The sequence below is a fragment of the Frigoribacterium sp. 2355 genome (genome assembly GCF_054060695.1).
Genome location: NZ_JBSSDL010000003.1, coordinates 1 through 113,892, shown reverse-complemented (window position 1 = coordinate 113,892; position 113,892 = coordinate 1). Strand labels below are relative to the sequence as shown.

Genomic DNA, 113,892 nt, shown 5'->3' with positions numbered 1-113,892 from the left:
ACGAGATGGACGGCGATGCCCGAGAGGTCGTGGCCGCGCTCGCCCACGGTGAGCCGCACGGGGTCGAGCTCGACGAGGTTGTCGCTGAGCGGCTGGAGGGCGGCGCGCACACCGGCGACGACGACGATGGGGCGGACGGAACCCGGCGCCTCGGCAGCTTCCTGCCGCCAGGTGGCGAGACGCCGCAGGGCGTGGATCCGCTTGCCGACCGTCTCGGCGCTGGGGCTGAGACGTTCGTGGGGCAGGGTCTCCCACGCGGGGAACTCGATGACCTCGGCCTCGGGCAGGTAGCTGGTGAGCGACCCCCGCACCGCCTCGGACTCCCGACCCGTGGCCGTGACGACCAGCATCGCCTGCGGACCCTCGCGACGGTCGAGCAGACCGGCCAGCAGGGGAACGCGGAGGCCGTCGACGACGGAGAAATCGGTGCTGCGTGCGGCCCGGTCGAGGGCGGCAGAGAACGTGGAGGCGCGCGAGAGCGCCTGGATCAAGCCCGCGAGTATCACCCGGACGATGTTACGCGGCACCACCGACACCGCGGTCGGGGTTCGCTGTCGGCGACACCGGGAGGCGCCCGGAGGTCGGTCACCGGCGGGACGGACCCGCTCGTCGCGGTCCGCGACTCGACCACGTCCGTGGTCATTCGGGCTCGGGACGCGTCAGCTCTTCGCGGTGTGGAACTTCAGCTGCGCCGCGGTGAGCCCGTCGGTGGCGATCATCTCGACCGCGTCGGCCGCGTCGGCGACCAGGAACGGAAGTTCTTTGCGTTCGGTGGAGGAGAAGTCCTTGAGGACGAAGTCGGCGGCGGGCTGCCTGCCGGGCGGACGGCCGATGCCGACCCGAACTCGGGTGAACTCGTTCGACCCCGTGGCGGCGATGATGTCGCGGATGCCGTTGTGGCCGCCGTGGCCGCCACCGTGCTTCAGCCGGACGACGTCGAAGTCGATGTCGAGCTCGTCGTGGACGACGATGAGCCGCGACACGTCGAGGTCGTAGTACTTCAACAGTGCCTGCGTCGGCCCGCCCGAGACGTTCATGAAGGTCGCGGGCCTGGCCAGCACGAAGCGAGGGCCGCCGGGAGCGGTGCGCCCCTCGGCGACCGTCGCGTTCGTGCGGTGGTTCTTGAACCCGGTGGAGAGTCGGTCGGCCAGTTCGGCCAGGACCATCTGCCCCACGTTGTGCCTGTTGCCGGCGTAGCCGGGCCCGGGGTTGCCGAGCCCGACCACGAGCCACTGGTCGTCGAGTGCCATCGTCGTGGTCGTCGTTCTCTCAGTGGGTCTGCGCCGGCAGGGTGTTCGAGCTGCGTCGTGTTACTCGGAGCGCTCTTCGTCCTCGATGGACTCGACGTCGCCCTCGGCCTCGGCGGCCTCGCCGTCCTCGTCGGAGACCGCGTCGGTCGTCAGGTCGAGCTGGGGCACCGAGACGGCGAGCACGAGGGTCTCGGGCTCGCTGACCAGGGTCGCGCCTTTGGGCAGCACGAGGTCGGCGGCCGAGATCTGGGCGCCCTCTTCGAGGCCCTCGATCGAGACGACGACGTTCTGCGGGATGTGCGTGGCCTCGACCTCGAGCTCGACGGCGTTGAGCTCGACGACGTGGATCGTGCCGGGAGCCGACTCGCCCTCGACGTGCACGGGCACCTCGACGGTGACCTTCTCGCCCTGGCGGACGACGATGAGGTCGATGTGCTCGATGGTCTGCTTGACCGGGTCGCGCTGGATGTCCTTGACGAGGGCGAGCTGGTTCGTGCCCTCGATGTCGAGCGTGATGACGGCGTTGGCACGACGCGTGATCAGCATGGTCTCGTGACCGGGCAGCGTGACGTGCTGGGGGTCGGTGCCGTGGCCGTAGATGACCGCGGGGATCTGGTCCTTGGCACGGATCTTGCGGGCCGCGCCCTTGCCGAAGCTGGTGCGCACGAGGGCGCTGAGGTTGTTCTGGTCGGACATGTCGTCTCCTTGCAGGGGCCGTGACGGCCCGGGGGTGTGTGGTCGGTGTCAACTCGAACGCGAATCGCGTGAGGAAGGACCCGCAACCCGAGGGGTGCCGCCCGAGGGACGATCACCGCTGCACGAGTGGTGCGTGAGCACCGAGCGCCTGCCTACCGCGTCGATCACGGGTGCCGGAGCACCCCTCGCCGAGGTTCAGCTGCCAAGGCTACACGTCGGCCGGGCGTGTCGCCAACCCGCGCCTCCTCGGCTCGTCCGTCCGCGAGGGCGCCCCGTCAGCGCCCGAGTCGGGCTCGTCAGTGCCCGAGCTCGCCTCGTCGCACGGCCCCGAGGTGGGCCGTCACGGCCGCCACGACGTCGTCGGGACCGGGCTCCACGTCGACCTCGAAACCGGCCTCGTCGTCGGTCAGCGGCTCGAGGGTGGCGAACTGCGACTCCATCAGGCCGGCCGGCATGAAGTGCCCCTTGCGCTCGCGCTGACGTCGGGCGACGAGGTCGCGCACGCCGGTCAGGTGCACGAACCGGAGGCGCGGGTCGCCCTCACGCAGGACATCGCGGTACGCCTTCTTCAGCGACGAGCAGGCGACGACCACCGAGTCGTCGCCCGCCGCGGCGATGCGGTCGGCGACGATCCGGAGCCACGGCCACCGGTCGTCGTCGTCGAGCGGCTGCCCGGCGGCCATCTTGAGCCGGTTGGCCTCGGGGTGCAGGTCGTCGGCGTCGACGAACGGGACGCCGAGGGTCTCGGCCAACAGCTCACCCACGGTCGACTTGCCCGATCCGGAGACCCCCATCACGACGACGGGCGGGAAGGGAGCGGGGTGGGGCTGGTCGGTCACGGACGGCCTTCGATCGGGGAAACGGTTGCGTCAACCCTAGGCGAGCCGCCGTGGAGGGGTACGGACGGAGCCTGTCGGACGCTCGGCACCGAGGCATAGTCTGCGAACACCACCGACCGAGAAGGAGGCACCGTGACCGAACACGGAGCAGCATCGCAGTCCACCGCCCAGGCGAACATCGGAGTCGTCGGCCTGGCCGTCATGGGTTCGAACCTGGCGCGCAACCTCGCCAGTCGCGAGGGCAACACGGTCGCCGTCTACAACCGCTCCCCCGAGCGCACCGACACCCTCATGGACGAGCACGGTGACGCCGGGTTCATCGCCTCGAAGTCGATCGAGGACTTCGCCGCATCCCTGCAGAAGCCGCGCACCGCGATCGTCATGGTGCAGGCCGGTCGCGGCACCGACGCCGTCATCAGCCAGCTCGCCGACGTGTTCGACGAGGGCGACATCATCGTCGACGGCGGCAACGCGAACTTCCAGGACACCCGCCGACGAGAGGCCGCCCTCAAGGAGCGCGGACTGAACTTCGTGGGCGCCGGCATCTCGGGCGGCGAGGAAGGCGCCCTGAAGGGGCCGTCCATCATGCCCGGTGGCTCGAAGGAGGCCTACGAGACGCTCGGCCCGATCCTGGCGTCGATCGCGGCGGTGGCCGAGGGCGAGCCCTGCGTCACGCACGTCGGGGCCGACGGCGCGGGCCACTTCGTCAAGATGACCCACAACGGCATCGAATACGCCGACATGCAGCTCATCGCCGAGTCGTACGACCTGCTGCGCCGGGTGGGCGGCCACGAGCCCGCCGCCATCGCCTCTGTCTTCGAGGAGTGGAACAAGGGCGAGCTCGAGTCGTACCTGATCGAGATCACGGCCGAGGTGCTCCGCCAGACGGACGCCAAGACGGGCGGCCCGCTCGTCGACTCGATCGTCGACCAGGCCGGCTCCAAGGGCACGGGCGTCTGGACCGTGCAGAACAGCGTCGGGTTGGGCGTGCCGGTCGGTGGGATCGCCGAGGCCGTCTTCGCCCGCGCCGTGTCGTCGAAGCCCGCCCAGCGCTCGGCCGTGCAGAGGACCCTGCAGGGACGGCCCGAGATCCAGGAGGCCGGCGACGGCTTCGAGGACGACGTGCAGAAGGCGCTCTACGCCTCGAAGATCGTCGCCTACGCCCAGGGCTTCGACGCCATCATCGCCGGTGCCGACGAGTACGACTGGGACATCGACAAGGGCGCCATCGCCAAGATCTGGCGCGGCGGCTGCATCATCCGGGCACAGTTCCTCAACCGCATCGTCGACGCCTACGAGAAGGACGCGTCGATCGCGACCCTGCTCGAGGACGACTACTTCGCCGCGGCCGTCCGGGACGGCGAAGAGGCCTGGCGCCGCATCGTGGCCAAGGCCGCCCTCTCGGGCATCCCCGTGCCCGGGTTCGCCTCGGCCCTGTCGTACTACGACTCGCTCGCGTCCGAACGCCTGCCTGCCTCCCTCATCCAGGGGCAGCGGGACTTCTTCGGGGCACACACCTATCAGCGCGTCGACGAGGAGGGCACGTTCCACACCCTCTGGTCGGGCGACCGGTCCGAGATCGAGACGGAGCCGTCGACCCACTGACGGGTGCAGGGGCGCTCACCGCGCCTCCTGCGTCCTGACGGGCGTGCCCGTCGATGCGGTGCCGCTGCGGCTACCGACGTCGGGCACGCCCGTTCGTCGTTCCGCCGCAGCGGATCTCGGAGCTTCCGACGTCGACGTAGACAACTCAGGAGAACGGCCGCCGGACCGGCCCTTTGGAGGCGCGGCGCAGCCGAACTCCGGAGTTGTCGACTTCGCACGGGCAGGTCGCGGGCCAGGCGGGCCGCTCGGCCGCCGTGGCCTGCCGGTCGCGTGACCCTGGCGGCACGGGCCGGGCGGGCGGGCGGGCGGGCGGGCGGGTCGAGCAAATCCACGTCGGCAAGTCAGGAGAATGACCGCCAAGACGGCGCGCAGGACGCGCGGCGCAGCCGGACTCCGGAGTTGCCGACTTCGCGCGGGTAGGTCGCGGACCAGGCGGGCCGGGCCGGGCCGGGCCGCACGCAGCCAGGCCCCACGCCGCCCGCGTGGCCAATTCAGGAGAACGACCGCCGGAACGGCGGGCAGGAGGCGCGGCGCAGCCGGACTCGGGAGTTGCCGACGTCGGACGAGCAAGCCGGGCCGGTCCGGGCCGAGCGGCCGGGTGGGTCGAGCAGGTCCGCGTCGGCAAGTCAGGAGAACGACCGCCGAAACGGCCCGCAGGAGGCGCGGCGCGGCCGAACTCCGGAGTTGCCGACATCGGACGAGCAAGCCGGGCCGGTCCGGGCCGAGCGGCCGGGTGGGGTCGAGCAGGTCCGCGTCGGCAAGTCAGGAGAACGACCGCCGGAACGGCGGGCAGGAGGCGCGGCGCAGCCGGACTCCGGAGTTGCCGACATCGGACGAGCAAGCCGGGCCGGTCGGGTCCGAGCGGCCGGGCCGGTCGGAGCCAGGCGAGCCGGGCCGTCGGGGCCAGGCGAGCCGAGCGGTCGGAGCCAGGCGAGCCGAGAGGTCGGGGCCAGACGGGTCAGGCCGGTCGACTCCGTGCGCCGAGGTGACGGGAGGTGTCGGGCGGGGGCTAGGCGGCGCCGTCGAACATCGAGGTGACCGAACCGTTGTCGAAGACCTCGTGGATCGCCCGGGCGATCAGCGGGGCGATGGGCAGGATCTCGAGCTTGTCGAACTTCTGGTGCTCGGTGAGCGGCAGGGTGTCGGTGACGACGACCGAGTCGATGAACTCGCTGTTGAGGATCTCGGGGGCGGGGTCGCTGAAGACCGCGTGGGTCGCGGCGACCACGACGCCGATCGCGCCGTTGGCCTTGAGCGCCTCGGCGGCCTTGACGATGGTGCGACCGGTGTCGATCAGGTCGTCGACCAGCAGGCACACGCGACCCGAGACGTCGCCGACGATCTCGTGGACGGTGACCTGGTTCGGCACCAACGGGTCACGGCGCTTGTGGATGATCGCGAGGGGGGCGTCGAGCTTCTCGCTCCAGATGTCGGCGACGCGGACGCGCCCCATGTCGGGCGAGACCACCGTCAGGGTGGTGTTGTCGAGCTTGGCGCGGAAGTGCTCGAGCAGCACGGGCATGGCGAAGAGGTGGTCGACCGGGCCGTCGAAGAAGCCCTGGATCTGCGGGGCGTGGAGGTCGACGCTCATGATGCGGTGCGCACCGGCCGCCTTGAAGAGGTCGGCGACGAGCCGGGCGGAGATCGGCTCGCGGCCCCGGCCCTTCTTGTCTTGCCGGGCGTACGGGTAGAACGGCGCCACGACGGTGATGCGCTTGGCCGAGGCCCGCTTCAGTGCGTCGACCATGATCAGCTGTTCCATCAGCCACTCGTTGATCGGCGCCGAGTGGGACTGGATGACGAAGGCGTCCGAGCCACGGACGCTCTCGTCGAAGCGGGCGTAGAGCTCGCCGTTGGCGAAGGTGCGGGCGTCGGTCGGGATCAGCTCGCTGCCGAGCTCGGCGGCGATCTGGTTGGCCAGTTCGGGGTGCGCACGCCCCGAGATCAGAACGAGTCGGTTCTCGCCGGTGATCTTGATTCCGGACACGTCACTCGCTCTCCGGCCCCGAGGGGCCAACCCGACCGGGTTCAGTCGGTCGTTCGTTCGGCGCGAGCGGCGGCCTCGGCAGCCGCCGAGCCGGGGCGGTTCGCCTCGACCCATCCGCTCGCATTGCGCTGTGGAGCGATGCTCAAGGCCAGGGCACCGGCCGGCACGTCTTTGCGGACGATCGTTCCGGCGCCTGTGTACGCTCCGTCGCCAATCCTAACGGGGGCGACGAAGACGTTGTGCGACCCGGTGCGGACGTGCGACCCGACCTCGGTGCGGTGCTTGTCCACGCCGTCGTAGTTGGCCGTGATGGTGCCGGCGCCGATGTTCGACCCCTCGCCCACCTCGGTGTCGCCCACGTAGCTGAGGTGCGGCACCTTCGACCCGGCGCCGATCTGCACGTTCTTGGTCTCGACGAAGGTGCCGATCTTGCCGTCGGCGGACAGGAGCGTGTTGGGACGCAGGTACGCGAACGGCCCCACGGAGGCACGGGCACCGATGACGGCGAGCGTCGCGTCCGTGCGCTTGACGGTCGCCCCCTCGCCCACCTCGGTGTCGACGAGGGTGGTGTCGGGGCCGACGACCGCGCCCGGGGCGATGTAGGTCGCGCCGCGGAGCTGGGTGCCCGGCAGAAGTTCGACGTCGGGGCTGAGGGAGACGTCGCGGTCGATCCAGGTGGTCTGCGGGTCGACGATCGAGACGCCCTCGCGCTGCCAGTGCTCGACGATGCGGTCGTTCAACCGACGGGCCGCGGCGGCGAGCTGCACGCGGTCGTTGATGCCCTCGAGGCGCCACGTCTCGTCGATCGCCCGTGCGGCGACGATCTCGCCGGCACCGGTGAGCAGGCCGACCATGTCGGTAACGTACTTCTCGTTCTGCGCGTTGGCCGACCCGATGCGGGGCAGGTGGGTGCGCAGGGCGGCGACGGTGAAGACGTAGGTGCCCGAGTTGATCTCGCGCACGGCCCGCTCGTCGTCGGTGGCGTCCTTGTGCTCGACGATGCGGTCGACGTCGCCCGACTCGCGGCGGACGACCCGCCCGTAGCCGGTGGCGTCGGGCAGCACGGCACTCAGCAGCGTCGCCGAGGCGGAGGCGGCACGGTGCTGGTCGAGCAGGGCGGTGAGCGTCGCGTGGTCGAGGAAGGGCACGTCGGCGCTGACGACCACGACGTCGCCGGTGAACTCGGCGGGCAGCGCCTCCACCGCTTGTTCGACGGCTCGACCGGTGCCGGGCACGTCGTCCTGATCGACGACGAGCGCGTGCGGGGCGGTGTCGAGCACGCTCGCGACGACCAGGTCGCGCTCGTGCCGCACCACCGCGACGAGGTGGTCGGGCCGGAGCGCGCCGGCGCTCTCGAGCACGTGCTGGATCAGCGGCAGCCCCGCCAGGCGGTGCAGGACCTTCGGGGTCGAGGACTTCATGCGGGTGCCCTGCCCTGCGGCGAGGACGACGACGGCGAGCTGGCGTTCGGGCATGGTGCTCCTTGGTGAGGGGTGGCGCGTGATCACCGCCGATCCTCCCACGGGAGGCCGCCCGACCACGGGTCACCCGCCCGGCGTGGGGACGCCGCCGACGCCGAGACGAGGTGGGGAGGAGTCAGCGGGAGCGGACGACGGCGACCGAGCCCGAGACCGCGACGGCGTCCTCGACGAGCGCGACGGCGACGTCGGGCAACCCGGTCTTCTCGACGACGGCCTTCCGTGCCCGGTAGAAGAGCCAGCTGCCGACGAGGGCGCCGGACGCCCCTGCGAGCGCTGCGGCCACGGGTGTGCCCCGACGGCCGGTGCCGGCCATCGCGATCCCCGCGACGGCGCCGGAGACCGCGCGACCGAACAGCGGGCCGGCACCGACCCGGCTCGGCGTGGCCGGCAGCTTGTCGCCGACGAGCTCACCGAGGCCCGCGGCCACCAGGGCACCGCGGCCGAGGGGTGAGCGGAACAGGCGCCAGCGCTGCCAAGGGCCCCGCGCCTCCTGGGCGTCGTGGTTCAGGGCCAGGACGGCGAGCGGCGTCGCCGAGCGCGACCCGCTGAGGACGCCGAGCAGGACGGCCCGGACGAGGGATGGCGTGGGATCGGTCTTCGACATGGCTGGAGTCCTCGTCGTCGGATGGACGCCGGGGGCGCCCGCGGTCGGGGCGGAACGGACCCGACGAGCCGACCGCGACCTGCGACGCTCGGGGCTCCGCCACCAGGATTCGAACCTAGACCTAACAGCTCCAAAGGCTGTCGTGCTGCCGTTACACCATGGCGGACCGCGCGTGCGCGCCGGTCCATTCTGCCAGACCACGACTCGACCGAGGTGCCCGCGTGGGGCGACGGGCCCGCCGGGCCGCACCGCGCCTCCCGCGCCCGACGACGGCCTCGGGCATGATGGGCGGATGCCCGAGCAGGACGAGGTCGACCGCATCGTCGAGGCGTGGCGCCACGAGCGACCCGACCTCGACTTCGCGCCGCTCCAGGTGCTCTCGCGCGTCGGGCGGCTGTCGAAGCACCTCGATCGCGCACGTCGCGAGGCGTTCACCGCGAGCGACCTCGAGTCGTGGGAGTTCGACGTGCTCTCGGCGCTGCGTCGGGCCGGCGACCCCTACCAGCTGAGCCCCAAGACGCTGCTGCAGCAGACCCTCGTCTCGAGCGGCGCGATGACCAACCGCATCGACCGGCTCGTGGCCCGCGGCCTGGTCGAACGCCGCACCGACCCGAACGACGGCCGGGGCATCCTGGTCACGATGACCGGCGACGGACGGCGCGCGGTCGACGCCGCGATCGAACGCCTCGTCACGGCCGAGGGCACCCTGCTCAGCGACCTCAGCGACGAGGACCGCCGCCGCCTGACCGACCTGCTGCGGACGCTGAGCCTCACCCTCGGCGACTGAGTCGGGGCGACCGGCGGAGCACGCCGGCCCGCTCGCTACGCCAGCAACTCGCTCAGCTCGAGCCAGCGCACCTCGAGCTCGCCCGTCTTGTGGTCGAGCGCCGTCAGCTTCGCCTGCAACGCGGCCAGGCCGTCGAAGTCGGACTGGTCGAAGGAGGCGAACTGGGCCAGCAGGGTCTCGCGCTCGCCCGAGGCCTTCGCGAGCTTGCGGTCGATCGATCCGAGCTCTTTCTCGGCGTTGCGCTTCTCGGCTCCCGACAGGCCGGAGGCGGCGGCCGAGGCCGCGACCGATGCCGAGGCCCCCTGGACGGCCGTCGGGCGGTCGGTCGCGCCTCCTTGGTTCTGGGTCGCCTCGCGACGCAGCTGCAGGTACTGGTCGACGCCCCCGGGCAGGTGCCGGAAGCGGCCCTCGAGCACGGCGTACTGCTGGTCGGTGACGCGCTCGAGCAGGTACCGGTCGTGCGAGACGACGAGCAGGGTGCCGGGCCAACCGTCGAGCAGGTCCTCCATCGCGGCGAGCATGTCGGTGTCGAGGTCGTTGGTGGGCTCGTCGAGGATGAGCACGTTCGGCTCGTTAAGCAGGATCAACAGGAACTGCAGGCGGCGCTTCTGGCCACCGGACAGGTCTTTGATGGGGGTCTGCAGCTGGGCGCTGGTGAAGCCGAGGCGCTCGAGCAGCTGCCCGGGCGTCATCTCTTTGCCCCCGGTGACGTACGAGGTGCGCTGCCGCCCGATGACGTCGTTCACCCGCTCGTGCGCGACCTCGTGGAGGTCGGCGAGCTGCTGGTCGAGGATCGCGAACTTGACCGTCTTGCCCTGTTTGACGCGCCCCTCGGTGGGGGCGATGGCCCCGGTGACGACCTTCAGCAGCGTCGACTTGCCGGCGCCGTTCACGCCGAGCACGCCGGTGCGCTCCCCCGGCGCGATGCGCCACTCGACGTCCTGCAGCACGCGCTTGTCTCCGAACGAGACGCCGACCTCGACGAGGTCGACGACGTCCTTGCCGAGGCGGGCGGTCGCCATCTGCGACAGCTGGACGGCGTCACGCACGGGCGGCTCGTCGGCGATCAGTTCGTTGGCCGCGTCGATGCGGAACTTGGGCTTGGTCGAGCGCGCCGGGGCCCCGCGACGGAGCCAGGCGAGCTCTTTGCGCATGAGGTTCTGGCGCTTGGCCTCGGAGGCGGACGCCATGCGGTCCCGCTCGACGCGCTGGAGCACGTAGGCCGCGTAGCCGCCCTCGAAGGGTTCGACGATGCCGTCGTGGACCTCCCAGGTGTCGGTCGAGACCTCGTCGAGGAACCACCGGTCGTGGGTCACGACCACGAGGGCGCCCGAGTTCGTCGACCAGCGACGCGAGAGGTGCTGCGCCAGCCAGGCGACGCCCTCGACGTCGAGGTGGTTGGTGGGCTCGTCGAGGAACAGGACGTCCCAGTCGCCGACGAGCAGGGTCGCGAGGGCCACGCGTCGACGCTGGCCTCCGGAGAGGTCCTCGACCCGCGCCTCCCACGGGATGTCGGTGGCGAGGCCCGAGATGACGTCGCGGATGCGCGCGTCGCCGGCCCATTCGTGCTCGTCGCGGTCGCCGACGATCAGGCTGCCGACCGTGGCGCCCTCGGGCAGGACGTCGCGCTGGTCGAGCATGCCGATGGTCAGGCCGCGGCGGGTCGTCACACGACCGTCGTCGGGTTCGAGCCGACCCGCGAGCACCGACATGAGCGTCGACTTGCCGTCACCGTTGCGGCCGACGACACCGATGCGGGAGCCCTCGTCGATGCCGAGGGTCACCCCGTCGAGGACGACCTTGGTCGGGAATTCGAGACGGAGGTTTTCTGCGCCGAGTAGATGAGCCACCACAGAAGCGTAGACGGCCCAGGCCGGGCGGCCGACTCGACGGTGCGCGACCGGGGTCAGCCCAGCGACGCCACCCACTCGTCCGAGCCGTCGGTGAACTCCTGGCGCTTCCAGATCGGGGTGCGGGCCTTGACCTCGTCGACGAGCGCGGCGCAGGCCGCGAACGCCTCGGCGCGGTGAGCCGACGCCACCGCGCAGGCCAGCGCGACGTCGCCCACGACGAGGTCGCCGTAGCGGTGCTCGACCGCGATCGCGACCTCGGGGTGCGCCTCGGCCACGGCGACCGCGACCTCGTGGATCACCTCGGTCGCCGTCGGATGCGCCTCGTAGTGCAGCGCCTCGACCCCCCGCCCCTCGTCGTGGTCGCGGACGACGCCCTCGAACATCACGACCGCCCCGGAGGCGCGGCTCGCCACGAGCGCGGAGCACTCGGCCACCGACACGGTCACGTCGACGACGCGGGCGAGCAGCACGCGCTCGGAGGCGGGAGGCGCGGCGGGTGGCCCGGCTGACGCAGCGCCGAGGAGGAGGGTCGGATCGTCGGCGGTCATGCGGCCCCCTCGGGACTGGGATGGCGGTTCTGGGCGTGGTCGACCCCGTGCAACTGGTCGACCACGTGGTCGAGGACGTCCTCGAGGACGGCGAGCCCGTCGCGCACCCCGCCACGTGAGCCGGGCAGGTTGACGACGAAGGTGCCGCCGGCCACGCCCGCGAGCCCCCGGGAGAGGACGGCCAGGGGCGTCGAGGCCGCACCCCTGCGCCGGAGTTCTTCGGCGATGCCGGGCAGTTCGCGGTCGAGCAGCGGCAGGGTCATCTCGGGCGTCGCGTCGGTCGGCGACACCCCGGTGCCGCCGGTGGTGACGACGGCGTCGACGCCCCACTCGAGGGCGGCCTCGAGCACCGCGCCGACCGGTTCGCCGTCGGCCACGACGACGGGCCCCTCGACCAGCCACCCCCGCGCGACGAACCAGTCGCGGATGACCGGACCGGTCGTGTCGTCGGCGGTGCCGGCGGCGGCCCGGGTGGAGGCCACGACGACGACGGCCCGGCGCCGGGCGGTCTCGTCGGCTGGGGTCACGTCGGCCGTCTCGTCCGGGGCGCCGCTCATCGTGACCAGTCCCCCGACTTGCCGCCCTGCTTGTCGAGCACCTTGATCTCGCCGATCACGGCGAGCGCGTCGACCGCCTTGATCATGTCGAAGAGGGTCAGGGCCGCGACGGACGCCGCGGTCAGGGCTTCCATCTCGACCCCGGTGACGCCCCGGGTCGAGACGCGGGCGATCACTGTGACCTGCGCCTCCGTGTACTCGAAGTCGACGGTGATCGCGCCGAGCGGCAGCGGGTGGCACAGCGGGATGAGCGTCGGCGTCTGCTTGGCCGCCAGGATGCCGGCGATGCGGGCGGTGCCGAGGGCCTCGCCCTTGGGCAGCGATCCGTCGACCAGTCGCGCGACGACGTCGGGCCGGGTGGTCAGCACGGCCTGGGCGGTGGCGATCCGCTTCGTCTCGGACTTGCCGGTCACGTCGACCATGTGCGCGGTGCCGTCCTCGCGCACGTGCGAGAGCGGGGCGTCGGTCGGCACGTCGGTCGGCGGCACGTCGGGCGGGGTCGGGGTCATCGGTCGGCCTTCTCGTGGGGAGCGGGGTCGTCGAGCGCCCAGACCTCGACCCGGTCGTCCGCGTCGACGCGGTCGACCCCGACGGGGATCGAGACGAGCACGGTGGCCTCGGCGTGGGCGGCGAGCAGGTGCGAGCTCGGCCCGCCGACGAGGTGGGCGCGCCCGTCGACGTCGACCCGGCCGCGACGCAGCTGGTGCTTGCCGACCGGCGAGTCCACGGGGTGCGCCATCGGCACGGTCCAGCGCCGTCGGGGCAGGCCGACGCCGGTGACGCCCTGCAGGGCGGGGCGCAGGAAGGCCTCGAACGACACGAGCGAGCTGACGGGGTTGCCGGGGAAGCAGACGACGGGCAGCTCTCGGTCGTGCACGCGGATCGTCCCCCAGCCCTGCGGCCCGCCCGGTTGCATGGCGACCGGACCGAACGTGACGCCGGCACCCTCGAAGGCGTCGCGGACGACCTCGTAGGCACCCGCGCTGACCCCGCCGCTCGTGAGCACGAGGTCGACCTCGTCGGCGTGGCGGGCGACGACGGCGAGCAGGGCGGCCGCGTCGTCGGTCACCCGGGCGGAGGTGACGACGACGCCGACCTCGGCGAGTGCCGCGGCCAGGGCGACGCCGTTCGCGTCGTGGATCTGGCCGGGCCCGAGCGGGGCACCGGGTGCGGCGAGCTCTTCGCCGGTCGACACCAGCAGGAGGCGCGGGCGGCTCCGTACCTCGACAGCGTCGATCCCGGAGGCGGCGAGCACGCCCCACCGCGCGGGCGTCAGTCGCGTCCCGGCCGCGAAGAGCACGGAACCCGCGGCGACGTCGCTGCCCGCGGCGCGGACGAAGGCCCCGGCGGCGACGCCCGGCGGCACCTCGACGACGGCCTCGACGCCCACGGGAGGGAAGGCGTCCGGCGAGACCTTCTCGATGGGCACGATCGCGTCGGCACCGGCGGGGACGGCCGCGCCGGTCATGATCGGGGCCGCGGCGCCGGAGACCAGGTCGGGGGCGGCCCGCCCGGCGGGGATGCGCGCCGCGACCCGGAGGCTGGTGGGGCCGTCGGGGTCGAGCCCGGCGGTCGAGACGGCGTAGCCGTCCATCTGCGAGTTGGCGAACGGCGGCAGGTCGATCGGGGCGACGACGTCGGCGGCGAGGACGCGGTCGCGGTACCGGTCGGAGCGCGAGGCGAGCGCCTCGGGGCTCACCACCAACGCGTCGACCGGACGGGCCCGCACGGCCGCCTCGACGACGGCCGTGACCTCGGCGAGGTGGGTCTCGATGGTGCGCACGCGGTTCCTCTCGGGCGATCGTCAGTAGCGTATCGGGGGTGACCGACCCCGCGACCGAGCCCGACGTCCCCCAGCCCACCCGCGCCTCCTCGGGGCCGCCGCCCGTCGACGTCGCCGTCATCGGCGGATCGGGGCTGTACTCGCTCTTCGCCGAGGGCGAGGCGACCCGGCACGTCGTCGAGACGCCCTACGGCCCGACCTCGAGCGAGGTGACGATCGGCGAGTTGGGCGGCAAGCGCGTGGCCTTCCTCACCCGGCACGGCGCGGGCCACGCGGTGGCGCCGCATCTGATCGACTACCGGGCGAACGTGTGGGCACTGGCGTCGCTCGGCGCGAAGGCCATCGTGTCGTCGTCGGCGGTCGGCGGGGTCAGCCCCGACGTCGCCCCCGGCACCATGGTCGTGACCGACCAGTTCATCGACCGCACCTGGGGACGACGCGACACGTTCTTCGACGTCGAGGGGCAGGTTCAGCACCTGATCGCCGCCGACCCGTTCGACCCCGTGCTCCGGGCCGCCGCGATCGCGGCCCTCGAGGCGCAGGGGGAGCCGTTCTCCCCGACCGGCACCTGCGTGGTGATCCAGGGGCCGCGGTTCTCGACCCGGGCCGAGTCGCTGTGGTTCCGGGCCGCGGGCGCGCACACGGTCAACATGACGATGTACCCCGAGATCCCGCTCACCCTCGAACTCGGCATGGGAGCCGTCAACCTCTCGTACGTGACCGACAGCGACGCCGGCCTGGCCCCGGCCGAGGGCGACGCACCCGACGCCGACGCCGTGAGCGCCTCGCTCGTCTTCGAACGGCTCGCGGCCGCCCAACCGCGCATCGTCGCGGCCATCGAGTCGATCGTCGCCGCGATGCCCGGCGACTACTCGCCCCGCGAGCTGATGCCGCCCGGGGCGGTGGCCGAGGTGCTCGCCCGGCCCGTCTCGGATCGGAAGGCCGCGCGGTGAGCGCGACCGGCGCCTCCTCGTCCACCGACGGCCCGGGCCTGCTGCTCGTCACCGGCGGGGCCGGCTTCATCGGGTCGGCGATCGTCGACCTCGCCCTCGACCGCGGCTGGCGCGTGCGCGTGCTCGACTCCCTGCGGGCCGACGTGCACGGCGGCGAGCCGACCGTCGACCCGCGCGTCGACTTCGTGCACGGCGACGTGCGGGACGCCGAGACCGTCGACCGGGCACTCGCGGGCGTCGACGCGGTCTGTCACCAGGCGGCCAAGGTCGGGCTCGGCGTGGACTTCCAGGACGCGCCCGACTACGTCTCGTCGAACGAGCTCGGCACGGCCGTCGTGCTCGCGGCGATGGACCGCGCCGGCGTCGACCGCCTCGTCGTCGCCTCGTCGATGGTCGTCTACGGCGAGGGCAGCTACCGCACCTCGACCGGTGCGACCGAACGCCCGGCACCCCGCCGCATCGCCGACCTCGACGCGGGCGTCTTCGACCCGCGTGACGAGGCGGGCGAACTGCTCGAGCCGCAACTGATCGGCGAGGAGGCCCCGCTCGACCCCCGCAACGTCTACGCCATCACGAAGCTGACTCAGGAGCACCTGTCGACCTCGTGGGCGCGCAGCACCGGCGGTCGGGCCGCCGCCCTGCGCTACCACAACGTCTACGGCCCGGGCATGCCGCAGAACACGCCCTACGCCGGCGTGGCCTCGCTCTTCCGCTCCGCCCTCGAACGCGGCGAGGCTCCGCGCGTGTTCGAGGACGGCGCCCAGCGTCGCGACTTCGTCCACGTCCGCGACATCGCGTCCGCCAACCTCGCGGCCCTCGAGTGGACCGCGGATCAGCCGACCGACACGTTCCGCGCGTTCAACGTCGGCAGCGGGACGGTGCACACGATCGGCGAGATGGCGGAGGCCCTGGCGCGCGAGGCCGGCGGACCGACGCCCGTCGTCACCGGCGAGTACCGCGCGGGCGACGTGCGGCACGTGACGGCGTCGTCGGCGCGGCTGCAGGGCGAGCTGGGCTGGCGACCGAGCGTGACCTTCGAGCAGGGCATGCACGAGTTCGCCACGGCCCCGCTGCGCGCCGCGGTCGTCCGCTAGGCGGGCGGTGCCGCCCCCCGTTCGGGTGCGCACCGCCCGCTCCCATCACCTTCATGGGATCGCATCCGTACAGTCGAGAGGATGAGCAGCCCCCGAGTCGACGTCGTGCTTCCCTGTCTCGACGAAGAAGGCGCGTTGCCCTGGGTCCTCGGCCGCCTGCCCGAGGGCTGGCACGCGATCGTCGTCGACAACGGCTCGACCGACGACTCCGCCCGCGTCGCCGCCGAGCACGGCGCGACCGTGGTGCAGGAGGCGCGGCGCGGTTTCGGCAGCGCCGCCCACGCCGGTCTCGAGGCCGCCACGGCCGACTACGTCGCGTTCTGCGACGCCGACGCGTCGATGGACCCCGCCGACCTCGTCGCCCTCGCCGCCCCCGTGATGGCCGGTGACGCCGATCTCGTCCTCGGCCGCCGGCGCCCGACGACCCGGGGCGCCTGGCCGGTGCACGCCCGCATCGCCAACCTCGCCCTCTCGCACCTCATGCGGCGGGCCAGCGGCGTCGCCCTGCACGACCTCGGCCCCATGCGCGTCGCGCGGCGCCGGGCACTGCTCGACCTCGACCTGAAGGACCGCCGCAGCGGCTACCCGCTCGAGATGGTGCTGCGCGCGAGCGAGGCCGGCTGGCGGATCGTCGAACAGGACGCGCCCTACTCGCCCCGGGTCGGCCGCAGCAAGGTGACCGGCACCATCCGCGGCACGTCCGTCGCGATCAAGGACATGTCCCGACTCCTGAGGGAGGTCGGCCGATGACGACCCTCGTGGTGATCGCGAAGGAGACGATCCCGGGCAAGGTCAAGACGCGCCTGCACCCCCCGCTCAGCCTCGAGCAGGCCGCCGACGTCGCGGCCGCCGCGATCCAGGACACCCTCGACGTCGTCCGTCGGCTGCCCGCCACGCGTCGCGTGTTGTTGTTCGACGGCAACCGCAGGCCCGTCGGCTCCGAAGACTTCGATGTGATCCCTCAGATCGGTGGCGACCTCGACGCACGCCTCGGCGCCCTCTTCGACGAGGTCGACGGGAAGACCGTGCTGATCGGCATGGACACCCCCCAGGTCACGGTCGAGGCCCTCGCCCCCGTCTTCGACGCGTGGACCGACGACGTCGACGCCTGGTTCGGCCCGGCGAACGACGGCGGGTTCTGGGCCCTGGGCCTCTCCCGGCCGACCGGCGACCTGCTGCGCGGCGTGCCGATGTCGCGTGACGACACGGGTGCCCACCAGCTCCGCCGACTCGCCGACGCCGGCCTGACGGTGCGCATGCTGCCCGAGCTCGTCGACGTCGACACGATCGACGACGCCCGCCTCGTCGCGGCCACCGCGCCCCACAGCCGCTTCGCCGCCGCCCTGCGGCACGCCGAGGCGCACCCCACGACCACCACCACGAACGGCGTCGCCCGCACGACCGATCCCGCCACCGAAGGGGTCACCTCATGACCATCGCCCCCGAACAGCCCGCCACCTTCGGATCAGGAGGCGCGGAGCCGTACGCGCGCGCCCTGCGCCACGAGGGGCTCCTGCAACTCGTCCGGGCGGCCGGCGGTGCCGGACGCCCCGCGTCTCCCCCCGAGGCCGGCGACGACGAGGCGTTCGACGTCGCGCGGTGGAGCGCCGACGCCGACGCGGCCGACCTCACCACCCTCGACGGCGAGACCGGCCCCGTGCTCGACATCGGCTGCGGGCCGGCCCGCATGGTGCGCGCCGCCGTGGACCGCGGCCTGACCGTCCTGGGTCTGGACGTCTCGCCCACGGCCGTCGCGATGGCCCGCGAGGCCGGTCTGCCCGTGGTCGGCGGGTCGGTCTTCGACCCGCTGCCCCGCGAGGGCCAGTGGAACCTCGCGCTGCTGCTGGACGGCAACGTCGGCATCGGCGGCGACCCGACGGCGCTGCTGACCCGCTGCGCCGAGATCCTCACCGCGACCGGTTCGGTCGTCGTCGAGACCGCCCCCGAGGCGTCGCTCGACGACAGCTACGAGGCCCACGTGGTCGACGACCAGGGTCACGCCAGCGCGACCTTCCCCTGGGCGGAGGTCGGCCGCGAGGCCCTGCACCGCCACGCTCGACGCGCGGGCCTGCGGGTCGCTCAGACCTGGTCGGTCGACGGACGCACCTTCTGCCGCCTGCGCGCCAGGTAGAGCGCGACCGCAGCGGCCGTCAGCGCCGCGATGACGAGCCACAGCACGGCCAGGCGGAGGCCGTAGTCGAACGGCAGCACGGTGTCGTTCTTCGGCCCCTTCGCCTTCGCCACGATCTCGGGCACGACGACGAGCGAGAAGATCGCCCCGACGACGACCGCGCCCTGCACGATCCAGAGGACCGCGGGCCGGATGCGGCGTCCGGTCCGCCGCACGAGCAGCGAGACCGCGGCGACCACGGGGGCGAGCACGGCGTCGTGCACGACGACCGAACCGGCCAGCCAGAGCAGCAGTCCGCCGTACCGGTTCGGGGAGACGGTGTCGGTGAGCACCCAGCCGCCGAGGCCGACGAGGGCCACGCCGAGGGCGATCAGCACCCCGCGCACGACGCGGACGGTGCGCGACGTGCCCGCGCCTCCTGCGCTCGACGCGGCCGAGGGCACCCGGGCGCTCACGAGAGCACCTCGATGGAGCTGAGCCACTTGGTCTGCAGCACGCCGGGTCGGCCCGGGGCGATCATGCGCGCCGGGTAGCCGTGGTCGATGCTGAGCGGCTCGCCGTTCAGCTCGAGGGCGACGAGGGTGCGCGGGTCGGAGGCGTACTCGGGGCCCATCTCGGTCACGCGGTAGCCACCCTTCTCTTCGAGGCTGGTGAGCCGGAGGCGCTGGTCGGTCGGGGCGCCGGCAGCCGCCAGCAGGTCGACGAGGCGGACGCCGCGCCAGGCGCCGGTCTGGCTCCAGCCCTCGACGCAGGCGATCGGCAGGCGTTCGTCGGCCCCGTCGAACCCGCGCAGCGCGTCGAGCGTGAACGAGGTCGCGACGCCGCCCACCAGGACGTCGAGCCGCCAGTCGGGGTCCATGGCCGTCTCGAGCACCCGGGCGGCGGCGGCCGTGCGGTTGATCGGCAGGTCGTTCGGGCCGAGCCCGCGCTGCCGGGGGCCGAAGGCGTTGAGGGGTGACAGCGGGGCGAAGGACTGCCCGGCCGTGAGCGCGACGACTCCCCCGGTGGCGACGCCGGCGGCGGTGAAGAAGCCGCGGCGGGACACCCGGGCGCGGCCCGGTTCGCGGTCGACCTCGTGTGCGGAGTCGATCCAGCGGAGGACGCGTCCGGTGAGGCCGCGGGCGGGCGCAGGAGGCGCGGCGTGCGGATCACGGTCGCGTCGCGTCCCGTCGGCGTCGCGCACGGCACGGAAGCGGGCGAGCTCGGCGGTCGCCTCGCTCTCGGCCACGAACGCGGCGCGGGCCTCGTCGAGCTCGGACGACGGCTCGACGAAGCGCCTCTCGGCGTCGTAGCTGTCCCGCGCCCGCCAGTAGCGGGTGATGAGCGGCAGCTTGACGGCGATGTGGATCGCGAGCGAGCCGATGATGACGAACGACAGCGCGAAGTGCACCTGCTTGAACGGGAAGGGCCACGGGTAGTACTGGTACGTGTTCAGCAGGCCGGTGACGAGCTGGAGGATCGACGTCGCCACGAACAGGGCGATGGAGGCGCGCTCGAGCACGTCGACCGGGTGCTTGATCGGCGGGTGCTGGAAGAGCTGCGGGAACACCGAGTGCAGCTTGACCAGCAGCAGGGGGATGCAGGCGATGCCCGCGGTGATGTGGACGCCCTGGCTCACCTGGTAGAGCCAGACGGGACTCGTCGGGAACCGCATCCCGTCGAGCGGCTCCTGCAGGAAGTGGCTGTAGAGCCCGGTCAGCAGGCAGATGACGAACGCGGCGCCGAGGAGGCGACCGAAGACGGTCGCCGACCGGGCGTTGCGGTTCGGCGAAGAGGCGGCGCGGCGCGCCTCGTACAACAGGCGCCTCATGGTGTCGGTCGTCTCATGTGGCTCATCATCTCCGATGTGCACGACTCCCAGGGCCGATTCGGCCAGACTGGGGGCGTGCGTACTGTGTTCGCGGCCGTGGCCGTCCTCGGATTGGCCGGGGCGATCGCCTGGGGCGTCGTGAACGTCGGGTTCCTGATGAAAGACCTGCGGACCGACTTCGTCGTCTGGACCGCCGTGTGCTGGGCGTTGTTCGCCCTGGCGGTTCTGCTGCTGCGCCGGGTGCCCGTGCACCACGTCACCGCTCTCGTCGTCGCGGGCACGGCCCTGGTCGGCGGGGCGGGCCTGACCGGCGTCCCCAACACGAGCACCGACCCGGCGCGCTACGCCTGGGACGGCATCGTGCAGACCGCCGGCGTCTCGCCGTACGAGTACACGCCCGACGCGGGCGAGTTGCGCGATCTGCGGCCGGCCTGGATCTTCCCCGAGTCGACGCCGTTCACCCGCGACGACGGCACGATCGGCGAGCGCTGCGGCGAACCCGACCGCCAGGTCCACCGTGCCTACGACAGCCAGACGGGCGACGTCGTCTGCACGCTGATCAACCGGCCCGACGTGCCGACCATCTACCCGCCGATGGCCGAACTGTACTTCTGGGCGGTGTCCGCCGTGGTCGGCCCCGACGCCGGGTTCTTCCCGCTGCAGGCGATGGGCTTCGTGCTCGTGCTGGGCACGACCGTCGCCCTGCTGGCGACCCTGCGCCGGCGGGGTCTCGACCCCCGCTGGGCCGCGCTGTGGGGCTGGTGCCCGCTCGTGGTCGGCGAGGGCGTCACGAACTCGCACGTCGACCTCCTGGGTGCCGTGCTCGTGGTCGCCGCGTCGTTGCTCGTCGCCACCGGTCGGCGCTTCCGCGGCGGCATCGCGCTCGGAGCCGCCATCGCGACCAAGTTGATCCCGGTGATCGCGGCACCCGCCCTGCTGCGCGGGCAGCCCTGGAAGGTGATCGGCGCCTCCGTCGTCACCTTCGCCGTGCTCTACGTGCCCTACGTCGCGATGACCGGGTGGGGCGTGCTCGGGTACCTGCCGGGCTACCTGACCGAAGAGGGCTACGAGGACGGCTCGCGCTTCGTGTTCCTGTCGGCCTTCATGCCGGACGCGTGGACGACACCGGTCGCCGTGCTGATCGTCGGTGTCACGGCGGTGCTCGTGTGGGTGAAGACCCCGGCTCACGACCCGTGGCTCGGCCAGCTCGTGATGATCGGCGTGACGCTCGTGGCGGTGAGCCCCCGCTACCCCTGGTACGCCCTGCTGCTGGTGCCGTTCGTCGCGCTGACCGGGCGGGTCGAGTGGCTGGCGATCCCGCTCGCGCTGCTCGTGCGCCAGCTCGAGCCGGGCATGGCGCTGCAGCGGGCGTCGCTCGCCTCGGCCGTGCTCGTCATCCTGCTCGTGACGCTCTGGCGGGCCGGCCCCGGGTTCACGGACCGGTTGCTCGACGCCGTCGGGGGCGACGTCGACCGGCTGCGTCGGGTCGTCGGCCTCCGACGGTCCGCCCCCTCGTCGAGCCCCGGGCCCGCTCAGACCAGGTAGGCGACGGCGTCTCCGGCGTCGAAGGAGAACCGGACGGCACTGCCCGGCACGAGGTCGAGGCCGGCGACCACGCCGGGCGGGACGTCGGCCGACACGTCGCCGGCCCGGACCCGGACGACGTCCCCGCGGGGTTCGAGGTCCGTGACGACGACGTCGAGGACGTTCTCGGACGACGTCGGACCCGAGGGGGTCCCGGTCGTCACGCGCACGGCGCTCGGCCGCACGGCCACCGCGGCCGCGGCGCCCGCCGGGAGCCCGTCGGCGGACCGGGCGGTCAGCAGGGTGCCGTCCTCCAGCCGGACGCCTCCCCCGCGGGCCGTGCCGGTCAGCAGGTCGAGCCCCGCGAGCCCCGCGGCGAACGGCGTGGTCGGACGGTCGAGGACGGCGCGCGTGGGGCCGGCGTCGACGACCCGGCCGCCGTCGAGCACGACGACCCGGTCGGCCAGCGTGTAGGCGTCGAGGACGTCGTGCGTGACGATCACCGCCGTGCGGTCGGCGAGGACGTCGCGCAGGGTCCGTCGCAGGGCGGGCGCGACCGACACGTCGAGAGCGGCCATCGGCTCGTCGAGCAGCAACAGGCCGGGGTCGGCGGCCAGGGCACGGGCGACGGCGATCCGCTGCGCCTGTCCGCCCGAGAGCTGCGCCGGACGCCGCTCGGCGAGTCCCGTGGCGTCGACCCGGTCGAGCCAGTCGCGGGCTCGGCGGCCGGCCTCGCGTCGAGGCACCCCGGTGCTGCGCGGACCGAAGGCGACGTTGTCGAGCGCACTGAGGTGCGGGAAGAGCAGGGCGTCCTGGGCGAGCATCGAGACGCCGCGCTCGTGCGGGCGCAGCGAGGGTCCGCGCCCGCGGCCGTCGACGTCGAACAGCACGCGGTCGCCCAGGCGGGCCGTGCCGTGGTCGGGTCGCAGGAGGCCGGCCACCAGGGACAGCAACGTCGACTTGCCGGCCCCGTTCGGGCCGAGGACGGCCACCGTCTCTCCGTCGGCCACCTCCAGCTCGACGTCGAAGCCGCGGTCCTCGACGACCGCCGCGAACTCGAGCGTCACGACCCGCGCCTCCGGGTGGCGACGCCGGTCGCCCCGCCCACCCGATGGGCGAGGGCGACGACGACGACCGCCACGAGGACGAGCACGAGCGACAGCGCCACGGCGGCGTCGGGGTCGGTCTCGCGTTGCAGGTAGATCTCGAGCGGAAGGGTCCGCGTGACGCCCTGCAAGGAGCCCGCGAAGGTCAGCGTCGCGCCGAACTCGCCGAGGGCCCGCGCGAACGACAACACGGCGCCCGAGACGAGGGCGGGCAGCACGAGCGGCAGCGTGACCCGCCGCAGCACGGTCGTGGGCCGGGCACCCAGGGTCGCCGCGACGGCCTCGTAGCGCGTGCCCACCGTGCGGAGGGCGCCCTCGAGGCTCAGCACCAGGAAGGGCAGGGCGACGAAGGTCTGGGCCAGCACGACCGCCGTGGTCGAGAACGCGATCGTCACGCCGAGCGCGTCGAACGCCTGACCGAGCAGGCCGCGGCGCCCGAAGGTGTAGAGCAACGCGATGCCTCCGACGACGGGCGGGAGCACCAACGGCAGCAGCACGAGCGACCGCAGCACCCTCTGGCCCCGGAACCCGGTGCGGGCCAGCACGACCGCCATCGGGACGCCGAGCACGACGCAGAGGAGGGTCGCCGTGACCGACGTGCGGAGGCTGAGCCAGAACGCGGCGACCGACGACTCGGAGGTGACCAGCGGCACGAACTCGGCCCAGTCGACCCTCGACACCATGGCGACGAGGGGCAGCAGGACGAAGGCCGCCCCCAGGGCCGCGACGACCGCGATCCACACCGGGACGCCGGCGTAGGCACGGTGCGGGGCGGGCGTCACGGCGCGCCGAAGCCGGCATCCCGCAGCACGCCCTGCCCGACCTCGCCGGTGACGAAGGCGACGAACGCCGCGGCCACCGCCGGGTTCGCCGTGTCGGCCACAGGGGCGATCGGATAGGTGTTGACGGCCTGGTCGGCCTCGGGGAACTCGATGCCCACCACGCTGTCGCCGGCGGCCTCGACGTCCGTGACGTAGACCAGCCCGGCGTCGGCCTCCCCCGAGGTGACCTTGCCCAGCACGTCGGTGACCGAGGACTCCTCGCTGACCGGCGAGATCGTGACGCCGGTGGCCCGCTCGACCGCGACCGTCGCCGCACCGCAGGGCACCTGGGCCGCGCAGACCACGGTCGTCACGTCGGACTTCCCGAGGTCGGCGAAGCCCGTGACGTCGGCGGGGTTCGACGGCGGCACGGCGATGGTGAGGACGTTCGCGGCGAAGTCCTCCGAGGCCGACGGGTCGACGAGTCCGGCGTCGGTCAGCTTCGCCATGTTCTTCTCGTCGGCCGAGGCGAAGACGTCGGCCGGGGCTCCCTCGGTGATCTGCGTCACCAGGTCGGACGAGCCCGCGAAGGTCAGGTCGACGGTCGTGCCCGGGTTCGCCTTCTCGAACTCGTCGGCGAGCTCGGTGAACGTCGTCGTCAACGAGGCGGCGGCGTAGACGGTGATCGACCCCTCGAGGGTCGGGTCGGAGGCCGTCGGTGTCGCGCTGGTCGCCGTGTCGACGGTCGCGCCCGAGCACCCCGTCAGGGCGAGGGCCGTCGCCACCGCGAGGGCTCCGACGAGCGCCGTGACGACGCGGGGGGTCCGTCTCATGGTCAGGCCTTCCCGCCGGGCGTCTCGATGATGACCGTCGTGGCCTTCACGACCGCGATGGCCACCGAACCGGGTTCGAGGCCCAGCTCGCGGACGGCTTCGCTGCTCATCAGCGAGACGATGCGGTGGGGGCCGCACTGCAGCTCGACCTGGGCCATGACCCGGTCGGCGGTGATCTCGGTCACGACGCCCACCAGGCGGTTGCGTGCCGACCGCCCCACCTCGGACGGGTCGGCGGGCAGCACGGCGTTCTTCCGGGCGAGCGTCGCGAGCGCGAGCCCGTCGACCACGCCGCGCCCGGCGTCGTCCTTCTCGCTCTCGAGCAGGCCGAGGTCGATCCAGCGTCGCACGGTGTCGTCGCTCACGCCGAGGAACGCCGCCGCGTCCTTGATCCGTATCTGCGTCATGCATGCGAGCCTAGTTCCGAATGTGCGGTCGCACAGCCGCAGGGAGTGGCCCCGGACGAGCCTGCAGGGCGGGGTGTCGTGCACGGCGGAGCCGGAGGAGGCGCGGGTCGCCTCGCGCGGACACCCCACGTTCGGCCCCGCGGGCTTAACCTCGACGGATGACCGTCTCGCTCGGACTGCCCACCATGCCCGGCCGGGCCCCCGCCGACGACCTGCTGCCCGCGCGGCCGTCGAGCGACGCCGCTCCGGGACTGCTCGACCGCTTCGGCCGGACCGCGACCGACCTGCGGGTCTCGCTGACCGACAAGTGCAACCTGCGCTGCACCTACTGCATGCCGGCCGAGGGCCTGCCGGCCCTGCCCCGTGAGCAGGCGCTCGACGCCGACGAGATCGTGCGCCTGGTCGGCATCGGCGTGCGCGACCTCGGCGTCCGGCAGGTGCGGTTCACCGGGGGCGAGCCACTGCTGCGTGCCGACCTCATCGACATCGTGCGACGGGTCGCCGCGATCGACCCGCGGCCCGAGGTGTCGCTGACGACGAACGCCATCGGCCTGGCGCACCGCGCCCAGGCCCTGGCCGACGCCGGGCTCGACCGGGTCAACGTGTCGCTCGACTCGCTGCACGCCGAGACGTTCATGAAGGTCTCGCGTCGTCCGTTCCTCGACAAGGTGCTCGCCGGCGTCGACGCCGCGGCGGCGGCCGGCCTCACCCCGGTCAAGATCAACGCCGTCCTGCTGCCCGGCATCAACGACCACGAGGCGCCCGACCTGCTCGCCTGGGCGCTGCGCGGCGGCCACGAGCTGCGGTTCATCGAGCAGATGCCGTTGGACGCCGACCGCAGCTGGGACCGCGCCTCCTTCGTCACGTCACGCGACATCCACTCGCTGATCGCGACGCGCTTCGACCTCAGCCCCGCCGACGTCGAGCGCGACGGAGCACCCGCCGAGCTGTTCGACGCCGTCGGCCGCGGCGACGACGCCGGACTGGCCGGGCGGGTCGGCATCATCGCCTCGGTCAGCGAACCGTTCTGCGCCGACTGCCGGCGCACCCGGATGACCGCCGAGGGCGGCATCCGCAGCTGCCTCTTCAGCGGCGGCGAGACCGGCCTGCGCGACCTGCTGCGCAGCGGGGCGAGCGACCTCGAACTGGCCGACGCCTGGCGCGGTGCCATGTGGGCCAAGCCCTCGGGCCACGGCATCGACGACCCGGACTTCGTGCAGCCGGAACGCACCATGAGCGCCATCGGAGGCTGAGATGACGACCACGAACCCCGCCCCCACCGTCGACGGAGCCGCCTCGGCCCCCGTCTCGGCGACGCTGCGGTTCTTCGCCGCCGCCCGCACCGCCGTGGGCCGCGACGACCAGCGCGTCGAGGTGCCCGCGGGCGAACGCCCGACCATCGGGCGCCTGCTCACCGAGGTCCGCCCGGTCGAGGGTGTGTCGGCCGCGGACTTCCGCGACGTGCTGCTGCGCTGCTCGTTCCTCGTCGACGGCCTGACCACGCGGGACCGCGAGCAGCTCGTCCCCGACGGCGCGGTGATCGACGTCATGCCGCCGTTCGCCGGCGGCTGAACGCCCGCCTACGGCCGCGTGGGTGCCCCCTGCGCGAGCTGCCACCCGAGCATGCCGCCGTGCAGCACCGACACGTCGAAGCCCTCGCCCGCCAGCAGGTCGGCCGCGGCGCGGGCCCGCGGCCCTCGGGCGCAGTAGACGACCACCCGCTGCGCCGGATCGAGCTCGGGCCGCTGGCGGGTGCGCGTGCCGTACCCGGGAGCCTGTACGTCACCGGAGATGTGGGCGAAGTCGTGCTCGTCGACCTCGCGCACGTCGAGCAGCGTGAAGTCGGCGTCGCCCGTCGCTCGCGCCCCGAGCAGGGTCGTCAGCTCGGCCGCGTCGACGTCGGGGCCGACGCGGCGACCACGGGCGGCGGGCGCGTCGGCGGTGGTCGCCTGGCCTTCGGGCACCGAGGACGAGGAGGCGCGGCGCGCGTCGTTCACCGTCGCCCGGGCCTCGGCCCGGTGCGGGGCGCGGGCCAACCGGCTCTCCCGCCAGGTGCCGCCGAGGGCGTCGACGGTCACGACCCGGCCGAGCAGCGGATCGCCGAGACCGGTCAGCAGCTTCACGACCTCGCCGGCCATGCCCGCGCCCACCGTCCCGCACAGCGGCCCCAGCACCCCGACGTCGGCGCAGGACTCGTCCCAGCCCGAGGCGGGCGGGGCAGGGTGCAGGTCGCGGTAGTCGACCGCCCGGCCGTCCGGGGCGTCGTCCCAGAAGACGCTGAACTGTCCGTCCCAGCGGTTGACGCTGCCCCAGACGACCGGCAGACCGCGCTCGGCCGCGGCGTCGGCCACGAGGTAGCAGGTGTCGAACGAGTCGCTGCCGTCCACCACGAGGTCGTAGTCGTCGAGCAGGTCGGCGGTGCGGTCGCTCAGTCGGACGGGGTGGGCGACGACGGTCACGTCCGGGTTGGCGGCACGCACCCAGTCGGCGGCGGCGCGGGCCTTCGGGAAGCCCAGCTGGTCGGGGCGGAAGAGCACCTGCCGTTGTAGGTTCGACAGATCGACGGCGTCGTCGTCGACGATTCCCAGGGTTCCCACACCCGAGGCTGCGAGATATTGGATGACCGGCGCGCCCAGCCCGCCGGCCCCGACCACCAGCACCCTCGACGCCGCCAGGCGCCCCTGGGAGCCCAGACCGAACCCCGGCAGGCGCACGCTTCGCGAGTAGCGTTCGCCCTCGACGGGGTCGCCGCCGTGTCCACCGTCGCGCACGCCGGCACCGTGCACGCCACCGTCGTGCACGGCCGCCCCGCGCGCGTCACCCCCGTGTCGCACGCGAGATCCTCCGAGAGGGGGAAGAGACGACATGACGAACCTCCTGCATCCGGCCGACGGTCGATCGACCGCGCCCACTGTATCCACGACGCCCGGGACCGGCCGCAGCACGGCCCTCACGCGCCTCCGGCACTGGCGTCATCTCGACGCCGTGCTCGTCGGCCTGCTCGCCGCCGTGCTGTCGGGCGCCTTCCTCTGGGTGCCGTCCGTCTGGTACGACGAGGCCGCGACGGTCATCTCGGCGACGCGCAGCTGGGGCCAGCTCTGGCAGATGGTCCAGACCGTCGACCTGGTGCACGCCACGTACTACGCGTTCATGCACCTGTGGTTCGACGTCTTCCCGTACTCGCCGATCTCGCTCCGGGTGCCCAGCGCGATCGTCACGGGGCTCGCCGCCGCGTTCACGGTCGTGCTCGCCCGCACCCTGGCCGACCGCCGGACGGCCGTCGTGGCGGGCCTCCTGTTCTGCCTGATCCCCCGCGTGACCTGGATGGGCGGCGAGGGCCGTTCGTACGCCTTCTCGGCGATGTTCGCCGTCGCCCTGACCCTCGTCCTCGTCACCGCCTCGCGCCGGACCGCCCAGGTCGGCGAGACCCGCACCCGGGCCTCGGCCGTCCGCTGGTGGGTCGCCTACGCCGTGCTCGCCGTCGTCTCGGTTCTCTTCTTCCTGTACGTCGCCTTCGTCGTGGTGGGGCACGGCGTCACCATGCTGGTGCAGTGGCGACGCGAGCGACGGCTCCGCGCCTCCTCGGGGCCGGTGACGACGTCGCGGGACGCCGTGGCGTCGACCTCGCTCGTCGGCGTACCGCACGGAGCACGCGGTTCGTTCCTCGGCTGGTTCGCCGGTGCGGCCGTGGCCGGACTCGCGAGCCTGCCCGTCGTGTACTTCACGTCCGAGCAGAGCGGCCAGGTCGGCTGGCTCGACCGGCCGAGCTTCGCGACGATCGACCAGGTGCTGACGACGCAGTGGTTCTACCAGAACGACCGTTTCGCCGTCTTCGGCTGGATGCTGGTGCTCGCCAGCCTGGTCGTCGTGGTCGCCGGTCTCGTGCCCCGTGCCCGGGGACTGGCCGAGGTCGTCCTGCCCTGGATGATCGTGCCCACCGTCGGCCTCGTGGGCGTCTCGCTCGTGACCGAGCCGCTCTACTCGCCCCGCTACCTGACCTTCGGCACCCCGGCCGTCGCGATCATGATGGCCGTCGCGGTGGCCGCCGTCCCCTGGCGGCGGGTGATCGCCCTCGTCCTGCTGGTCGCCGTGGTGCTCACCGCCCCGACCTACGAACGTCAGCGTCAGCCCGAGGCGAAGGACTCGGCCGCGTGGAACCAGGTCGCCGACCTCGTCAGCGAGCAACAGGCCCTCGAACCGGCCGGGACGGCCGAGGGCGTCGTCTTCGGCCCCGTGCGTCGACACCCGAAGGCCACGTCGCGCATCATCGAGAACACGTACCCCGCGGCGTTCGAGGGGATGTCGGACTTCACGCTCGAGACCCCCGCGGCCGAGACCGGAGGGCTGTGGGAGGTCCAGCACCCGCTCGAGGACGTCATCGACCGCACCGACGACCTCGACGTCGTCTGGCTGATCACGAGCGACAAGCAGGACTGGCGGCCCCGGGTCACCGCGGACCTCGCCGCCAAGGGCTTCCACGTCGCCGACGAGTGGCACCTCACCCGCACGAACGTGCTCAAGTACGAGCGCTGAGCCTGCGAGACCCCGGGACGTCGCCGAGCCCCCGCGCGCGTACGGGGGCTCGGCTACGTCCCGGGGCCCTGGCCTAGTCGGTGACGACGCGGGCGCCGTGGACCGGGCCCGTGGCACGGACGACCGTGAGGCGGGCGGCGCTCAGCGCGATCTGCAGCTCGAGAGCGCCGTCGAGGTCGGGTGCGAGGAACGCCACCGTCGGGCCGGAGCCCGACACGATGCCGGCGAGGGCCCCGTTGCCCTCACCGAGCTCGAGGACGTCGGCCAGGCCCGGCTGGAGGTGCAGGGCGGGCGCCTGGAGGTCGTTGTGCATGGCGTCCGCGAGCATGCCCGGGTCGCCCGCCCGGAGTGCCTGCAGGACGCCGGTGTCGACGACGGGGTGCCGCACCGAGCGGATCTCGCCCTGGTGCCGCAGACGGTGCGCGTCGAGTTCGTCGTAGACGCGCGGGGTCGAGAGGCCGACGTCGGCCACGGCCAGGACCCACTGGAACTGCCCCTTCGCCAGGGCCGGGCTGAGCTCGTCGCCGCGACCGGTACCGATCGCGGTGCCTCCGGCGAAGGCGAACGGGACGTCGGCACCGAGTCGGGCCGAGAGCCGCAGGAGTTCGTCACGACCGACGCCGGTGCCCCAGAGCGTGTCGCACGCGAGCAGCGTCGCGGCGGCGTCGGCCGATCCGCCCCCCATGCCGCCGGCCACGGGCACCGCCTTGTCGACGGTCAGGGCGACGCCGCCCGTGTAGCCGGTCGTCTCGGCCAGCAGGCGGGCGGCCTTGATCGCCAGGTTGGACCCGTCGGTCGGCACGCCCGACACGTCGATGGACGGGCCACCCGCGACGCTGACGGTGAAGTCGTCGGCGCGACGCGCGCGCACGTCCTCGTAGAGGGAGACGGCCTGGTAGGCGGTCGCGAGGTCGTGGTAACCGTCGTCCTGCAGGTCGCCGACGGCGAGGAAGACGTTGATCTTGCCCGGCGCACGCGTGTGGACCACGGTCGGGGCGGCCACGGACGTCATGCGTCCAACCTAGTCAGTTCTGGCGATCACTCATGACGCCGAACGCCCGCGTCAACCCCTCTTTCACGGGCTGCACCCGTTCGGGCAGGCGCAGGCTGCCCTGCGTCAACGACACCGAGCACTTCGGACCGGCGGTCGACACCACCTGGAGGCGCAGCGTGTCCCCGTGCGCGAGGGTCCAGTCGGCGGTCGGACGCGTCGCGGACCGGGCGACGACCTCGGGCGGGCCGCCGGCGTACCGGGCGAACCGGTCGACGGCGAGGTCGAACAGTTCGAGCGGTGCACCCCTCAGGCTGCGGCCGACGGTGACCGCGTAGCTGCCGTCGGGCTGACGCCCCGGCGGCTCGACGCCGCGTTCTTGTTCGTAGCGCACCGTGATCCCCTCGGCCCACCACGGCACGACCTCGAACTCGTCGACCAGGAGGCGCGAGATCTGCTCGTGGGACAGTCGCGCCGCCCCCGCGGCGTCGAGCAGCGCGAACCACTCGGCCGCACTGCGTCCGGTGCCCGACCCGAGCCGGGCGTCACTGAGCCGCTGCTCACCGTGCCCGCGCTCGTCGCCGCCACCGGCACCGTCCCTGCCCCGGGCCCTGCCGGACGGCGCGCCGTCGGGACCGTTCTTGCGTCGGGGCACGGCTCAGCCGGCCTCGCCCTCGTCGGCGTGCAGCACGGCGGCGACGGACGCCCCGGCGAGGGCGTCGACGTCGCTGACCCGGGCCACGGCGAGGAAGTCGTCGACGGTGAGCTGCTCGCCCCGCTGCGTCGGGGCGAGTCCGGCACGCTCGAGGGCCTCGGAGGCGGCGGCGGACGACCCGTAGAGGGAGGACAGCGACTGGCGCAGCATCTTGCGTCGCTGTTGGAACGCGGCATCGACGAGGGCGAAGGTCGCCCGACGCTCGAGCTCGCTGCCGCGGGCCGGCTTGCGGTCGAACGCGACGAGGATGCTGTCGACGTTCGGCACGGGCCAGAACACCTGGCGGCTGACCTGGCCCGCGGCCCGGAACTCGCCGTACCACGCCGCCTTGATGCTCGGCCCGCCGTACACCTTCGAGCCGGGCTCGGCGGTAAGGCGCAGACCGACCTCGGACTGCACCATGACGAGCCCGTGCTCGAGCCCGTCGAAGTGCTCGAGGAAGTGCAGGAGCACCGGCACGCTGACGTTGTACGGCAGGTTCGCCACGAGGTGGGTGGGTTCGTCGGGCAGGGTCGTCACGCACAAGGCGTCGTCGACGACGACGGTGAGGTCGGCCGCCGGCTGCAGCTGCGCGACGGTCTTCGGCAGCTGTTCGGCGAGGCGCTTGTCGATCTCGACGGCCACCACCTTGGCACCCGCCTCGAGCAGGCCGAGGGTCAGGGAGCCGAGCCCGGGGCCGATCTCGACGACGGTCATGCCCGCCGAGACACCCGACGCGGCGACGATGCGACGCACGGTGTTGGCGTCGTGGACGAAGTTCTGCCCGAGCTTCTTGGTCGGCTGCACGCCGAGGAGGTCGGCGAGGTCACGGATCTCGGCGGGGCCGAGCAGGGTGGCGCGCGACATCAGCCCTCGACCGTCACGGGCTCGCTGTCCCAGCTGCCGTAGACCAGTTCGGTCGTCGACGAGATCTGGGCCGCGAGCATGGACACGTCGGTGCCGATCGTCTCGGCCATCGACCGCAGCGTGAAGGGGATCAGGTACGGCGCGTTGGGGCGACCGCGGTAGGGCACCGGCGTCAGGTAGGGCGCGTCGGTCTCGACCATGATCAGGTTGCGCGGCAACTGCACGAGGGCGTCGCGCAGGGGCTGGGCGTTCTTGAACGTCACCGTGCCGGCGAAGGACGCGTACCAGCCGTTCTCGGCGAGGATGCTCGCCAGCTCGGGCCCGCCGCTGAAGCAGTGGAAGACGGTGCGTTCGGGAGCGCCCACCTCGAGCAGCAGGTCGACCACGTCGTCGTGGGCGTCGCGGTCGTGGATCTGCAGGGCCAGGCCGTGGCGCTTGGCGATCTCGATGTGGCCGCGGAACGCCTCGAGCTGGGCCGCCCGACCGTCGTCGCCGGTGCGGAAGAAGTCGAGCCCGGTCTCGCCGACGGCGCGCACGCGCGGCCTCGCGGCGAGCCCGTCCAGTTCGGACAGCGCCTCGTCGAGGGTGCCCGCGGCCGCGAGGGCCGGGGCCTCGTTCGGGTGGATGGCGACGGCGGCGAGCACCCGGGGCTCGCGGCTGGCGATCTCGGCCGACCAGCGGGACGTCTCGAGGTCGGTGCCGACCTGCACCACGCCGCGCACGCCCACGGACGAGGCCCGGTCGAGGTGCTCGCGGTAGTCGAGGGGGCCGTCGCCGTCGTCTCCGACGCCGTCGGCGATCTCGAGGTGCGTGTGGTTGTCGTAGACCGGCACGACGAGGGGCTGGGGAGGCGCGGGGTAGGTCAGGTCGCGCTTCTGGCCGTCCGCGCCCGACGAGCGGTGGCGGACGTGCGTCGCCGGGACTCCGTCGGCCGGCCCGGAGGTCGCGCCGCCGCCACCGGACGTGTCGTCGCTCATGCTGCGGGCTCGGGCTGTTCGATGCGCGGGAAGAGACCGGCGGCGAGCGGCTGGACGTCGGGAGCGCTCGACCACTCGGCCGCACGATCGACGGGCTGGCTGGTCAGCTCGCCCTGCCCGATCGACTGCCACAGGGTGTGCGTGGCCGTCGGGATGAACGGCGACAGCAGCACGGTGAGGGTGCCGAGACCCCGCAGGGCGGTGGCGAGGACGGTCGCCAGGCGCTCGCGCTGCGACTCGTCCTTCGCGATGGCCCAGGGCTCTTGCTCGGTGATGTACCCGTTCAGCTGGTCGACCAGTTGCCAGATGGACGCGAGCGCCTCGTTGATGGCGAACCGGTCGATCGCCGCGTCGGCCTCGGCCGTGACCCGCAGTTCGGTCTCGCGGACGGCCAGGTCGGCCTCGGTGAGGTCGCCGGCGACGGGCACGGTGCCGTCGAAGTAGCGGGTGATCATGGCCACGACGCGCGAGGCCAGGTTGCCGAACCCGTTGGCCAACTCGGCCTGGTAGCGGGCCGCGATGTCTTCCCAGCTGAAGTTGCCGTCCTGACCGAAGGTGATGGCGCGCATGAAGTAGTACCGGAACGCGTCGGCACCGAAGACGTCGGTGATCTGCTGCGGGGCGATGCCCGTGAGCTTCGACTTCGACATCTTCTCGCCGCCGACCAGCAGCCAGCCGTGGCCGAAGACGTTCTTGGGGACGGGCAGCCCGGCCGCCATGAGCATCGCGGGCCAGATGACGGCGTGGAACCTCACGATGTCCTTGCCGACGAGCTGCACGGCCGGCCAGCGACGCCGGAACTCGTCGTCGTCGACGCCGTAGCCGATGGCCGTGACGTAGTTGAGCAGGGCGTCGAACCACACGTAGACGACGTGCTTCTCGTCCCAGGGCACCTTGACGCCCCAGTCGAAGCTCTGCCGCGAGATCGACAGGTCGCGCAGACCCTGCTTGACGAACGAGACGACCTCGTTGCGCACCGAGTCGGGCTGCACGAAGTCGGGCTGGGCCTCGTAGAGGTCGAGCAGTCGCTGCTCGAAGTCGCTCATGCGGAAGAAGTAGTTGCTCTCTTGCAGCACCTCGACCGGGATGCTGTGGATGGCGCAGACCTGCTCGCCCTCGTAGGCGCCGGTGCCGGGCACCAGGTCGCTCGGCTGCTTGTACTCTTCGCAGCCGACGCAGTAGAAGCCCTCGAACTCGCCCTGGTAGATGAAGCCGTCGTCGTACAGCTTCTGCAGGAACTTCTGCACGCCGGCCTCGTGGCGGGCGTCGGTCGTGCGGATGAAGTCGTCGTTGGCGATGTCGACGGTCTCGAGCAGGGGCTTCCAGGACTCGGTGACGAGCTTGTCGGCCCACTCCTGAGGGGTCACGCCGTGGCTCGTGGCGGTGCGCAGGATCTTCTGACCGTGTTCGTCGGTGCCGGTCAGCAGCCAGGCGTCGTCACCCCGCTGCCGGTGCCACCGGGCGAGCACGTCGGCTGCGACCTCGGTGTAGGCGTGACCGATGTGCGGCACGTCGTTGACGTAGAAGATGGGCGTTGCGATGAAGAAGGAGTCGCCGGCGGGCATGGGGACCATCTTAGGTGGGGGCACCGACGTGATGACGCGACCCGCGCCTCCTGCGTCCGCCGCCGGGGACGAGGAGGGGCGGGTCGCGTCGACCGGTCAGGTCGCGTCGTGCTCCTCGGTGCGGTCGTCGGAACCCGCCCGCTCGCCGGCGTGCTCGCCCGGGTACTCGACGACGTCCATGCCGAGCACGTACTTGCCCCGGGCGTGGCCGTCCTCGAGGTCGCGGTAGGCGTCCTTGACGTCGTCGAGGGGGAAGATCCCGTCGATCGGCACCATGATCTTGTTGGTCGAGATCAGCTCGAGCAGCTCGGACAGCACGGCCTGCGACGTCGCCTGGGCGCTGCCCTCGGCCTTGACGCCGTGCTGCTCGACGGCCGCGAAGTCGATGATCGTGTCGATGCGCTGCGGCGCGACGCCGAGCTCGAGGGCGTACCCGACGTTGCCCTGGCCGAAGCAGTCCACGAACGCGTCCACGCCCTGGGGGGCGGCCTCACGGATGCGGTCGACGACGCCGTCACCGTATTCCACTGGTGTGACGCCGAGCTGCCTCAGGAAGTCGTGGTTGCGCTCGCTCGCGGTGCCGATGACGGTGAGCCCACCGAGGACGGCGAGCTGCGACACCATCACGCCGACGCCGCCGGCCGCGGCCGAGACGACGATCGTGTCTCCCTCGGTGGCCTGCACGGCACGCAGCGCGGCGTAGGCGGTGGGTCCGGTCACGCTGATGCTGCCCGCGACCTCCCACGGCACGTTCTCGGGCTTCACCACGAGTTCGTCGTGGTCGACGACGACGAACTCGGCGTGCGACGACCGGTTGGCCCACCCGACGACCTCGTCACCGACGGACCACTCGTCGACCCCCGCGCCGACCTCGTCGACCACGCCGGCGAAGTCGGTCCCCTGGCCCGACGGGAACGCCGCGGGGAACGCGTCGTGCATCAGTCCGGCGCGGATCGCCGCCTCACCGGGGTTCAAGCCCGCCGCCTTGACGGCGACCACGACCTGGCCGGCACCCGCCTCGGGCTTCGCCACCTGTTCGACCTTCAGCTCGTCGATGTCGCCGTACTGCTCGAAACGGACCGCCTTCATGTCGTACCTCCTGCTCGTGGTGGGCCGCGCCTCCTCCGGGCACGCGCCTCCTCCGAGCTTGCACCCGCCGGGCTGGGCGGGGTACGCCACGCCCTACGCGCGGGGCGGGCGGGCGGCGAGGGCGGCCTGGTAGAGGTCGCGCCTCGACAGACCCGTGGCGGCGGCCACGTCGGCGGTGGCCTCTTTGAGGCGGGTGCCGTCGGCGACCAGGGCCTGCACCTGCGCGAGCCCGGCGGCCAGGTCGACGACGCGTTCGGGGGCGCCCTCGACCACGATGCAGATCTCGCCCCGGACGCCCTCGGCCGCCCACTCGGCGAGCTCGGCCGCGCTGCCGCGGCGCACCTCTTCGTGCAGCTTCGTCAGCTCACGGCAGACGACCACGCGGCGCGTGGCCCCGAGAGCGGTGACCAGGTCGCCGAGCGAGTCGGGCAGGCGGTGGGGCGACTCGAAGAACACCATGGTGCGGCGTTCGTCGGCGAGCGCCCCCAGCACGCGCAGACGGTCGCCCTGCTTGCGCGGCAGGAAGCCTTCGAAGCTGAAGCGGTCGGTGGGCAGTCCCGACACGGCGAGCGCGGTGAGCACCGCGGACGGGCCGGGGATCGCCGTGACGGTGACGCCCGCGGCCGCGGCGGCCTCGACGAGCGGGAACCCGGGGTCGCTGATGGCGGGCATGCCGGCGTCGGTGAGCACGACCACGTCGGAGGCGCGGGCCAGCTCGACGATCTCGCCCGCCTTCTCGCGCTCGTTGTGCTCGTGCAGGGCGATGAGGCGGGGGCGGTTCTCGACGCCCAGGGCGCGCATCAGGTGGATCGCCGTGCGCGTGTCCTCCGCGGCGACGACCTCGGCGTTCGACAGCGTCTCGATCAGGCGACGGCTGGCGTCGCCGAGGTTTCCGATGGGGGTGGCGGCGAGCACGATCACCCGCCCATTGTCCCCCGGCCCCGGACCGCCCACTTACGATGGCCCGATGACGACCGGGCCCGAGCGCGAATTCGACGCGCTCGTCGAGGCCGGCACCGCGCCTCCTGCCCGTCCGACGGCGGGCGAGCCGGGCCTCGCGTCGGCCGACCCGCTCACCGACCGGGTGATCGTCCCGCCCGTCGGCACCCCGGTCGACGACGCGACCGCGGCCCATGCCCACGAGGCTCCCCCGACCCGGCTCGACGCCTGGTGGGGGCGCGTGCTGCGCACCCCGGTCAGGAGGCGCGTCTGGGCCTGGGCGGGCCCGCTCGCGGTCACGCTGCTGGCCGCGGTGCTGCGCCTGTGGCACCTGAACTCCCCCGCGACCCTCGTGTTCGACGAGACGTACTACGTCAAGGACGCCTGGTCGTTGTTCAACCTCGGCTACGAGGGGTCGTGGCCGGCCGACTACGACCCGACCTTCGCCGCGGGCGGGGTCGGCGGGTTCCTCGCGGCACCGTCGTTCGTGGCGCACCCGCCCCTCGGCAAGTGGCTGATCGGGCTCGGCATGGCGTCGGTCGGTCCCGAGAACCCGGCGAGCTGGCGCATCAGCACGGCCGTCGTGGGCATCCTCGCGGTCGCCCTGGTCGCCGTCATCGGGTCGTTGCTGCTGCGATCGACGCTGCTCGGCACGCTGGCGGGGTTCTTCCTGGCGATCGACGGGCACGCGATCGTCATGTCCCGGGTGGCCCTGCTCGACAACTTCGTCATGTTCTTCGGCCTGCTGGCCTTCGGGGCGGTGCTGCTCGACCGCCGTCAGAGCGCCCGCCGGCTCGAGGCCTGGCGGGCGAGGAGGCGCGGTGCCGGTCGCGACATCGCCTGGGGCCCCGCCCTGTGGGCGCGTCCCTGGCTGGTGACGGCCGGCCTGCTGTGCGGGCTGGCGACGGCCGTGAAGTGGAACGGCCTGTACTTCCTGGCGTTCTTCGCGGTCTACACGGTGGTCGTCGACATGGTGGCGCGCCGCCGGGCCGGCGTGGAGTTCTGGCTGTCGGGCACCCTGTTCAGGCAGGCACCGGTGAGCTTCCTGCTGACCGTGCCCGTCGCCGTGGTGGCCTACCTGGCGAGCTGGACCGGCTGGTTCGCGACGTCGGGCGGCTACTACCGCAGCTGGGTCGAGGACGGCGGCACACGGTGGACGGGAGCCCTGGCGTGGGTGCCCGACGTGGTGCAGAACTTCTGGCACTACCAGGCGGGCGTCTACGGGTTCAACGTCGGCCTGCACACCCCGCACGCCTACCAGGCGAACCCGCTCACCTGGCTGCTGATGCTGCGACCGACGAGCATGTACTACCAGGGGTTCGACGAGGGCCAGGGCGGCTGCGACGTGGCCCGGTGCGGCGAGGCGATCACCTCGGTCGCGAACCCGTTGATCTGGTACGCGGCGGTCGCGGCCTGCCTCTACCTCGTCTACCGCGTAGCGCGGTACCGCGAGTGGCGGTACGGGGCGATCCTCGTCGGCGTCGCGGCGGCCTACCTGCCGTGGCTGGCGTTCACCGACCGGACGGTGTTCCAGTTCTACACGATCGCCTTCGAGCCCTACCTCGTGCTCGGCCTGGCCGCGGTGCTCGGCATCGTCCTCGGCCGACGCACCGACGACCGGTCCCGGCGGCTGAGCGGCATCGGCGTCACGGCGATCGTCGTCGTGGTCGCCGTCGCCGTGTCCGTCTTCTTCTACCCCCTGTGGACGGCGCAGCTGGAGGACTGGGAGTTCATCCGGCTGCACTACTGGATCCCCAGCTGGAAGTAGGCGTCGGAGCCGCCTCCGGCTGACCGACGACTCCTCCCCCGCAGGAGGCGCGGGTCGGCCGTGTTCCGCCGTGTGACGTCCCGGGTCCCCGCGTGACGACCAGCGGCTAGCGTGGGGGCATGGCAGATCGTGAGTACGGCTTCCGCACGCGGGCGATCCACGCGGGCAACATCCCCGACGCGGCGACGGGGGCACGGGCGCTGCCCATCTACCAGACCAGCGCCTTCGTGTTCGACGACACCGACGACGCCGCGGCGCGGTTCGCCCTGCAGAAGTACGGCAACATCTACAGCCGCCTCGCCAACCCGACCACCGCCTCCTTCGAGGAGCGCGTCGCCAGCCTCGAGGGCGGCCTCGGCGCCGTCGCGACGGCGAGCGGCCTCAGCGCCCAGTTCGTCACGTTCGCCTCGCTGGCCGGCGCGGGCGACCACATCGTCGCGAGCGCGAACCTCTACGGCGGGTCGATCACCCAGCTCGACGTCACCCTGCGTCGCTTCGGCGTCGAGACGGCCTTCGTGCAGTCCTCCGACCCGGCGGACTACGCCGCCGCCATCCGTCCCGAGACGAAGCTGGTCTTCGTCGAGACGGTCGCGAACCCGTCCGGCGAGGTCGCCGACCTCGAGGGCCTGGCCGACGTGGCCCACGCGCACGGCCTGCCCCTGATCGTCGACTCGACCATCGCCACGCCCTACCTCAACCGTCCGATCGAGTGGGGTGCCGACGTCGTCGTGCACTCGGCCACGAAGTTCCTCGGCGGTCACGGCACCACGCTCGGCGGCGTCGTCGTCGAGTCCGGCCGCTTCGACTGGGACAGCGAGCGGTTCCCGCTCTTCGACCAGCCTGTGCCGAGCTACGGCGGCCTCAACTGGTCCGGCAACTTCGGCGAGTACGCCTTCCTCACCCGGTTACGCGCCGAGCAGCTGCGCGACATCGGCCCGGCCCTCGCTCCCCACTCGGCCTTCCTGCTCGCCCAGGGGGTCGAGACCCTGCCGTTCCGCATGCAGGCCCACGTCGACAACGCCCGCCAGGTCGCCGAGTGGCTCGACGCAGACCCGCGCATCGAGCGCGTTCGCTGGGCCGGCCTGCCCGGGCACCCGCACCACGAGCGCGCGGCGAAGTACCTGCCGAAGGGCCCCGGCTCGGTCTTCACGTTCGAGCTGAAGGGCGGTCGTCCGGCCGGCAAGACCTTCATCGAGTCGGTCGAGCTCGCCAGCCACCTCGCCAACATCGGCGACGCGAAGACGCTCGTCATCCACCCGGGCTCGACCACCCACGCCCAGCTCAGCGAGCAGCAGCTCGTCGACGCGGGGGTGCTGCCCGGCTCGGTGCGCATCAGCGTCGGCATCGAAGATCCCGACGACATCATCCACGACCTCGACCAGGCGCTGGCCGCGGCGACGAAAGGCGAGTGACCCGACGTGACCGACACCGTCACCACGCAGCTGACCAACGGGCTGACCTGCGAGCTGCCCGCGTCGTCGCCCCTCGCCAAGCTGCTCAAGTCGCAGCGGACGTGGGTGGGACCCACGGCCCGTGAGCGCCAGGCCATCCTGCGCTCGGCGAAGAGCGTCGCCGTCGTCGGTGCCTCGCCCAACCCGAGCCGGTCGAGCTCGTTCGTGGGCACCTACCTGCAGCAGTCGACCGACCTCCGCGTCTACTTCGTCAACCCCCGCGCCGACACCATCCTCGGCCAGAAGGCCTACCCCGACCTGGCCTCGCTGCCCGAGGTGCCCGACGTCGTCGACGTGTTCCGCAAGGCCTCCGACATCCGATCGGTCGTCGACGACGTGCTCGCGATCGGCGCGAAGACGATCTGGGTACAGCTCGGCATCTACGACGAGGAGGCCGCCCGGTACGGCGAAGAACAGGGGCTCACCGTCGTCATGGACCGCTGCATGAAGGTCGAGCACGCCCGGTTCAACGGCGGGCTCAACCTGATGGGCTTCGACACCGGCGTCATCACCGCGAAGAAGGCCGGTCGCTGACACGACCGTCGGGGCCGGTCGCGGTTTCCCCGTTCGTCGAGGCGCACACGTTGTGACGCTTCATTGCGGACTCAGGGTCCGATGTCACCGGTCGGCGTTACCGTGGCCCGCATGGCACCCGTCCTCACCTCACCCGTCGTCTCGACACAGTGGTTGGCCGACCACCTCGGCGCCGACGACCTGACGATCGTCGACGCGACGGTGCTCGTCGACCTCGATCTCGACGTCGACCTCGACGTCGATCCGGGTCGCGGCGTCGGCCCGGGTCGTGGCGACGGCCCGGCGGCCCTCACCACGGGCCGCGACGGGTTCGAGCGAGACGGTCACGTCCCCGGGGCGGTCCTCGCCGACCTGCTCGTCGACTTCAGCGACCCCGGCTCCGACCTGCCCTTCACCCGGCCCGGGGTCGACCGTTTCCAGGCCGCGGCGGCCGCGCTGGGCGTCTCGAACGACAGCACGGTCGTCGTGTACGACACGGTCGACGGCCGCTGGGCGTCCCGCCTGTGGTGGCTGTTCCGCGCCTACGGGCACGACGCCGTGGCGGTGCTCGACGGCGGGTGGTCGCAGTGGCTCGCGCAGGGCAAGCCGTACGACCTCGGCGACGTCCTGCCGACGCCCGCCCCGTTCGTCGCGACCGAACGTCCCGACCACTGGGTCGACAAGGCCTTCGTCGAGTCCGTGGTGGCGGGCGACCAGAGGGCGGCGCTCGTCTCCGGTTCGCCCCGCGACGAGTTCGACGGCACGTCGAGCCCGCTCGCCCGCGCCGGGCACATCCCCGGCAGCGTCAACGTGCCGGCCGAGACGCTCCTCGCCGACGACGGCACGCTCGCCCGCGACCCGGTCCTCCGCGACCGCCTCGCCGTCGTGCCCGACGAACCACGCACGGTCGTCTACTGCGCCTCGGGGGTGTCGGCCAGCGTCGACGCCCTCGCCTTCGCCGTCCTCGGCCGCTCGGACGTCGCGGTGTACGACGGTTCGCTCGCCGAGTGGGTCGCCGACCCGGCCGCACCGCTCGTGCCCGCCGCCGCCTGACGCCCCCGCCCGGCGCCCCGCACGGTTCACCCGCCGGGCGCCCCGCCCGGCGCCCCTACCCGGTGCTTCGCCGGGCGGGTGCCCCTACCCGGTGCGTCGCCGGTGCCTGGGCGACCGACGCGGTCGTGTCGTCACCCCTCGAGCAGCAGTCCGTCGAGGTCGTCCACGGTCGTGACCGGCAGTCGGCAGACGAAGTCGCGGCAGAGGTACGCGGTGGGGACGCGCCCGGGGGCCGAGCGACCCGCGAACAGCTCGAAGCCCGCGTGCTCGAAGGCGACCAGCGCCTCCTCGTCCAGCACGGCGACGACGCTGCCGGGGCGGACGACGCTCCGTGCCCGCCGGGCGAGGCCGTCGTCGGCGCGGTCCACCGGGGACGGCTCGACCACGACCAGCTGCGTCAGCGGGGCCTCGAGTTCGACGAGCAGCCCGAAGGCGGCACCGTACGCGAGCGGGTTGTCGAGGGCCGAACCGGCCACCTCGGCGACGAGCCGTCCGGCCACCGACCGGTAGCGCGCCTCCCCGGTGAGCTGGTGGAGGGTGAGCGCGGCCGCCGCGACCGCACTGCGTCCCGACGGGTAGGCACCCTCGCCCGGGTCGCTCGACAGGGCCACGCCCTGCGAGACCAGCACGGGGTCGCCACCCGACGGGGCCGCGACGACCCGCGGGTCGGCGTCGTCGAGCAGGCAGGCATCGACGAACGACCGCGCGGCGACGGCGTACCGGGCCTCGCCCGTCGCGAGCGAGAGGGCCAGCAGGCCGGACGCGAACAGGCCGTGGTCCTCGAGGGTCGCCACCGCGTCCGACACGGTCGACCCGACGGAGGCGCGCAGCAGACGACCGTCGTCGGTCACGTGACGCGCGAGCAGCAGGTCGGCCGCGCCGCGGGCGGTGTCCACCCAGTCGGGGCGACCGTGCCGTGACCCCGCCTCGGCGAGCGCCGCGATCGCGAGGCCGTTCCAACCGGTGAGCACCTTGTCGTCGACGGGCGGCGGGTCGAGGGCCGCGCGGCCCGCGGCGTCCCTCCGGTAGTAGCCGCCCTCGTCACGGACGCCGTCGATCGTGCTCTCGCTGTCCTGCGCCGAGCCGAAGGCCGCGTCGGCCGTGCGCAGTCGGGAACTCAGGAAATCGGCGACCCCGGCGGCGACCCGGGCCGGATCCGAGCCGATCTCCTGAGTTGCCGACGTCGGCGCGGGGCCGGGGGCCGGGGCCGGGTCGAGCACCGAGAGCCGCGAGTAGGCCAGCAGCAGCTGGGCGTTGTCGTAGAGCATGCGCTCGTAGTGGGGTTCTGACCAGTCGCGTCGGACCGCGTACCGGAAGAACCCGCCCTCGACCGCGTCGCGCAGCGGCGACGCGGCCATGCGGGCGAGCGTCCGCGACACGAGTTCGAGCGCGCCGTCGTCCCCTCCCGCGCCGAGGGCGAGCAGCGCCAGCTGGGCCGGCGCCGTCGGGAACTTCGGGGCCCCGCCGAAGCCGCCGTGCTCGCGGTCCTCGTGGGCGACGAGCCGGGCGACGGCGTGGGCGAGCTCGGGCCGTCCCGGCAGGGCGACCCCGGCACCGGGACCAGGAGGCGCGGTGCCGGTGACCGACGCGGGCCCCGCAGCCAGCGCCTCCTGCACCGCCGACGCGGTCGCGTCGACCTCGGACCGCCTGGTGGTCCAGGCGTCGGTGACGGCGTCGAGCACCTGTCGGAACGACGGCCGACCCTGCACGGGCACCGGCGGGAAGTACGTGCCGGCGTAGAACGGCCGACCCTCGGGCGTGACGAAGACGGTCAGCGGCCAGCCGAGCCCCTCGGTGAAGGCCGAGGCGGCGGCCAGGTAGCTGGAGTCGACGTCGGGGTGTTCCTCGCGGTCGACCTTGACCGAGACGAAGCCCGCCGAGAGCTGGGCGGCGACCTCGGGGTCGGAGAAGCTCTCGCGCGCCATGACGTGGCACCAGTGGCAGGTCGAGTAGCCGATCGACACCATCACGGGCACGTCCCGCTCGACGGCCTCGGCGAACGGCCCCGTCCCCCAGGCACGCCACTCGACGGGGTTGTCGGCGTGCGACCTGAGGTAGGGGCTGACGGCGTCTCGCAGCTGGTTCGGCATGCGGGCCACGGTAGGCGTCAGCGCGCGGGGACGTCCCTCAGGGGTGCGCCGTCGTACTCGCTCAGGGGGCGGATGAGCGAGTTGGCCTCGCGCTGCTCGATCACGTGGGCGCTCCAGCCGAGGACGCGCGACGCGACGAACAGCGGCGTGAAGACCGGCGTCTCGAACCCCATCAGGTGGTACGCCAGCCCGGACGGGTAGTCGACGTTGGGCTTCAGGCCCTTGCGCTCGAACACCGTCGCGGCGACGACGTCGTAGGTCTCCTTGAGCCCGTCGACCCGGTCGTCGCCCTGCTCGCGGGCCCGGTCGACGAGACGGCCGAGGGCGTCCTCCATCGTGGGAACCCGGCTGTCGCCGTTCTTGTAGACCCGGTGCCCGAAGCCCATGATCTTCTCCTTGCGCGCGAACGCCTCGTCGAGCCAGGCCGCGGCCCCGTCGGCGGGGCCGACCCGGTCGAGCAGCTCGAGCGCGGCCTCGTTGGCGCCGCCGTGCAGCGGGCCCTTGAGGGCCCCGATCGCGCCGACGATCGACGAGTGCAGGTCGGACAGCGTCGAGGCGACGACCCGGGCCGTGAAGGTGGAGGCGTTGAACGAGTGCTCGGCGTAGAGCGTCATCGAGGTGTCGAACGCGTCCACGTCGAGCGGGTCGGGCTCGCGGTCGAACACCTGGTGCAGGAAGTCGGCGCTGTAGCCGAGGTCGTCCCGCGGCGGAACCGGCGGCAGGTCGTGGCGGCGCCGCTGGTCGTAGGCGATCACGGCGGGCAGCACGGCGAAGAGGTGCGTGGCGAGTCGACGCGTGTCGGCGACGTCGTAGGCGCCCGCACCCGTCGTGGGTTCGGGCCGGGCCGCGCCGATGGCGCTCACCGCGGTGCGGACGACGTCCATCGGGTGCGCCGAGGTGGGGATCAGGTCGATCAGGTGCTGCAGCCCGGGGGCCAGCGTGCGGTGCGAGCGCAGCTCGGCGTCGAAGTCGCGTCGCTCGTCGACGGTCGGCAGGTCGCCGTGCAGCAGCAGCCAGGCGACGTCCTCGACGTCCCGCTCGGCGGCGAGCTGCTGCACCGGGTAACCGCGATAGAGCAGCGAGTTGCTGGCCGCGTCGACCTTCGAGACCGCCGTCCGGTCGACCGTGACGCCGGCCAGGCCCTTGTGGATCTCGGGACCTTCGGAGGCGGCCGGGGCGGGTGCGGTGATGGTGTCGCTCATGTCACTCCTTCGTGATGAGGCGGGCCCGCCGGAGCGGGCCGGTCGTGTCGGGACGGGGCCGCGACACGATCGTCGAGGCTCCACTCTAGGTGGCGACCGCCTCGGGACGGGAGGGGCGGACGGGTCTCGTCAGCACGATCGAGACGACACCCGCCAGCACGAGGGCGAGGCCGATCCAGCCCGGCGGCTCGAGCCGCTCGCCCACCACGAGCACCGCCAGCAGGGTCGCGACGAACGGTTCGAGCAACGTCACGGTCGTCGCCCGAGAACTCGACACCGTGCGCAGGCCGTGGCCGAAGAGGAGGTAGGCGACGAACATCGGCCCGATCGCGAGATAGACCGTCGCCCCCACGGAGGCGCCCGACTGCAGCAACGGAGCCCCGGTCGCCAGCAACACCGGCAGCAGGAGCACCGCACCGAGGCCGAACTGGGCCGACACGGCCCCGCGCGACGGGTGGCCCTCGGCCATGAGCCGAGCCGCGGTGTAGGTGTACGTCGCGTAGGCGAGGCCCGCGAGGACGCCCAGGGCGATGCCGAGCGGGGCCGACCCGGGGGACGCCGCCGTGCCCGCCTGACCGTGCTGCCCGGTCGCCGCGAGCACTCCGACGCCCACGACGGCCAGTGCCGCACTCGCCACCCAGCGGGGCTCGAGGGGACGCCGCCGGCCGGGCGGGTCGAGCAGGCGTTCGAGCAGCGCCGCGAAGACGGGCGCCGTGCCGAGCGAGACCACGTTGCCCACGGCGACGCCGGCGAGCGACATGGACGAGTAGAACGCCAGCGGGTAGACCACGACGCCCAGTGCCCCCGGCACGAGCCAGCACCACGCCGCCGGGCCACCTCGCAGGGCGGCGCGCGTGGCGCGGGGGGCCGTGAGCGCCAGCAGCAGGCCGCCGACGCACATCGTCGCGGCGCCCGTGGCGAGCGGGCCGACGTCGCCGGGAAGAGAAGACGCCACCGTGCCCGTCGTGCCCCAGAGGAGCGCGGCGAGCACGATGGCGATCATCGTGCGAGGGTACCGACGGAGCGGGTCAGGTGCGCGGCGGGCCCGGGCAGTAGTTCAACGCGGCCGCGTTCTCGGAGACGGCGGCCGTGCCACCGATCGTGACGACCTTCTCGGACGCGAGGCCCGCGATGAGGTCCTCGGCGTAGTAGTTCGTGCAGCCGGGCGCGGTGAGGAGCACGGGCGACTTCTCGGCGCCGGCGACCGCGGCGATCGCGAGGGCGTCCGGGAAGTTCTGCCCGGAGGCGAGGTACACGGTGCCCGAGTCGTCGGTACGGGGGACGTCGCCCGTCGCGTCGCTGAAGGCGAAGAACGACACGAAGGCCGAGGTCTCGTAGCGGTCCTGGCCGGCCAGCAGGGCGACCTCGCCCGGGAACTGCGCGTCGAGATCGGAGACGATGCCGTCCGAGATGACCGCGGGGCCACCCACGACGGCGACGGACTCGACGCCGAGCGATTCGAACAGGTCCGACGTGGGCTGGTCGACCCCGTCGGCGGTCCCGGGGACGAGCACGACCGCGTCCGGCGCACCGGTCGAGTCGGTGCTGCCGGCACCGGCGGCGGCACTGGCGCTGATGGCGTCGGGGAAGTTCAGGCCCGAGGTGACGAAGGCGCGGTAGACGCCGGTCTCGGCGAAGAACGCGTCGACGACGGCCCGCGAGGTCGCGTAACGGTCGGCGCCCTGGACGCGATCGACCGTCGCCCCGGTGATCTTGCCGATCTGGGTGGCGACGGCGGGCGACACGGCGTTGACGCCACCGATGACGACCACGTTCCGCGGCTTGAGGGCGACGAGGCGGTCGGCCACCGACGACGGGAGGGCGTTCGGAGCCGTCAGCAGGAGCGGCGCCTCGATCAGCGCGGCGGCCGGAGCGGCGCTCAGCGCGTCGGGGAACTGCACGCCGTTCGCGATGATGACCGTGCCGGCACCGTCCGGGTAGGCCCGGCCGGCGATGTCGGCGGCCGTGGCGAAACGGTCGGCGCCCTGGTAGCGGTCGAGGGCGGGGGCCGCCGCCGCGGAGGCGTCGGACCCGGTGAAGGAACCGGTGGCGGGTTCGGCGGTCGCCGCCGTGACGCCTGCCAGGCTCAGGGCGACGAGGCCGCCCACGGCGGCGGTGACGCCGAGGACTCGGGACATGGAAGGGTTCACGGGGGTCCTGTCAGATCGGGCTGAGGTTCTGCTGTGAGGCTAGAAGCCCGATCGTCCGCCCGGCAGCCCCCGTCCGGGCAGCCCCCGTCCTGGTGATCCCCGTCCGGGGGGTGCCCCCGTGACCCGGTCAGCGGGGCGCCGCGACTCCCTCGCCGACCCCGGTGACGGCGGCCGAGAACCGGTCCACGAGTTCGCGCTTGAGGACTTTGCCGCTGGGGCCGAGCGGCAAGGCGTCGAGGACGTGGACCACGCGGGGGTACTTGTAGGCCGCGATCTCGTCGGCGACGAAGGCGACCAACTCGTCGGGGGTGGCCGTGGCCCCGTCACGGAGGACGACGGCCGCCTCGATCTCTTGCCCGTGCAGCTCGTGCGCCACGCCGAAGACGGCCGCCATCGTGACGTCGGGGTGCTGCGCGAGGACCTCTTCGACCTGCCGCGGGTAGACGTTGTAGCCGTTGCGGATGATCATGTCCTTCGTGCGGTCGACGATCGTCAGGTAGCCGTCGTCGTCCTTCGTGCCGAGGTCGCCCGTGCGGAACCAGCCGTCGACGATCGCCTTCGCGGTGTCCTCGGGCCGGTCGAGGTAGCCGTTCATGAGGTTGTGCCCACGGATGACGAGTTCGCCGATCTCGCCGTGCGGCAGCAGCACGATCGAGTCCTCGACGTGCTGGTCGGCGATCTCGACGTCGACGCCCCAGATCGGCGTGCCGATGGTGCCGGGCCGCGGTGGCACCCCGACGTGGTTGAAGGTGGCGACGGGCGAGGTCTCGGTCAGCCCGTAGCCCTCGTGGATCGGGGCGTCGTACACCTGCTGGAACTTCTCGAGCACCGCGAGCGGCAGCGACGCCCCGCCCGAGACGGCGTAGCGCAGCGGTGGGCGCGCCTCGCTGCGGGTGGCCGCGGCGATCAGGGCCATGTACATCGTGGGCACGCCCATGAACACCTCGCAGCCGTGCTCGACCATCGCGGCGAGCGCGGCGTCGCCGTCGAACTTCGGCAGCATGACGATCGTCGCGCCGACCCGGAACCCGGTGTTCATCGTGCAGGTCTGTCCGAAGGTGTGGAACAGCGGCAGGGCCCCGAGCAGCACGTCGCCGCGATGCATGTCGAACGTCGTCATCAGGTTGGTGTTGACCTGCTCGATCAGGGCGAGGTGAGACCCTTCGGCCCCCTTGGGCTGGCCCGTGGTGCCGCTCGTGTAGAGGATCGTGGCGGTGTCGAACGGGTCGCGGGGCACGTAGGTGTCGAGGGGTTCGGCGGCCGCGGCGAGGTCCTCGAGGCGGTCGGGCCCGTCGTCCTCCTGGCCGGCAGGAGGCGCGAGCACGGTCAGGACGTCGACCCTCGCGAGCTGCGCTCCCGCGCCTCCTTCACCGAGCAGCGGTGCGGCGCAGACGAGCAGGCGGGAGCCGCTGTCGCGCAGCACGTACTCGATCTCGTGTCGCTTGAGGAGGGCGTGGACGGGCACGGCGACCGCGCCGAGCGCGAGCGTCGCGTAGTAGACGCGGGGGAAGTCCGCGACGTTCGGGACGAGCATGGCGACCCGGTCCCCAGGGCCGACGCCCCGGGTGCGGAGGGCCCCGGCGTAGGCCAGGGTCTGCTGCCAGAGCTCGGCGTAGGTGGTCGAGGTGGGCCCGACGATGACGGCGACGTCGTCGGGGTACCGGCCGGCCGACTCGGCGAGGATGGCCGCGACCGACGCGGTGGCGTGGCCTCGGGGGCTGGGTGCTGATGACATCGTGTCTTCTCCGTCTCCGTTGACGTGCAGTTCGACGCGATCCTACGACGCCGTGCGGGGAAGCCGGCCCTCGTCGGGCCCGGGTCGGGCCCGGGTCGGGCCCGGGTCCGAGCCGGCGGGCCCTGCTACCGCACCCCGCTCCGGACGAAGCCCTGCACGAAGAACCTCTGGAACGCGAGGAACAACGCGACCATGGGCAGCACCGAGATGACGGCGAGCGCCATGATGCCGTTGTAGTCCGGGTTGGTCTGGCCCTTCAGGTAGAGCAGCCCGACGGGCAGCGTGTAGAGGTCCGGGTCCTTGAGGGCGATCAACGGCCAGGCGAAGTCGTTCCAGCTGCCGAGCAGGGTGAGCAACACGAGCACCGCGACCAACGGACCGCTCAGCGGCAGGACGATGAGGGTGAAGACCCTGATCGGGCCGGCACCGTCGAGGCGGGCGGCCTCGATCAGCTCCTGCGGGATGCCGAGCATGAACTGGCGCGCGAGGAACACCCCGAACGCGGTGGCGGCCGACGGGAGGATCACCGCCCAGTAGGTGCCGTAGATCTCGAGCCCGTTCACCAGCCGGAACTGAGCGACCATGATGGCCTGCACCGGGATCATCAGGGTCGCGAGGAACACGAGGAACACCGCCGTGCGCCCGACGAAGCGGAGCTGTGCGAAGGCGTACCCGGCGAGCAGGCTCACGACGACCGTCAGCACGGTGACGAAGACCCCGATGACGATCGAGTTGCCGAACCACGCGCCCACGGGGTACCGCTCGAGCACCCGGGTGAAGTTCTCGAGGGTGACGGCGCTGGGCAGGAGGCGGAGGCCACGTCCGAAGACCTCGCCCCGCGGCGAGAACGCCACGACGAGCATCCACAGCAACGGGAACGCGACGACGACGGACGCCACGACGGCGACGACGGTACGGAGGACGACGAAGCCACCACGGCGACGTGGTCGCCTGCGCGGGGCACGGACGCCGGCGACGCGATCGGCGCCGCGGACGGTGCTCCGCGGCGCGCCGGCCGCGGGGACGTCGGCGACGGACTGGGGTGTGGTCACGTTCTGTTCCTCGTCATTCGGTGAGGTCGCGGGTGCGGTTGGTGCGCCACTGCACGACGGTGAACTCCAGCGTGACGACGAGGATCACGACGCCGAGCGCGGCGCCGTAGCCCTGTTCGCGGATCTGGAAGCCGTTGCGGTAGGCGTAGGTGCCCAGCACAGACGTGGAGTAGCCGGGGCCGCCGCCGGTGAGCACGAAGACGAGGTCGAAGACCTGGAACGACGCGATCACGTTGAGCACGAGCAGGAAGAACGTCGACGGCCCGACGAGCGGCACGGTGATCGAGCGGAACCGCTGCCAGGCACCGGCGCCGTCGAGCTCGGCCGCCTCGTAGAGCTCGGGTGAGACGGACTGGAGGCCCGCCAGGTAGATGATCATGTTGAGGCCGACGCGCAGCCAGATCATCGTGACGATGACCGAGACCATCGCGAACGCGCCGTCCGACTGCCACGGCACGGCCCCGAGCCCGAGGGCGCGCAGCACCTTGTTGACGAGACCGTTCGCCTCGGTGAAGAGGATCACGGCGATCATCGCGCTGGCGACGCCCGAGACGACCATCGGCAACACGAGCAGCGTCCGCCAGGTCCGTCGGCCGGGGAGCACCCCGTCGAGCAGGACCGCGAGCCCGAGTCCCACCGCCATCTCGACCGGCACGGTGACCACGGTGAAGAGCACCGTGTTGCCGAGCGTCTGCCAGAAGATGGGGTCGGCGACCATGCGGGCGTAGTTGGCGCCGCCGACCCACTCGGGGTCGCCGAAGCCGCGGGTCTCCTGGAACGACAGCTGCACGGCCCAGAGGATGGGGACGAGCAGGAACACCGACAACAGCACGAGGTTCGGCCCGATGAAGGCCCAGCCGACCAGGTTCTCCCGGAGGCGGGCGGCGCGTCGTCCCGGACGGCGCGCACCCGGCATCGCCGTCATCAGTCGGTGGCCTGGCCGACGGCCTCGTCCAGGGCGCTCAGGGTGTCGTCGACCGACTGCCCCTGGGTGAACGCCGCCTCGAGCTGGTCCTGCATCGCGACGGTGATCTCGGCCAGGTACGGCGAGGTCAACTGCTTGACGTCACTCGGCTGGATGGTCGTGGCCTGGTCGACGAACACCGGCATCACGTCGGGCCGCACGGCGAAGTCGATGGACGAGGCGTCGATGTCGGTCCGGGTCGGCAGCTCGTTGGTCGCGGCGCAGAACTCCGTCATCGCGTCGGCCGAGGCCATGAAGTTCAGGAACTCGGTCGCGAGCTCGCCCTGGTCGGTGTCGGCCGTCGCGACGAGGGCGTTGCCGCCGAGGTCGGTCGCCCCGCGCTCGTCGACCGGCATCGGCACGGCCGTCCAGTCGAAGTCGGTCGAGGCCAGCTCGGGCACCAGGAACGAGCCCACGAACGCCATCGCCGTCGTCTGTTCGCCGAACTCGGTGTCGGCGTACGTCGTCGACTTCACGCTGCTGCTCGGCGCCACCCACCCCTGCTCGAAGAAGGACTGGGTGAAGCCGAGCGCCTCTGCCGCCTCGGGCGAGTCGATCTCGCTCGTCGTCCCGTCGTCGGCGAGCAGGGCGCCACCGGCCTGGAACAACCAGCTGAGCCAGCGCGGTGTGCCACCCTGCTGCCAGTTCACCCCGAACGGGTACTGGTCGGCGGGGAGGCTCGCGCGGAGCTTCGTCGCGACCTCGCCGAACTCGTCCCACGTCCACGCGTCCGCCTGGCTCGTCGGCAGGTCGGTGACGCCGGCGGCGGCGAGCAGCTCGGTGTTGACGAGCAGCGCCGAGACGTCGGTCTGGTGCGGCACGCCGTAGGGGGCGCCCTCGTACGAGACGGCCTCGAGCATGGCGGGCTGGAAGGAGTCCTCGTCGTCGATCCGGCCCGTGAGGTCGAGCAACTGACCCTGGCTGGAGTACACGCCGAGGTTGCCGTAGTCGACCCGGAAGACGTCGGGGGCGTCGCCCGTCGAGAGCTGCGCGTCGATGTTCGAGAACATCTGGTCGTAGGGCACGACGTTGAGGTCGACCGTCGCGCCGTCGTGCTCGCTCTCGAACTGGGCGACGAGCTTCTCGAACGAGTCCTGCTCGGATTCGCTGGCCCAGGTCGTGAAGGTGAGGGTGCCGTCGGCGGCGTCGTCGGAACCGCCGGTGAAACCGCTGCAGCCTGAGAGGCCGGCGGCGAGGGCGAGGGACGCCGCAGCGGCGGCGGTGGTGCGTCGGGTCGTGCGTCGGGTCGTCATGTGGGTCTCCTGGCGTCGGTGCGGTCGTGATCGGTGCTGGGGTGCTCGATGCGGTGCGGTGCGGATCGGTGCTGTGGAGGGTGCGTTCCCGTCTCGACGAGACGGGCGACCGTCACGACGCGGTCAGGCGTGCCTCGACCAACGACACGAGGCCGTGTGGCCCGAGCAGGGCGTCGAGACCGGCTTGTACCCCGGCCCTGTCGCCGTCGTGCTGCGCAGAGTTTGCTCCCTCGAGCGCCAGGACGACCGCCGTGACGTCTTCGAGTGCGCGGACGCAGCCGAACCGGGTGATGCGGTCGTGGTCGAGCACCACGTCGTCGCCGTAGCCGGTGCGGAACGCCGCCCGGTGCTCGGGCTCGACGGGCAGCCCGGGCAGCACGCCGAGCTCGACGAGCACGAGGTCGACCTCGCGTGGGGCGACGGTGGCCTCGTCGAGGTCGATGAGCCAGGGGCGGCCCTCGGGATCGACCACGACGTTGCCGAGGTGGGGATCGCCGTGACAGGAGACCCGGGCGGTCGCGCCCCGCGCCTCCTTCAGTCGGAGCGCGGTCGTCTCGAGGAGCCGGAGACGGTCGCGGTGGGCGTGCCAGAGATCGGCCAGCCAGGGGTCGACCCCCGGGGCCCGAGCGGCGCCGACGAAGCGGGCGTCGAGGTCGCGGAGGCGCACGCGGGCCCGACGGCCCGTGCGCTTGACGCCGTGGCGCAGCGGCGCGACGGACGACGGAGGCGGTTGGTCGTGCACCCGGCGGACGACGGCGCCCAGCTCGGCCCACTGCGCGAGGTCGAGGCCGCGCGCGTCCTCGGCGGCGTCGTCGCCGAGGACCCACGGTGAGACCGACACGAGGAGCCCACCGCGCTCGACCCAGTGGTGGCCGGCGAGGGTCGGCAGCGGTGCGACGACGCCCGACCCCGGGCCGAGCACCGCGGCGAGGGCCAGCCCGAACCGGCAGTCGCGCCGGGTGGCCTTCACCGCCCACTCGTCGCCGGCCCGGTCGCGCACCTGCCAGACCGCGGCATCGGGGTCGAGCCCGCCGACGATCATCGTCTCGTCGACGGCATGGAGGCCCCAGTCGCCGAGCGCCGGAGGGCGGCGGGACGACAGCGACGGGAGCGTCGAGGACGGGGCGGACACGCGGCCATCATTGTCCGCACCACCGACATCGGTCCGTGGGAGCCGAGCGGTACTCGTTTCCCGGACAGCCCCCGGCGACCACGACGAGCGGAGGGACCCCGACGGCGAACCCCCGGCGCCCGGTCCGGCCCCGGGCGGCTTACGATGGAGGGCTTATGATCCCCACCATCACGTATCCCGCCGAGCTGCCGGTCAGCCAGAGGCGCGACGACATCGCCGCGGCGATCCGTGACAACCAGGTCGTCATCGTCGCGGGCGCCACCGGTTCGGGCAAGACGACCCAGCTGCCCAAGATCTGCCTCGAGCTCGGCCGGACCAAGATCGGCCACACCCAGCCGCGCCGCATCGCGGCCCGCACCATCAGCGAGCGCATCGCCGAAGAACTCGGCGACGAGGTCGGCGGCGTGGTCGGCTACCAGGTGCGGTTCACCGACAAGGTCGGTGCCGACACGCAGATCAAGCTGATGACCGACGGCATCCTGCTGAACGAGATCCACTTCGACCGCGAGCTCGAGCGCTACGACACGATCATCATCGACGAGGCCCACGAGCGCAGCCTGACCATCGACTTCCTGCTCGGGTACCTCAAGCAGCTGCTGCCCCGCCGCCCCGACCTCAAGCTCATCATCACGAGCGCCACGATCGATCCCGAGTCGTTCTCGAAGCACTTCGGCGACGCGCCCATCGTCGAGGTCTCGGGTCGCACCTACCCGGTCGAGGTCCGCTACCGACCGCTCGTGGCCGACGACACCACGAGCGACGACGACGGCGACCTCGACGACGACGACCGCCCCGGGGGTCGCCAGGGCGACCGTCAGGAGGCGCGGGCCGGCGACCGCAGGCAGCGCGCCGACGACAAGGACTACCTGCAGGGCATCAACGAGGCCCTCGACGAGCTCGCCCGCGAGTCGAGCGGCGACGTCCTCGTCTTCCTCAGCGGAGAGAACGAGATCCGTGACGCCGAGGAGAGCATCCGCGGCCGCAACCTGCCGTTCACCGAGGTGCTGCCGCTGTACGGCCGGTTGAGCGCCGCCGACCAGCACCGGGTCTTCCAGCCCAGCACGACCGCGGGCACCCGGCGCCGCATCGTCCTCGCGACCAACGTCGCCGAGACCAGCCTCACCGTGCCCGGCATCAAGTACGTGATCGACGCCGGCACGGCCCGCATCAGCCGCTACTCGACCCGGGCCAAGGTGCAGCGCCTGCCGATCGAGGCCATCTCGCAGGCGAGCGCCAACCAGCGGTCGGGCCGCTCCGGTCGCACGAGCAGCGGCATCGCGATCCGCCTCTACAGCGAGACCGACTTCGAGAAGCGCCCCGAGTTCACCGAGCCCGAGATCCTGCGGACCAACCTCGCCGCGGTCATCCTGCAGATGATCTCCCTGAACCTCGGCGACATCGCCGCCTTCCCCTTCCTCCAGCCGCCCGACTCGCGCGGCATCAAGGACGGACTCGACCTGCTGCGCGAGCTCGGCGCCGTCACCCAGGGCGGCCAGATCACCCGGGTCGGCAAGCAGCTCACGCGACTGCCGATCGATCCGCGCCTCGCCCGCATGGTCGTCGAGTCCAAGACGCAGGGCACGACGCGCGAGGTGCTCGCCATCGTCTCGGCCCTGAGCATCCAGGACCCGCGCGAGCGGCCCCTCGAGCGGCGTGCCCAGGCCGACGAGAAGCACTCGCGCTTCCGCGACCCCAAGGGCGACTTCCTCACGCTGCTCAACCTGTTCGAGTACCTCGAGGACAAGCAGAAGGAGCTCAGCGGCAACGCCTTCAAGCGTCTGTGCCGCGACGAGTTCCTCAACTACCTGCGCATCCGCGAGTGGCAGGACGTCTACCGCCAGCTCAGCCGCGCGGCCAGGCCCCTCGGCCTGCACATCGGCGAGCGCAGCGCGAACCCCGACGGCGTCCACCGCAGCCTGCTGGCCGGCCTGCTCAGCCAGATCGGCCTGTTCGACCCGCAGAAGAAGGACTTCGTCGGCGCCCGCCAGACGAGGTTCCTGATCTTCCCGGGCAGCAGCCTCGCGAAGAAGCCGCCGGCGGCCGTGATGACCGCCGAACTCGTCGAGACCAGTCGCCTGTTCGCCCGCGTCGCCGGCTCGATCGACCCGGCGTGGGCCGAACCGCTGGCGCCCGACCTGGTCAAGCGCAGCTACGGCGAACCCCACTGGGAGAAGAAGCAGGGCGCCGTCGTCGCCTACGAGCGCGTCACGCTCTACGGGGTGCCGATCGTCGAGCGACGACGCATCCAGTTCTCGCGCATCGACCCGGCGTACGCCCGCGAGCTGTTCATCCGGCACGCGCTGGTCGAGGGCGACTGGGAGGGGCACCAGGCGTTCGAGCAGAAGAACCGGCAGCTCATCCGCGAGCTGACCGAGGTCGAAGAGAGGACGCGTCGCCGCGACATCCTGGTCGACGGCGACGCCGCGTTCGAGTTCTTCCAGCGGCGCATCCCGGCCGACGTCGCGAGCATGCGCGACTTCGAGGGCTGGTGGCGCAAGGCCAAGGTCGACACGCCCGACCTGCTCACCATGACCGCCGCCGACCTGCTCGGGGACGACGAACCCGACGTCGACGAACAGGGCTTCCCGAGCACGTGGCAGCAGGGCGACCAGACGTTGACCCTGCGCTACAAGTTCGAGCCGGGGGCCGACGACGACGGCGTGACCGTGATCGTTCCGCTGCCGCTGCTGCCGCGCCTCCGTCCGGTCGGCTTCGACTGGCAGGTGCCGGGGTTGCGCGACGAGCTCGTCACGTCGCTCATCAAGTCGCTGCCGAAGCAGATCCGCAAGAACGTGGTGCCCGCCGCCGACTGGGCGTCGAAGATCACGGACGAGCTGCCCGACGCACCTCCGGCCGACGTCGACGAGCCGTTCACGGCGACCGTGGCCGCGGCGATCAAGAAGCTCACCTACACGCCCGTCTCGACCGACGACTTCGACCTGCACCGCGTGCCCGCGCACCTGCGGGTCACGTACGCCGTGGTCGACGAGCGAGGCCGCACGGTCGGGGCCGACAAGGACCTCGACGCGCTCCAGCACCGGCTGCGCGACGCCACGCGCGACAGCGTCGCGCGCGTCACGCAGGGCGGCGGGCGCGACGAGCGCAGCCGTGGCCGGGGCCGCGGACGAGGAGGCGCGGGGGGCGACGCCACGCCCGTCACGCCTCGCCCCACGAGCTCGATCGAGCGCGAGGGCCTGACGTCGTGGGACTTCGACGAGCTCCCCGCGGTCGTCGACACCCGCCACGGCGACACCGTGATCCGGGCCTACCCGGCGTTGGTCGACCACGGCGACTCGGTCTCGATCACGTTGATGGCGACGCCCGCCGACCAGGCCCTCGCGACGCCGAAGGGCGTGCGGCGCCTGCTGATGCTGGCGACCCCGTCGCCCGTGGCCTACGTGCAGCAGCACCTGACGAGCGCCGAGAAGCTCATCCTCGCGACGAGCCCGTACCAGAACACGTCGGCGCTCTTCGCGGACTGCCTCGTGGCCGTCGTCGACGACGTGCTGTTCCGCGTCAAGCCCGACGGCATGGTCATGACGAAGAAGGAGTTCCTCTCGACCCGCGACCGGGTCTCGGGGGCCGTGATGGACCAGATGTTCCAGACCGTCTCGCTCGTCGCCCGCACGCTGACCGCCGCCCGCGACGCCGACAAGGCCCTGAAGGGTGCGACCTCGATGACCCTGCTCGCGGCGCTGACCGACATGCGGCAGCAGCGGGATCGCCTGATCCGTCCGGGCTTCGTGTCGCAGACCGGGCTCCAGCAGCTCCAGCGCGTGCCGGTGTACCTCGTGGGCATCACGAAGCGCACGGCGAAACTGCTCGAGAACCCCGGGCGGGACCGCGTCTGGCTCAGCGAGGTGCAGCAGGCGACCGAGCGGTACGAGGCCGCGGGCGGGACGTTCCCGCCCGCCGACACCGCGCCTCCTGCGCTCGTCCGCGCCCGGTGGATGATCGAGGAGTTCCGCCTCAGCCTGTTCGCACAAGACCTGCGGCCGAGCGAGAGCGTCTCGCTGCAGCGCATCGTCAAGGTGCTCGCCTCCGCCTGAGCGCCTGCCGCCACTAGCCTGAACGCATGCGCGCGACGGTGAAGGACGTGGCGGCACTCGCCGGGGTGTCGCCGAAGACCGTCTCCAACGTGATCAACGGCGTCGTCTTCGTCCGGCCCGACACCCGCACCCGGGTCGAGAGCGCACTGGCCGAACTCGACTACGTGCCGAACCTCAGCGCGCGTGGCCTGCGCACCGGGCGCACCGGGTCGATCGCCCTGGCGTTCCCCGACCTGAGCACCCCGTACAGCGCCGAGATGACGCACTGGTTCGTCGAACAGGCGCACGAGCGCGGCTGGTCGATCCAGCTCGAGCAGACCGGATCACGGCCCGAACGCGAGGGCGAGCTGCTCTCGCGCGGCAAGGAACACCTCGTCGACGGCCTCGTCCTCAACCCGATCACGCTCGACGCCAGCGCCCTGTCGTCCGCCGGCAGCGGCTCCGGCACCGGCACCGGCACCGGGGCCACCGACTCGCTGCCGCCCGTCGTCGTCATCGGCGAGGTCGAGCAGACCCTCGTCGACCAGGTGCGGGTCGACAGCGTCGCCGCGGCCCGCGACATGACGGCCCACCTGATCGCCGCCGGACACCGCCGCATCGCGACCCTCGGCGACTCGGCCGGCGAGTTCGACACGGCCACGGCGCGCGCCCGCACCCGCGGCTTCGAGCAGGCCATGGCAGAGGCCGGGCTGCCCCTCGACCACGCCCTGCAGTACTCGTGCCCGGAGTGGACCTCGGCCGACGCCTTCTCGGTCGTCCGGGCGGCCGTCGAGCGCGGCGACCGGCCCGACGCGATCTTCTGCTTCACCGACTCGCTCGCCATCGGCGCCGTCAGCGCGCTGACGTCGGCGGGCCTGCGGGTCCCCGACGACGTCGCGATCGCCGGTTTCGACGACATCGTCGACGGGAGGTTCTCCGTGCCGCCGCTGACGACCGTCACCTTCGACAAGCGCCTCTTCGTCGAGCGCACCCTCGAACTGCTCGCGGCCCGCATCGCCGACCGGCAGGGCGCGGCCGAACTCGTGATCGTCCCCCACGAGATCGTCGTGCGCGCCAGCACCCGCGGCCGCGCCTGACACCGCGAGAGGGGCACGACGCCAGAAGAGAGCCTGGCGCTGTGGCCATGTCCTGGCGGTGTGCCGGAAACCTCTTGCGCATCCGTTACAACGATGGAATAGTCGCTCTCGTCACGCATCACGAAGGAGTGAAGATGACCGAGAACCATCGGACGACCCCGGCACCGCGTCCGGGCACCACCGCCGGCACCGCCACCCCCCGCGGCCTCAGCCGCCGCAGCATGTTGCTCGGCTCGGCCGCCCTCGTCGGCGGGGCGTTCGTCGCCACGGGCCTCTCGGGCTGTGCGCCCGGGGCGGTCACCGGCTCGGGCACGGACGTCGCGCAGCTGAAGTTCTGGCACCTGCTCAGCGGCGGTGACGGCATCAAGATGTCGGCGCTGATCGACCAGGCCAACGAGCAGAACCCGGGGTTCCACGCGACGCAGACCGTGCTCGCCTGGGGCACGCCGTACTACACGAAGCTCGCCATGGCCTCGGCCGGCGGTCGCGCACCGGACGTCGCGATCATGCACGCCTCGCGCGTGCCCGGCTACGCCCCCGGCGGCCTGCTCGACCCGTGGGACGTCGAGAAGCTCGCGTCGTACGGCGTCCGCGAAGAGGACTTCGCCGAGGCCGTGTGGAAGAAGGGCTTCAACGGCGGCGACCTCTACTCGGTCGCCCTCGACTCGCACCCGTTCATCCTGTTGTACAACACCGACATCGCCGCCCAGGCGGGTGCCCTCGGCCCTGACGGCAAGCTCGTCGAGATCACCAGCCCCGAGCAGTTCCTCGAGGTCGCGAACGCCATGCAGCAGGTGACCGGCAAGCACGGCGCCTCGTGGGGCTACCTCAACGACGGCGCGCAGCTGTGGCGCATGTTCTACACGTTCTACAAGCAGCAGGGCGCCGACATGGTGCTGAAGGAGGGCGGCACGGTCGAGTACGACGAGCAGGCCGCCGTCACCGCGCTCCAGTTCATGCAGCAGCTCACGGACGGCACGGCGATGGCCACGGCCAGCGACATCCAGTCGGGCATCGCCGAGTTCGTCAGCGGCGAGAGCGGCATGCTCTTCACCGGCGTGTGGGAGGTCCCGAGCGCCGAGAACGCGGGCATCCCGTTCGACGGCAGCATCATCCCGACGCTCTTCGGCACGCCGGCCGTCTACGCCGACTCGCACGCGTTCGTGCTGCCGAGGCAGAGCGAGGTCGACGACGTCAAGCGCGAGGACGTCTACAAGATGGTCTCGACCATCCTGAAGGACTCCATCTCCTGGGCCGCGGCCGGGCACATCCCGGCCTACCTGCCGATCGTCGAGAGCCCCGAGTACGCCGAGCTGCGACCGCAGGCGAACTACGCCGAGGCGGCGGACTACCTGAACTACGACCCGCCCGCCTGGTTCACCGGCTCGGGCTCGGACTTCCAGACGTACTTCCTCGACTCGATCCAGTCCGTGATCCTCGCCAAGGACGACGCGGCCGACGGCATGCGTCGGTTCGTCGCGCGCGTCAACACGCAGCTGTCGCGGCCGGCTCCGGTGTGACCGTCGTGCCCTCCCCCACACCGACACGACACCGCCGCCCCGTCCGCCCGACACCGCCCTCCTCCCCCTCCGCACGACCCGACCATCACGACGACGAAGGAGTCGATCTGTGACCTCCACCACGGTCAAGGCCCCCCGGGCCACCGCCGAGCGCGCGCGGTCCGACGCCCGCGCGACCGACCGCAGCCGCGCCTCCCGCAAGCGGACCGGCCCCTCCGACAACCGCATCGGCTGGGGCTTCGCCGCTCCGTTCACCGTGCTCTTCGCGGTGTTCCTGGTCTGGCCGCTGCTCCACGGCTTCTACCTGAGCTTCACCGGCCAGAGCCTGACCGGCCAGGGCGGCGAGTTGATCGGCGTCGCCAACTACGCCGAGGCCTTCGCCGACGGCGACATGTGGCGTTCGATGCTCAACACGCTGTGGTTCACGGTGCTCAGCACGATCCCGCTCGTCGTCGTGGCGCTCGTGCTCGCCATCCTCGTCAACACCGGGCTGCCGGGTCAGTGGCTCTGGCGGCTGAGCTTCTTCCTGCCGTACCTGCTCGCCTCGACGGTCGTCTCGCTGTTCTGGATCCAGCTCTACAGCCCGACCCTCGGCCCGATCAACAACGTGCTCGGCACGCTGGGGCTGCCGCAACCCGCCTGGCTGCAGGACCCCGACACCGCCATGATCGCCGTGGTCGCGACCACCGTCTGGTGGACGGTCGGCTTCAACTTCCTGCTGTACCTCGCCGCCCTGCAGAACATCCCCGACCAGCAGTACGAGGCCGCGTCGCTCGACGGCGCCGGACGCTGGCGGTCGCTGCTGTCGATCACCATCCCGCAGCTCGGCCCGACCACCGGCCTGATCGTCATCCTCCAGGTGCTCGCCTCGCTGAAGGTCTTCGACCAGATCTACCAGATGACCACCGGCGGACCGGCGGGCAGCACCCGCTCGGCCGTGCAGTACATCTTCGACACCGGCTTCACCGGCTACCGCTTCGGCTACTCGTCGGCGATCTCGTACATCTTCTTCGCGGTCATCGTCGTCATCTCGATCGCGCAGTTCAGCATCACGGCCCGCAACCGCAAGGGAGCCCAGAAATGACCGCCCCCGCCCTCGCCCCCACGTCCGACCTGCGGGCCCCCACCGCCGGCCGGGGCCGGAAGGGCCACAAGCCCGGCCAGAAGCCGTTCGGCCCCATGGCCGTGATCAGCGTGGCCATCCTGGTCGTGCTCGCCGTCCTCTGGCTGCTGCCGTTCCTGTGGTCGCTCGCCACCTCGTTCAAGAGCGAGACCGACGCCGCGGCGACGCCGCAGACCTGGATCCCGGCCGGCGGCTTCACGCTGGACGCCTACCGCGGGGTGCTCGAACAGGGCAACATCCCGGTGTGGCTGTTCAACAGCCTGTTCACCTCGATCGTCATCACGCTGATCGTCGTGGCCACCTCGGCCCTCGTCGCCTACGCCTTCTCGCGCCTCGACTTCCGGGGCAAGAAGTGGCTGTACGTCGCGACGATCGCGTCGATCATCATCCCGCCGCAGGTGCTGATCGTGCCGCTGTTCTACCAGATGCTCGCCTTCGACATGGTCGACACGTACTGGGGCATCATCCTGCCGCAGGCGATCGCCCCGGCGATGGTGTTCGTGCTGAAGAAGTTCTTCGACCAGGTGCCGATCGAGCTCGAGGACGCCGCCCGCGTCGACGGCGCGGGACGCATCCGGGTCTTCTTCACGATCCTGCTGCCGCTGTCGCGCCCCATCCTCGGCGCGGTGTCGATCTTCGTGTTCATCGGCGCCTGGAACAACTTCCTGTGGCCGTTCATCGTCACGAACGACGCGTCGCTGCTCACCCTGCCGGTCGGCCTGCAGACCATCGAGAGCGCCTACGGCATCCAGTACGCGCAGAACATGGCCGCCGCGGTCCTCGCGGCCCTGCCGCTCATCCTCGTGTTCCTGTTCTTCCAGCGGCAGATCATCAAGGGCATCTCGACCACCGGGTTCGGAGGTCAGTGATCCGACCGCCCCGGACGCGACCGCCCTGCCGCACCGCGCCTCCTCGTCCCCACCGCACGCACGCCGATCCCCTCACCTAGGAGACCCATGTCCACCGCCCGCATCACCGTCGACCGCGAGTTCACCATCGGCCCGGTCCCCCGCCGCCTGTTCGGCTCGTTCGTCGAGCACATGGGCCGCTGCGTCTACACCGGCATCTACGAACCCGGTCACCCCACCGCCGACGAGAACGGCTTCCGCCAGGACGTCCTCGACCTCACCAAGGAGCTCGGCGCCACCGTCATCCGCTACCCCGGCGGCAACTTCGTCTCGGGGTACAACTGGGAGGACGGCGTCGGCCCGGTCGACCAGCGCCCCCGTCGCCTCGACGGCGCCTGGCACACCGTCGAGACCAACGCCTTCGGCCTGCACGAGTTCGTCGCGTGGTCGAAGCTCGCCGGCACCGAGGTGATGGAGGCCGTCAACCTCGGCACCCGGGGCGTCGATGCCGCCCGGGAGCTCGTCGAGTACGCCAACCACCCCGGCGGCACCGCGCTGAGCGACCGCCGCATCGCCAACGGCGCCAAGGACCCCTTCGACATCAAGCTCTGGTGCCTCGGCAACGAGCTCGACGGCCCGTGGCAGATCGGCCACAAGACGGCCACCGAGTACGGCCGCCTCGCCCAGGAGGCCGCCAAGGCCATGAAGTTCGTCGACGACTCGATCGAGCTGGTCGCCGTCGGCAGCTCGGGCCGCGGCATGCCCACCTTCGGCACCTGGGAGCACGAGGTCCTGACGCACGCCTACGACGAGGTCGACTACGTGTCGATGCACGCCTACTACCAGGAGCACGACGGCGACGCGAAGAGCTTCCTCGCGACGGCCGTCGACATGGACGCGTTCATCGAGGAGGTCGTGTCGACGATCGACGGCGTCAAGGCCGCCGGAAAGCACACGAAGCAGGTCGACATCTCGTTCGACGAGTGGAACGTCTGGTACCAGACGGGCCTCGACTCGGACGACCAGCCGCACAACGTGTCGAAGGGCTGGCGCGAGCACCCCCGGCTGATCGAGGACCAGTACAACGTCACCGACGCGGTCGTGGTCGGCACCTTCCTCAACTCGCTGCTGCGTCACGGCGACCGGGTCAAGATCGCCAACCAGGCGCAGCTCGTCAACGTCATCGCGCCCATCCGCAGCGAGGCCGGCGGACCCGCGTGGCGTCAGTCGATCTTCTGGCCGTTCGCCCGCATGGCCGCGCTCGCCACCGGGCAGATCCTGCGCACCCTCGTCACGAGCGACAAGGTCGACACCGAGAAGTACGGCGACGCCGACCTGGTCGACGTCAGCGCCACCTACGACGAGGAGGCCGGCACGGTCGCGTTCTTCCTCGCCAACCGCGGTCTCGACGAGGCGGCCGACGTCGAGGTCGCCCTGCGCGGCTTCAGCGGCGGACGCGTCACCCGCGCCGAGGTCCTGGCCGTCCCCGAGGGCGGCGACCGCTTCTCGTCCAACACCGAGGGCGCGCAGGACACCGTGGGCCTCGTGCCGCTGACCGGCGTCACGGTCGACGGCGGCACCGCGCGCCTCCGCCTGCCCGCCCTCTCGTGGGCGGTCGTCGAGCTCGAGGTCGGCAAGGCCTGACCCACGGCACGACCGCAGGAGGCGCGGTGCCGGTCACGACCGGCACCGCGCCTCCTGCGTCCGGTCGCGTCGACGCCCGGGATCAGCCGCGGGGCTTGAAGAGGCGGGCGATGCTGTCGCGCACCGACTCCTCGATGGTGTCGGTGAAGCCGTTCGAGAAGCCCAGGGCGTCGGCAGGGGCCGACGCGGCCGTCATCGACTCGACGACGCGCTGACCGTGGTGGGCACGCGCCTCGCGCACCGAACCGAAGCCGAGGCCGAGGTCGACGGCCGCCTGGGCGAGGAGCGCCTCGCGGGCGTCGTCGGTGCTGGTCTGTGCCTCGGCGAGCGCGAGCACGGACAGGTCGTCCACGCCGTCGTCCACCCATCGGGCCGCACGCCCCGGCAGCACGCCGGAGGGCAACAGGCCGAGACGGCGCTGTGCCTCGCTGTCGCGGATCTCGGCGCGGGCGACGGACGGGCCACGGGGAGTCGGGTCGGGGTTCACGACGATCACGATACCGGTGGGCATCCCGGAGCGGCTGCCCCGCCTTCGGGTCGCGCTCAGCTGAACAGGCGCGTTGGGGTCGTGACGTCGAGCTCGCCGGCGCGCAGGTCGTCCCCCGTCAGGTCGTCGCGCGCGTCGCCGTCGTCGAGGGTCTGCTCGATGCGCCCCTTCTCGGCGATGCTCGAGCGGATCAGCGGCAGGCCGCGCTGGATCGCGTGGCGGATGCGCTCCTGCAGTAGCGGGGCAGTGACCGCGTACTTCTCCGCGCCTCCGGTCGCCGTGAAGTCGGTCGTGTGCGCGTAGACGCCCAACGGCAGGGTGAGGGCCTGGAAGAACCCGAACAGCGGTCGCAACGCGTGCTCGATGATCAGCGCGTGGCGCTCGCTGCCCCCCGTCGCGGCGAGCAGCACGGGCACGTCCACGAGCGCGTACTGCTCGACGAAGTCGAACAGGTGCTTGAACAGCCCGGTGAAGGAGGCGCGGTAGACGGGCGAGGCGACGATCAGCAGGTCGGCGGTCTCGATGGCGACCAGCTCGCGCTCGACCCGCTCGTCGAGCTGGTCCCGGGTGAGGGCGCCGGCGAACAGGGGGCCGAGTTCGCTGACCCGGATCACGTGCGCCTCGATCGGCAGGACGTCGCCCAGCGCCGTCACGATCTCGTGCACGAGGGCGTCGGTCTTCGACGGTGTGCTGAGGGTGCCCGACACCGCGACGACCCGCAGGGGACGGGTCGGACGCGGGGACGAAGGGGTCGGAGGCAGCGAGGAAGTCATCCCCTCCATGCTGCGCCCGAGGCCGACGTAACACAGGGTGTGTGACGGATCGTGACGTGCGACAGTGTTCCGGTGACACATCAACCACTGCAGGAGGGGTTCGATCCTGCCGCCCACGGCTTCGACCCCGCACGACCCGATTCCGACCTCGCCGCCTCGTTCGGGCTGGCCGCCGACGTCTACGAGAGGGGTCGCCCGTCGTACCCCCTCGACGCCGTCGACTGGCTGCTGCCCGAGGGCGCCTGTCACGTGGTCGACCTGGGGGCGGGCACGGGCAAGCTCACCCGTCTGCTGCTCGACCGTGCCCCGTCGGTCACGGCCGTCGAGCCGTCGCCGGGCATGCGCGCGACCCTCGAGCAGGTCGTCCCCGGGGCGACGTCGGTCGCCGGGTCGGCCGAGGACATCCCCCTCGGCGACGACTCGGTGGACGCCGTCCTCGTCGCGCAGGCCTGGCACTGGGTCGACCCCGACCGCGCCGTGCCCGAGATCGCCCGCGTCCTGCGTCCCGGCGGCACCCTCGGCCTCGTCTGGAACATCCGCGACGAGTCCGTGCCGTGGCTGGCGGAGCTCAGCCGGGTGATGCGTCAACCCCGCGAACGCGACATGGGGTCGGACGCCCCCGTCGTCGGTGCGCCGTTCGGCACCGTCGAGCGGTACGACGTCCCCTGGGTGCACGAGCTGGGTCGCGACGAGTTCCTCGCCATGATCGCGTCGCGCAGCTACGTCATCACGCTCTCGCCCGACGACCGCGCGGCCCTGCTGCGCGACGTCGAGCGGCTGCTCGACACGCACCCGGACACCCGCGGCGCCGACCTGATCCGCCTGCCCTACGTGGCGCGGTGCTCGCGGGCCGTCCTGCCCGGCTGAGTCGCGCCTCCTCGGCACCCACCCTGCGAGCCCGCCTCGTCGGCACCCACCCTGCGAGCCCGCCTCGTCATCCCCGGACGCGGGCGGGCCTCGTCGTCCCCGGACGCGGGCGGGCCTGCAGGGCACGGGCAGCACGCACGAATAGGGTCGGGTCATGGACCAGGAGGCGCGGCTCGTCACGGTCGACCACGCCTGGTCGGGCCGGTGGTCCGGTCGCAGCCTGTTGCGCCTCGACGCCCACGGCGTGGTCTTCGCCGGATCGGCCGACGCGCACGACGCCGACACCCTGGCCGGCGCCGAGCTGCCCCACGTGCCGGGCACCGTGCTCGCCCCCTTCACCGACTCGCACGTCCACCTCGGCCTGATCGACGCCACGCAGCTGCCCGTCGGCGGCATCTCGCGGGTCGTCGACCTCGGGTGGGACCCGACGGTCGCCTCCGGCTGGCTCGGCCGGTCGGGTCGCGACGGCTGGCCCGAGCTGGCGATCGCCGGCGGGTTGATCACGGCGCCGGGCGGGTACCCGAGCCGGGCGGGCTGGGCGCCGCCCCGCGCCTCCCTCCCGGTCGGCGGCCTCCGCGCCTCGACCCGGCTGCGCCGCGCGGCCCGGCTCGTCGAGCAGCAGCACGCCCTCGGCGCCTCGATCGTCAAGGTCGCCCTGAACTCCGACGTCGGCCCCGTCCTCGACGACGCGACGCTGGGCGCCGTCGTCGACGCCGCTCACGGGCTCGACCTGCCCGTGGTCGCCCACGTCCAGGGCGCCGGCCAGGCGGCACGCGCGGCCGACGCCGGGGTCGACCGGCTCGCCCACACGCCCTTCAGCGAACGGCTCGACGACGACCTGATCGCCCGGCTGGCCGCGTCCACGACGTGGGTGAGCACGCTCGACATCCATGGCTACGGTCTCGGTGGGGTCGCGCACGAGACGGCCGTCGACAACCTGTCGCGGTTCCGTGCCGCCGGGGGCCGGGTGCTCTACGGCACCGACCTCGGCAACGGCGACCTTCCGCTCGGGGTGAACGAACGCGAGCTGCGCGCGATGGGTCGGGCCGGCTTCGGGCTGGCCGGCCTGCTCGACGCCCTCGCCCCCGACGTCGCCGGGCCCACCGGCGGTGCGCGCCTGCCGTTCACCCGCGTGACCTGGATCGCCGACGCACCCCGCGCCTCCGCGTCCTCCGACGAACGGGCCGCCTGGCTCGCCCGCGCGACCGCACTGACCGCCGACGAGCTGCTCGCCGTCGCCCTCGAGGAGAAGACCCGATGACCGATCCGCTCGCCTACCCCGTCGACGCCACCGACCCCGACGAGCAGGCCTCGGCGCATCCCGCCGGCCCGCTCGACGCCGCCGACCCGCTGGCGTCGTTCGTCGACCGGTTCGTGCCGGCCGTCGACGTGGTGTCGTACCTCGACGGCAACTCGCTCGGGCGGCCCGTGACCGCCACGCTGTCGCGACAGTCCGAGTTCGTCGAGGGCGCCTGGGGCACGCGGTTGATCCGCTCGTGGGACGAACGCTGGATGGCCCTGCCGACCGAGCTCGGCGACCGCATCGCGGCGGCCTGCCTCGGTGCCGCCCCGGGCCAGACGGTCGTGGCCGACTCGACGACCGTGCTGCTCTACAAGGCGATCCGCGCGGGCCTGCGGGCCCGGCCCGACCGCCACGAGATCGTCATCGACGACGACCAGTTCCCGACCGACCGCTTCGTCGTCGAGGGCATCGCCCGCGAGCACGGGGCCACGATCCGCTGGATCGCCGTCGACAAGGCGACCGGCGTGACCGTGTCGCAGGTGCGCGACGTCGTGGGGCCCGACACCGCACTGCTGCTGGTGAACCACGTCTCGTACCGGTCGGGCTGGTTGGTCGACCTGCCCGCGATCACGACGCTCGTGCACGAGGCGGGCGGTCTCGTGCTGGCCGACCTCTGCCACAGCGTCGGCGTCGTGCCGATGCAGCTCGACGAGTGGGGCGTCGACCTCGCCGTCGGCTGCACCTACAAGTACCTGAACGGCGGGCCGGGTGCCCCCGCGTTCGTCTACGCCCGCGCCTCGCTGCTGCCCGAGCTCGACCAGCCGATCCAGGGATGGATGGGCGCCGCCGACGTGTTCGCCATGGCCGACGGGTACCAGCCGGCGACCGGCATCCGGCGGTTCATCAGCGGCACTCCCCCGGTGATGGGCATGCTCGCGATGCACGACATGCTCGACCTGATCGACGAGGCCGGCATCGACGCCGTCCGGTCGAAGTCGCTCGCCCTGACCGACTACGCCTTCGACCTCGTCGACGCCTGGCTCGTGCCGCTCGGGGTGACCGTCGCGACGCCTCGCGAAGCGGACCGCCGCGGCAGCCACGTCACGATCACGCACGACTCGTTCCGGTCGATCGTGGCGCGGCTCTGGGAGGCCGGTGTCATGCCGGACTTCCGCAACCCCGACGCCCTGCGCATCGGACTGTCGCCGCTCAGCACCTCGTTCGCCGAGGTGCGGATCGGCATCGCCGCGATCCGGGCGGCGCTGCTCGCCGACTGAGCCCGCACGCGGTCGGACCGGACGCAGAACAGGCGCCGCCCGGGATGGGCGACGCCTGCTGCGTGGTGCGGGGGTGGGTTAGAAGTCCCAGTCCTCGTCCTCGGTGTTGACGGCCTTGCCGATGACGTACGACGAACCCGACCCCGAGAAGAAGTCGTGGTTCTCGTCGGCGTTCGGCGAGAGCGCGGACAGGATCGCCGGGTTCACGTCGGTCGTCTCTTTGGGGAACATCGGCTCGTAGCCGAGGTTCATCAGCGCCTTGTTGGCGTTGTAGTGCAGGAACTTCTTGACGTCTTCGCTGAGGCCGACGCCGTCGTAGAGGTCTTGCGTGTACTGGATCTCGTTCTCGTAGAGCTCGAAGAGCAGGTTGAACGTGTAGTCCTTGATCTCTTGCTTGCGCTCGTCCGAGGCGCCTTCGAGACCCTTCTGGAACTTGTAGCCGATGTAGTACCCGTGCACGGCCTCGTCGCGGATGATGAGGCGGATGAGGTCGGCCGTGTTGGTCAGCTTGGCGCGCGACGACCAGTACATCGGCAGGTAGAAGCCGCTGTAGAACAGGAACGACTCGAGCAGCGTCGAGGCGACCTTGCGCTTCAGAGGGTCGTCGCCCGTGTAGTAGTCGAGGACGATCTGGGCCTTCTTCTGCAGGTTGACGTTCTCGGTCGACCAGCGGAAGGCGTCGTCGATCTCGGGGGTCGACGCGAGGGTCGAGAAGATCGACGAGTAGCTCTTGGCGTGCACCGACTCCATGAACGCGATGTTCGTGTAGACGGCTTCTTCGTGCGGGGTGATCGCGTCGGGGATCAGGCTGATCGCGCCGACGGTGCCCTGGATGGTGTCGAGCAGCGTCAGGCCGGTGAAGACCCGCATCGTCATCTGCTGCTCTTCGGGCGTGAGGGTGTTCCACGACTGGACGTCGTTCGACAGCGGGATCTTCTCGGGCAGCCAGAAGTTGTTGACCAGCCGGTTCCAGACCTCGACGTCCTTGTCGTCGTGGATGCGGTTCCAGTTGATCGCACTGACCGACGAGATCAGCGGGACCGACTTGCCGGTGGCGTGGACCGGATCGGTGAGGGTCATGACGTGCCTTTCAGGAGCAGGAATGTGAGTTCAGGAGGCGCGGCCCGGTCGTCGAGACCGGCCCGCGCCGGGTGGCGTAAGGACTCGAGGCGCAGGGCCTAGAGCATGCAGCTGACGCAGCCGTCGACCTCGGTGCCCTCGAGCGCGAGCTGGCGGAGGCGGATGTAGTAGATCGTCTTGATGCCCTTGCGCCATGCGTAGATCTGCGCCTTGTTGATGTCGCGCGTGCTCGCCGTGTCTTTGAAGAACAGCGTGAGCGACAGGCCCTGGTCGACGTGCTGCGTCGCCGCGGCGTAGGTGTCGATGATCTTCTCGGGCCCGATCTCGTAGGCGTCGGTGTAGTACTCGAGGTTGTCGTTCGTCATGAACGGCGCCGGGTAGTACACGCGACCGAGCTTGCCCTCTTTGCGGATCTCGATCTTCGACGCGATCGGGTGGATCGACGACGTCGAGTGGTTGATGTACGAGATCGACCCGGTCGGCGGCACGGCCTGGAGGTTCTGGTTGTAGATGCCGTGCTGCATGACGCTGGCCTTGAGCGCGAGCCAGTCGTCCTGCGTGGGGATCGCGACGCCGGCGTCGGCGAACAGTGCCGCCGCCCGCTCGGTCTCGGGCTTCCACTCGGTCTCGGTGTACTTGTCGAAGAAGGTGCCCGACGCGTAGGTCGAGTCCTCGAAGCCGCCGAAGGTGACGCCACGCTCGATCGCGATGGTGTTCGAGGCGCGCAGGGCGTGGAACAGCACCGTGTAGAAGTAGATGTTCGTGAAGTCGATCGCCTCGGGCGTGCCGTAGTGCACCCGCTCCCGGGCGAGGTAGCCGTGCAGGTTCATCTGGCCGAGGCCGATGGCGTGCGACTGGTCGTTGCCGACCTCGATCGAGCGGACCGACGTGATGTGGCTCATGTCGCTGACCGCACTGAGGCCGCGGATCGCGGTCTCGACGGTCTTGCCGAGGTCGGGGGCGTCCATCGAGAGGGCGATGTTCATCGAGCCGAGGTTGCAGCTGATGTCCTTGCCGATCTCGTTGTACGAGAGGTCTTCGTTGAAGGTCGTCGGCGTGTTGACCTGAAGGATCTCGGAGCACAGGTTCGACATGTTGATGCGACCCTTGATCGGGTTCGCCTTGTTGACCGTGTCTTCGAACACGATGTAGGGGTAACCCGACTCGAACTGGATCTCGGCGATCGTCTGGAAGAAGTCGCGCGCCTTGATCTTGGTCTTCTTGATGCGCGAGTCGGCGACCATCTCGCGGTACTTCTCGCTGATCGCGACGTCGCCGAAGGGGACGCCGTAGACCTTCTCGACGTCGTACGGCGAGAAGAGGTACATGTCTTCGTTGTTCTTGGCGAGCTCGAACGTGATGTCGGGCACGACGACGCCGAGGGACAGCGTCTTGATGCGGATCTTCTCGTCGGCGTTCTCACGCTTGGTGTCGAGGAACCGCATGATGTCGGGGTGGTGTGCGCTGAGGTACACCGCACCGGCACCCTGGCGGGCACCGAGCTGGTTCGCGTAGCTGAAGCTGTCTTCGAGCAGCTTCATGACGGGGATGATGCCCGACGACTGGTTCTCGATCTGCTTGATCGGGGCGCCGGCCTCGCGGATGTTCGAGAGCGACAGGGCGACTCCGCCACCGCGCTTCGACAGCTGCAGCGACGAGTTGATGCCGCGCGAGATGGACTCCATGTTGTCTTCGATGCGCAGCAGGAAGCAGCTGACGAGCTCGCCGCGCTGGGCCTTCGCCGTGTTGAGGAAGGTCGGCGTGGCCGGCTGGAACCGGCCCGCGATGATCTCTTCGACGAGGTTGACGGCGAGCTTCTCGTCGCCCTGGGCCAGGCCGAGGGCGGTCATGACGACGCGGTCCTCGAAGCGCTCGAGGTAGCGCTTGCCGTCGAACGTCTTGAGCGTGTACGAGGTGTAGTACTTGAACGCGCCGAGGAAGGTCTGGAAGCGGAACTTCTTCGAGTACGCGAGGTCGTTCAGCTTCTCGATGAAGGCGAAGTCGTACTGCTCGATGGTGGCGAGCTCGTAGTACTCGTTCTCGACGAGGTAGTCGAGACGCTCACGCAGGTTGTGGAAGAAGACCGTGTTCTGGTTGACGTGCTGCAGGAAATACTGCTTCGCCGCCTCGCGGTCCTTCTCGAACTGGATCTCGCCGGACGGACCGTAGAGGTTCAGCATCGCGTTCAGGGAGTGGTAGTCCATCCCCGAGCTGAGACCCTGCCCCGGGGCGGCGATCACTTCGAGGTCATCGACTGCTGCGTCCAAAATTCTTCCAATCCTGTGTGTACGGCTTGTACGTCGTCTGGTGTTCCGAAGACTTCGAAACGGTAGAGAAGGGGAACGTCGCACTTGGCGGCGACGATGTCACCGGCCAGGCAGTAGCCCTCTCCGAAGTTGGTGTTGCCCGCCGCGATCACGCCTCGGATGAGGCGCCGGTTGCCCTCGTCGTTGAGGAATCGGATGACCTGCTTCGGGACGGCGCCTCGTCCTTCGCCGCCACCGTAGGTCGGCAGGACGAGGACGTAGGGGTCACGGACGTTGAGCGGCGGCTCGGACGGGAACAGCGGGATGCGCCGGGCCGGCAGACCGAGCTTCTTGACGAAGCGGTCGGTGTTGCCCGAGACGCTCGAGAAGTAGACGAGTTCGTTCGTCATGACGAGTCCTCGCCTCCGACGTGGTGTGGGCCCGAGCCCCGGGTCATCCGACTGGTGGGGCGCTGTGCGCCCGGTCGACTAGTCGACCTTGGCGGCCAGCGCGGCGATCTTGTCGGGGCGGAAACCGCTCCAGTGGTCGTCGTCGGCGATGACCACGGGGGCCTGCATGTAGCCGAGGGCGCGGACCTTCTCGAGGGCGGCGTCGTCGGCCGTGACGTCGAGCACGTCGTACTCGATGCCCTTGTTGTCGAGGGCTCGGTAGGTGGCCGTGCACTGGACGCAGGACGGCTTGGTGTAGACGGTGATGGCCATGGGATCCCCTGTGTTCTGGCCGGCCCCTGAGGCCGGATCGGTGGTTCGTGAGCCTGCGGGTCGTGGTGCCCGTGGCGACTCCTCGATACTACATCTAGTGGCCGGGGGTTGCCCCCACAACTAGATGCGGTGTTACACGCCTGTAGTTCGTCTCGCAGAGTTGTCCACAGGGAACCGCACACGTTTTGCACAGAACGAGGGCGGTTCTCCCCGGTTCTGCGCCGTTCTCCACATGTTCGTCCCCACCACCGACACTCGTCGACGGATGTCCCCAGTTCGGGACCACGGCGTGTCGCGGACCGCGGACCCACTCGTAGACTTGTCCCCTCGTGAGCACCTATTCGACCCTGCTGAAGACGCCCGGCGTCTCGCGCATCATCGCGGCCCAGCTGACCGCGCGCTTCCCGTTCGGCATGCTGTCGCTCGCGTTCCTGCTGCACGTCGAGCACGTCCACCACTCGTACGCCGCGGCCGGTCTCGTCCTCGCGGCGACGAGCATCGGTCAGGCGATCTCGGGGCCGCTCACCAGCCGGTGGATGGGCCGCTGGGCGATGCGCCCCGTGCTCACCCTGACCCTGGTGGTCTGCCTCATCACGATGGTCACCTTCACCCTGTACGACTTCTCGGTGCCGGTGTTCATGGCGCTCGGCTTCGTGACGGGCCTCAGCGTGCCCCCCGTCCAGCCGGCCGTCCGCACCATCTACCCGAAGATGGTCACCTCGAACCAGCTCACCCCCCTCTTCTCCCTCGACGCGTCCGCGCAAGAGATCATCTGGGTCGCCGGTCCGGTCATCACGACCTTCGTCGGCACGCAGGTCGGCACGCGAGAGGCGATCTGGCTCGCGGCCGCGTTCCTGGTCGGCGGCGGCATCTGGTTCATCGCCTCGCCCGAGGTCGGACGCGTCCGCATCCCCCGCAGCAAGCGGGCCTTCGGCAAGGTGCTGGCCCGGCCGACCGTGCTGCTCGCGACCGTCGCCGGGTTCCTGCTCATCGGCGCCTGCGCCGCGGTCGAGGCGGGCGTCGTCGCGCTCTTCGGCGAGGGGAGCGCCGACTCGGGCATCGCCCTGGCGATCTTCGCCGCGGGCTCGCTGGTCGGCGGTCTCGCCCTCGGGCACGTCCCGGTCGGCCCGTGGGCGCTCGCCCGCCGCATCGCCATCGTGTTCGTCGGCATGACCCTCGCGATCTTCGCGACGGGCCTCTGGCCCATCAGCATCACGCTGCTGATCGCGGGCGTCGGCATCGCACCCGCCCTGGCCGTGATGTTCGCGATCGTCTCGTCGAGCGTGAAGTTCAGCGACACGGCCGAGGCCTACGGCTGGGCCGGCACCGGCCAGCTGATCGGCTCGGCCCTGGGTTCGGCCATCGCCGGCTTCGCGATCGACCACGTCGGCGGCCAGGGCGGGCTCATCGTCGCCGCGTGCTTCGCCTTCGTCGGCATGATCGTCGGGGCCGCGTTCCACAAGGCGCTGCCCGACCTCCGCGGCCGCGACGCGAGCCCCCTGCCCGACACCGAACCGGTGCCGGTCCAGACGAGCTGACCCGCGCCTCCTCGTCCATCGGGCGACGGGCCCGGCACGCACCGTTCACCGGACGGTCGCCCGCTGCGTGCGACACGCGTCGGCCGGTCGCTGGCAGAGTTGGGGCATGCCCTCCATCGACGTGCCCCAGATCACCCTCAACGACGGCCGCACGATCCCCCAGCTCGGCCTCGGCGTCTACAAGGTCGCCGACGACGAGGCCGAGCGGGTCGTCGAGACCGCCCTCGCCGAGGGGTACCGCCACCTCGACACAGCCGAGTTCTACGCCAACGAGCGGGGCGTGGGCCGGGCCCTGCGGGCCTTGGGCGTGCCGCGCGACGAGGTGTTCCTCACGACCAAGGTCTGGAACACCGCGCACGGCTACGACGAGACGCTCCGCTCGTTCGACGAGAGCCTGACGAAGCTCGGCACCGACCACGTCGACCTCTACCTCATCCACTGGCCGGCTCCGCGGCAGGACAAGTACGTCGAGACCTACCGCGCGCTCGAGACGATCCGGGCCGAGGGCCGCGCGCTCTCGATCGGCGTGAGCAACTTCCAGATCGCGCACCTCGAGCGCCTGATGGCCGAGACCGACGTCGTGCCGGCCATCAACCAGGTCGAGGCGCACCCGTGGTTGCAGCAACGCGAGCTGCGCGACTTCGACGCCGCCCACGGCATCGTCACCGAGGCGTGGTCACCGCTGGCGCGAGGGCGCATCCTGGACAACGCCGCCCTGGTGCGCATCGGCGCGAAGCACGGGGTCACCCCGGCCCAGGTGACGATCCGCTGGCACCTGCAGCAGGGCCTCGTCGTGATCCCGAAGTCGGTCACTCCGTCGCGCATCCGCGCCAACCTCGACGTCTTCGGCTTCGAGCTCGACGCCGGCGACCTCGCCGCCGTCGCGGGCATCGAGACGGGCGAGCGCACCGGGTCGCACCCCGACCACAACGGCTGACACGGGCGGGCGCCACCCCACCGGGCGATCGCCGACACCCCCGCAGGAGGCGCGGGTCCGGTCGGTCGCGCCCGGCACGTTACCGTGGACCGGCAACCCGTCGACGCAAGGAGCACCCCGCATGACCATCACCGCCGCAGCAGACGGATCGGCCCTCGGCAACCCCGGCCCCGCCGGATGGGCCTGGTACGTGGACGACGAGCGGTGGGCGGCCGGCGGCTGGCCGCGTGCCACCAACAACCAGGGCGAGCTCACCGCCGTGCTCGAGCTGCTGCGCGCCACGGCCGGCTCCGACGACGACCTGCACATCCTGTGCGACAGCCAGTACACGATCAAGGCCTGCACCGAGTGGATGCCCGGCTGGAAGCGCAAGGGATGGCGGAAGGCCGACGGCAAGCCCGTGCTCAACGTCGAGATCCTCAAGGAGCTCGACGCCGCCCTGGCCGGGCGGAAGGTGCGCTTCGAGTGGGTCCGCGGCCACGTCGGCCACGAGATGAACGAGGCGGCCGACGTGCGGGCCCGGGGCGCGGCCACGGCGTTCCAGAACCGCACCGACGTGCCGTCCGGGCCCGGCTGGCCGGGGGCACCGGTCGCCACGACCGCCCCGATCGCGGCACCGGCGACCCCGCCCGCGCCTCCGGCGACGCTCTTCTGACGCACCCCGCCCGCACCGCACCGCGAATCGTGCACCGCACCTGATCTAGACGCGGTGCCGTGCACGAAACGCGGTGCCGGACCACGCAGGGCAGCGCAGCGCGGCTACATCGAGGGGTGCGTGCTCGACAGCCCGCCGTCGACGACGAACTGGGCGCCGGTCGAGAAGGCCGAGTCGTCGCTCGCGAGGTGCAGGGCGAGCCCGGCGACCTCGTCGGGCTTGGCGAGTCGACCCCGCGGGCTCATGGCGCGGAACGCGTCGAGCACCTGCGGCTGGGCCTCGACCTGACGGCGGAACAGGGCGGTGTCGGTCGGGCCGGGGTGGAGCGAGTTGATGCGGATGTTCCAGCCCTCTTGGGCGGCGTGAGCGGCACTCGACCGGGTGAGCCCGACCAGCGCGTGCTTGCTCGCCGTGTAGGCCGCGTCGTCACCGAAGCCGAGGAAGGACGTCGCCGGAGCCAGGTTGATGATCGACCCGCCCTCGCCGTCGGGGTTCGCGCGCATCTGCTCGATGGCGAAGCGCGTGCCGAGCATGACGCCGGTGACGTTGACCGCGAAGACGCGGTTCCAGCTCTCGAGCTGGGTGACGTCGATCGACTGACCCGAGACGATGCCGGCGTTGTTGACCAGCACGTCGAGTCGGCCGTAGTGCTCGGCGATGCGGTCCATGACGCGCTTCCAGTCGCCGCCGTTGGCGACGTCGTGCTGCACGAACTCGGCCCCCGTCTCGGCGGCCACGGCCGCCCCGTCGACGATGTCGGTCGCGACGACCCGGGCCCCCTCGTCGGCGAACCGGCGGACGATCGCCTCGCCGATGCCCGAGGCTGCCCCGGTGACGATGGCGACTTTGCCGGACAGACGAGACATGGCGACCTCTTCGTGGTGGAACGCGGGTGGAGCTGGTCGGCTGCCGGGGTGGGGCGCGACCCTACGAGATTACCCCTCGACGGGTGACGGTCGGCTCCGCTCGGAGGCCGGCCCGACGGCCGTGACGGTCACGACGGCCTCGCCTCGCTCGTCGCTCGAGGCGAGGTCGACCACGGCCGAGATGCCGAAGTCGTGGTCGCCCTCGGGGTCGGCGAGGATCTGCCGCACCCGCCACACCGTGGGCAGTTGCTCGACCTGGAGCATCTGCGGCCCCCGGGCCGCGGCGTCCGTGCCGATGGAGTCGTACTCGTCGTAGTACCGGTCGAGGGCCTCGCCCCAGCGGTCGGCGTCCCAGCCCGAGCCCGCGTCGAGGGCCCCGAGGGCGTCCGCGTCGTCGCGGGCGGCGAGTTCGACGCGACGGAACAGCTCGTTGCGCACCATGATCCGGAAGGCCCGCGCGTTGGCGGTGAGGTTGCGGAGCGTCGGGGGCACGATCTCGTCGTGGGCCTCGAGCTCGCTCGGGTTCACCATCTCTTCCCACTCGTCGAGCAGGCTGGAGTCGACCTGCCGGACGAGTTCGCCGAGCCACTCGATGACGTCGACCAGCTCGTCGGTCTTGGCCTCGTCCGGCACCGTCTGCCGCAACGCACGGAAGGCGTCGGACAGGTAGCGCAGCACGAGCCCCTCGGAGCGGGCCAACCCGTAGAAGGCCACGAAGTCGCCGAACGTCATGGCGCGCTCGTACAGGTCGCGCACGACCGACTTGGGGCTGAGCGCGAAGTCGCCGATCCAGGGCTGCGAGGCCGCGTACGTCTCGAACAGGGCGGTCAACAACTCGTCGAGCGGCTTGGGCCAGGTGACCTCCTCGAGGAGTTCCATGCGCTGGTCGTACTCGATGCCCTCGGACTTCATCGCGGCCACGGCCTCGCCGCGGGCCTTGAACTGCTGCTGCGACAGGATCGGCCGGGGGTCGTCGAGGGTCGCCTCGACCACGGACACCATGTCGAGGGCGTAGGTGGGCGACTCGACGTCGAGCACCTCGAAGGTCGCCAGGGCGAAGGGCGACAACGGCTGGTTGAGGGCGAAGTTGGCCTGCAGGTCGACGGTCAGGCGGATGGTCGGAGCGCCTCCGTCGGGCGAGGCCTCTTGTACGACGACCTCGGCGGTGCGCAGCGTGCGGTAGATCGAGATGGCCTGCCGGGCCATGGCGTACTGCTTGGCGAGGGGCTCGTGGTTGTCGAAGACCAGCGAGCGCACGTTGGCGAAGACGTCGCCGCCGCGCCCGATGACGTTGAGCAGCATGGCGTGGGTGACCTGCATGTGCGAGGTCAGCGCCTCCGGCTCGGCGGCGATGAGCTTGGTGAAGCTGGGCTCACCCCAGGACACGAAGCCGTCGGGCGCCTTCTTGCGGACGATCTTGCGCTTCTTCTTCGGGTCGTCGCCCGCCCGCTCGATCTGCTTGAGGTTGTCGATCTCGTGCTCGGGCGCCTGGAGCGTGACCGTGCCCGAGGTGTCGTAGCCCGCGCGACCGGCCCGCCCGGCGATCTGGTGGAACTCTCGCGCGCTGACCTGGCGCATGCGGGTGCCGTCGAACTTGGTCAGCGCCGTAAGCAACACCGTGCGGATCGGCACGTTGATGCCGACGCCGAGCGTGTCCGTGCCGCAGATGACCCGCAGCAGGCCGCGTTGCGCCAGTTGCTCTACGAGGCGACGGTACTTGGGCAGCATGCCCGCGTGGTGCACGCCGATGCCCGAGCGCACCAGGCGGTTGAGGGTCTTGCCGAACCCGGTGCTGAACCGGAAACCGCCGATCAGTTCGGCGATCTCGTCGCGCTGCTCGCGGCTGGCGACCTTGATGCTCGACAGCGCCTGCGCCCGCTCGAGCGCCGCGGCCTGGGAGAAGTGCACGACGTAGACGGGCGCCTCGCCGGTCGAGAGCAGTTCTTCGACCGTCTCCTGCACGGGCGTCTGCGCGTAGAAGTAGTGCAGCGGGACGGGACGCTCGACACCCGTGACCCGCGCCACGGGCCGACCGGTGCGCCGCGCGAGGTCGTCGGTGATGCGGGTGACGTCCCCCAGCGTCGCCGACATCAGCAGGAACTGCGCACGCGGCAGCAGCAACAGCGGCACCTGCCAGGCCCAGCCGCGCGACTGGTCGCCGTAGAAGTGGAACTCGTCCATCACGACCTGGTCGACGGCGGCGTCGGCCCCGTGCCGCAGGGCCAGGTTCGCGAGGATCTCGGCCGTGCAGCAGATGATCGGCGCGTCGGAGTTCACCGACGAGTCGCCGGTCACCATGCCGACGTTCTCGGGCCCGAAGAGCTCGACCAACGCGAAGAACTTCTCGCTGACCAGGGCCTTGATCGGGGCCGTGTAGTACGACCGCCCGCCCTGGCTCAGGGCGACGAAGTGGGCGCCGGCCGCGACGAGCGACTTTCCCGTGCCGGTCGGCGTGCTGAGGATCACCGACGCGCCTCCGACGAGCTCCATCATCGCTTCGTCCTGGGCCGGGTAGAGGGGCAGCCCCCGCGACTCGGCCCACTCGGCGAAGGCCGTGTACGCCGTGTCGGCGTCGTACGAGTCGGCGCCCGGCGTCGAGGGGAGCAGGGCGGCGAGGGGGGCGACAGGAGCGGGCGACATGATGAGTCAACCCTGCACCATCCACCGGTCCGAGGGCGACGACCACGGACGGGTCGTCCGGCCGCGGGAGCGCGACGACGCCCCCGCGGCCGGCCCCCCGCCTCGTGCCCTGAACCTCCACGAGGTGAGGGGGCCTCAAGTAAAGCACGAGGAGGCGCGACTCGCGACCCCGAGGACGCGCGGTCCGCGACGACCTCCGGGACGAGAAGAGGGCACGCCCCGGTCGACGAGCGGAGCTCGGACCAGGGCGTGCCCACCGGACCCACGGCCGATGACCTCACGAAGTCGGATCAGGAGACCACGCTGCGTTCGTCGGCCGCTTGACGGGAACGGGCGCCCCGGTAACCAGCCGGTGAGCGCACTACACCGTACCTCGGACGATGCCCGAGGTGGTGGGTGACTTCCAGGTGATTGGAACACCTCGTAATCCGGATGAAACACCGGACGGCTAACGTCGCGATGAACCAACTGGTTCACATCTCTCGACGGGAGCCCCGATGACCCGCACCACGTCGCTCGACCCGGTCGAACGCTCGGCGTTCGCCGCCTTCCCGAGCGGGGTCGCCGCGCTCGCCGCCACCGGGGTCGACGGCCCGGACGGCATGGTCGTCTCGAGCTTCACGGTCGGGGCCTCGTTCGACCCGCCGATGGTGACGTTCTCCGCGCGTCAGGACTCGGCGACCTGGGCCCGCCTGCGCACGGCACCGCGCCTCGGCGTCTCGGTGCTCGCCGCCGACCAGGGCCTGCTCTGTCGTCAGCTCTCGTCGCGCACGCGCGCCGCCCGGTTCGCCGACGTCGACCACGTCGTCACCGACGACGGGGCCGTCCTGGTGTCGGGCACCCCGCTGCGGCTCGAGTGCGTGGTGCACCGCGAGGTGCCCGCCGGCGACCACGTCGTGGTCATCCTGCAGGTGCTCGGCGCCCGGGTCGACGACACGGCGGCGCCGCTCGTCTACCACGGCACCGCCTTCCACTCGCTGCAGCCGATCGGCTGACGCTCCGACCGGCCCGACGGCTCAGGCGATGCGTCCCGGGCCGCCGAGGAGCCCGTCGACCTGGTCGACGGCACCTTCGACGGCGGCCTCGTCGGCCGGGGACTCGCCGTTCAGCTCGACCTCCTCGGGGCTGTCGCCGTGCACGGCGGCCGGGTCGGTGCGCTCGTCGGCGTCGTGGTTCGCGGGGTTCGTGGGCGTGCTCATGGGGGCCTCTCTCGGGGGCCGACGGTCGACCCCGGTCAGGCCGAAGCTACCCGGCACGTCCGACACGGCTCCCAGCGGATGCGGACCGCCGCCGCGCCTCCCGGGCGTCGGGACGGAGTCGGCCCGACCACCCGCGTCCGACCACTGACGCCCGCCGACTAGTAGAAACGACGGAGGCGCGGAGCCCGATCCGCGCACCCCAGACCCGCCGGGCGTCCGGCAGAAAGGGCCGACGATGTCGTCTCCCCGCACCCCCACCACCCGAGTCGCCGTCACCGGCGGCAGCGGCAAGCTCGGCCGTGCCGTCGTCCGCGACCTCGCCGAACACGGCTACGAGGTCGTCCTGCTCGACCGCGTCCCCAGCCCCGACCCCGTCGAGGGCGTCGTCTTCGTCAAGGTCGACCTGACCGACTACGGCCAGGTCGCCCAGGCGCTCACGAGCGTGGACGACCGGTACGACCACATCGACGCCGTCGTGCACCTCGGCGCCATCCCGGCCCCCGGCCTGGTGCCGAACGCCGCCCTCTTCACGAACAACGTGACGTCGAGCTACAACGTGTTCGCGGCCGCCCGTGCCGCGAAGATCCGCAACGTCGTCTGGGCCTCGAGCGAGACCCTGCTCGGCATCCCGTTCGACATCGATCCGCCGTACCTGCCGCTCGACGAGGAGTACGCCGTGCGCCCCGAGTCGTCGTACTCGCTGGGCAAGGCCGTCGAGGAGGAGATGGCGCGGCACTTCACGCGGTGGGACCGTCAGCTCAAGCTGATCGGCCTGCGCTTCTCGAACGTGATGGACGACGGCGACTACTCGGAGTACCCCTTCGACGAGACGCCCGAGAAGCGCACCTTCAACCTGTTCTCGTACATCGACGCCCGCGACGGCGCCCAGGCCGTGCGCAAGGCGCTCGAGAGCGACCTCGTCGGCTTCGAGGCGTTCATCATCGCGGCGTCCGACACCGTGATGAACACGCCGACGGCCGTGCTCGCCGAGCAGTACTGGCCGCAGGTCGAGAAGCGCCGGGCGGTCGAGGGAGTCGAGCCGCTGCTCAGCAGCGACAAGGCCCGCGACCTGCTCGGCTTCGTGCCCGAGTACTCGTGGCGCGAGTGGGGCGAGCGCACGGGCAACCACCGCGGCTGACGCCCCCTCGGCGCATCGACGACCCGCGCCTCCTGATCCGACGGACCAGGAGGCGCGGGTCGCGTCACGCGGCGCGCCTCACCGCTCGAGCACGACCGTCGCCTCGAGCGGCAGCTCGGCGACGGACGACCCGACGTGCACCGTGAAGGCGCCCGGCTCGTGGGCCCAGGACCCTTCGCGCCAGTCGGCGAACGCCCGGGCCGGGACGGTCACATCGACACGGCTCGTCCCCCCGGCCTGCACCACGACGGGCGCGAACCCGACGAGCCACCGCACCGGACGGTCGACCACGGAGTCGGGGCGCGAGGCGTAGACCTGGACCACGTGCTTGCCCTCGCGGGCGCCGGTGTTGGTGACGTCGACGGCCACCTGCACCGCGCCTCCTGCGCTCACCGTCGAGGTCGCGTCGAGGCCCGAGAGCGACCAGGTCGTGTAGCCGAGGCCGTGCCCGAACGGGTAGGCCGGGGTCGTGCCGGCCTTCAGCCAGGCGCGGTAGCCGACGTGGATGCCCTCGTCGTAGACGACCTCGCCGTCGACGGGGGTGACGTCGATCACGGGCACGTCCGCCTGCGTGGCGGGCCACGTCGTGGGCAGGCGGCCGCCGGGCTCGACGGCACCGGTGAGGACGTCGCCGAGCGCGTGGCCGTACTCCTGACCACCGAACCAGGTGAGGAACAGGGCGTCGACCTCGTCACGCCACGGCATCGTGACCGGCGACCCCGCGTTGACGACCACGACGGTCGTCGCGGCGGCCGCCGCCACGCGCGAGACGAGCTCGTCCTGGCGTCCGGGCAGGTCGAGCGAGGTGCGGTCGAAGCCCTCGGACTCGACCTTGCTGTTCGTGCCCACCACGACGATCGTCAGGTCGGCGGCCGCCGCGGCCGCGACGGCCTCGTCGATCAGCCCGGACGGGTCGGCGTCGTCGGGCTCGATGCCGAAGGTGTAGCTCAGGGCTCCGCCGAGTGCGCTCGCCCCGATGGTGTGGTCGATGACGACGTCGATCGGTCGCCCCTCGACGACCGTCACGGCCGCCGACTGCGACGGCGGTGCGAGGAACGCCGCGCCGAGGTCGTCGCCGACGGCCTCGCTCGTGCCGTCGAGCACGACCTCGCCGTCGACGCGGATGACCGAGTGGCCGACCGAGGCCACGCCGAGCAGGATCTCGCCCGTGACCTCCGGCGTGTAGCGGGTCGAGAAGCGCACCGTGTCGCTGCGCTCGATGGGGGCGTCGCCACCGAACCAGACGAGCGCGGTGGCCCGACGGTCCTCCGAGAACAGCTCGTCGTCGCCCGAGCGGAACGACACACGGACGCCGGGTTCGCCCGTCTCGGGATTGGCGATGCGGTCGAGGGGCAGCTCGGCCACGCCCTCTTGCACGACGGCGCCGACCGAGTAGGTGACGGTGGCGTCGGGGAAGGCCTGCTCGATGCCCTCGACGGGCGTGACGACCTTCTCGGGCAGCACGGTGGCGCTGCCACCACCCTGGGTCCGCGCGAACCGCGCGTTGTGGCCGACGACGGCGACGGACCGGACGGTCGCGGGGTCGACCGGCACCGCGCCTCCCCGGTCGTGGGCCAGGACGGTGCCGGCGGCCGCGGCCTCGCGGACGAAGGCGATGCCGTCCTCGACCGTGGTCGGCGTCGCGGCGACCGGCTCGAAGCCGTCGAGGGCTCCGACGCGGGCGGCGAGCTGCAACAGGCGCAGCACCTTGCGGTCGATCGAGGCCTCCGGCACCTCTCCCGCCCGCACGGCGGCGACGAGGGCGTCGCCCCAGGGACCGTCCGGGCCGGGCATCACGAGGTCTTGCGAGTGCTTCGCGCTCTCGACGCTCCGCACGCCGGTCCAGTCGCTGACCACGACGCCGTCGAAGCCCCACTCGCTGCTCAGCGGCGTCTCGAGCAGCTCGTTCTCGGTCGCGGTCACGCCGTTGATCGAGTTGTACGACGACATGACCAGCCAGGCGTGCGCCTCGGTGACGGCCTTCTCGAACGCCAGCAGGTAGAGCTCGCGCAGGGCCCGGTCGCTCACCACGGTGCTCGCGGTGAAGCGGTCCGTCTCGTAGTCGTTGGCGACGTAGTGCTTGGGGGTCGCGCCGACGCCGTTGTCCTGCACGCCGTGGACGTACGCGGCGGCGAGCTCGGCGGTGAGCACCGGGTCCTCGCTGAACGCCTCGAAGTGCCGACCGCCGAGGGGTGACCGGTGCAGGTTGATGGTCGGGCCGAGCACGACGTCGACGCCCTTGCGGCGGGCCTCGACCGCGGCCGCGGCACCGTAACGACGGGCCAGGTCGGGGTCCCAGGACGACGACAACGAGGAGGCGCTGGGCAGGTTCAGGGACGGCGAGCGCTCGTCCCACACCTCGCCGCGCACCCCGCTGGGGCCGTCGCTGACCAGGATGCGCCGCAGGCCGATCTTCTCGTTCGGGTGGGTCGTCCAGAAGTCGCGGCCGGTGAGCAGCTGCACCTTCTCGTCGAGCGTGAGTCGCCCGAGCAACTCTGTCAGTCGGGCCTGGTCGTCCCGGGCCGGGTCGTCCCGGGCCTGGTCGTCAGGGATCTGGTCGTCGGCCGCGTCGCCGTCGTGGTGGAGGGTCATGACGTGACGCTACCAGCGAAAACCGAGTGGCGGTGGGTTTCGGGCCCGAGCGCCGACGGTCGCGCTAGCCTGACCGCATGGCACAACGGGGTTCGTACGCGAAGGGTGTGGCCAAGCGCACGGAGATCCTCGACACGGCGCTCGAGGTGGTCTCCCGCAACGGCTTCCGCGGCACGTCGGTCCGGGAGCTCGCCGACTCGGTCGGCCTCAGCCAGGCCGGGCTGCTGCACTACTTCGACAGCAAGGACGAACTCTTTACGGCCATCCTGCGTCGACGCGACGAGGTCGACCTCGCGCTCGCCGACCCGCAGGCGGACATCGTCGAGCAGTTGATCACCGTCATCCGGCACAACGCCGACGTGCCCGGGCTGGTCCAGCTGTTCGCCAGCATGTCGACGGCTGCGACGAGCGATCCGAGCCATGCCGCCCACGCGTACTTCGTCGAGCGCTACGCGTCGATCCGCGCCCAGGTCGCCGAGGCGATCACCGCCCGACAGCGACGGGGCGAGGTGCCGGCGGGCGTCGACCCCACCCGACTCGCGACCGTCCTGCTCGCGGTCAGCGACGGCATGCAGATCCAGTGGATGCTCGACCCCGCCACCGACATGGCCGAGCACGTCGAGCTCGTCTGGCGCCTCGCGCTGGCGACTGTCACCCCGCCCGCCTGACCCCGTCCGGCCGGCGCCCGGCACGTCTTCCGGGCCCGGGACGGGACACGCCCGTCCGGCTCAGGCCCGCAGCATGCCCGTCGTCACCAGTTCGCGGACCTGCGGCAGCAGGTCCGCCCGCAGAGCGGCCTCGTCGGCCCCGAGCAGCTGGGCCAGGGCGCCGACGATGGCCCCGACGCTGAGCTCGCCGTCGCAGGCACCGACCAGGGCCGACAGGGCCGTGCCCGAGTCGATCGTGCGGGCGAAGCCGCCGCCCTGCCGCAACGAGATGACCGTGGGGTCGTCGTTGCCCGGCCAGTAGTGGCGCTCCTCGGTGACGTCGCCCGCGACGACCAGCCGACTCGCGGCCAGCTGCTCGTCGTCGAGGTCGCGCAGCAGGTCGATCGCGTCGAGCGTGCCGAGCAGGTGGGCACCGAGTCCCACGTCGTTCTGGCCGAGACCGCCGAGGAGGCGCTCCGTGCGCACCACGGGCAGGCTCGCGTCGCCCGCGGGCCGACGCACCGTCAGGTAGCCGAACCCGACCTCGACGACCCCCCGGGCCTCGAAGTCGCCGAGCCACGCCTCGTACAGGCGCTCGAAGTCGGCGGAACCGGGTCGGGTGCCGCCGTCGCGGATCCAGGTCTCGGAGTACGCGGTCGGGTCCTGCACCTCGCGCTCGACGACCCAGACGTCGACGGGCACGCCACCCCGGGCCGCCCAGTCGGCGACCGAGTACGCGCCCCTCTTGCCGGCGACCGCACCCGCGCCTCCGGACTCCCAGTTGCCCAGCAGCTGTGCGATGCCGCCCGGCGCGAGGTGGCGCCCGAGGCCCTCGACGACCGAGGCGACGAGGTCGTCGCCGACCATGCCGCCGTCGCGGTACTCGTACTCGGGCACGCCCTCGGCCCGCGGCGTGATGACGAAGGGCGGATTCGAGACGACGTGGTCGAAGGTCTCGCCAGCGACGGGCTCGAACAGGCTGCCCAACCTCAGCTCGATGCCGTCCACCAGGTTGAGCGCGGCGTTGAACGCCGCGTAGTCGAGGGCGCGCTGCGAGATGTCGGTGGCCACGACATGTCGCGCGTGCCGGGCCGCGTGCAGCGCCTGGATGCCGCAGCCGGTGCCGAGGTCGAGCGCCCGGTCGACCTGGCGCGAGATCATCAGGCCGGCGAGCGTCGCCGAGGCTCCCCCGACGCCCAGCACGTGGTCCTCGCGCAGCGCCCCCTCGACGACGAGCTCGCCGAGGTCGGAGGCGATCCACCAGCTCACCTCGCCCGAGGCGTCGACGAAGGCGTACGGACGGAGGTCGACGAGCGCACGGACCGAGTCGCCCTCCCTCGCCACGAGCCCGAGGGCGACCGCGCCCTCGGCACCCAGGGTCGGCAGGGCGCCGGCCACCGCGTCGACGGTCTGCGGGTAGCCGAGCACGAAGAGCGACGCGAGCGTGGCGGCCGGACGCACGGACTCGTCGCGAGCCGCGCTGCGGGCGAGGGCACGACGGGCCGCGACCCGCTCGCCGCGGAAGAGTGCGGCCCCGGCGTGCGAGCCCCACGCGTCGGCACCCTGCAGCCGCTCGACCGTGAACCCGGACGACGCCAGGTCGGCCCTCAGCCGCGCGAGCAGCTCGGGATCGGTCGAGAGGTGGGGCGTCGGGGCATCGGTCGGGGTCGTCGGAGGCACCCGACCATCATGGTGCAGGAGGCGCGACACCGGTCGCCCCGGACGCCACGGAGCCCCCGTCGCGGACGACGGGGGCTCCGCCCGACACGGGGCCGGTGGACGCGGAACGGCTCAGCTGGTGAACACCACGTCGTCGTAGTCGAACGACGGGGACATCTGGAAGACGATCTGGTCGGCGTCGGCCACCGAGAACACGATGCGGTACGAGATGGACTGGCCGGCCGGGACGACCGTCGTGGGCGAGCTCTCGATGTCGGAGTCGTAGACCTTGCTGGCCTCGACGCCGCCCGAGGTGGCCGTCTCGTAGGGCATCGGGTCGAAGTTGGCGTCGGTGCCGTTCTCGATCGTCACGGTGAAGACCACGGAGGCCGCCTGGTCGGCGCCGCTCGAGTACTCGCCGGGCGTGTACGCCTCAGGGGCCGAGACGGTCAGGGCGATGCCGTCGTCGTAGGTGAAGGTCTCGCCGAAGGCGTTGTTCTCGGCCGAGGCGTCGCCGTCGGCCGTCCCGGTGTCACCCGAGTCGATCGAGCCGCTCGTGGGCAGGGACTCGTTGATGGCCTGGACGGAGGCGAGCCCGACGATGACACCGAAGACCACGACGGCGATGCCGATCAGGACGCCCAGCCCCGACACGATCGTGCCGATCAGGGCGAGCATGCGCGCACCCTTCTTCTTCACGAGCGCGATGATGCCGAGCACGAGGCCGACGATCGCGGGGATCACGCCGAACCCGACGAACGACAGCAGCAGTCCGACGCCGCCGACGACGATCGAGGCGATGCCCAGGCCGTTGCCGCCCTGAGGCGACTGCGGGGCCTGACCGTAGGCGGGAGCGCCGGTCGGGGCACCACCGTAGGGCTGCTGCTGGCCGCCGTACGGCTGCTGCGGCTGTCCGCCGTAGGGCTGCTGCGAGCGGTCGCCCTGCGACTGCCCGCCGTAGGGCTGCTGCGGGGCTCCGTAGGCGGGCTGAGGAGCACTCGGCGGGGGCGTCGTGCCGTAGGCCGGCTGCGGGGGCTGGGTTGCCGACGGCGGAGGCGTCTGGTCGCCGCGTCCGTTCTCGTCGCGAGGGTCACGGGGCTCGTCGGACGAGCCGTAGGGCGGCTGCGGAGTGCTCATCAGGCAAGCATGTCGTGATCTCGACGTCCCCGAGGGTCGAACAGGCTGCGCGACCGGTTTTCGTTACCGATCTGTCGTAATCGATTCACCCTCCGCAACCTCTCGGCGGTCATGCGCCGAATCGGGGTGGTCAGGCCGGCAGCACCGAGATCTCGAACTCGCCGTACATGTGGGCGGCGTCGCGCAGGTGGCGCAGCGCCTCCTCGGCCTCGGATCGGGAGTGGTACGGCCCCCGGGCCGGCGCGCCGGGCAGGGCGCGGGCGTACGAGTACTGCAGGTACCAGACCGGGTGGTCGTGTTCGTCGTGCTGCACGATGCTGACTGCGAGTGACATGCCCGGATGCTACGACCGCCCTCGGCCCGCCGCACCCGCTCACAGCGGATCCATCAGGTCGCTCGGGCCGACGACGGCGGCGCCGGAATGAGGAAGGCCCGGGTCGTGATCGACCCGGGCCTGATGTGGTGGAGCTAAGGGGATTCGAACCCCTGACCTTCTCATTGCGAACGAGACGCGCTACCAACTGCGCCATAGCCCCAGAAACTGCTCTGCCACGATAGCACCTCGTCGACACCCGGATGAACCCGGGCCGGACGCTCCGCGGGTCAGACGGCGCGGCGACGCTGCAGGGCCTCGTCGAGCGAGAAGTCCGACTGCGGCAGGTCGTCGATGATGCCCATGCGGGCGAAGCGACTCGGGGGGCGAGGGGGCGCGACCGGCTCGACCCGCGCCTCCTCGGCGGGGACGGCGGAAGCCGCGACGGGTGCGGGAGGCGCGGTGCGGGCCACCGACGCCCGTCGCGTCGACTGCAGCGCGGCCTCGGCCCGGGCGGCCTCGCGCAGGGCGTCGTGTTGGGCCGACCGGAGGGACTCGACCGAGCGACGGGAGTCCCGCTGCAGCTCGGCCGCCGCGTCGTCGGCCGACGCGGCGTCCACCGAGGCGTCGGGGACGGGGCGCTGGCGGCCGCGCCGCAGGTAGAGGGGCTTCGGGACGGGCACGGGGGTCCACAGGCGCGACTCGGCCGAGGCCTGCTCGTCGCGGATGACGACGCCGTCGCCCAGGACGCCGGAGAAGTCCTTGAGCGGCTGCGCGACGGGGGCGACGACCGCCCGGCGGGCGCGCGCCCGCGACACGGCGGCGAGCTGGGTCAGCATCGCGACCGCGCCGGCGCCGAAGAGGAGGCCGGCGACGACGAGCACCCACGACGACGTCAGGCCCGCGGCGACGCCGCCGACGACGGCGACGACGCTGACGGCGAGCACCACGGTCGAGACCAGGCGCGAGCGTCGGAGCCGGCGGGCGGCGAGGGCCGGGTCGCGGTCGGCGGCACGCAACACGGGGGCGGCCGCGGCGAGCTCGCGGGTGACGGCACGCTGCCGCGCAGCCTCGTGCGCACGCCTCAGGGCCTCGCGCCGCGCCTCCTCGTGTCGCAGGATCTTCTGCGCGTCGGCGACCGAGCGGGCGTTCGCCTCGATGCGCACCTCGTCGGGGACCTCGGCCGTCTGGGCGAGGATGCGCAGGGTCTGCTGCAGCCGCACGGCGTTGCGTTCGGTCGCGAGGTACTCGCGTCGGCGCTGCCAGGTGGGCACGAGGTAGACGAGCCAGAGCGCGGCGACGAGAGCGAGGACGACGCCTCCACCCCACGACTCGATGTTCATGGTGACCAAGGTATGAGCGGGCGGGCCCCGGAGGCCGCTGATCGACAGGTGTGTCCGCGTGTCGCGGCACGGATGTGCCTCGCGACCCGACGGGCGACCCCGCGGCGGAGTCGCTAGAGCGGCAGCCCGCGCCCGGCCTCGGCCAGGGCGTCGGCGGGCACGCTGCCCTGCCCGACCGGCACGGTGCCCGTGGTCCAGCGACGCAGGACACCCTCGGGGACCTCTTCGGCGACCAGCGCGAAGCAGAAGTGGTCGCGCCACGAACCGTTGATGTGGATGTACCGCCGCCGCAGACCCTCGTACCGGAAGCCCAGCTTCTCGACGACGCGCAGGCTGGGGGCGTTCTCGGGCCGGATGCAGATCTCCATGCGGTGGAGCCCCAGTGCCCGGAAGCAGTGGTCGGTCGCGAGTGCCACCGCGATCGGCGTCGCGTTGTGGCCCGCCGCCGCCTGGGTCACCCAGTAGCCGATGGTGGCCGAGCCGAGCGAGCCGTAGGCGATGCCCGAGACGTTCAGCTGGCCGACGAACCGGCCGTCGAGCTCGATCGCGAACGGCAGACCGAGCCCCGCCCGGGCGTTCGTCTGCAACGAGCGGATGCTGCCGCGCACGTCGTGGCTGGTGAAGCCGTTCGGGTTGGTGGCCTCCCACTGCCGCAGCCACGACCGGTTCTCCATCAGGGCCTGGTCGAGGTCGCGGGTGTCACGGAGACGGAGGGGGCGGATGGTCACCGCCCCCTCCGTCAGCGTGGGGATGTTCGTCACGGAACGAGTCGCCTGCTTACTTCTCGAGCCCGGCGGTGAACTCTTGCAGCCACGGGCGCAGCTCGCCACCGATGTCCTCGCGGTCGGACGCGAGCTGGACGATGGCCTTGATGTAGTCGAGCTTGTCGCCGGTGTCGTACCGACGGCCACGGAAGACGACGCCGTACACGCCGCCGGTCCACTCTTCGGCACCGGCCATCTTCATGAGGGCGTCGGTCAGCTGGATCTCGCCGCCCTTGCCCGGCTCCTGCTTCTCGAGGACGTCGAAGACCTCGGGGCGGATGACGTAGCGGCCGATGATGGCCAGGTTCGAGGGCGACTCGCCCTGGGCCGGCTTCTCGACGAGGCCGGTGACCTTGACGACGTCGTCCTCGTCGGTCTTCTCGACCGTGGCGATGCCGTAGAGGTGGGTCTGCGAGGGGTCGACCTCGAGGAGGGCGATGACGGTGGCGTTCTTCTGCCCCTGCACCTCGACCATGCGCGTCAGCAGCGGGTCGCGTGCGTCGATGATGTCGTCACCGAGCAGCACGGCGAACGGCTCGCGACCGACGTGCATCTTGGCGCGGAGCACCGCGTGGCCGAGGCCGAGCGGGTCGCCCTGGCGCACGTAGTGCATGTCGGCGAGGTCGGTCGACTGGTTGACTTTGGCGAGCTTGTCGTGGTCACCCTTCTTCTTCAGCGTCTCCTCGAGCTCGCTGACGTGGTCGAAGTGGTTCTCGAGCGCGTTCTTGTTGCGTCCCGTGATCATCAGCACGTCGGTGAGGCCGGCGTTGACGGCCTCCTCGACGACGTACTGGATCGCCGGCTTGTCGACGACCGGCAGCATCTCCTTCGGCATTGCTTTCGTGGCGGGCAGGAATCGTGTCCCCAGGCCCGCGGCGGGAATGACTGCTTTAGAAATCGTGAAGCCCATGCGGGTCAGCGTATCCATCCCCGACGTTTCGCGGAGGTTAATAGTCGGACGGTTAAGCTCGTCGTCATGACTGACGACGTCGGCAACGCCAAACGCGCCCTGCGAGCCGAGATCCGCCAGAAGCGTCGCACCCTGGGTGCGCACGAGAGGGACCAGGCCACCGAGGGCATCACGCGGCACCTCACCGACCTCGCGACGGGCCTGTCGGTGCGCTCGATCGCGGCCTACCTGTCGACCGACGTCGAGCCGAACACGCGTCCGTTCCTGAACTGGGCCTTCGCGAACGACGTCCGCGTGCTGTTCCCGATCACGCGGGCCGACGGCCTGCTCGACTGGGCGGTGGGCGACGGCGAGAGCGAGACCCGGGGCCTCTTCGACCTGCCCGAGCCCGTCGGCGAGGTGCTCAGCCCGATGGCGGTCAACGACGTCGACCTGATCGTCGTGCCCGCGGCGTCCATCGACCACGGCGGCATGCGCATGGGCTGGGGCCGGGGCTACTTCGACAAGACCCTCGGCTCGATGGAGCGTCGTCCGCCCGTCTATGCTGTGGTGTTCGACCCCGAGTACGTCGAGTCGGTGCCCCGAGAGCGGCACGACCAACCCGTCGACGGCGTCGTCACCCCCTCCGGCATCCACGAGTTCTAGACTCGCCTTCCTTCAGGAGCGCCTCCGTGCCCACCTACTCCTACCGCTGCACCGAGTGCGACAACGCCTTCGACATCGTCCAGTCGTTCACCGACGACACGCTGACGGTCTGCCCGGTCTGCCAGGGCAAGCTCCGCAAGGTGTTCAGCCCCGTCGGCGTGACCTTCAACGGGTCGGGCTTCTACCGCACCGACTCGCGTTCGAAGGGCACGTCGGGCTCGGGCTCGTCGGGCGGCTCCGGCGAGAAGGGATCGTCGTCCGACAAGAGCTCAGGAGGCGCGAGCGGCTCGTCCTCGTCGGGCGCCTCGGGCAGCGGGTCGGGTTCGTCCTCGTCCGGCAGCGGCTCGTCCGGCTCCGGCTCGTCGGGCTCCGGCTCGTCCGGTTCGAGCTCGTCCGGTTCGAGCTCGTCGGGCGGCTCGTCCAGCTCGTCCTGACAGGCCGCGGCGACCGGCGGGGCCACCCGAGCGCGCCTCCGTGGTTTGCTTGACGTCGAGAATCTCATCTCGTCCGATCAGAAGGAGTCGCCCGTGAAGGGTTTCAGAGAGTTCATCCTGCGCGGCAACGTCATCGACCTCGCCGTCGCGGTCGTCATCGGTGCGGCCTTCACCGCCATCGTGACGTCGCTCGTGACCAACGTGTTCAACCCGCTGATCGGGGCCGCGTTCAACGCGACCATGCTCGACGAGGCGCTCATCGTCACGATCCCGACGCTCGCCGGCGGCGAGGCCCAGCTGAAGTTCGGCGCCGTCATCGGGTCCGCGATCCAGTTCCTGATCATCGCGGCCGTCGTCTACTTCGTGCTCGTGCTGCCGGTCAACAACCTGCTCAAGCGCACCTTCGCCAAGCAGAAGGCGGAGGAGACCCCCGCCGACGTCCCGCCGACCGACGTCGAACTGCTCAGCGAGATCCGCGACCTGCTGCGTGCGCAGGCCGCACCCGCCGTCGGCGGCGGCTCCCACGCCGCACCCGTGCTCGAGTCGCGCGACCCCCACAGCGAGAACGGTCCGCTCGGCAGCCGCTGACGCCCCGGCGGCTCCCCCGGGCAACGACCGCCCGTGAACCCCGAATGCGACGATGAACCCCCCGGAATCGGGGGTCATCGTCGCATTCGTGGTTCATGCCGACGCCGGGCGTGTGTCGCCGCCCGAGGCCGACTCAGCCCCAGTGCGGCGGGACGTCGGCACGCAGTCGCTGGTCGTTCTCGCTCGACCCCTGCCGAGCGGGTTCGGGCGCGGGCGTGGGGTCGCTGCCCGGCACCGGGTCGGTGCTGACGCGGCGCCCGGACCGCCGACGCACCACCAGGGGGCTCGGCTCGGCCGCCTCGAGGGCGTGAGGGGCGTCGCCCTCGGACGCCGCGCCTCCTGCGGTCATCGACGGTTGACGTGCTGGCTGGCCGACAGGGCCGGCACCTCGTGCGTGTGCGAGTCACCGATGCCGAGCACCTCGGCGACGCGCTCGGCGACGGCGTCGGGATCGGTGAAGAGCTGGAACGCGTGCACGCGGATGTAGTGCCAGCCGAGCCGCCGCAGCACCTCGGGACGCGAGCGCAGCGACTCGCGCAGGCTGGTGCGCGAGAGCGTCGTGTCGGTCTCGATCGTGACGCAGACGCCGTCGTGGGCGGCGACGAGACCGAGCTTGCCCCGGTGCCCGAGCGCGACGGGGATGCCCTTGACCTCGAGCCGGCGGGCCAGGTCGACGAGCATGGGCTCGCTGTCGTCGGGGACGTGCTCGGCCGACGTCCGGGCCTGCACCTCGGTGAGGATCTCGCTGAGCGCGACCGTTCCGTGGCCCATGCGACTCGAGTCGATGTCACCCGGCTGGAAGCAGGTGACGATGACCATCGAACGACGCGCACGCGTCATGGCCACGGCCAGCAGGCGCTCGCCACCCGGCTGGCCGAGCGGCCCGAAGTCGCTGAGCACGCGGCCGTGCGGGGTGCGGCCGTAGCCGATCGAGAACACGACGTGGTCGCGGCTCTGCGCGACGCTCTGCTCGAGGGTGGCGATCATGAACGGCTCGCTGCGGTCGCCCACGACGAACTCGGTCAGGTCCTTGTGCCCCGAGACGGCGGTCAGCACGGCCTGCTGAACGCGGATGGCGTGCTTGGCCGACGCCGTCAAGACCATGAGCGACTCGCTCGGGCGCGTGCGGGCGTGTTCGAGGACGAGGGACACGACGCGGTCGACCTCGGCGTCGACGCTCTCGACGGCACCGGACTCGGGATCGGGGACGGCGGTGCCGCCCGAGACGTAGTCGAGCGCGATGCTGCCGTGGCCGAGGAAGCTGCCCGCCCAGGGGAGGGACTCGATGCGACCGCCGTAGAAACGACGGTTGACGAGTTCGGCGAGGTCTTCTCCGCCGGCACGGTAGCTGCGCGTGAGGGAGAGCGTGGGCAGCAGGGTCGCGAGCCGCGCCAGGGCGCTCTCGGAGTGCGACGCGGCCAGGGCCTCTTCGTCCGCGTCGACGGGCGGCTTGCCCGGCACGACGCCGATGTCGAACTCGGAGGGGGTCTGGGTCACGGGGTCGCCGAACGCGACCGTCTGCTTGCCCCGACGGATCGCCCCGACGTTCTCGGCCAGGGTCGTGGCCCCGGCGTCGACGAGCACGACCGTGTCGAACGGCACGGTGTCGGCGATGGTGTGGACCTCGTACGGCGACGCGACCCAGACGGGAGCGATGGCGCGCGACAAGTGCGGAGCCGCGTCGTGCAGCAGGCGAGCGGTGAGGTGGCCCTGACGCAGCAGGCCCTTGAGCGCCGACGCCTCGTCGGGCCAGTCCACCAACCCGATCTTCCAGTTCTCGGCCAGGAGCCACGCGAGCAACTGGGCGCTGCCCGCGGCGTGGGCCTCGTCGACGAGGCGGAAGTCGGCCTCGAGTCGGTCGAGCATCGCGGTGTTGGCGCCGAGCAGGGCCCGGTCGGCCTCGAGCAGCGACTCGAGCGCCGAGCGCCACCAGGCGAGCTCGAGTTCGGCCGCGACCTGGTGCTCCGGCACGTGGCGGTTGGCCAGGTCGGTGATCAGCGGGGTCAGTTCGAGGTCGCGCAGGGTCGTCATGAGCTCGGTGCGCTCTTGGAGGTTCTGCAGGACGTCGCTCTCGGCGGCCAAGGCCTCGAGACGTTGCTGCAACTCGACGATGCCGATCTCGGTGAGCCCGTCGTCACCCGTCAGGCCGAGGGGGCCGTCGAGCCGTTCGAGGTCTTGCGACACCTGCTGGTGCAGCACGTGCGTGTCGGCGATGCCCGTCGGCACCTCGGGCGGGGTGCCCGCCGACACGTAGCGCTGCCAGACGACGCGTTGCTGCTGGATGCGCTGCAGCGCACCGTGCAGGTCGGCGATGTGGACGCCGGGTCGCACGTACTCGCGGGCGAGCTTCTTGAGCCGACGTCGGTTGGCGCTCGACATGTCGGGCGCCTCGCGCTTCGGCGCCGTCGCGGCGACGAGCTCGGCGACCGAGCGGTCGAACACGACGGGCATGAACTTGTCGAGGGTGTCGCGGATCTCGGTGAGCAGGCGCAGGTAGACGCCGAGCTCGGCGACGCTCTCGAACGGGCGCATGCGCGTGCTGCCGATCACCTCTTCGGCGCGCTCGAGCAGACGCGGCAGGTCGCGGTGGTGGAGGTTCTTGGCGAGCTGGTGCGCGTCACCGGCCCCGACGCTCTCGGTGAAGCGCGCGCCGTACCAGGGCGAGTCGCCCGGGCCGTACTTGAACTCGCCCAGGTTGGCGGCACCGACCATCGTCTCGGCGACGCGGCCGCGACCGTCGACCATGGCGGCGATGCTGCGTCGGCTGAGGCGGGCGGTGGTCGCCGGGGCGGCGGGCAACAGGGCCAGCCGCGAGAGCTCGGTGAGGCAGTCGAGCACCGAGACGCCGAGCTCGGGATCCCGGCGACTGAGGGCGCCGCGGTAGTCGACGAGCACCTTGCGGAGGCGCACGAGGGCGTCGTCGACCTCACCCATCTGCGGGTGGGTGGCCTTCTCGTTGCGGGAGATCGACCGGATCACGTCACGACGCAGCGTGGTCGGGCTGACGGCGACGCCCGGCAGGCCGACCTCGGCGAGACGGCTGGTGATGCCGCGCAGGGTCGCCCGGCGGGCGCTGACCACGAGGACGCGCTTGTTCTGCGACACCAGACGACCCACCGCGTTGACGATGGTCTGCGTGCCACCGGTCCCCGGCAGGGTCTTGACGACGACCGAGTTGCCCGCGGCGATCTGGGCCACGACGTTCTCTTGCTCGGGATCGGCGTCGAGCAGCAGGGTGTCGGTCTCGGGGCTGCGCTCGTCCTGCGGCGTGGCGGTGGTCGGGCGGTAGGCCTCTTCGACCTGACGGATGGCCATCGGGTTGCCGGCGAGCGCGTCGAGCACCGGGTGCCCCAGCTCGCGGGCGTCGAGGGCCATCTCGGTCGAGACCTCGGTGAAGGTCGAGACGACCAGGCGGGGCTGCACCGTGAACCACTCGAGGTGGGCGGTCAGCCCACGGAGCCGGTCGATGACCGGGTTGGGCGTGAACGACCCCTCTCGGCTGGCGAGGGAGACGAAGGACTCGGCGTCGAGCGTGATGCCGAACTGGTCGTGCAGCGCGTCGACCAACGCCGGGTTGAGGAAGGGCTCGCCGAGCAGCTTGACCTCGAAGTCACGCCCGTGGCGACGGATCGCCAACGGCCGCAGCAACACGGGCGCCCGGAAGTCTTCTCCGGCGAAGGACCAGGCGGCGACGCCGATGGCCAGGTGGACGGCGTCGATGCCGCGGACCGTGCTCAGCTCGAGCCCCTTGGCGGCGATCTCACCGGCCGCGGCACGGGCCGTGCGCAGGGCGAGGTCGTCGCGGATCAGGCTGGAGAGCAGGGTCGTCTTGCCCGTGATGAACTGCGCGAGGCCACCGGGGTGGGTCGTGCTCAGCTCGATGCGGGACCGCTGCGAGTCGCCGAAGTGCAGCAGCGTGGAGGGGCCGCCCACCCGGCGGAGGGACTCGCGCCAGGTGTTCCAGACGGGCTCGGCCACGTTGCCCAGGGACTGACCCGGGTGCCCGAGGCTGACGGCGTGGGGTGTGATCACGCCCGTGGGCGCGCCGGTCGGGACGGCGACGGAGTCGTTCTCGTCGTCGTCGTTGTCATGCTGTCTGTCGGCTCGCCACACCCTGACACCTTAAGCGGTCCGCCTCGACAACTCCCGGAGGACGGGCGGTTCCGCCGCGAGTCGCCGTGGGGCGCCACCCCGGCGGCGGCGGTCGCATCGGCGACACCTGACGCCCATCGACGGTCGTGTTACACCATCCGTCAACATGCGCGACATGATCGGTTACGTGAGTTGTCGTCATAACCGTGCGCTCGTACGTCACCGTACAGTACGGTCATCACGGGGGCTATTCAATGAGCCGACACGACACCGTGTCTCGACACCAGGAGCGCACATGCCTTTCGAACAGAAGTACAGCGACGAGACGCGAGAGAAGTCGCTCGCCCGGGTGCTCGAGCGTCGCGAGGCCGAGCCGGGCAACCGGTCGATCATCCGCGAGACGGCGTCCGAGTTCGAGGTCGGCGAGCAGTCCCTGCGCGGTTGGATCCGAGCCCACGAGCGGGCGACCGCCCCCACGCCGGCACCCGACGACGCGGTCGAGAGGGAACTCGACGTCACCTCGGACGACGACGAGCCCGCCCCGTCGACCACCGCGGCCCCGCGCCGAGGTCGCCCCCCGGGCTCGGGGTCGGCCGCCACGGCCGAACGCGTCGCCGAGCTCGAGGCGGAGGTCGCCAAGCTGCGCCGCGACCGCGAGGCCCTGAAGGGCGCCATGGCGGTCCTGCTGGCCGACTGACCTAGCACCCGAGACCCGCGGCCACCGCCCGGGACGACGAGAGCGCCCGACCCCGCGACTGCCATCCGGGGCCGGGCGCTCTCGTGTGCTCGGCGCGCGACCGAGACGGACCGGTGCGGCCGCCCGGTCTCGGAGGGGGGACGAGACTCGCGGGCGGCCGCACCGACTCACACAGTGTGGCAGTTGGAATGTCACATGTCAAGTACTACCGGTGGCCGACCCGCGGGAGGAGCCACCCGACTCCGCGACGCGCGTGGCCTCCCGCCCGGGGTGCGGCCCTATGCTGTCGCCACGCAGAGCGCGTGCACCACTTCGTGCAAGGGGACCCCCATGGCAGGCACCTTCGTCGTCACCCAGGACGCCTCGGGCGAGTACCGCTTCGCCCTCACCACCGGCAACGGCGTGGTCATCGCCTCCTCCGAGGGCCATCGCCAGAAGGGCGCGGCGATGAACGCGATCGACGACCTGCGTCGAACCGCCGTCGACGCGGTGGTCGACGACCGGACGACCGTGCCCGAACCGGGTCACGCCGACTGACGGACCGCGCCCCGGCGACCCCGGTCGCGACTCAGTCGGGGCGGTCGCCGGTGGCGACGGGTCGCGCGGGGTCGTTCGACCAGGCGCTCCACGACCCGGCGAAGAGCACGGGGTCGAACCCGGCGATCGTCGCGGCCAGGGCGTTGTGGGCCGCCGTGATGCCCGACCCGCAGTAGACGGCCACCGGCGTCGCAGGAGTGACCCCCGCCTCCTCGAACCGGGTCCGCAGCGCGGCGGCGTCGACGAAGCGGCCCGACGGGTCGAGGTTGCCCGCAGTGGGCAGGTTGACGGCGCCCGGGACGTGACCGGCTCGCGGGTCGACCGGCTCGACGTCGCCGCGGTAGCGCTCGGCGGCCCGGCTGTCGACCAGCACGCCCGTGGAGGGCCACGCGGACGCCTCGTCGGCGTCGATCACGGGCCACGGATCGTCGCCGAGGGTGACGTCGCCGGGCACCACGTCGGCATCGCCCTGTTCGACGGGCAGGCCCGCGTCGGTCCAGGCCGCGAGCCCGCCGTCGAGCAGACGCACGTCGGCGACGCCCGAGGCCCGCAACAGCCACCACGCGCGGGCCGCGGACTGCCCGCCGAGGTCGTCGTACACGACGACGGCGTCCCCGTCGCGGAGTCCCCACCGCCGGGCGGCGGCCTGCAGGTCGGCCCGGTCGGGCAGCGGATGACGCCCCTCGACGGGTTCACCGTGCCGGGCGAGCTCGGAGTCGAGGTCGACGTAGACGGCGCCGGGCAGGTGCCCCTCGCGGAAGGCGGGGCGGCCGTCCGGCCGGTCGAGCCGCCACCGGACGTCGAGCAGGCGCACGACTCCCCCGCCCGTCAGGGTGGCGTCGAGCTCGGCGGCGGTCACGAGGGGATGGCTCATGCCGACGAGGCTAACCGGCGTCCCACAGGTGAGGACTTCTCGACGTCGAGGGACCGCGCCGACGGTGACCGTCCGGTCCCCTAGTTTGAGCCCATGACCGACCACATCGTCCTCGCCGGAGCCAGCGGCTTCATCGGGCAGCACCTCGCGGCCGCGTTCCGCGCCGAAGGTGCCCGCGTCAGCCTGATCGGCCGCCACGGACCCGACGCGTCATGGGGTGACACCGCCGGCATCACCGCCCTCCTCGAGGGCGCCGACCTGCTCGTCAACCTCGCCGGGAAGAGCGTGAACTGCCGCTACGGCCCGGAGAACCGCGCCGAGATCGTGCGTTCGCGCGTCGAGACCACGCGCGAACTGAAGGAGGCGGTGCTCGCGTGCACCGCGCCTCCTCGGGTCTGGACGAACTCGTCGACGGCGACGATCTACCGCCACGCCGAGGACCGCCCGATGACCGAGTCGGACGGCGAGATCGGGTCGGGGTTCTCGGTCGACGTGGCCACCGCCTGGGAGGCCGAGTTCTTCTCGGGCGAGCTGCCCGCCACCCGCCGCGTCGCCCTGCGCATGGCCATCGTGCTGGGCGACGGCAGCGCGCTCGCCCCCCTGATGAACCTGGTGCGGGTGGGCCTCGGCGGGCCGCAGTTCGACGGCCCGTGGCCGGCCACCCGGGCGCGGCTCGCGGCCGGCACGTACCACCACGAGGGTCGCGGCGGTGGACGGCAGAAGTTCAGCTGGATCCACGTCGACGACGTGCTCGGGGCGATCCGCTTCGCCCGTGCGGACTCGTCCGTCGAGGGCCCGCTCAACCTGTCGTCCCCGAACCCGAGCGACAACCGCACCGTGATGCGCACCCTCCGTCGCGTGCTGGGCGTGCCGTTCGGCCTGCCGGCCTGGCGGTGGATGCTCGAGCTCGGCACGGCCGTGCTCCGCACCGAGACCGAGCTCGTGCTCAAGAGCCGGTGGGTGCTGCCCGAGCGCCTCGTCGACGGCGGGTACGAGTTCGTCCACCCGCACCTCGACGAGGCCCTGAAGAGCATCGTCGCCGGGAGGCGCGGCGCGGCCTGAGCACCCCTGGAGCGACCCGACCGAGGACGGCGGCGCCGCGCAGGTGCCGATCAGCGGAGGACGGAGCTGAGCAGCAGGCTGGTCTCGCTGTTGACGACGCCTTCGACGCTGCGGATGCGGGCGAGCACGCGGTCGAACTCGCCGAGCGACGACGTGCGCAGCTCGGCGACGAGGTCCCAGCCGCCGTTCGTCGTGTGGAGCGACGCCACCTCGGGGAACCCGCGCAGCTGCCGGATGACGTGGTCGGTCGACCGCCCCTCGATCTCGATGAAGCCGATCGCACGGATGAGGTCGGGATCGTCGGCCTCTCGCACCCGCACGGTGTAGCCGAGCACCGTTCCCGACGCCTCGAGCCGGTCGAGCCGTGAGGTGATGGTCGCCCGCGTCACGCCCAACCGCCGCGCGAGGCTCGCGGCCGACTCGCGCGCGTCGACCCGCAGGGCCGCCAGGAGGCGCCGGTCGAGTTCGTCGAGATCCGCCATGGATCGAAACGTACAGCACGACCGCGCACTACGGGTGATCGAGCGTGCGGAATGGCGCTCGATGGTGATTGTGGCTGCACATCGCCCAGTCCTAACGTGGTGCCACCCGGACGCGACGACCGAACCGGGCCGAGCAGGAGGAGGTCGCCGTGGTGCGCTTCGTGGACGTGCAGAACATGATCCGATGGGTCACCGACCGCGGGGTCGGCCCGATCACCAGCGGCATGGTGACCGCCCTCGAACGCGACTTCGCCCGGTGGCCCGCCTTCGACAAGTCGCCCCGCGTCGCCTCCCACAGCCCCATCGGCGTCATCGAGCTGATGCCGGCCAGCGACAGCGATACCTACGGCTTCAAGTACGTCAACGGCCACCCGTCGAACCCGGGCCGCGGCTACCAGACCGTCACCGCGTTCGGCGTGCTCGCCGACGTCGACACGGGCTACCCGACCTTCCTCGCCGAGATGACGATCCTCACCGCGCTGCGGACCGCCGCCACGAGCGCGATGGCCGCCAAGCGTCTCGCCCGGGCCGACTCGCGCGTGCTCGCCCTGATCGGCGCCGGCTCGCAGGCCGAGTTCCAGGCCCTCGCGATGCGCTCGACCCTCGGGCTCGACACGGTCCGCGTGTTCGACGTCGACCCCGGCGCCACGGCGAAGTTCGTCCGCAACCTCGAGCCGCTCGGCTTCGACATCACGGTCTGCGCGAGCCCCGGCGAGGCGGCCGACGGCGCCGACGTGATCACGACCTGCACGGCCGACAAGCAGAACGCGGTCGTCCTGCCCGACGAAGCCGTCCGCCCCGGCGTCCACGTCAACGCGATCGGCGGCGACTGCCCGGGCAAGACCGAGCTCGACCCCGCGACGCTGCGCCGGGCCGACGTCTTCGTCGAGTACCCCGAGCAGACCCGCGTCGAGGGCGAGATCCAGCACCAGCCGGCCGACTTCGCCGTCACCGAGCTGTGGCAGGTCGTCGCCGGGCAGCGCCCCGGGCGCACGAGCGACGAGCAGATCACGATCTTCGACTCCGTCGGCTTCGCCATCGAGGACGTGTGCGCCCTGAAGTACCTCCGACAGGACGTCGTCGGCACCGACTACGCCGTCGAGATCGACCTCGTCGCCGACCCCGACGACCCGAAGGACCTGTTCGGCCTCGTCGCCGCCCGCCGACCCGTCGGCGTCTGAGCCCCCGACCGCCCCGGACCGCACCCACCGCAGAAGCCGCGCCGAGACCGTCGTGACGACCGTCGCTCCCCCGCCCCGCGCCTCCTCGTCCCCGGCGACCGCCGTGGTGACGCCGCCGGCGTCCCCCGCACTCCGCGCCTCCTCGCGCACCCGAAGCGCCGACGAGGAGGCGCGGACGGCCCTCCAGTCGCCCGCCGCGGTCGTGATGGTGCGGCCGCACCACTTCACGCCGAACCCGCAGACCGCGGCCGACAACGCGTTCCAGACCGACCCGGCCGAGGTCGACGCGACCCGGGCCCAGCTCGCGGCGCGCGCGTTCGACGAGGTGACCCGGGCGGCCGAGGCACTGCGCGCGGCGGGCGTCACGGTGCACCTCGTCGACGACGAGCGTACCGACCGGCCCGACGGGGTGTTCCCGAACAACTGGTTCTCGACCCACGACGACGGCCGGGTGGTGCTCTACCCGATGCACTCGCCCAACCGTCGGGGCGAGCGACGCACGGACGTCGTCGACCTGCTGCGCGAGCGGTACCGCGTCACCGAGGTGCTCGACCGTTCCCCGCTCGAACGGCGCGGGATCGTCGTCGAGGGCACCGGGGCGCTCGTCCTCGACCACGTCGGGCGCGTCGCCTACGTCGCGCTCTCGCACCGGGCCGACCGGGCGGCCGTCGCCCTGGTCTGCTCCGACCTCGGCTACGAGCCCCTGACCTTCACCGCGACCGACGCGACGGGCGTGCCGATCTACCACACGAACGTCATGATGAGCGTGGCGTCGCGGTTCGCCCTGGTCGGTCTCGAGTCGATCGCGTCACCGAGCGAACGGAGGCGCGTGGTCGAGCGCCTGTCGGCCTCCGGGCGCGAGGTGGTCGCCCTGACCCGCACCCAACTCGGCGAGTTCGCGGGCAACGCGCTCGAACTGGCGGGGGCCGACGGGCCCGTGCTGGCGATCTCGGCACGAGGATGGACGTCCCTCACCCCGTCGCAACGCCGCACCGTGTCGCGGCACGCACGGCCACTGCCGCTCGAGGTGCCGACGATCGAGCTCGCCGGTGGGTCCGTGCGCTGCATGCTCGCCGGGGTGCACCTGCCGTCCCGGTCGTAGCCGGGGCGCCTCCTGCCTCGGTGCCGGCCGGGGCATCGACCGCCCCGGTGACGCGGGTGCGGGCCTTGCACGCACTGCAGCTTCTCAGCACTGTCACGGTCGCTTGAGGGCACGCCCCCAGCGGACCCCCACGTACCGTCGTGTCAGGAGCCTTTCCGCTCGTCAGGAGCCTTCTCCGCTGTCCGGCCGTTCGCGCCGCTCAGCCCGACCCGCCTCATCAGCCCGACCCACCCGGAGCATCCCCGTGGACGTCTCACTGACCACCTGGCTCATCACGATCGCTGTCACCATCGCGTTCTTCGTGTTCGAGTTCTTCACCCATGTGCGCAAGCCGCACGAGCCGACGATCGGCGAGTCCGCCCGCTGGTCGGCGTTCTACATCGGCCTCGCGCTGCTGTTCGGCGTCGGCATCGGCTTCGTGAGCGGCTGGGGCTTCGGCGGCGAGTACTTCGCCGGTTACCTCACCGAGAAGGCGTTGTCGATCGACAACCTGTTCGTCTTCCTGCTGATCATGACCGGGTTCGCCGTGCCGCGCATGTACCAGCAGAAGGTGCTGATGATCGGCATCGTCATCGCGCTCATCATGCGTGCGGGCTTCATCGCCGCCGGCGCCGCGCTGATCGAGAACTTCTCGTGGGTCTTCTACCTCTTCGGTGCCCTGCTCTTCGTGCTGGCCTACCAGCAGATCAAGGGCGACCACGGCGGCAACGCGGCCGACAACGCCTTCGTCAAGATCGCCCGCCGCGTCCTGCCCGTCGACGACGAGTTCCACGAGGACAAGTTCACCGTCAAGAAGGGCGGCAAGCGCTTCGTGACGCCGCTGCTGCTCTGCGTGATCGCGATCGGCTTCGTCGACCTGGTCTTCGCCCTCGACTCGATCCCCGCGATCTACGGCCTGACCAACGAGGCGTACATCGTCTTCACGGCCAACGCCTTCGCCCTGATGGGTCTGCGCCAGCTCTACTTCTTGATCGGCGGGCTGCTCGAGCGCCTCGTGTACCTGTCGCAGGGCCTCGCGATCATCCTCGCGTTCATCGGCGTCAAGCTCGTCTTCCACGCCCTTCACGTCAACGAGGTGCCGTTCATCAACGGCGGCGAACCGCTGCTGTGGGTGCCCGAGATCCCGATCTGGTTCTCGCTGCTCTTCATCGGCGCGACCATCACCGTGGCCACGATCGCCAGCCTCGCCAAGACCCGCGGCGACGCCCAGAAGGCCAAGCGCGACGAGGTCGACGGCGAGAAGGTCACGGTCGCCAAGGACTCGGACGACCCCACCCGCCACTAGGCGCCCGCTCACACGGCACCGCGTTTCGTGCACCGCACCCCGACTGGTCGTGGTGCGGTGCACGAAACGCGGTGTGGTGTGTCACGAGCGCGCGGCACCAGGCCGCCACGCCACCGCGACTTGGTCCGTCGACGGCCGTGCGCGAAGATCGGGTGTCCTCCCGCGGTCGTCGAGGGGGACCGCCTGAGAGGGGTTCTCCGTGGTCGTCGATCGACATGCCGGCTGAGACGCTTTCGCTGCTGCTCGGCCGGTGGTCCGTCACGCGCGAGATCGACGACCACCGCACCGGCGAGCACGCCCGGTTCGACGGGACGGCGACGATCGAGGAGGCGCGGGCGGGTTCCGACCTCGTGGCGACCTACGACGAGGCCGGCGAGCTCGTCGTGGCCGACCGGCGGACGCGCGCCACCCGACGACTCGGCTACGCGGCCCGGGGTGACGGGTCGCTCGACGTGCGCTTCGCCGACGGCCGCCACTTCGTCGACCTCGACCTGCGGTCGGGTGCCTGGGAGGCGCACCACCCGTGCGCACCGGACGCCTACCTCGTCGAGACCCGGGTGCTCTCACCGACGTCGTTCGAGGAGCGGTGGACGGTGCGCGGGCCGGCGAAGTCGTACGACGCGCTCACGACGTACGAGCGCGTCGCCGGGCATCCCGCCACGAAGTGAACGACCCGCCACACGTTCGCGTGGCGGGTTGTTCACTTCGTGGCGGGGTGGAGGGTCGGCGCGTGGCGAGGTGACGCGGTGCCGCGCTAGAGCTTGGCGGCGAGCTCGGCGTCGGTCGGCTCGACCAGGTGGCTGCCGTCGGGGAAGACCACGACGGGGATCTGCGTGCGACCGCTGACGGCGTAGGCGCGGTCGGCACCGTCGGCGACGGCCTCGAGGTCGACGTAGTCGTAGGCCACGCCCTCACGGTCGAGCAGCGCCTTCGAGCGGCGGCAGTCACGGCACCACTCGGCGCCGAACATCAGGATGCGGTCGGGGGCGGTGTCGGTGCTCATGGCGACCAGGGTACGCGCGGTGACGGGACGCGGGCACGCCACCCGCGCCTCCTCGTCCCCGACCGGTCTCGAGATCCGGTCCGGGAATCCGGCCGGACGCCGGATCGCCGCCCGGTTCGCTCGCCGCGAGCGAACGTCGTTCGGTTTCTCGTTCGGGGGCCTTGCGAGCCCCCGGGGGTGGCATGTCACACTGGATGAGCGCCCTCGTCGTGGAGTGGCAATCCCCCCCCAATCCACCCGCCAGCAGCATGGCCCGCGACGAGTGTGCTGCATCGTGCAGACCGGGGTCGACCACGAGTCGGCCGCCGAGGTCCACGATGCCCCCGACGAGATGATCGTCGTGCGCACGCGCCCCGGGCCCGGAGGCATTCCCGTGACCGACACCCTTCAGCGCCCGCCCCAGACCTCGAGCACGCCCGCCGTGCGCACGCCCGCCGCCGCACCTCCCCCGCGCTCGTCGTCGACGCACCCGCGCGACACCCGCCCCACGCCCCAGCCGCACCGCCTGACCCCCTCGGGCGTCGTCGGCATCGCCGTGCTCGGCCTCGCGACGTTCTTCGCGATCACCACAGAACTGAGCCCGGTCGGCCTCCTCTCGACCATGAGCACCGACCTCGGCGTCAGCGAGGCGCGGATGGGCGTCGTCGTCACGGTGTACGCCGTGGCCGTCGCCGCGTTGGCCCTGCCCCTCACCTGGGCCACCGCACGCTTCCCCCGCAAGGCCGTGCTCGTCACGACCCTGGTCGGCTACACGGCCTCGAACCTGATGGTCGCGCTCGCCCCGAGCTTCGGCGTGCTGCTGACCGGTCGCGTGGTCGGTGGCATCGCGCACGCCCTGTTCTTCTCGGTGGCCTCGGCCTACGCGACGCGCATCGTGCCGCCGCGCCTGGCCGGCCGCGCCATCGCCTTCGTCTACTCGGGCAGCTCGCTGGGCTTCGTCGTCGGCGTGCCGCTCGCGACGACGGTCGGCGACCAGCTCGGCTGGCGTCCCGCCGTGGGCGCGGTCGCCGTCGCCACCGCGGTGCTGGCCGTCGTGGCCGCGCTGTTCCTGCCGCACGTCCAGGGCGAGTCGTCGCCGCACGTCGGCTCGGTCCGCTCGTGGGCACGCTCGGGGCTGCTCGCCGTGGTCGTGGCCGACCTCATGCTCTTCGCCGGCCACTACGTCGTCTACACGTTCATCGGCCCGTACCTGACCGGGGCCGGCCTCGGCGAGGACCTCGTCGGCGGCGCCCTGCTCGTGCTCGGCGGCACGGGCGTGGTCGGCCTGCTCGCGGCCGGCGCGTTCGTCGACCGGGCACCCCGGCAGACGCTGATCGTCGCGGTCGCGGTGATGATCGGCGCCCTGGCCGCCCTGCCGTTCGTGCACGGTTCGCTCGTCGGCACGTTCGTCGTCGCGGGGCTGTGGATGGCCGCCAACGGCACGACCGGGACGCTCTTCATGGCGGCCGCGATCCGCACCGGCGGGGTCAGCCCCGACATCGCGGGCGCGCTGATCAACGCCGGCTCGAACGTCGGCATCGCCGCCGGTGCCGCGATCGGCGGGCAGGTCTACGGGATGACGGGCCTCGCCACGGTGCCGTTCACCGCCGCGGCCATCGTCGCGATCAGCCTCGTCGTGATCGTGGCGGGCCGACGCGGATTCCCGCTGACCGGTCACGCGCAGGCGACCCTGTCGACCTCGTCGCTCGCGGTCATCACCTCGTCGGTGGCGGTCGTCACGACGTCGATCCCGACCGTGGGCCAGGGCCACGGCGGGCGTCGCCCCCGCCGGTAGGACGCAGGAGGCGCGGGTCGCGTCCTCGGCACCGCCATCCGCCCCGCTGTACCCCGATGTCCCCCACAAGGCGGACGAAATCACCCCTGCTCTGGGGACTCCACTCGACAAACGAGAAGCTTTATTGTCGAAGCATCCACTTCTGTGGAGCCCCCGTACCCGTGGGGGCGACACGCGGGCACCTGAACCCCCGCGTGTCGAGCAGGACCGACGTCCGACCGGATCCGACCCGGCCGGACGCCCCCACCCGAGGACACCCCCATGTCGCTTCTCCGCGCCTCCGTGCGCCCCCGTCGTCGCGCCCTCTCGTTCGCGGCCTTCGCCACCGCCTCCCTGCTGGCGGCCGTCGCCGTGACCCAGGCCGTCTCGCCGGCGCCGGCCCAGGCCGCAGCAGCGCTCTCGTGCGACCAGAACACGATCTACGCGACGGCCGGTCAGGGCCAGTTCGTCGCCATCAACGTCGCGGCCAACACGGTGTCCGACGTGATCGCGGGGACGGCGAACCCGTTCTCACCGGCCAACAACGGTCTCGGCGTCGGGCGGAACGGCCTCGACGCCTACGCCTTCACCAACGGCGCGGCCAACAACTCGAACGGCAACACGCTCGCGCGCTACGACTCGGCGGCCGGGGCCGTCACGACGGTCGCCAACGCGAACCCGTCGGGCGCACCCGCCTCGACCCTGCGGGGCGCCGTCAACCCGGTGACCGGGCTCTACTACTACGCGACCGGTGGCGACCCGTCGACGATCTCGGCGTACGACCCGAAGACCGGGGACAAGATCGGCGTCGTCGGCCGCATCCCCGGCCTGCAGGCCGGCAACGGCGACTTCGCATTCAGCACGCAGGGGCTGCTCTTCGTCGTGGCGAGCAACGCGGTCTACCGACTGAACGACGAGACGATCCCGACCACGGCCGGCACCACCTCCCTCGCCGCCACCAAGCTGACCGACCTGCCCACGGGCACCAACAGCCCCGGCATCGCCTTCTCGTCCGACGGCTACCTGTACGTCTCGTCGGGCATGCAGATCATCAAGCTCGACTCGAGTTCGGGTACCGAGGTCAGCCGCATGACGACCCCGGCCATCAGCAACGTCACCTCGTACTCCGACCTCGCGAGCTGCAACTACGCCAACACCCTGACGGGCAAGGCGGACGTCACGGGCCGCTGGAAATCCGGCGACCAGTTCGCCCTCAAGGTCGACGGCGGCAACCTGTCGTCGCCGTCCACCGCGACGACCTCCGGCACCGCGAACGGAGTCCAGGCCCAGAAGGCCGGCGCCGCGCTCGCGATCCCGGCCCGGACGTACACCGTCTCGCAGACGGCGGGCAACAGCTCGACGCGCCTCGCCGACTACTCGACGACGTACCGCTGCGCGAACGTCACCGACGACGCGACCGTCGCGTCGGGCTCGGGCAACACCGCGCAGTTCACCTTCCCGGCCGCGACCAGCGCCGACGGCACCGACGTCGTGTGCACCTTCACGAACACCGTGGCGGCGATCTCGGCCGCAGCCTCCGACGACACCGGGACCACCGCCTCCGGAACCTCGCTGAGGGTCGGCGCGCCCGGCGTCCTCGCCGACGACGCGGGCACCGACCTGACCGTGACGTCGAACAAGCAGCCGGCGCACGGGCAGGCCACCGTCGCGGCCGACGGCTCGTACGTCTACACGCCCGCGACGGGCTACTCGGGCACCGACACCTTCCAGTACACGACGACCGACGGAGGCGGTGGCACGTCGACCTCGACGGTCACGATCACCGTCACCCCGGTGAGCAGCGACGACGTCGCGACCGCCCGTGCCGGCCAGGCCCTCGTGGTCGACGCGGCCTCGGGCGTCCTGGCGAACGACTCGGGCACCGGTCTGACCGCCGCCGTGGCGACCGGACCCTCGCACGGCTCCCTCGTGCTCGGTCGTGACGGCTCGTACCGCTACGTCCCGGCCGACGGGTTCTCGGGCACCGACACCTTCACCTACACGGCCACGGACTCCGAGGGCGCGAGCACCACGAGCACGGTGACCGTCACCGTCCTGCCCACCGCCGTCGACGACACGGCGACCGCCGTCTCGGGCACCCCGACGACCATCGCCGGCAGCGACCTGACGAGCAACGACGACGGCCTCGACACGACGGTGACCGAGGTCTCGACGCCCGGGCACGGCACCGCCTCGGTGACGCCCTCCGGCGACGTCGTCTACACGCCCTCGGACGACTTCTCGGGCACCGACGCCTTCGACTACACCGTCACCGACGGCCAGGGCGGCACCGACACCGCCACGGTCACCGTGACGGTCGCCCCCCGCGCCTCCGACGACTCGGTCGACGCCGTCGCGGGTGCTCCCCTCGACGTCCCGGCGGGCCGTGGCCTGCTGGCGAACGACGGCGGCACCGGCCCCCTGACAGCCGCGGTCGCCACCGCCCCCTCGCACGGCAGCGTGGTGGTGTCGCCGGACGGCTCGTTCGTCTACACGCCGGAGAAGGGCTTCTCGGGAACCGACTCGTTCACGTACACCCTGACCGACGGCAACGGGGTCACGAGCACCGCGACGGCCAGCGTGGCGGTCGCGCCCAAGGCCGTCGACGACGCGGTGCACGTCACGTCGGGTGGCAACGCCCACCTCGACGGGCCCGGCGTGCTCGACGACGACCTCGGCACCGGCCTGACGGCCGTGGTCGAGACCGGGCCGCAGCACGGCACCGCGACCGTCGCCCCGAACGGCGAGTTCGACTACACGCCGGCGCCCGGCTTCTCGGGTACCGACACCGTGACCTACCAGGTCACCGATGCCGCGGGTCGCACCTCGACCGCGACGGTGACGATCACCGTGACGCCTGTGGCCGTCGACGACGCGGCGACCACGCCGAACGGCACCACGGTGACCACGCCCGCCTCGGCCGGACTGCTCGCCAACGACCTCGGCACCGGGCTGCGCGTGACCGACCACGGCACGCCCGCCCACGGCGCCGTGACGGTGGACGCCGACGGCAGCTGGAGCTACACGCCGGACGCCGGCACCTCGGGCACCGACTCGTTCGAGTACCAGGTGACGGACGCCGCGGGGCAGACTGCGACGGCTCGCGCCTGGGTCGTCGTCGGCGACCTGGCCATGGCCGACCAGGGCACCGCGACCGCCGGTCGCGACCTGACCGTGTCGGCGAAGGACGGCCTCCTCTCGAACGACCGCGGCACCGGCCTGGCGGCCACGCTCGACGGGGCCCCGCGCCACGGCGACGTGACCGTCGCGACGGACGGCTCGTACGTCTACGCCCCGGCGAAGGGCTTCTCGGGCACCGACGGATTCACCTACACCGTGACCGACGCCGAGAAGCAGACGAGCACGGGCATCGTGACGATCGTCGTCCGGCCCGACGCCGTCGACGACACGACCTCGACGACCGCCGGCACCACGATCACGGTCACGGCCCCCGGCGTGCTCGGCAACGACCTCGGCACCGACCTGCGCGCCGAGATCGTCGACGCCCCGGCCCACGGCACGGCCACGATCGCGGCCGGCGGCACCATCACCTACACGCCTGCCGACGGCTTCTCGGGCACCGATCAGCTGACCTACCGCGCCACCGACGCATCCGGCGGCTCGGACGTCGCGACGGTGACGATCCACGCTGGTCCGATCGTGGTCGACGACTCGCCCGTCGGTGGCACCGTGGCCGACCAGCCCCTCGTCGTGGACGCCGCGCACGGGGTGCTCTCGAACGACAAGGGCACCGACCTGACGGCGAAGGTCACCGACCAGCCGAAGGCCGGCACCGTGACCACGGGCCCCGACGGTTCGTACACGTACACCCCGAAGCCCGGCACCTCGGGCAAGGACACCTTCGGCTACGAGGTCACCGACGGCAACGGCCAGAAGGGCACGGGCACCGTGACCATCGTCGTCGCCCCGAAGGCCGTCGACGACGTCGCCACCGTCGTGGCCGACGGTCACGTGACGGTCGCCGCCCCCGGCGTGCTCGGCAACGACGTCGGCACCGGCCTGACCGTCACCGCGGTCACTCCGGCGCCGCACGGCACCGTGACGGTCGCTCCGGACGGCACGTTCGACTACACGCCGACCCCCGGGTTCTCGGGCGACGACATCGTGGTCTACACGGTCACCGACCGTGACGGCGGAACCGACGCCGCGACGGTCACCGTCACCGTGACGCCCCGCGCGATCGACGACCGTTACACGACGCCCGCGGCGACCACGCTCTCCGTGCCGGCCCCCGGCCTGCTCGTGAACGACCTCGGCACCGGCCTGACCGTGACGAGCGTCGGCACCCCGGCGCACGGCACGATCGCCACCCAGCCGGACGGTTCGGCCGCCTACACGCCGGACGCGGGCTTCTCGGGCACCGACCACGTCGAGTACACCGCGACCGACGCGTCGGGCCGCAACACGAAGGCCGTCGCCACGATCGTCGTCGGCGCCCTCGCCGTCGACGACGCCGGCGCCACCCGCGCCGGTACGCCGCTGACCGTCGATGCCACGCACGGCGTGCTCGCGAACGACTCGGGCAGTTCGCTGACCGCGACGATCGACGGGCGCCCCGCCCACGGCACGGTCGACCTGGCGAAGGATGGTTCGTACGTCTACGCGCCGAAGCCTGGCTTCTCGGGTGTCGACGCCTTCACCTACACGGCCACCGACGCCGAGGGTCAGATCCGCACGGGCACGGTCACCATCACGGTGCTGCCGACGGCGGTCGACGACGGGGCCTCGACCCCGGCCGACACGACGCTGACCGTGGCCGCCCTCGGCGTGCTGGGCAACGACCTGGGCACGGGACTGCGCGTCACCGGGACGGGCACCGCCACCCACGGCACGGTCACCATCGACGCCGGTGGTCGCCTGGTCTACGCGCCGACGACCGGCTACTCCGGCCCGGACGCCGTGACCTACGCGGTCGCCGACCGTGACGGCGGCACCGCCACCGCCACGGTGCGCATCACCGTGGGCGTCAAGGCCGTCGACGACGAGGGCACGACGATCGCCGGTCAGCGCCTGGTCTCGGGCAAGGTCGGCGGCGTGCTGGGCAACGACGACGGGTCGGCCCTCTGGGTCGCCCTGGCCTCGAAGCCCTCCCACGGCACCGTGACGATGACGCGCGACGGCTCGTACGAGTACGTGCCGGACGCCGGCTTCGTGGGGGCGGACTCGTTCGACTACACGGCGACCGACGCCTCGGGGCAGACGTCCCGGGCGACGGTGACCATCACGGTTCTGGGCGCGGCCGTCGCGGTCGACGACGAGCAGCGCGGCACGACGGACCACCCGGTCACCGTCGACGTCACGGCGAACGACGCCCCCACCGAGGGTGCGACCGTCGACCGGGGCACCGTCGTGATCGTCGACCCGGCCACCGGTGACGGGGTCAGCACGCTGACCGTGCCCGAGCAGGGCACCTGGACTGTCGTCGACGGCTCCGTGGTCTTCACCCCCGCCAAGGGATTCGACTCCAAGGCGTCGGTGCAGTACCGCGTGACCGACACGGCCGGCGAGACGGTCCAGGCGGTCGTCACGGTGTCGTTCCCGATGATCCTGTCGGCGACGCAGCTGGCCTTCACCGGCAGCGCGTCGGTGCTCGGCATCGCCGCCATGGCCCTGCTCGGGGTCGCGCTCGGCCTGGCGCTCTCGCGTCGCGGCCGTCGCGTGGTCGGCCCGATCCGAGGCCGTCGCCGGGCCGAGTAGCCCCCGACGCGCCGACGTCCCCGTCCGCCCGCCCCTCCTGCCGAGGGGGCGGGCGGGCGGGGACGTCCGTCGCACGGCAACCCGTGCCGCGGAACGCTCTCGGCGGCTCCGCAGCACGCGACCCCGCCGGGGGTGTCATCCGTCGGGAGGACGCGCCCGCGGCTCGATGCTGAGAGGGTCACGAGGAGGCGGACGGGTCGTCGTCGAGGGAGAGAGGGATCGTCGTGACATCACCGGGAAGGACGTCGGAGCCGCGGTCCTGGGCCTGGGCCCTGGGCTGGCTGAGCCTGTCCGGCCCGGTCCTGCTGGTCGCGGGCAACGCCCCCTCGCTGGTCGGCAGCCCACTCGTGCCCTGGGCGAGCATCCTGCTGGATCTCTGGGCGGTCGTGTCCGTGTTCTTCGGAGTCGCCGCCGTCGCCTTCGCCCGCGACGACGTCGAGTCGGCTCCTGACGACCGACCGCGCTTCGTCACGGCCGGGATGGCGCTCGGCCTTCTCGGGCTGGCGGCCAGCGGGTGTCTGCTGCTTCTCTGGCTGCTGACGCCCCTGCCCTTCTGACCCGTGAGCGAGCGCCGGCAGAGACGGCGTGATCGTCGTGGACGACAGCGCCGGCGCGTGCCGGCGGCCCGCACGCCAGGAGCACGCCCCGCCGACTCGCGACGGGCGTGAGCACGACTCGCGTCGGACACGCCGCAGGGACGCGAACGAGTGCGCCACGATCCTGCGCGGTCGGCGCAGGCGGTTCCACGATTCCGACCTCCACGTGGGTGGCTTACGAGAAAGTGCGTACCTGCCGACGACGGGGCTTCCTGCGATGCTGCGATCACCCGCCGACCACACGAGCAGGAGAACACCATGACGAACGACCTGACCACGCGCAGCCCCTCCCGCCGCCTCGCCCGCGGCACGGCCGTCCTCGCCGGAGTCGCCCTCCTCACCGGACTCGGCGTCGCCACGCCGGCGGCCGCTGCTCCCGGGACCCCACCGAAGTCGACCGTGACGGCTGCCGCGGACCGGCGGGACACCACCACCGAACACCGCAACGCCAGCGCCGTGCGGACGCTCCTCACCCAGACCTTCGCCGATCCGGACGGCACGTCCTCCCAGGAGCTCGCAGCCCGGCTCGTCTCACCGAGCGCGGTCGCGCACGGAGCAGGGACCGCCGCGGGGCCGGAGGGACTCCTCGCCCAGTTCGCGGCGGACCGCATCCGCGTCCCCGGTGCCCACGCCATGATCAAGCGCGTCGCAGCCGACGGCGACCTCGTCGCGGTGCACTGGCAGATCACGCCGGACCCCCGCGACGAACGACGCGGTGACGCCGCCGTCGACCTGTTCCGCCTCGAGCACGGCCGGATCGTCGAGCGCTGGTCGCTCGAGCAGCCCGTTCCGACCGGCACACCGGCCAGCGGGAACACGAACTCGATGTTCAGCGACCTCTACCGGTCGGCGCGTCCGACCGCCGCGCCGTCCGAACGTCAGGAAGAACGCAATCGCGTGCTCGCGGTGTCGGCGTACGACACGCTGTTCCGGGACCATGACCCGTCGATCCTCGACCGCGCGTTCGACCCCGCGTACCTGCAGCACAACCCGGTGGCTCCGAACGGGACGGCGGCGCTGAAGCAGCTGTTCGGGAGCGGTGCGCAGTTCCCGGCGCAGCAGTCCGTCATCTCGCTCTCGGACGGCGACATCGTCTGGACCTTCTCCCAGGCGGTCGGCGCGAAGCCCGGAGACCCGCTGCTCGCGGCCGACCTGTTCCGCGTCGACGGCGGCCTCATCCGCGAGCACTGGGACGTGGTCCCCACCGACTAGCCGCCGAGGCGGCCTCGCGCACCGGGCGTGCGGCGTCGATGCCAGGTGAGGGCACTCGCCGCGAGCACGCCCCCCACGACGGCACCGACGGTGTTGGTGATCCAGTCACTCGTGTCGCAGGCCCGACCGATCACCACCACCAGCGCCTGGAGCAGCTCGATGGCACCCGACAGGGCGACGGCACCGAGAACTGCCACCACCGGTCGTCGCCAGAGCACCCCCGCGAAGAACGAGACCGGGACGAACAAGAGGACGTTCGCGGTCGACTCCACCGCAGTGGGCGAGAGGTACGGCAGGCCCGGGTTGCACGTGATGCCCGGGTAGGGCGCGCCATCCGGGTACAGCGTCAGCGCCAGGACCGCGAGCACTGCCAGGCCGAGGAGAACGCCGGTCGTCCGTCGGCGTCCCACGAGCCACAGTCCGGCGAACGGACCGACGACGACGACGCCGACCAGGACCGAGAAGGCGAGCCACGGCACCAGGGCGAGCACGGTCGAGAGCACGGACCGAGACTAGGACACGTCGGATCTGCTGAACGCGGCGCGGGACGGTCGGGACGGAGCCGTCGTGGAACCTCCGTGCGACTCGGAGCCGAGCGCCCGAGCTGAGGAGGCTTCGGTCGCCGGTGCCGACGCGGCGGTGGAGGTCACGGCCGGGTAACGAAGATGATGCGTTCCAATCCTTTTCGGGCCCGGTGGCGAACCCTGTACA

The 113,892-nt window shown here is 71.9% G+C and carries 101 protein-coding genes, 2 tRNA genes and 1 pseudogene (1 of these 104 only partly in view); 44 read left to right on the top strand and 60 right to left on the bottom strand.

Annotated features, from left to right (window positions below; all coding sequences use genetic code 11):
* From mfd to ACVJ1F_RS05065, 4 genes are all read right to left on the bottom strand, one after another.
* Positions 1-506, bottom strand: partial view of a transcription-repair coupling factor gene (mfd, locus tag ACVJ1F_RS05080; protein ID WP_456885043.1) — the 5' end (the start) only. It extends 3,106 nt beyond the left edge of the window; only the first 506 of its 3,612 coding nucleotides appear in the window; the start codon lies at positions 504-506; its stop codon lies beyond the left edge, outside the window.
* Positions 507-659: 153 nt separating this feature from the next.
* A complete protein-coding gene (gene pth, locus ACVJ1F_RS05075; protein WP_123571603.1) occupies positions 660-1,250 on the bottom strand; it encodes an aminoacyl-tRNA hydrolase in 591 nt (196 codons plus the stop codon).
* Between the two features lie 60 nt (positions 1,251-1,310).
* Positions 1,311-1,946: a 50S ribosomal protein L25/general stress protein Ctc gene (locus ACVJ1F_RS05070; RefSeq protein ID WP_056048841.1), complete on the bottom strand. Its 636-nt coding sequence runs from the start codon at positions 1,944-1,946 to the stop codon at positions 1,311-1,313.
* 296 nt (positions 1,947-2,242) lie between these two features.
* Positions 2,243-2,785 (bottom strand): gluconokinase, encoded by a 543-nt coding sequence (locus ACVJ1F_RS05065; protein WP_236557034.1) that lies wholly within the window; start codon positions 2,783-2,785, stop codon positions 2,243-2,245.
* Positions 2,786-2,986: 201 nt separating this feature from the next.
* Here ACVJ1F_RS05065 and gndA point away from each other — a divergent pair, with 201 nt between their 5' ends.
* The gene (gene gndA / locus ACVJ1F_RS05060) at positions 2,987-4,390 is read left to right on the top strand and encodes an NADP-dependent phosphogluconate dehydrogenase (RefSeq protein WP_456885245.1); all 1,404 of its coding nucleotides are present in this window, start codon (positions 2,987-2,989) and stop codon (positions 4,388-4,390) included.
* A 1,009-nt stretch (positions 4,391-5,399) separates the two neighbouring features.
* On the opposite strand, the gene ACVJ1F_RS05055 is transcribed toward gndA, so the two are convergent.
* The 4 genes from ACVJ1F_RS05055 to ACVJ1F_RS05040 form a co-directional block, all read right to left on the bottom strand.
* On the bottom strand, positions 5,400-6,377 hold the full coding sequence (locus ACVJ1F_RS05055) for a ribose-phosphate diphosphokinase (protein ID WP_056048844.1): 978 nt from the start codon (positions 6,375-6,377) through the stop codon (positions 5,400-5,402).
* Positions 6,378-6,418: 41 nt separating this feature from the next.
* Complete coding sequence (gene glmU / locus ACVJ1F_RS05050; RefSeq protein ID WP_456885040.1) at positions 6,419-7,852, bottom strand: bifunctional UDP-N-acetylglucosamine diphosphorylase/glucosamine-1-phosphate N-acetyltransferase GlmU; 1,434 nt, start codon at positions 7,850-7,852, stop codon at positions 6,419-6,421.
* A 121-nt stretch (positions 7,853-7,973) separates the two neighbouring features.
* Positions 7,974-8,462 (bottom strand): DUF4126 family protein, encoded by a 489-nt coding sequence (locus tag ACVJ1F_RS05045; protein WP_402752228.1) that lies wholly within the window; start codon positions 8,460-8,462, stop codon positions 7,974-7,976.
* Between the two features lie 94 nt (positions 8,463-8,556).
* Positions 8,557-8,628: transfer RNA gene (locus tag ACVJ1F_RS05040), tRNA-Gln, on the bottom strand.
* 126 nt (positions 8,629-8,754) lie between these two features.
* On the opposite strand from ACVJ1F_RS05040, the gene ACVJ1F_RS05035 reads away from it, so the two are divergent.
* Positions 8,755-9,249: a MarR family winged helix-turn-helix transcriptional regulator gene (locus tag ACVJ1F_RS05035; RefSeq protein WP_456885038.1), complete on the top strand. Its 495-nt coding sequence runs from the start codon at positions 8,755-8,757 to the stop codon at positions 9,247-9,249.
* A 35-nt stretch (positions 9,250-9,284) separates the two neighbouring features.
* On the opposite strand, the gene ACVJ1F_RS05030 is transcribed toward ACVJ1F_RS05035, so the two are convergent.
* The 6 genes and pseudogenes from ACVJ1F_RS05030 to ACVJ1F_RS05005 all read right to left on the bottom strand — a co-directional run bounded on the left by ACVJ1F_RS05030 (position 9,285) and on the right by ACVJ1F_RS05005 (position 13,990).
* Entirely contained in the window at positions 9,285-10,619 is a 1,335-nt protein-coding gene (locus tag ACVJ1F_RS05030) for an ABC-F family ATP-binding cassette domain-containing protein (RefSeq protein ID WP_402752482.1), read from the bottom strand.
* 11 nt (positions 10,620-10,630) lie between these two features.
* Positions 10,631-11,033: pseudogene (locus tag ACVJ1F_RS05025) on the bottom strand (ATP-binding cassette domain-containing protein); the annotation flags it as partial.
* 122 nt (positions 11,034-11,155) lie between these two features.
* The gene (locus ACVJ1F_RS05020) at positions 11,156-11,650 is read right to left on the bottom strand and encodes a molybdenum cofactor biosynthesis protein MoaE (protein ID WP_456885036.1); all 495 of its coding nucleotides are present in this window, start codon (positions 11,648-11,650) and stop codon (positions 11,156-11,158) included.
* On the bottom strand, positions 11,647-12,207 hold the full coding sequence (locus ACVJ1F_RS05015) for a MogA/MoaB family molybdenum cofactor biosynthesis protein (RefSeq protein ID WP_456885034.1): 561 nt from the start codon (positions 12,205-12,207) through the stop codon (positions 11,647-11,649). The genes ACVJ1F_RS05020 and ACVJ1F_RS05015 overlap by 4 nt, the downstream gene beginning before the upstream one ends.
* Positions 12,204-12,716 carry a cyclic pyranopterin monophosphate synthase MoaC gene (gene moaC / locus ACVJ1F_RS05010; protein ID WP_456885032.1) on the bottom strand — a complete coding sequence of 171 codons (513 nt, stop codon included), beginning with the start codon at positions 12,714-12,716 and terminating at the stop codon, positions 12,204-12,206. The genes ACVJ1F_RS05015 and moaC overlap by 4 nt, the downstream gene beginning before the upstream one ends.
* Entirely contained in the window at positions 12,713-13,990 is a 1,278-nt protein-coding gene (locus ACVJ1F_RS05005) for a molybdopterin molybdotransferase MoeA (RefSeq protein WP_456885030.1), read from the bottom strand. Before ACVJ1F_RS05005 ends, moaC begins: the two co-directional genes overlap by 4 nt.
* A 38-nt stretch (positions 13,991-14,028) precedes the next feature.
* Between ACVJ1F_RS05005 and ACVJ1F_RS05000 the strand changes: the two genes are divergently transcribed.
* From ACVJ1F_RS05000 to ACVJ1F_RS04980, 5 genes are all read left to right on the top strand, one after another.
* Positions 14,029-14,943: an MTAP family purine nucleoside phosphorylase gene (locus tag ACVJ1F_RS05000; protein ID WP_456885029.1), complete on the top strand. Its 915-nt coding sequence runs from the start codon at positions 14,029-14,031 to the stop codon at positions 14,941-14,943.
* Complete coding sequence (locus tag ACVJ1F_RS04995; RefSeq protein WP_233568492.1) at positions 14,940-16,037, top strand: NAD-dependent epimerase/dehydratase family protein; 1,098 nt, start codon at positions 14,940-14,942, stop codon at positions 16,035-16,037. The genes ACVJ1F_RS05000 and ACVJ1F_RS04995 overlap by 4 nt, the downstream gene beginning before the upstream one ends.
* A gap of 81 nt (positions 16,038-16,118) precedes the next feature.
* Positions 16,119-16,787 (top strand): glycosyltransferase family 2 protein, encoded by a 669-nt coding sequence (locus tag ACVJ1F_RS04990; protein ID WP_056048859.1) that lies wholly within the window; start codon positions 16,119-16,121, stop codon positions 16,785-16,787.
* Positions 16,784-17,470, top strand: a complete 687-nt coding sequence (locus ACVJ1F_RS04985) for a TIGR04282 family arsenosugar biosynthesis glycosyltransferase (RefSeq protein ID WP_456885026.1) — start codon at positions 16,784-16,786, stop codon at positions 17,468-17,470. The genes ACVJ1F_RS04990 and ACVJ1F_RS04985 overlap by 4 nt, the downstream gene beginning before the upstream one ends.
* Entirely contained in the window at positions 17,467-18,168 is a 702-nt protein-coding gene (locus tag ACVJ1F_RS04980) for a class I SAM-dependent methyltransferase (RefSeq protein WP_456885024.1), read from the top strand. Before ACVJ1F_RS04985 ends, ACVJ1F_RS04980 begins: the two co-directional genes overlap by 4 nt.
* Here the strand turns inward: ACVJ1F_RS04980 and ACVJ1F_RS04975 are convergent.
* Together ACVJ1F_RS04975 and ACVJ1F_RS04970 are read right to left on the bottom strand one after the other, a co-directional pair.
* Positions 18,117-18,623, bottom strand: a complete 507-nt coding sequence (locus tag ACVJ1F_RS04975) for a hypothetical protein (protein ID WP_456885023.1) — start codon at positions 18,621-18,623, stop codon at positions 18,117-18,119. The two genes, ACVJ1F_RS04980 and ACVJ1F_RS04975, sit on opposite strands and share 52 nt — an antisense overlap.
* Positions 18,620-19,978 (bottom strand): molybdopterin-dependent oxidoreductase, encoded by a 1,359-nt coding sequence (locus ACVJ1F_RS04970; protein ID WP_456885021.1) that lies wholly within the window; start codon positions 19,976-19,978, stop codon positions 18,620-18,622. Before ACVJ1F_RS04970 ends, ACVJ1F_RS04975 begins: the two co-directional genes overlap by 4 nt.
* A gap of 75 nt (positions 19,979-20,053) precedes the next feature.
* On the opposite strand from ACVJ1F_RS04970, the gene ACVJ1F_RS04965 reads away from it, so the two are divergent.
* Complete coding sequence (locus ACVJ1F_RS04965; RefSeq protein ID WP_456885019.1) at positions 20,054-21,523, top strand: glycosyltransferase 87 family protein; 1,470 nt, start codon at positions 20,054-20,056, stop codon at positions 21,521-21,523.
* On the opposite strand, the gene ACVJ1F_RS04960 is transcribed toward ACVJ1F_RS04965, so the two are convergent.
* Genes ACVJ1F_RS04960 through ACVJ1F_RS04945 form a run of 4 tightly spaced genes read right to left on the bottom strand, consistent with a single transcriptional unit; the run spans position 21,511 to position 24,609 of the window.
* A complete protein-coding gene (locus ACVJ1F_RS04960) occupies positions 21,511-22,569 on the bottom strand; it encodes a sulfate/molybdate ABC transporter ATP-binding protein (protein WP_456885018.1) in 1,059 nt (352 codons plus the stop codon). The genes ACVJ1F_RS04965 and ACVJ1F_RS04960 overlap by 13 nt on opposite strands.
* Positions 22,566-23,390 (bottom strand): ABC transporter permease, encoded by an 825-nt coding sequence (locus tag ACVJ1F_RS04955; protein WP_456885016.1) that lies wholly within the window; start codon positions 23,388-23,390, stop codon positions 22,566-22,568. The genes ACVJ1F_RS04960 and ACVJ1F_RS04955 overlap by 4 nt, the downstream gene beginning before the upstream one ends.
* A complete protein-coding gene (gene modA, locus ACVJ1F_RS04950) occupies positions 23,387-24,202 on the bottom strand; it encodes a molybdate ABC transporter substrate-binding protein (protein WP_456885014.1) in 816 nt (271 codons plus the stop codon). The genes ACVJ1F_RS04955 and modA overlap by 4 nt, the downstream gene beginning before the upstream one ends.
* A 2-nt stretch (positions 24,203-24,204) precedes the next feature.
* Positions 24,205-24,609 (bottom strand): TOBE domain-containing protein, encoded by a 405-nt coding sequence (locus tag ACVJ1F_RS04945; protein WP_056048887.1) that lies wholly within the window; start codon positions 24,607-24,609, stop codon positions 24,205-24,207.
* 158 nt (positions 24,610-24,767) lie between these two features.
* Between ACVJ1F_RS04945 and moaA the strand changes: the two genes are divergently transcribed.
* Positions 24,768-25,862, top strand: a complete 1,095-nt coding sequence (gene moaA / locus ACVJ1F_RS04940) for a GTP 3',8-cyclase MoaA (RefSeq protein WP_123571616.1) — start codon at positions 24,768-24,770, stop codon at positions 25,860-25,862.
* 1 nt (position 25,863) lies between these two features.
* Positions 25,864-26,181, top strand: a complete 318-nt coding sequence (locus tag ACVJ1F_RS04935) for a MoaD/ThiS family protein (RefSeq protein WP_123571617.1) — start codon at positions 25,864-25,866, stop codon at positions 26,179-26,181.
* An 8-nt stretch (positions 26,182-26,189) separates the two neighbouring features.
* On the opposite strand, the gene ACVJ1F_RS04930 is transcribed toward ACVJ1F_RS04935, so the two are convergent.
* Positions 26,190-27,443 carry a ThiF family adenylyltransferase gene (locus tag ACVJ1F_RS04930; RefSeq protein ID WP_456885011.1) on the bottom strand — a complete coding sequence of 418 codons (1,254 nt, stop codon included), beginning with the start codon at positions 27,441-27,443 and terminating at the stop codon, positions 26,190-26,192.
* A gap of 31 nt (positions 27,444-27,474) precedes the next feature.
* Between ACVJ1F_RS04930 and ACVJ1F_RS04925 the strand changes: the two genes are divergently transcribed.
* The gene (locus ACVJ1F_RS04925; protein ID WP_456885009.1) at positions 27,475-29,142 is read left to right on the top strand and encodes a glycosyltransferase family 39 protein; all 1,668 of its coding nucleotides are present in this window, start codon (positions 27,475-27,477) and stop codon (positions 29,140-29,142) included.
* Between the two features lie 73 nt (positions 29,143-29,215).
* Here the strand turns inward: ACVJ1F_RS04925 and ACVJ1F_RS04920 are convergent, their stop codons facing one another.
* From ACVJ1F_RS04920 to rsmI, 7 genes are all read right to left on the bottom strand, one after another.
* Positions 29,216-30,154, bottom strand: a complete 939-nt coding sequence (locus ACVJ1F_RS04920) for a 4-(cytidine 5'-diphospho)-2-C-methyl-D-erythritol kinase (RefSeq protein WP_456885007.1) — start codon at positions 30,152-30,154, stop codon at positions 29,216-29,218.
* Positions 30,155-30,167: 13 nt separating this feature from the next.
* Complete coding sequence (locus ACVJ1F_RS04915) at positions 30,168-30,788, bottom strand: hypothetical protein (protein ID WP_456885005.1); 621 nt, start codon at positions 30,786-30,788, stop codon at positions 30,168-30,170.
* A 3-nt stretch (positions 30,789-30,791) separates the two neighbouring features.
* The gene (gene rsmA, locus ACVJ1F_RS04910) at positions 30,792-31,694 is read right to left on the bottom strand and encodes a 16S rRNA (adenine(1518)-N(6)/adenine(1519)-N(6))-dimethyltransferase RsmA (RefSeq protein WP_456885003.1); all 903 of its coding nucleotides are present in this window, start codon (positions 31,692-31,694) and stop codon (positions 30,792-30,794) included.
* Complete coding sequence (locus ACVJ1F_RS04905) at positions 31,694-32,671, bottom strand: TatD family hydrolase (RefSeq protein WP_082460596.1); 978 nt, start codon at positions 32,669-32,671, stop codon at positions 31,694-31,696. Before ACVJ1F_RS04905 ends, rsmA begins: the two co-directional genes overlap by 1 nt.
* Entirely contained in the window at positions 32,668-34,236 is a 1,569-nt protein-coding gene (gene metG / locus ACVJ1F_RS04900) for a methionine--tRNA ligase (RefSeq protein ID WP_456885001.1), read from the bottom strand. The genes ACVJ1F_RS04905 and metG overlap by 4 nt, the downstream gene beginning before the upstream one ends.
* Positions 34,237-34,332: 96 nt before the next feature.
* Complete coding sequence (locus tag ACVJ1F_RS04895; RefSeq protein ID WP_456884999.1) at positions 34,333-35,325, bottom strand: NADP-dependent oxidoreductase; 993 nt, start codon at positions 35,323-35,325, stop codon at positions 34,333-34,335.
* A 93-nt stretch (positions 35,326-35,418) separates the two neighbouring features.
* Positions 35,419-36,246: a 16S rRNA (cytidine(1402)-2'-O)-methyltransferase gene (gene rsmI / locus ACVJ1F_RS04890; protein WP_456884997.1), complete on the bottom strand. Its 828-nt coding sequence runs from the start codon at positions 36,244-36,246 to the stop codon at positions 35,419-35,421.
* Between the two features lie 46 nt (positions 36,247-36,292).
* Between rsmI and ACVJ1F_RS04885 the strand changes: the two genes are divergently transcribed.
* The 4 genes from ACVJ1F_RS04885 (at position 36,293) to ACVJ1F_RS04870 (ending at position 41,049) form a co-directional block, all read left to right on the top strand.
* Positions 36,293-38,032 (top strand): dolichyl-phosphate-mannose--protein mannosyltransferase, encoded by a 1,740-nt coding sequence (locus ACVJ1F_RS04885; protein WP_456884996.1) that lies wholly within the window; start codon positions 36,293-36,295, stop codon positions 38,030-38,032.
* 119 nt (positions 38,033-38,151) lie between these two features.
* Entirely contained in the window at positions 38,152-39,444 is a 1,293-nt protein-coding gene (locus tag ACVJ1F_RS04880; protein WP_456884995.1) for an O-acetylhomoserine aminocarboxypropyltransferase/cysteine synthase family protein, read from the top strand.
* A 6-nt stretch (positions 39,445-39,450) separates the two neighbouring features.
* The gene (locus ACVJ1F_RS04875; RefSeq protein ID WP_056048910.1) at positions 39,451-40,017 is read left to right on the top strand and encodes a CoA-binding protein; all 567 of its coding nucleotides are present in this window, start codon (positions 39,451-39,453) and stop codon (positions 40,015-40,017) included.
* Between the two features lie 111 nt (positions 40,018-40,128).
* A complete protein-coding gene (locus ACVJ1F_RS04870; RefSeq protein WP_456884993.1) occupies positions 40,129-41,049 on the top strand; it encodes a sulfurtransferase in 921 nt (306 codons plus the stop codon).
* Between the two features lie 131 nt (positions 41,050-41,180).
* Here the strand turns inward: ACVJ1F_RS04870 and ACVJ1F_RS04865 are convergent, their stop codons facing one another.
* From ACVJ1F_RS04865 to ACVJ1F_RS04825, 9 genes are all read right to left on the bottom strand, one after another.
* Positions 41,181-43,139: a thioredoxin domain-containing protein gene (locus ACVJ1F_RS04865; protein WP_456884991.1), complete on the bottom strand. Its 1,959-nt coding sequence runs from the start codon at positions 43,137-43,139 to the stop codon at positions 41,181-41,183.
* Between the two features lie 17 nt (positions 43,140-43,156).
* Complete coding sequence (locus tag ACVJ1F_RS04860; RefSeq protein WP_456884989.1) at positions 43,157-44,341, bottom strand: bifunctional 2-methylcitrate synthase/citrate synthase; 1,185 nt, start codon at positions 44,339-44,341, stop codon at positions 43,157-43,159.
* An 85-nt stretch (positions 44,342-44,426) separates the two neighbouring features.
* A complete protein-coding gene (locus ACVJ1F_RS04855) occupies positions 44,427-45,344 on the bottom strand; it encodes a DMT family transporter (protein WP_456884987.1) in 918 nt (305 codons plus the stop codon).
* A gap of 25 nt (positions 45,345-45,369) precedes the next feature.
* On the bottom strand, positions 45,370-46,479 hold the full coding sequence (locus tag ACVJ1F_RS04850; protein WP_456884985.1) for a cell wall-binding repeat-containing protein: 1,110 nt from the start codon (positions 46,477-46,479) through the stop codon (positions 45,370-45,372).
* Positions 46,480-46,618: 139 nt separating this feature from the next.
* Positions 46,619-48,226 carry a long-chain-fatty-acid--CoA ligase gene (locus ACVJ1F_RS04845; RefSeq protein WP_456884983.1) on the bottom strand — a complete coding sequence of 536 codons (1,608 nt, stop codon included), beginning with the start codon at positions 48,224-48,226 and terminating at the stop codon, positions 46,619-46,621.
* A 125-nt stretch (positions 48,227-48,351) separates the two neighbouring features.
* Entirely contained in the window at positions 48,352-49,278 is a 927-nt protein-coding gene (locus tag ACVJ1F_RS04840; protein ID WP_233568495.1) for a carbohydrate ABC transporter permease, read from the bottom strand.
* Between the two features lie 13 nt (positions 49,279-49,291).
* Positions 49,292-50,203, bottom strand: coding sequence for a carbohydrate ABC transporter permease (locus tag ACVJ1F_RS04835; protein WP_456884981.1), 912 nt, complete (start codon positions 50,201-50,203; stop codon positions 49,292-49,294).
* The gene (locus ACVJ1F_RS04830) at positions 50,203-51,495 is read right to left on the bottom strand and encodes an ABC transporter substrate-binding protein (protein ID WP_123571629.1); all 1,293 of its coding nucleotides are present in this window, start codon (positions 51,493-51,495) and stop codon (positions 50,203-50,205) included. Before ACVJ1F_RS04830 ends, ACVJ1F_RS04835 begins: the two co-directional genes overlap by 1 nt.
* Before the next feature lie 112 nt (positions 51,496-51,607).
* Entirely contained in the window at positions 51,608-52,627 is a 1,020-nt protein-coding gene (locus ACVJ1F_RS04825) for a phosphotransferase enzyme family protein (RefSeq protein WP_456884979.1), read from the bottom strand.
* 155 nt (positions 52,628-52,782) lie between these two features.
* Here ACVJ1F_RS04825 and hrpA point away from each other — a divergent pair, with 155 nt between their 5' ends.
* From hrpA to arfA, 6 genes are all read left to right on the top strand, one after another.
* Complete coding sequence (gene hrpA, locus ACVJ1F_RS04820; protein WP_456884978.1) at positions 52,783-56,676, top strand: ATP-dependent RNA helicase HrpA; 3,894 nt, start codon at positions 52,783-52,785, stop codon at positions 56,674-56,676.
* Between the two features lie 26 nt (positions 56,677-56,702).
* Positions 56,703-57,752, top strand: a complete 1,050-nt coding sequence (locus ACVJ1F_RS04815) for a LacI family DNA-binding transcriptional regulator (protein WP_456884977.1) — start codon at positions 56,703-56,705, stop codon at positions 57,750-57,752.
* Between the two features lie 134 nt (positions 57,753-57,886).
* Positions 57,887-59,272, top strand: a complete 1,386-nt coding sequence (locus ACVJ1F_RS04810; RefSeq protein ID WP_123571746.1) for an extracellular solute-binding protein — start codon at positions 57,887-57,889, stop codon at positions 59,270-59,272.
* 226 nt (positions 59,273-59,498) lie between these two features.
* Positions 59,499-60,356 (top strand): carbohydrate ABC transporter permease, encoded by an 858-nt coding sequence (locus tag ACVJ1F_RS04805; protein WP_043593482.1) that lies wholly within the window; start codon positions 59,499-59,501, stop codon positions 60,354-60,356.
* Positions 60,353-61,264, top strand: a complete 912-nt coding sequence (locus ACVJ1F_RS04800) for a carbohydrate ABC transporter permease (RefSeq protein ID WP_056048933.1) — start codon at positions 60,353-60,355, stop codon at positions 61,262-61,264. The genes ACVJ1F_RS04805 and ACVJ1F_RS04800 overlap by 4 nt, the downstream gene beginning before the upstream one ends.
* Positions 61,265-61,351: 87 nt before the next feature.
* On the top strand, positions 61,352-62,887 hold the full coding sequence (gene arfA / locus ACVJ1F_RS04795) for an arabinosylfuranosidase ArfA (RefSeq protein ID WP_123571634.1): 1,536 nt from the start codon (positions 61,352-61,354) through the stop codon (positions 62,885-62,887).
* 82 nt (positions 62,888-62,969) lie between these two features.
* Here arfA and ACVJ1F_RS04790 read toward each other — a convergent pair whose 3' ends face one another.
* Both ACVJ1F_RS04790 and msuE read right to left on the bottom strand, forming a co-directional pair.
* Complete coding sequence (locus ACVJ1F_RS04790; RefSeq protein WP_056048939.1) at positions 62,970-63,398, bottom strand: hypothetical protein; 429 nt, start codon at positions 63,396-63,398, stop codon at positions 62,970-62,972.
* Between the two features lie 32 nt (positions 63,399-63,430).
* Positions 63,431-64,147: an FMN reductase gene (msuE, locus tag ACVJ1F_RS04785; RefSeq protein WP_173152964.1), complete on the bottom strand. Its 717-nt coding sequence runs from the start codon at positions 64,145-64,147 to the stop codon at positions 63,431-63,433.
* 72 nt (positions 64,148-64,219) lie between these two features.
* On the opposite strand from msuE, the gene ACVJ1F_RS04780 reads away from it, so the two are divergent.
* The 3 genes from ACVJ1F_RS04780 (at position 64,220) to ACVJ1F_RS04770 (ending at position 67,534) form a co-directional block, all read left to right on the top strand.
* Positions 64,220-65,014 (top strand): class I SAM-dependent methyltransferase, encoded by a 795-nt coding sequence (locus ACVJ1F_RS04780; RefSeq protein WP_371740472.1) that lies wholly within the window; start codon positions 64,220-64,222, stop codon positions 65,012-65,014.
* Positions 65,015-65,168: 154 nt separating this feature from the next.
* Positions 65,169-66,275 carry an amidohydrolase family protein gene (locus tag ACVJ1F_RS04775; RefSeq protein WP_456884976.1) on the top strand — a complete coding sequence of 369 codons (1,107 nt, stop codon included), beginning with the start codon at positions 65,169-65,171 and terminating at the stop codon, positions 66,273-66,275.
* Complete coding sequence (locus ACVJ1F_RS04770) at positions 66,272-67,534, top strand: kynureninase (RefSeq protein ID WP_456884974.1); 1,263 nt, start codon at positions 66,272-66,274, stop codon at positions 67,532-67,534. Before ACVJ1F_RS04775 ends, ACVJ1F_RS04770 begins: the two co-directional genes overlap by 4 nt.
* A 78-nt stretch (positions 67,535-67,612) precedes the next feature.
* On the opposite strand, the gene nrdF is transcribed toward ACVJ1F_RS04770, so the two are convergent.
* The 4 genes from nrdF to nrdH form a co-directional block, all read right to left on the bottom strand.
* A complete protein-coding gene (gene nrdF, locus ACVJ1F_RS04765) occupies positions 67,613-68,614 on the bottom strand; it encodes a class 1b ribonucleoside-diphosphate reductase subunit beta (RefSeq protein ID WP_056048952.1) in 1,002 nt (333 codons plus the stop codon).
* A gap of 98 nt (positions 68,615-68,712) precedes the next feature.
* The gene (nrdE, locus tag ACVJ1F_RS04760; RefSeq protein ID WP_456885242.1) at positions 68,713-70,818 is read right to left on the bottom strand and encodes a class 1b ribonucleoside-diphosphate reductase subunit alpha; all 2,106 of its coding nucleotides are present in this window, start codon (positions 70,816-70,818) and stop codon (positions 68,713-68,715) included.
* A gap of 32 nt (positions 70,819-70,850) precedes the next feature.
* The gene (gene nrdI / locus ACVJ1F_RS04755; RefSeq protein WP_456884973.1) at positions 70,851-71,270 is read right to left on the bottom strand and encodes a class Ib ribonucleoside-diphosphate reductase assembly flavoprotein NrdI; all 420 of its coding nucleotides are present in this window, start codon (positions 71,268-71,270) and stop codon (positions 70,851-70,853) included.
* Positions 71,271-71,348: 78 nt separating this feature from the next.
* Entirely contained in the window at positions 71,349-71,582 is a 234-nt protein-coding gene (gene nrdH / locus ACVJ1F_RS04750; protein ID WP_043596549.1) for a glutaredoxin-like protein NrdH, read from the bottom strand.
* A 329-nt stretch (positions 71,583-71,911) separates the two neighbouring features.
* On the opposite strand from nrdH, the gene ACVJ1F_RS04745 reads away from it, so the two are divergent.
* From ACVJ1F_RS04745 to ACVJ1F_RS04735, 3 genes are all read left to right on the top strand, one after another.
* On the top strand, positions 71,912-73,120 hold the full coding sequence (locus ACVJ1F_RS04745) for an MFS transporter (protein WP_056048960.1): 1,209 nt from the start codon (positions 71,912-71,914) through the stop codon (positions 73,118-73,120).
* A 106-nt stretch (positions 73,121-73,226) separates the two neighbouring features.
* The gene (locus tag ACVJ1F_RS04740; protein WP_456884972.1) at positions 73,227-74,057 is read left to right on the top strand and encodes an aldo/keto reductase; all 831 of its coding nucleotides are present in this window, start codon (positions 73,227-73,229) and stop codon (positions 74,055-74,057) included.
* 121 nt (positions 74,058-74,178) lie between these two features.
* Entirely contained in the window at positions 74,179-74,712 is a 534-nt protein-coding gene (locus ACVJ1F_RS04735) for a ribonuclease H family protein (RefSeq protein ID WP_456884971.1), read from the top strand.
* Between the two features lie 104 nt (positions 74,713-74,816).
* Here the strand turns inward: ACVJ1F_RS04735 and ACVJ1F_RS04730 are convergent, their stop codons facing one another.
* Together ACVJ1F_RS04730 and ACVJ1F_RS04725 are read right to left on the bottom strand one after the other, a co-directional pair.
* Positions 74,817-75,578: an SDR family NAD(P)-dependent oxidoreductase gene (locus ACVJ1F_RS04730; RefSeq protein ID WP_043596555.1), complete on the bottom strand. Its 762-nt coding sequence runs from the start codon at positions 75,576-75,578 to the stop codon at positions 74,817-74,819.
* 69 nt (positions 75,579-75,647) lie between these two features.
* A complete protein-coding gene (locus tag ACVJ1F_RS04725) occupies positions 75,648-78,218 on the bottom strand; it encodes a DEAD/DEAH box helicase (RefSeq protein WP_456884970.1) in 2,571 nt (856 codons plus the stop codon).
* A 497-nt stretch (positions 78,219-78,715) separates the two neighbouring features.
* On the opposite strand from ACVJ1F_RS04725, the gene ACVJ1F_RS04720 reads away from it, so the two are divergent.
* Positions 78,716-79,213: a flavin reductase family protein gene (locus tag ACVJ1F_RS04720; RefSeq protein ID WP_159827263.1), complete on the top strand. Its 498-nt coding sequence runs from the start codon at positions 78,716-78,718 to the stop codon at positions 79,211-79,213.
* A gap of 21 nt (positions 79,214-79,234) precedes the next feature.
* Here ACVJ1F_RS04720 and ACVJ1F_RS04715 read toward each other — a convergent pair whose 3' ends face one another.
* Complete coding sequence (locus ACVJ1F_RS04715; RefSeq protein ID WP_456884969.1) at positions 79,235-79,417, bottom strand: hypothetical protein; 183 nt, start codon at positions 79,415-79,417, stop codon at positions 79,235-79,237.
* Positions 79,418-79,652: 235 nt separating this feature from the next.
* Here ACVJ1F_RS04715 and ACVJ1F_RS04710 point away from each other — a divergent pair, with 235 nt between their 5' ends.
* Complete coding sequence (locus ACVJ1F_RS04710) at positions 79,653-80,555, top strand: NAD-dependent epimerase/dehydratase family protein (protein ID WP_402752841.1); 903 nt, start codon at positions 79,653-79,655, stop codon at positions 80,553-80,555.
* Between the two features lie 78 nt (positions 80,556-80,633).
* On the opposite strand, the gene ACVJ1F_RS04705 is transcribed toward ACVJ1F_RS04710, so the two are convergent.
* Entirely contained in the window at positions 80,634-83,147 is a 2,514-nt protein-coding gene (locus ACVJ1F_RS04705) for a beta-glucosidase (RefSeq protein WP_456884968.1), read from the bottom strand.
* A 77-nt stretch (positions 83,148-83,224) separates the two neighbouring features.
* Between ACVJ1F_RS04705 and ACVJ1F_RS04700 the strand changes: the two genes are divergently transcribed.
* A complete protein-coding gene (locus ACVJ1F_RS04700; RefSeq protein ID WP_456884967.1) occupies positions 83,225-83,815 on the top strand; it encodes a TetR/AcrR family transcriptional regulator in 591 nt (196 codons plus the stop codon).
* Positions 83,816-83,875: 60 nt separating this feature from the next.
* On the opposite strand, the gene ACVJ1F_RS04695 is transcribed toward ACVJ1F_RS04700, so the two are convergent.
* From ACVJ1F_RS04695 to galU, 7 genes are all read right to left on the bottom strand, one after another.
* Positions 83,876-85,474, bottom strand: coding sequence for a DUF7059 domain-containing protein (locus ACVJ1F_RS04695; protein WP_456884966.1), 1,599 nt, complete (start codon positions 85,472-85,474; stop codon positions 83,876-83,878).
* 111 nt (positions 85,475-85,585) lie between these two features.
* Complete coding sequence (locus ACVJ1F_RS04690) at positions 85,586-86,590, bottom strand: hypothetical protein (RefSeq protein WP_456884965.1); 1,005 nt, start codon at positions 86,588-86,590, stop codon at positions 85,586-85,588.
* A gap of 130 nt (positions 86,591-86,720) precedes the next feature.
* The gene (locus tag ACVJ1F_RS04685) at positions 86,721-86,924 is read right to left on the bottom strand and encodes a hypothetical protein (RefSeq protein WP_056048981.1); all 204 of its coding nucleotides are present in this window, start codon (positions 86,922-86,924) and stop codon (positions 86,721-86,723) included.
* Positions 86,925-87,050: 126 nt separating this feature from the next.
* A tRNA-Ala gene (locus ACVJ1F_RS04680) sits at positions 87,051-87,126 on the bottom strand.
* Between the two features lie 67 nt (positions 87,127-87,193).
* Positions 87,194-88,246, bottom strand: a complete 1,053-nt coding sequence (locus ACVJ1F_RS04675; RefSeq protein ID WP_456884964.1) for a hypothetical protein — start codon at positions 88,244-88,246, stop codon at positions 87,194-87,196.
* A gap of 113 nt (positions 88,247-88,359) precedes the next feature.
* Positions 88,360-89,007 (bottom strand): GNAT family N-acetyltransferase, encoded by a 648-nt coding sequence (locus ACVJ1F_RS04670; protein ID WP_456884963.1) that lies wholly within the window; start codon positions 89,005-89,007, stop codon positions 88,360-88,362.
* A gap of 16 nt (positions 89,008-89,023) precedes the next feature.
* Positions 89,024-89,938 carry a UTP--glucose-1-phosphate uridylyltransferase GalU gene (galU, locus tag ACVJ1F_RS04665; protein WP_369794403.1) on the bottom strand — a complete coding sequence of 305 codons (915 nt, stop codon included), beginning with the start codon at positions 89,936-89,938 and terminating at the stop codon, positions 89,024-89,026.
* A 48-nt stretch (positions 89,939-89,986) separates the two neighbouring features.
* Between galU and ACVJ1F_RS04660 the strand changes: the two genes are divergently transcribed.
* The 3 genes from ACVJ1F_RS04660 (at position 89,987) to mscL (ending at position 91,587) form a co-directional block, all read left to right on the top strand.
* Complete coding sequence (locus tag ACVJ1F_RS04660) at positions 89,987-90,565, top strand: 5-formyltetrahydrofolate cyclo-ligase (RefSeq protein WP_056048994.1); 579 nt, start codon at positions 89,987-89,989, stop codon at positions 90,563-90,565.
* 26 nt (positions 90,566-90,591) lie between these two features.
* Positions 90,592-90,999, top strand: coding sequence for an FmdB family zinc ribbon protein (locus tag ACVJ1F_RS04655; protein ID WP_456884961.1), 408 nt, complete (start codon positions 90,592-90,594; stop codon positions 90,997-90,999).
* Between the two features lie 93 nt (positions 91,000-91,092).
* Complete coding sequence (gene mscL, locus ACVJ1F_RS04650; RefSeq protein WP_456884959.1) at positions 91,093-91,587, top strand: large conductance mechanosensitive channel protein MscL; 495 nt, start codon at positions 91,093-91,095, stop codon at positions 91,585-91,587.
* A 133-nt stretch (positions 91,588-91,720) separates the two neighbouring features.
* On the opposite strand, the gene ACVJ1F_RS04645 is transcribed toward mscL, so the two are convergent.
* Both ACVJ1F_RS04645 and ACVJ1F_RS04640 read right to left on the bottom strand, forming a co-directional pair.
* The gene (locus ACVJ1F_RS04645; RefSeq protein WP_056048999.1) at positions 91,721-91,936 is read right to left on the bottom strand and encodes a hypothetical protein; all 216 of its coding nucleotides are present in this window, start codon (positions 91,934-91,936) and stop codon (positions 91,721-91,723) included.
* Positions 91,933-95,700: an AAA family ATPase gene (locus tag ACVJ1F_RS04640; RefSeq protein WP_159827284.1), complete on the bottom strand. Its 3,768-nt coding sequence runs from the start codon at positions 95,698-95,700 to the stop codon at positions 91,933-91,935. The genes ACVJ1F_RS04645 and ACVJ1F_RS04640 overlap by 4 nt, the downstream gene beginning before the upstream one ends.
* A gap of 274 nt (positions 95,701-95,974) precedes the next feature.
* Between ACVJ1F_RS04640 and ACVJ1F_RS04635 the strand changes: the two genes are divergently transcribed.
* Positions 95,975-96,376 (top strand): hypothetical protein, encoded by a 402-nt coding sequence (locus tag ACVJ1F_RS04635; protein WP_056049005.1) that lies wholly within the window; start codon positions 95,975-95,977, stop codon positions 96,374-96,376.
* A gap of 330 nt (positions 96,377-96,706) precedes the next feature.
* Positions 96,707-96,913, top strand: a complete 207-nt coding sequence (locus ACVJ1F_RS04630; RefSeq protein ID WP_123571645.1) for a YegP family protein — start codon at positions 96,707-96,709, stop codon at positions 96,911-96,913.
* A gap of 31 nt (positions 96,914-96,944) precedes the next feature.
* Here the strand turns inward: ACVJ1F_RS04630 and ACVJ1F_RS04625 are convergent, their stop codons facing one another.
* Positions 96,945-97,787: a sulfurtransferase gene (locus tag ACVJ1F_RS04625; protein ID WP_456884956.1), complete on the bottom strand. Its 843-nt coding sequence runs from the start codon at positions 97,785-97,787 to the stop codon at positions 96,945-96,947.
* A 93-nt stretch (positions 97,788-97,880) separates the two neighbouring features.
* Between ACVJ1F_RS04625 and ACVJ1F_RS04620 the strand changes: the two genes are divergently transcribed.
* The gene (locus ACVJ1F_RS04620; protein WP_456884954.1) at positions 97,881-98,849 is read left to right on the top strand and encodes an epimerase; all 969 of its coding nucleotides are present in this window, start codon (positions 97,881-97,883) and stop codon (positions 98,847-98,849) included.
* A gap of 50 nt (positions 98,850-98,899) precedes the next feature.
* On the opposite strand, the gene ACVJ1F_RS04615 is transcribed toward ACVJ1F_RS04620, so the two are convergent.
* On the bottom strand, positions 98,900-99,331 hold the full coding sequence (locus tag ACVJ1F_RS04615; RefSeq protein WP_056049014.1) for an Lrp/AsnC family transcriptional regulator: 432 nt from the start codon (positions 99,329-99,331) through the stop codon (positions 98,900-98,902).
* A 149-nt stretch (positions 99,332-99,480) separates the two neighbouring features.
* Between ACVJ1F_RS04615 and ACVJ1F_RS04610 the strand changes: the two genes are divergently transcribed.
* The 4 genes from ACVJ1F_RS04610 to ACVJ1F_RS04595 all read left to right on the top strand — a co-directional run bounded on the left by ACVJ1F_RS04610 (position 99,481) and on the right by ACVJ1F_RS04595 (position 103,567).
* Entirely contained in the window at positions 99,481-100,512 is a 1,032-nt protein-coding gene (locus ACVJ1F_RS04610) for an ornithine cyclodeaminase (RefSeq protein WP_456884952.1), read from the top strand.
* A 52-nt stretch (positions 100,513-100,564) separates the two neighbouring features.
* Positions 100,565-101,614: a citrulline utilization hydrolase CtlX gene (ctlX, locus tag ACVJ1F_RS04605; protein ID WP_456884951.1), complete on the top strand. Its 1,050-nt coding sequence runs from the start codon at positions 100,565-100,567 to the stop codon at positions 101,612-101,614.
* Between the two features lie 244 nt (positions 101,615-101,858).
* The gene (locus ACVJ1F_RS04600; protein WP_056049019.1) at positions 101,859-102,899 is read left to right on the top strand and encodes a TerC family protein; all 1,041 of its coding nucleotides are present in this window, start codon (positions 101,859-101,861) and stop codon (positions 102,897-102,899) included.
* Positions 102,900-103,114: 215 nt separating this feature from the next.
* The gene (locus tag ACVJ1F_RS04595; RefSeq protein ID WP_456884949.1) at positions 103,115-103,567 is read left to right on the top strand and encodes a DUF6314 family protein; all 453 of its coding nucleotides are present in this window, start codon (positions 103,115-103,117) and stop codon (positions 103,565-103,567) included.
* Positions 103,568-103,653: 86 nt separating this feature from the next.
* Here the strand turns inward: ACVJ1F_RS04595 and ACVJ1F_RS04590 are convergent, their stop codons facing one another.
* Positions 103,654-103,902, bottom strand: a complete 249-nt coding sequence (locus ACVJ1F_RS04590) for a glutaredoxin family protein (protein WP_043594734.1) — start codon at positions 103,900-103,902, stop codon at positions 103,654-103,656.
* Between the two features lie 274 nt (positions 103,903-104,176).
* On the opposite strand from ACVJ1F_RS04590, the gene ACVJ1F_RS04585 reads away from it, so the two are divergent.
* From ACVJ1F_RS04585 to ACVJ1F_RS04570, 4 genes are all read left to right on the top strand, one after another.
* Complete coding sequence (locus ACVJ1F_RS04585) at positions 104,177-105,676, top strand: MFS transporter (RefSeq protein ID WP_456884947.1); 1,500 nt, start codon at positions 104,177-104,179, stop codon at positions 105,674-105,676.
* Positions 105,677-105,937: 261 nt separating this feature from the next.
* A complete protein-coding gene (locus ACVJ1F_RS04580; RefSeq protein WP_456884945.1) occupies positions 105,938-111,373 on the top strand; it encodes a beta strand repeat-containing protein in 5,436 nt (1,811 codons plus the stop codon).
* Between the two features lie 224 nt (positions 111,374-111,597).
* On the top strand, positions 111,598-111,930 hold the full coding sequence (locus ACVJ1F_RS04575) for a hypothetical protein (protein ID WP_456884944.1): 333 nt from the start codon (positions 111,598-111,600) through the stop codon (positions 111,928-111,930).
* A gap of 297 nt (positions 111,931-112,227) precedes the next feature.
* Positions 112,228-113,181, top strand: a complete 954-nt coding sequence (locus ACVJ1F_RS04570) for a nuclear transport factor 2 family protein (RefSeq protein WP_456884942.1) — start codon at positions 112,228-112,230, stop codon at positions 113,179-113,181.
* Here ACVJ1F_RS04570 and ACVJ1F_RS04565 read toward each other — a convergent pair.
* Positions 113,178-113,684 carry a VanZ family protein gene (locus tag ACVJ1F_RS04565; protein WP_456884940.1) on the bottom strand — a complete coding sequence of 169 codons (507 nt, stop codon included), beginning with the start codon at positions 113,682-113,684 and terminating at the stop codon, positions 113,178-113,180. The genes ACVJ1F_RS04570 and ACVJ1F_RS04565 overlap by 4 nt on opposite strands.
* Between the last annotated feature and the right edge of the window lie 208 nt (positions 113,685-113,892).

Bases quoted from the DNA above. Each gene is read 5' to 3' on its own strand.
- ACVJ1F_RS04615 (WP_056049014.1), bottom strand. From the start codon at position 99,331: ATGGCGGATCTCGACGAACTCGACCGGCGCCTCCTGGCGGCCCTGCGG.
- ACVJ1F_RS04905 (WP_082460596.1), bottom strand. From the start codon at position 32,671: ATGAGCGACGACACGTCCGGTGGCGGCGGCGCGACCTCCGGGCCGGCC.
- rsmA (WP_456885003.1), bottom strand. From the start codon at position 31,694: ATGTCGCGCGCCACCCTGCTCGGCCCCGCCGAGATCCGTGACCTCGCC.
- ACVJ1F_RS04630 (WP_123571645.1), top strand. From the start codon at position 96,707: ATGGCAGGCACCTTCGTCGTCACCCAGGACGCCTCGGGCGAGTACCGC.
- ACVJ1F_RS04790 (WP_056048939.1), bottom strand. From the start codon at position 63,398: ATGCCCACCGGTATCGTGATCGTCGTGAACCCCGACCCGACTCCCCGT.
- glmU (WP_456885040.1), bottom strand. From the start codon at position 7,852: ATGCCCGAACGCCAGCTCGCCGTCGTCGTCCTCGCCGCAGGGCAGGGC.
- ACVJ1F_RS04800 (WP_056048933.1), top strand. From the start codon at position 60,353: ATGACCGCCCCCGCCCTCGCCCCCACGTCCGACCTGCGGGCCCCCACC.
- ACVJ1F_RS04700 (WP_456884967.1), top strand. From the start codon at position 83,225: ATGGCACAACGGGGTTCGTACGCGAAGGGTGTGGCCAAGCGCACGGAG.
- nrdH (WP_043596549.1), bottom strand. From the start codon at position 71,582: ATGGCCATCACCGTCTACACCAAGCCGTCCTGCGTCCAGTGCACGGCC.
- nrdE (WP_456885242.1), bottom strand. From the start codon at position 70,818: ATGGACTACCACTCCCTGAACGCGATGCTGAACCTCTACGGTCCGTCC.
- ACVJ1F_RS04720 (WP_159827263.1), top strand. From the start codon at position 78,716: ATGACCCGCACCACGTCGCTCGACCCGGTCGAACGCTCGGCGTTCGCC.
- ACVJ1F_RS04830 (WP_123571629.1), bottom strand. From the start codon at position 51,495: ATGACGACCCGACGCACGACCCGACGCACCACCGCCGCCGCTGCGGCG.
- ACVJ1F_RS04970 (WP_456885021.1), bottom strand. From the start codon at position 19,978: ATGAGGCGCCTGTTGTACGAGGCGCGCCGCGCCGCCTCTTCGCCGAAC.
- ACVJ1F_RS04775 (WP_456884976.1), top strand. From the start codon at position 65,169: ATGGACCAGGAGGCGCGGCTCGTCACGGTCGACCACGCCTGGTCGGGC.
- modA (WP_456885014.1), bottom strand. From the start codon at position 24,202: ATGAGACGGACCCCCCGCGTCGTCACGGCGCTCGTCGGAGCCCTCGCG.
- ACVJ1F_RS04815 (WP_456884977.1), top strand. From the start codon at position 56,703: ATGCGCGCGACGGTGAAGGACGTGGCGGCACTCGCCGGGGTGTCGCCG.
- ACVJ1F_RS04865 (WP_456884991.1), bottom strand. From the start codon at position 43,139: ATGCCGAACCAGCTGCGAGACGCCGTCAGCCCCTACCTCAGGTCGCAC.
- ACVJ1F_RS04710 (WP_402752841.1), top strand. From the start codon at position 79,653: ATGTCGTCTCCCCGCACCCCCACCACCCGAGTCGCCGTCACCGGCGGC.
- ACVJ1F_RS04895 (WP_456884999.1), bottom strand. From the start codon at position 35,325: ATGAAGGCGGTCCGTTTCGAGCAGTACGGCGACATCGACGAGCTGAAG.
- ACVJ1F_RS04855 (WP_456884987.1), bottom strand. From the start codon at position 45,344: ATGATCGCCATCGTGCTCGCCGCGCTCCTCTGGGGCACGACGGGCACG.
- ACVJ1F_RS04920 (WP_456885007.1), bottom strand. From the start codon at position 30,154: ATGACGTCCGTGGCCGCCCCGACCGTGGTCCACACGCGTGCGCCGGGC.
- ACVJ1F_RS05035 (WP_456885038.1), top strand. From the start codon at position 8,755: ATGCCCGAGCAGGACGAGGTCGACCGCATCGTCGAGGCGTGGCGCCAC.
- metG (WP_456885001.1), bottom strand. From the start codon at position 34,236: ATGCCCGCCGGCGACTCCTTCTTCATCGCAACGCCCATCTTCTACGTC.
- nrdI (WP_456884973.1), bottom strand. From the start codon at position 71,270: ATGACGAACGAACTCGTCTACTTCTCGAGCGTCTCGGGCAACACCGAC.
- moaA (WP_123571616.1), top strand. From the start codon at position 24,768: ATGACCGTCTCGCTCGGACTGCCCACCATGCCCGGCCGGGCCCCCGCC.
- ACVJ1F_RS04705 (WP_456884968.1), bottom strand. From the start codon at position 83,147: ATGACCCTCCACCACGACGGCGACGCGGCCGACGACCAGATCCCTGAC.
- ACVJ1F_RS04580 (WP_456884945.1), top strand. From the start codon at position 105,938: ATGTCGCTTCTCCGCGCCTCCGTGCGCCCCCGTCGTCGCGCCCTCTCG.
- ACVJ1F_RS04925 (WP_456885009.1), top strand. From the start codon at position 27,475: ATGACGAACCTCCTGCATCCGGCCGACGGTCGATCGACCGCGCCCACT.
- ACVJ1F_RS04990 (WP_056048859.1), top strand. From the start codon at position 16,119: ATGAGCAGCCCCCGAGTCGACGTCGTGCTTCCCTGTCTCGACGAAGAA.
- pth (WP_123571603.1), bottom strand. From the start codon at position 1,250: ATGGCACTCGACGACCAGTGGCTCGTGGTCGGGCTCGGCAACCCCGGG.
- ACVJ1F_RS05015 (WP_456885034.1), bottom strand. From the start codon at position 12,207: ATGAGCGGCGCCCCGGACGAGACGGCCGACGTGACCCCAGCCGACGAG.
- ACVJ1F_RS04690 (WP_456884965.1), bottom strand. From the start codon at position 86,590: ATGAGCACTCCGCAGCCGCCCTACGGCTCGTCCGACGAGCCCCGTGAC.
- hrpA (WP_456884978.1), top strand. From the start codon at position 52,783: ATGATCCCCACCATCACGTATCCCGCCGAGCTGCCGGTCAGCCAGAGG.
- ACVJ1F_RS05020 (WP_456885036.1), bottom strand. From the start codon at position 11,650: ATGACCGCCGACGATCCGACCCTCCTCCTCGGCGCTGCGTCAGCCGGG.
- ACVJ1F_RS04740 (WP_456884972.1), top strand. From the start codon at position 73,227: ATGCCCTCCATCGACGTGCCCCAGATCACCCTCAACGACGGCCGCACG.
- ACVJ1F_RS04595 (WP_456884949.1), top strand. From the start codon at position 103,115: ATGCCGGCTGAGACGCTTTCGCTGCTGCTCGGCCGGTGGTCCGTCACG.
- ACVJ1F_RS04850 (WP_456884985.1), bottom strand. From the start codon at position 46,479: ATGTCCCGAGTCCTCGGCGTCACCGCCGCCGTGGGCGGCCTCGTCGCC.
- ACVJ1F_RS04675 (WP_456884964.1), bottom strand. From the start codon at position 88,246: ATGAACATCGAGTCGTGGGGTGGAGGCGTCGTCCTCGCTCTCGTCGCC.
- ACVJ1F_RS04660 (WP_056048994.1), top strand. From the start codon at position 89,987: ATGACTGACGACGTCGGCAACGCCAAACGCGCCCTGCGAGCCGAGATC.
- ACVJ1F_RS04845 (WP_456884983.1), bottom strand. From the start codon at position 48,226: ATGTCATCAGCACCCAGCCCCCGAGGCCACGCCACCGCGTCGGTCGCG.
- arfA (WP_123571634.1), top strand. From the start codon at position 61,352: ATGTCCACCGCCCGCATCACCGTCGACCGCGAGTTCACCATCGGCCCG.
- nrdF (WP_056048952.1), bottom strand. From the start codon at position 68,614: ATGACCCTCACCGATCCGGTCCACGCCACCGGCAAGTCGGTCCCGCTG.
- ACVJ1F_RS04570 (WP_456884942.1), top strand. From the start codon at position 112,228: ATGACGAACGACCTGACCACGCGCAGCCCCTCCCGCCGCCTCGCCCGC.
- ACVJ1F_RS04835 (WP_456884981.1), bottom strand. From the start codon at position 50,203: ATGACGGCGATGCCGGGTGCGCGCCGTCCGGGACGACGCGCCGCCCGC.
- ACVJ1F_RS04885 (WP_456884996.1), top strand. From the start codon at position 36,293: ATGACGACCGGGCCCGAGCGCGAATTCGACGCGCTCGTCGAGGCCGGC.
- ACVJ1F_RS04945 (WP_056048887.1), bottom strand. From the start codon at position 24,609: ATGACGCAGATACGGATCAAGGACGCGGCGGCGTTCCTCGGCGTGAGC.
- ACVJ1F_RS05045 (WP_402752228.1), bottom strand. From the start codon at position 8,462: ATGTCGAAGACCGATCCCACGCCATCCCTCGTCCGGGCCGTCCTGCTC.
- ACVJ1F_RS04770 (WP_456884974.1), top strand. From the start codon at position 66,272: ATGACCGATCCGCTCGCCTACCCCGTCGACGCCACCGACCCCGACGAG.
- ACVJ1F_RS04810 (WP_123571746.1), top strand. From the start codon at position 57,887: ATGACCGAGAACCATCGGACGACCCCGGCACCGCGTCCGGGCACCACC.
- ACVJ1F_RS05070 (WP_056048841.1), bottom strand. From the start codon at position 1,946: ATGTCCGACCAGAACAACCTCAGCGCCCTCGTGCGCACCAGCTTCGGC.
- moaC (WP_456885032.1), bottom strand. From the start codon at position 12,716: ATGACCCCGACCCCGCCCGACGTGCCGCCGACCGACGTGCCGACCGAC.
- ACVJ1F_RS04980 (WP_456885024.1), top strand. From the start codon at position 17,467: ATGACCATCGCCCCCGAACAGCCCGCCACCTTCGGATCAGGAGGCGCG.
- galU (WP_369794403.1), bottom strand. From the start codon at position 89,938: ATGGATACGCTGACCCGCATGGGCTTCACGATTTCTAAAGCAGTCATT.
- ACVJ1F_RS04730 (WP_043596555.1), bottom strand. From the start codon at position 75,578: ATGTCTCGTCTGTCCGGCAAAGTCGCCATCGTCACCGGGGCAGCCTCG.
- ACVJ1F_RS04715 (WP_456884969.1), bottom strand. From the start codon at position 79,417: ATGAGCACGCCCACGAACCCCGCGAACCACGACGCCGACGAGCGCACC.
- ACVJ1F_RS04870 (WP_456884993.1), top strand. From the start codon at position 40,129: ATGGCACCCGTCCTCACCTCACCCGTCGTCTCGACACAGTGGTTGGCC.
- ACVJ1F_RS04985 (WP_456885026.1), top strand. From the start codon at position 16,784: ATGACGACCCTCGTGGTGATCGCGAAGGAGACGATCCCGGGCAAGGTC.
- ACVJ1F_RS04935 (WP_123571617.1), top strand. From the start codon at position 25,864: ATGACGACCACGAACCCCGCCCCCACCGTCGACGGAGCCGCCTCGGCC.
- gndA (WP_456885245.1), top strand. From the start codon at position 2,987: ATGGGTTCGAACCTGGCGCGCAACCTCGCCAGTCGCGAGGGCAACACG.
- ACVJ1F_RS04735 (WP_456884971.1), top strand. From the start codon at position 74,179: ATGACCATCACCGCCGCAGCAGACGGATCGGCCCTCGGCAACCCCGGC.
- ACVJ1F_RS04590 (WP_043594734.1), bottom strand. From the start codon at position 103,902: ATGAGCACCGACACCGCCCCCGACCGCATCCTGATGTTCGGCGCCGAG.
- ACVJ1F_RS04685 (WP_056048981.1), bottom strand. From the start codon at position 86,924: ATGTCACTCGCAGTCAGCATCGTGCAGCACGACGAACACGACCACCCG.
- ACVJ1F_RS04625 (WP_456884956.1), bottom strand. From the start codon at position 97,787: ATGAGCCATCCCCTCGTGACCGCCGCCGAGCTCGACGCCACCCTGACG.
- ACVJ1F_RS04620 (WP_456884954.1), top strand. From the start codon at position 97,881: ATGACCGACCACATCGTCCTCGCCGGAGCCAGCGGCTTCATCGGGCAG.
- ACVJ1F_RS04635 (WP_056049005.1), top strand. From the start codon at position 95,975: ATGCCTTTCGAACAGAAGTACAGCGACGAGACGCGAGAGAAGTCGCTC.
- ACVJ1F_RS04860 (WP_456884989.1), bottom strand. From the start codon at position 44,341: ATGAGCGACACCATCACCGCACCCGCCCCGGCCGCCTCCGAAGGTCCC.
- ACVJ1F_RS04645 (WP_056048999.1), bottom strand. From the start codon at position 91,936: ATGACCGCAGGAGGCGCGGCGTCCGAGGGCGACGCCCCTCACGCCCTC.
- ACVJ1F_RS04880 (WP_456884995.1), top strand. From the start codon at position 38,152: ATGGCAGATCGTGAGTACGGCTTCCGCACGCGGGCGATCCACGCGGGC.
- msuE (WP_173152964.1), bottom strand. From the start codon at position 64,147: ATGACTTCCTCGCTGCCTCCGACCCCTTCGTCCCCGCGTCCGACCCGT.
- ACVJ1F_RS04725 (WP_456884970.1), bottom strand. From the start codon at position 78,218: ATGTCGCCCGCTCCTGTCGCCCCCCTCGCCGCCCTGCTCCCCTCGACG.